Below are 111,207 nucleotides of genomic sequence, written 5' to 3'. Positions count from 1 at the left end.
TCGTGTAACGCGCCGAGCCGGACGCGCTCGACCCGCCCACCTGCGGCTCGTACGCGCTCATCGATTCGCCCGGAGGCGTTGGGCGTCGTGACCACTACGGGCTCCGCGGCCTCACTCCGGCGGACATAGGCCTCCGCGAGGATCGCAAGCACGGTGTCCTCGTGGACGACCTCCCCGGCGGCGTCGACGATCACGATCCGGTCGGCGTCGCCGTCGTGGCCGATCCCGAACGCGAATCCGTCGTCGTCACGACCGGCCCGACCCGGCTCATCGATGCCCGCGTTGGCGTCGGAGACGAACGACCGAAGGTCCTGAAGGGTCTCCGGGGTCGGTTTGCTTCCCCGGCCGGGAAAGTACCCGTCAACGTTGCCGTTGAGCGTGACGACCGCTGCGCCGAGTTCGCGGAGCACCGTCGGCGTCGCGGGCGCGGACATCCCGTTTCCACAGTCGACGGCGATCCGAAGCCCGTCGAGGTTCGCACCGAAGCCCGTCGCGTATTCACGGACCGCCGCCCGGTAGTCGGCGAGCGGATCGATCCGGTGCGCCTCCGTCCACTCGTCCCACGACGCTGGAGAGACACCTTCCTCGACACGCGATTCGATCGCCGCCTCGAGCTCGTCCGAGAACTCCCTCCCGTCGCGGAAGCACTTGATACCGTTGTCCGTCGGCGGGTTGTGTGAGGCGGTGAGCATTACGCCATAGCGGCCACGGGAGGCGTACGCGAGCGCCGGCGTGGGAAGTCGCCCCGCGCGTCGGACCTCGACGCCGCCCGCCGTGAGTCCCGCCTCCATCGCCGCCGCGAGCGCACCGCCCGAGACCCGCCCGTCGCGTGCGAGGACGACTTCGGGCGCAGGTGTCGTTCGCGACCCCGCGTCCTCTCCGTCCACGATCCGCTCGGGGGCGCGGATCTCCGTCGCCACCGCCCGGCCGACCGCAAGCGCGAGTTCGGGCGTCACCCGCTCGGTCACGTCGCCGCGGATGCCGGCCGTGCCAAATAGGTTCATATCGGCGGATCGATCGCCGGGAGTTAGTAGCCGTCGGTCCGGCACGTTGATTTCGGGTGATGACCCCGCCGGCACATCCGTGGGGTGCTACGGGTGCGAGCCGGTCGAGGCGTTCGTCGCCGGCGTCGACGCGTCACCGCTACGCACGCCGAGGTCCTCCAGCGCACACAACACGACGATCGCCTCGACGACGTCGCGCGCTTCGGTATGCGGGTCCTGGGCGGCGGCGAGGGTTTCCTCCGCGCGCGCCTCGAGCGTGGATTCCAGCTCCGTCTGGTCAGTCGCTTCCTTGGTCGCGCTCAACAATGCCTCGTGATCCTCACGGAGGTCGAGCGAAACGTGGGCCGCGTTACACCGCGAGAGCGGATGGGTGTCCATCTCGATGGCCAGATCGCGGACCAGCTCCCAGTCGTCCCGACAGAACCGGAGCGTCACCGTCCCGACGACGTCACGCCAAGCGATGGGCTCGCCGTTTTTCATGAGCGTGATCGCTCGCGGCGGCACCGCGATCCGGGTGTGGGTCTCCTCACGGGCACAGAGACAACACGGGGTTCGTTTCAAGCCGGCGTACATGCGGATCCGTAGGGGCTCGGGTTACCTGTGGGTTTCGTCCGTAGGAACGGCGCTTATAACACTCGTTTCCCGAAGGCGCTCGCGGCGAGCTCGGTCGCCAGCTCGGCGGTCTCGTTGTACTGATCGAGGGTCGGATTCACCTCGACGAGCTCCATCGAGCGGAGCGTGCCCGTCCCGTGGACGACCTCCATCGCGGTGTGTGCCTCCCGGTACGTGACGCCCCCGCGGACGGGCGTCCCGACGCCCGGGGCCTCGTTGGGGTCGAGCCAGTCGAGGTCAAGGCTGACGTGGACGCCGTCGACGCCCTCGCTCGCGGTCGCCATCGCCTCCTCGGTGACCGCCGTGATCCCGCGCTCGTCGATGTCGGACATCGTGTAGGCGGCAAACCCACGTTCGCGGATCAGCTCCACCTCCGCGTCGTCGACGGAGCGAAGCCCGACGAGCGCGACGTTCTCCGGAGCGAGCCCGGGCGCGTTCGCCCACTCGACGCCATCGAACGCGCCGATGCCGAGCGCCGCCGCCAGCGGCATCCCGTGGACGTTGCCCGACGGGGTCGTCTCCGGCGTATTGAGGTCGGCGTGCGCATCGAACCAGACGGCGCCGATCGACGCCTCACGGGCCGCCCCGACCAGCGATCCGATGGCGATGGAGTGATCTCCCCCGAGCGTGAGCGGAACCGTGCCGACCGCAAGGGTCCGCTCGACGCGATCCGCGAGCCGCCCGCAGACGTCGGCGGTCTCGCGAAGGAACTTCGCTTTTCCCACGGTCGGCTGATCGGTGTCTGGATCGCGTTCCTCGGCGCGTGGAACCGCGAGGTCGCCGCCGTCGATACAGTCAATACCCGCGCCTTCGAGTTCGGCAGCGAGCCCGCCGTAGCGGATCGCCGACGGTCCCATGTCGACGCCACGTCGGTTCGCGCCATAATCGGCCGGTACGCCGATGATCTCCACGGTCGTCATAGTCGAAACCGCGACCGGTGGGGGTTTAGAGGGCGTGGGTTTCGATGGCGGGTCGATGCCCGGACGGGTTGGGGTGGGGTGCGATGTTCGGACGGGTTGGGGCGATGTTCGGACGGGCTGGGGCGGGGTGCGATGTCGGGGACCGGTTCTTTCGTGGTGCTCACCGGATCGGGCTTCGCGAGTCGCGTCCCCGATCCGTCATCGTTTCACTTCCGGCCGCATACGATCGACCATGACCGGCGGCGAGGGCGGCAGCGATGATGGGGTGAGGTCAGAGCCGAGCGGGGCCCGGGACGTGACCACGAAGGACGTGGAGCCGAGCGACATCGGGCCGATGGGGGCGATGATCGCGGTCGCGTTCACGGGCGCGGTGATCGCCTTCCTCGGGTTCGGACTGTCCGTGTTCGTCGGCGACGCGGCGCTCGTGTTCGCCGTGTTAGGGCTCGTCGTGGTGCTTGCCAGCCCGGTCGCATACATCCGATTTCGTGACCTTGTAGCTGGTTAAACGCTCGGAGGGATTTATAACCGCCTTCCATCGCCTTTAAGCCGGGCCGGCATGTAAGCGTGCATATGTCATCGATAGAGCTCACATCGAGCCAGAAAACCATCCTCACGGCGCTTATCAACCTCTATGGGAGGGAGGAAGACGCCGTTAAAGGCGAGGCGATCGCCGAGGAGGTCGACCGCAACCCCGGCACGATCCGCAACCAGATGCAGTCGCTCAAAGCCCTGCAGCTCGTCGAGGGGGTCCCGGGTCCAAAGGGCGGATATAAACCGACCTCGAACGCATACGAGGCCCTCGACGTGCAGCGCATGGAGGACCCCGCGAACGTGCCGCTCTCACACGACGGCGAGCCCGTCGATGGCGCCAACGTCGACGGCATCGACCTCTCCAGCGTCCATCACCCCGAACTCTGCCGTGCCGAGATCCACGTGCAGGGCTCGGTGAAGAAGTTCAGCGAGGGCGACACCGTCACGGTCGGCCCGACCCCGCTCTCGAAGCTCCTGATCGAGGGAACTATCGACGGAAAGGACGAAACCGCGAACGTGCTCATCCTCCGCATCGTCGACATGCGCGCGCCGGTCGAGGAGCCCGCTCACTAACGTTCCCTCCCTCAGTCGCCCTCGCCCCGTCATTCACCAGCCCATTTTTCGGATCCGCGGCAGTCACCCGCACACCGACCCCGTCGTCTGAGAATCCGCCGAAACGCTATAATACCCCATCTCTGAGTCCACATGATCGACGTATGATCCGCGCGTTTGTGGACGGGGTCGGCTCCGTCATCAATGGAAGAACGGGATCGGATTCATGCCGAATGCTCCGGGGCGATAACGGCTCGCGTCCCCCCATTGGGGTCCGACCGGTCATGCAGACGGATGCGGATCGGTCGCCGATGCGTCTCGAGGACGCGCCATGAGTAGGGCCCGCCTCCGGACGGCCGTCTCCGGCAAGTGGCGGACGCTCATCCTGGCGACGGTCATGTTCAACCTCGGGTTCGTCATCTGGTTCTCGTTCGCGCCGTACACGGGCGAGATCGCCGACGAGTTCGGTCTCTCGATCGCCCAACTCGGCGTCGTCTCCAGCGCGGCGATCGTGGCGGTTCCGCTCGGACGGATCGTCATCGGGCCCATGACGGATCGGTATGGCGCGCCCATCACCGGCGGCGTCACCCTCGTCGTCGTCGGGGTCTTCGCGATCGTCAGCGCGTTCGCGCAGTCCTACGAGGTCTTCGTCGCCTCACGGGTGTTGGCCTCGCTCGCGGGCATCACCTTCGTCATCGGCATCCAGCACGTCGCCGAGTGGTTCGAAGCGGAGAACCTCGGGCTCGCGGAGGGGATCTACGCGGGGATCGGCAACGCCGGCGCGGGCCTCGGCGCCTACTTCACGCTCCCGCGGATCTTCGGTGCGGATTGGTCCGGACCGATCTTCTCGACCAACTGGCGTGCGGCGTTCTTTTATACTGGCCTGCTGGCGATCCTCGTCGGCATCGGCTACTTCGTGTTCGGCCAACCGGCGAAAAGCCCGGAAAAGCGGCAGGCGACGAAACGGAACGTGAGCGTTCGACAATGGCTCTACGTCGGTACCCGGTACGGCGCGGTCGTGCTGTCGGTCGCGTACATCATGACCTTCGGGCTGGAGCTCGCGATGAACGGCTGGCTCGGGACCTACTATCGCGAGGCGTTCGGGCAGGGCGACATCGTGATCGCCGCGACGTTCGCGGCGACGTTCTCCATCGCCGCCGGGCTCCTCCGGCCGATCGGCGGCTACATCAGCGACGTTGTCGCGCGCAACGAGATCGCGCTGCTCCCGGCCTTCGAGGGGCGTTATCGTGAACAGTGGACCTTCGTGACGCTCGTGTTCGTCACGCTCTCGATGTTCGGCATGACCGCGGCGGGGCTCACCGGGAACATCTACCTCGCGGTCGCCGCCGGATTCCTCGTCGGGCTCGGCTGTGCGTTCTCGGAGGGGGCCATCTTCGCGCAGGTTCCGGCCATGTTCCCGAACAACACCGGAACCGTGACGGGCTTCGTCGGCGGGATCGGCACCGTCGGCGGCGTCATCTACCCGCTTATTTTTGCCGCGCCGTACCTCCCGAATCTCCACCTGGGATACGCTGCCGTGGGCGTCACGATGATCCCGATCCTCGTCCTGTCGGCGTGGGTGTTCCAACCGCGGGTGGCCGAACGGGCGGCGACTGACGGCTGGTTCGTTGAATCCGCAGGAACTCACCCGAAGACCTCCTCTGTCGCCGATGACGACTGAACGCGTCCGGCGCTCACACCGTTCCGTCCGGTCGCTTTTCGCCTACCCTTCGTATCCCTGTGCCGACAACGCCTCCTCGAGCGCGGCGAGGAGGAACTCGACGTTCTTCGGGCGCGCCGAATAGCCCATACAGCCGATCCGCCAGATGTCGCCCGCGAGGTCACCGAGGCCCGAGGCGATCTCGAGGTCGTACTCCGCGAGCAGGTACTCGATCACCGCGCCGTCGTCCACGCCGTCGGGGACACGGACGGCGTTCAGGCTCGGCAGCCAGTAGTCGTCCGGGGCGTTCATCTCCAATCCGAGCGCTCGCAGGCCGGCTTTGAGATCGCCGGCGACCTCGCGGTGTCGCGCCCAGCGGTCTTCGATCCCCTCCTCGGCGACGAGCCGGAGCGCCTCCCGGATCGCGTAGACGTTCGTGATCGGCGCCGTGTGGTGATAGGCCCGCTCCTCCCCCCAGTAGCCCTCCAGAAGCGAGAGGTCGAGATACCACGACCGTGGCTCCTCCTCCCGTGAGAGCACCTTCTCCATCGTCCGATCGTTGAGCGTCAACGGGCTCGCACCCGGCGGGCAGGAGAGACACTTCTGGGGCCCGGAGTAGGCGACGTCGATGTCCCACTCGTCGACGCGCATCTCGACGCCACCGAGGGAGGTGACACAGTCGGCGATGACGTACGCGCCGTGTTCGTGGGCGATGTCGGTGAGCGTCGGGACCTCGGGCTGGAGGACGCCCGTGGAGGTCTCGGCGTGCACGAATCCGAACACGTCCGGATCGTGTCTTTCGAACGCCCGTTCGACGTCGGCGGGGTCGAGCGGCTCGCCCCACGGCGCGTCGACCTCGACGACCTCGCCGCCGGCCCGCCGAGCCATCGAGGCCATTCGGCCGCCGAAGTAGCCGTTCGTCGGGACGAGCATGGTGTCGCCCGGTTCGACGACGTTCCCGATCGCCGCCTCCATCGAGGCGGAGCCGGTTCCCGAGACCGGGATCGTCCACCGGTTATCCGTCCGGAACGTGTACCGAAGCAGCTCCTGCACCTCGTTCATCACCTCGATGAAGGTGGGGTCGAGGTGCCCGACGAGGGGGGTGCTCATCGCCCGCAACACACGCGGGTGAACGTCGCTGGGTCCGGGGCCCATCAGCGTTCTGTCGGGCGGATTCAACTCGCTCACTGCGGGCGCCGCTGGCCCTTGCGACGACAGCTCAGGTGTTTCGCTCATGCTCAGCACTACCGATTCGGTCATGAAAAACACGGCGAAAGGGGCGACCCAGTAGGGGTCACCTCGCTGGGCTCAGTGGATAAACGTCGGCTCCGTCCGTCGCTGTTCGTACTCCGTGACGAGATGGTCGACGAACTCGTCGAGGTCGACGTCCGACTGCTGGTTTTCGAACCGGTCCCGTACGGAGACGGTACCAGCTTCCGCCTCGTCATCGCCGACGATGACCATGTACGGCAGCCGATCGTCGTGTCCCTGGCGGATCTTTCGCCCGATCGTCCAGTCGCGGTCCTCGACCTCCGCGCGGATCCCGGCCTCGGTGAGCGCGTTACGGACGCGGTGTGCGTAGCCGAGCGTCGCATCCGAGATCGGAAGGACACGGACCTGTTCGGGCGCGAGCCATGGCGGGAAGTTGCCGTCGAAGTGCTCGATGAGCACCATAAAGAAGCGTTCGTAGCTCCCGTAGAGCGCGCGGTGGATCATCACCGGACGGTGTTCCTCGTTGTCCTCGCCCGTGTATGTCAGCTCGAACCGCTCCGGCATGTTGAAATCGAGCTGGACGGTCGGGCCGTCCCAGACCCGCCCGAGCGCGTCCTCGAAGCCGAAATCGATCTTCGGGCCATAAAAGGCGCCATCGCCCGGCTCGATGTCGTAGTCGTAGCCGCCGGACTCCAACACCTCCCGGAGCTGTTCCTCCGCGGTTTCCCAGATCTCGTCACCGCCGACGGACTTCTCCGGGCGCGTCGCGAGCGCGACGTCGACTTCCAATCCGAGCGTCTCGACGACCTCGAAGATCATCTCGATCACCGACTCGATCTCCGCGCGGATCTGATCCGGCCGGACGAACAGGTGCCCGTCGTCGATGGTGAACGACCAGACGCGGGAGAGTCCCGAGAGCTCTCCACGCTGCTCCTTCCGGTAGACCTTCCCGTTCTCGAAGTAGCGTTTCGGCAGATCGCGGTAGGACCACGACTGCTGATCGAAGATCGTCGCGTGGCCCGGACAGTTCATGGGCTTCAGGCCGTACTCCTCGTCGTTGACGTCGAGGATGAACATGTCGTCGTGGTAGTTGTCGTAATGGCCCGACTGTTTCCACAGCTCCGTCCGGAAGAGATGTGGCGTCTCGACCTCCTCGTAGCCGTGCTCGCGGTTCAGCTCGTTCGCGAAGTCGGACAGCTCGCGGAGGACTGTCTTGCCCGGCGGGTGATATAACGGCAGCCCCGGCCCCGTCACCGTCGGGATCGAAAAGAGGTTCATCTCCTGGCCGATCTTTCGATGATCGCGCTCTTTCGCCTGCTCGCGGAGGTCGAGATACTCCTCGAGGTCGGCTTCGGAGGCGAACGCCGTCCCGTACACCCGCGTGAGGGTTTCGTTCTCTTCGTCGCCGCGCCAGTAGGCTGCAGACACCTCGAGCAGCTTCGCCGCGCCGACCTCGCCGGTCGATTCGACATGTGGCCCCCGACAGAGGTCCTGCCAGCCGTCCTGTTTATAAAAGGTGACCTCCTCGCCGGCCGCCTCCTCGTCGAGGATCTCGCGTTTGAATTCGTTGTCCGCGTATATTTCGAGGGCGTCCTCACGGGACCGAACGACGCGTTCGATGTCGTAGTCCGCCTCGATGATCGCGTCCATCTCCGATTCGATCTCGCGGAGGTCGTCCTCGTCAAGGTCGACGTCGGTCACGTCGTAGTAGAACCCCTCGTCGGTGTACGGCCCGATCGTCAGCGTCGCCTCCGGGAACAGCCGCTGGAGCGCCTGTGCGAAGACGTGTGCGGCGGAGTGACGAAGCACCTGAAGATACTCGTCGCTCTGGTCAGTGACGATCTCGATCCGTGCACCGTCGTGGACGGTGGCGTGCCGCTCGACGAGTTCCCCATCGATCTTCCCCGCAACCGTGTCGCGTCCGAGGCCGGGGCCGATCTCGTACGCGACGTCCTCGACGGTCGAACCCGATGGAACGGAGAGTTCTGACCCGTCCGGGAGGACGACCGTCACTTCGGCCTGCGCGTCGGTCTCGCTCATATCACCGGAAAGCCGGACGAGCGGCATAAGTGTTGTTTGATGACGGGACTCCGTGTCGGTGAGAACGCCGGACAGGTTTATCGGTCGCTATCGCAAACCCCACTTATCGTGCGGTTTACCCCACCTCCGTCACGAAAGGGATCCGACTCGGCGACCGACTGGGGCCTCGGTTCGTTCGTGCGTCGAGCAATGGGTCGACATTGGAGCGCTCGGCCGACCCGCGCCGTGACCGGCCGGTTGGAAATCCGTGTGAGGTGGTTCGGTCCATGACGGGCGTCGGTTCAAGCGTGGCGTTCGCGGTCGGCGCGGGCGTCGCCACGTTCTTCGCGCCGTGTGCATATGCGCTCCTCCCCGGCTATGTCGGCTACTACGTGGCCGCAACTGGCGACGAGCGCCCCTCGAACGCCGGGGTCGTCGCCCGGGGACTCGCCGCCACCGTTGGGGTCATGGCCGTCTTTGCGGTCGGCATCGCGATCACGGTCGCCGTCGGCCAGTCGCTGGGGGCGATCCTCCCAACCGTCGAGGCGGTCGTCGGCGTCGCGCTCATCGTACTCGGAATCATCGTCCTCTCCCGTGGATCCCTGCCGCTTCACGTCGCGCTCCCACGGCGGCGGTCGAGCGTCCTCGGCTTCGTCGTCTTCGGAGCCGTCTACGCGATCGCTGCGACCGCATGCGTCTTTCCGCTCTTTCTCGCCATCGTCCTGCAGTCGCTCTCGTTTGCCCCCGGCGAAGCGTTTCTCGTTGTCGGGAGCTACGCCGGCGCGTTCGCCACCCTCATGCTCGCGGCGACGGTCACCACCGCGATGGGCCACCGGCTCGCCGCCGGACGGGTCGCCGGCGGTGTCGAACGGTTCGTCCGGCTCTCCGGGATCCTGATCGCCCTCGCCGGCGCCGGACAGCTCTACGTCGCGTTCGGCTGAACGCCGAGTCCACGAGCCCGTCGACGGCGGCTTCGCACGGCACGCTCACTCTGAGTCCGCCCGGGAGACGACCTCCGCGGGAACGCCAGCCACCGTCGTGTTCGGCGGGACGTCCTCGGCGACGAGCGAGTTCGCGGCGACCCGGGCACCCTCCCCGATCTGGACCCCGGGTAAGACGATGGCGCCCGCGCCGATCATCGCCCGTTCGCCGACCACGACGTCGCCGAGACGATACTCGTCCTGGAGGAACTCATGACAGAGCAGCGTTGCGTCGTACCCGATAATGGCGTCGTCGCCGACGGTGATCCGCTCCGGCCAGAAGACGTCCGGCGTCGATTCGAGCCCCCAAGCGACCCCCGCTCCGACGGTGACGCCGATCCGACCCAACAGCCAGTTTTTCAGCCGGAGACTGGGGCTGATCCGCGCGAGCACGATCACGATGTAGTTGCGGACGATCGTGAGCGGCGATTTCGCCGTCGGCCACGACCAGAGCGAGTTTCGACGACCGGGTGTCGTATGGCGCGCTAATCGCTCCCGCCGAGGTTCGGAGTTGACTCGTTCATCCGTCACACCGTATCGCTTCGCCCTATCCGGATATAAACGTCGGCGTCACACTTTTTCAAGGGTGACGGCTCCACCCCAGGGTATGCCCTGAGTTGTTGCCCGCGATCGGGCGAGGCGGTCGTGCGGTGACCCGACGCGGATCGATTGACGCGGATCGGTTCCATCATCGCCTGTTCGCAATCAACATGGGAACAACCCCGGATCGTCTTCGGCGTTATCGGTCATTCGTGCCGAAGCCGGCTCACCGACAGTTCCCGTCTCCCGCTTCAGCGGCGGATCTCGTCCATGTGGTCGATCCGGCTTTGGACGAGATCCGGCTTCCCGATGTCGTGTCGGATCCTGACGCCGTCTCCCGCGGCCGCGAGCGCCGCCTCCGCCCGTTCCTCGGCAGCCGCGATCAACTCGCCCATCCCAACGACGGCGAACGCCCGTGACGTCGTCGTATAGAGCCCGTCCTCACGCTCGTCGACGCTCGCATAGAAGAGGAGCGCGTCGCCGACGGTTTCCTCATCGACGGTAATGCGGGCCCCCGAATCAGGGTCCGTCGGATAGCCGTCCGGAACCGCGTACTTACACACCGTGGCCTCGCCGGAAAACGCCAGCGACGGGAGTGGATCTCCGTCGCGAGCGGCGGTCAACACCTCAATAAATGGGGTCTCAAGCGCCGGGAGCGTGTTCATCGCTTCGGGGTCGCCGAAGCGCGCGTTGAACTCGATCACCTTCGGCCCCTCGGCGGTGAGCATGAACTGTCCGTACAGGATCCCCTTGTACCCCGGCAGGGCGTCAACGACGGCGTCGATCACCTTCGCTGCGGCGTCGTAGTCGTCGGGGGTCATGAAGGGCAGGTGATCGGTCGTGTCCGTGTACGATCCCATTCCGCCGGTGTTGGGACCGTCATCTCCCACATACGCCCGCTTGTGGTCCTGCACGGCGGGTGTCAGCCGATACTCGCCGTTTGCGACGAACGCCTGAATGGTGAACTCCTCGCCGACGAGGCGCTCCTCCAGAACGACGCGGTCGTAATCCGATTCGCGGAGGTACGTCTTCGCTTCCTCGGGCGTCACCTGATCGCCGATCACCTTCACGCCCTTTCCGCCGGTCAATCCGGCGGGCTTCACCGCGAGGTCGTCGTCATACGAATCGATATACGCACAGGCGGCCTCCATGTCGTCGAACGTCTCGAAGTCGGGGCAGCCGGGGATGTCGGCGTCCCGCATGAATCGTCGCTGGTACGCCTTGTCGGTCTCCACGCGCGCCTCTGATTCGCGGGGACCGAAGGTATAGACGTCGGCATCGTCGAGGGCGTCCGCCACGCCCGCCGCGAGTGCGGCTTCCGGTCCGATCACCGCCAGCATCGCGCCGACGTCGTCAGCGAAGTCGACGATCGATCGGGCGTCCGTCTCGTCGATGACCTCGAAGCCGTCCGTGAGGCTTCGGATACCGGGGTTTCGGTTGCTCGCACAGGCGTACAGATCGCAGTCGTCCGCGAGCGACCGGGCGATGGCGTGTTCTCGACCGCCGCCGCCCACGAGTAGTACGGTCTCCGTCATACGCGACCCGAGCGCGCATAGCCGCCTAAAGCTTACCGTCTCCGTCGTTCCTGATCGAGTGTCCTTATATTGTGCGGGCCGATCAGTTTGGACATGTACGACATCGTCGTCGTCGGCGCGGGGCCGGCGGGTTCACGGCTCGCCCGACGAACGGCGGAGCGAGGCCACGAGGTACTCTTATTAGAGGGCGGTGAGGTGGGTAGGCCGCTCGCCTGCTCCGGACACGTCTCCACCGACGTCTGGGAGTTCGTCCCCGACGATGCCCGCGACGAGCTGCTGCAAAACCGGGTGTTCGGCGCGCGATTCCACACCGGCGGCCCCGACTCGACAGCCTATCCGTTTTATAAGCGCGAGGAGGTCTCGAACGTGATCGACCGCGTGGCGTTGGACCGAACGCTCGCGCGCTGTGCCCGCGAGGCGGGTGCTGACCTCCGCGAGGAACACACCGTTCTCGATGTGACGGAGCACGACGACCGCGTCGAACTGGAGGTGCGTGTCCCCGACGGCGGCACGGAGAGCTTTACCGGCCGGCTGGTTGCCGGCTGTGACGGACCGACATCCCGTGTGAGACGCTCAGTCGGGCTGGGCGAGCCGTCCGAGACCCTTCACGGGGTGTTAGCGTTCGATGAGTCGCCCGATCACGGCGACTTCGTCGATGTCCACCTGACTGCGCCGACCTTCTTCGCGTGGCGGATCCCACGGGGGGACGCCGGCGTTGAATACGGGTTGGCCGCCCCGCCCGGCGAGGACGTGAACGTCCTCTTCGATCAGCTCACGGAAACCTACGACGTCACGACCGACCGGTTCTGTTCGGGCGCCATTCCGGTGGGGCCGCCGACCTGCACGACGAGCGACCGCACGTTCCTCGTCGGCGACGCCGCCGCGCAGACGAAGCCGTTTACGGGCGGCGGGATCCGCTACGGGATGACCGCAGCCGACATCGCTGCGGAGCGGATCGATCCGCTGGAGCCACGTTCGCTGGAGGCGTATGAGCAGGGGTGGCGCGAGGAGTTAGCGACCGAGATCCGTCTCGGCGCGGCGATCCGCCGCTGCTACTCGCTTCCGGAACCGGTCCAACGACTCGGTCTATGGGCGCTTTCGGGCGAGATCGGCGTCCACATGGACGAACCGAGCTCGTTCTTCTCCCGTGAGCACCTGTCACGGCTGTTCTCGCGCGGCGATCCGCCGTCCGACGGGGCTCCGTGAGCAACCGCCTCCGGTGACGAGCATAAATGTTTACTATGATTCGAAATAAGTCCTCACTATGAGCCGGGATTACGAGTCGTTACACGATCCGAACGCGGAGTATACGATGCGGGAACTCTCCGCAGAGACGATGGGCGTCACCGGGGCTCGCGGGGGCCGACGCGACGTAGCGATCACGGACGTGCAGACGACCATGGTGGATGGAAACTTCCCGTGGACGTTGGTTCGTGTGTACACCGATGTCGGGATCGTGGGGACCGGCGAGGCGTACTGGGGTGCTGGCGTTCCCGAACTCATCGAACGGATGAAGCCGTTCGTGGTCGGCGAGAACCCGCTCGATATCGACCGGCTCTATGAACACCTCATCCAGAAGATGTCCGGTGAGGGCTCCGTCGAGGGCGTCACCGTCACCGCCATCTCGGGGATCGAGGTCGCGCTGCACGATCTCGCGGGGAAGATCCTCGACGTCCCGGCGTATCAGCTGCTCGGTGGGAAATATCGAGACCGCATGCGGGTGTACTGTGACTGTCATACGGAGGAGGAAGCCGATCCTGAGGCGTGTGCCGATGAGGCAGAGCGGGTGGTCCACGAGTTGGGCTATGACGCGTTGAAATTCGATCTCGACGTGCCGAGCGGGCTGGAGAAGGATCGCGCGAACCGACACCTTCGCCCCGGCGAGATCCGACATAAAGCCGAGATCGTCGAGCAGGTGACCGAGCGTGTGAAAGACGAGGCCGACGTCGCGTTCGACTGCCACTGGACGTTCTCCGGTGGCTCCGCGAAGCGCCTGGCGGCCGCGTTGGAGGAGTACGACGTCTGGTGGCTTGAGGACCCCGTGCCGCCTGAGAACCTGCAGGTGCAAGAGGAGGTCACGAAGTCGACGACGACGCCGATCGCCGTCGGGGAGAACCGCTATCGTGTCACCGAAGAGCGGCGACTCATCGAGAACGGCGCGGTCGACATCATCGCGCCCGACCTGCCGAAGGTCGGCGGGATGCGTGAGACCCGAAAGATCGCCGACGTGGCCAACCAGTACTACGTGCCCGTTGCGATGCACAACGTCTCCTCGCCGATCGCGACGATGGCGGCCGCACACGTCGGTGCCGCGATCCCCAACTCGCTCGCCGTCGAGTACCACTCGTATGAACTCGGCTGGTGGGAAGACCTCGTCGAGGAGGACGTCATCGAGGAGGGATACATCGAAATTCCTGAAAAGCCGGGTCTCGGTCTGACCCTCGATATGGACGTCGTCGAGGCGCATATGGTCGACGGTGAGGAGTTGTTTGACGAGCCATAAGGCTCGTCAAGCCAGCGAATCTTGGATTCGCGGTATTTCTTCGAGGGGAGGTCGACGTTCCGGAACAAAAACGTCAATAGCGACGTGAACAAGCGCGACGGTATGTCCCCCAACACGCCCGCCAATCACGGAGTTCCGGTATTGGCCCTCCTCGGAGGCTGTCTCGCGATCGGGATCTTCGTCGGTGGCGTATCGGACGACGTTGGGACCCTCGTCACGTGGTTTTGGGTTGGTATCGCCCTCGCCGGAATCTACCTCCTCACAACCATCGCCAACAGCCTCGATCGGATCCAATAACCCACGCCGAATGTGATCGCTCCGAATGTGATCGCTGCGAATGACCGCGCTGCAGCGTCCCCTTGCTGACTGTTCCACGCCCCTCCGGCGCGCCCGCTCGCGCCGTAATAAGGGCGCGAGCGGCCCGCGAGGGTCCACCCCGACGGACGGAGCAACGTGGAGACCGTCGGGTGGCGGCTGGGGAGGGTGAGGTCTTTCGCGACCGTGTCACCGGTATGTGACTGGTTCAGTGTTCACCGCCGAACCAGCCCCAGTCCGGGCTTGCCATCACGCACCCAGACGGCCACACCCACCACGAAAATCACGATCTCCAGCCACAGCGTCGTCACCGCCACCCCGCCGATTTCCCCGAGGACTTTCACGCCCGAGTACGGCGGCATATGGGTGACGGGCCACAACAGAAACCCGAGTTCGTCGTAGTCGCCCGCCAGCACGTGCCACGGGACGTCCGCCGCGAGATGCGACAGATAGCCGACCGCGAACGCGACGCCGAGCTCCGGCCGGCCGCGGAGCCGGGCGACCGCGACCGCGACCGCCACCGCGACGGCCGCACCAAACAGGGAGTGTGCGATCGTTCGCCCGACCGGCGTCACCCCGAGTAGCCAGAGCGGCTGGTCGATCAGGTCGGGGATCGCCGCGGCCACGATCGCGACGGCCGCCGGGGCGCCGTCGGGCGGACGGCCGTGACGGACGCGGGCGTACGCCGCATAACAGAGATAGCCGACGACGGGGTGAACGACCGGATTCATCCGTGCGGCGGCTACACGACGGCCGTACAAAAGCGGCCGGGCGGACCAACCTAAACGTTCTCGCTTCCGGACCAGGCCTCACGCAGGGATCCCTCGCCGAGAGCGACCCTCCGGCGGAACCGCCCGCGAGGTGCGCATTTATACTGATGGCCGACCTGACTGTGAACGCATGACACACCACGAATCCCACGGCACGTCGGACGGCGAGCCGGCACGCCGGGAGTACACGATCGACCATCACCTCTCGGACGCCGAGGAGAACATCCACCGGGTGTGGGACAACTCCCTCGATCCGGTGCTCACCGTCGAGGACGGTGACGTCGTCCGGTTCGAGTGTCGCGACGCGGTCGACCGACAGCTGGACGTGGAGTCGACCGCTGAGGACTTCGGCAACGTAAGCTTCGACCCCGTCCACCCGCTGACCGGCCCGGTCGCCGTCGAGGGTGCGGAGCCGGGTGACGTGTTGCAGGTCGACCTCCTCGATTTCCAGCACAAAGGCTGGGGCTACACCGGCTTTATGCCCGGCGAGATGGGCCTTGGGCTCCTCCCCGAGGACTTCCCCGACGCCGACGTCCACATCTGGGATCTCCAGGGCGACGTGGGCCACTTCGTGAACGGTATCGAGGTGCCACTCGATCCCTTCCCGGGCGTGATCGGCGTCGCACCCGGCGAGGACGGCGAACATGGGACACTTCCGCCGCTTTCGACCGGTGGCAACATGGACGTGAAACACATGACCGCGGGATCGACCGTCTACCTGCCCGTCGAGGTTGAGGGCGGGCTCTTCTCGACCGCGGACTGCCACGCCGCACAGGGCGACGGCGAGGTCTGTGTGACCGGGATCGAGGCCCCGATGTTCGTGACGGCACGGTTTTCGGTACGAAAGGACATGTCGATCGAACAGCCGCAGTTCGAGACGACCGGGCCGTTCACGCCGACCGGCCACGACGAACCGATGTACGCAACGACTGGGATCAGCGACGACCTGATGGACGCGACGAAGAAGGCGACGAGACACATGATCGACCATCTCGCCGAAAACCGGGGACTGACCCGCGGGGAGGCGTACATCCTCTGTTCGGCCGCGATGGACCTGAAAGTCAGCGAGGTCGTCGACGCGCCGAACTGGATCGTCACGGCCTATATCGCCGACAGCATCTTCCCCGAGTAGGCGGGCACCGACGCCGCCTCGGTTTTTTTTATGCCGTGCAGCTTCCGGCTTTTACGGCGTGCAGATGTCGTGGAGGTCGGCGAGACAGTCGATCTCCCACGTGGGCCAGACGTTCAGCTCCCACTCATCGCGGTGGGGCCGGCGGATGAACGCGGAGTCGATGCCGGCGTTGTGTGCCGCCTGCACGTCCGATTCATTGTCCCCGACGAACAGCGCGTTCTCCGCATCCAAGTCCGCGAGCGCCTGCTCGATGTAATGCGGGTTCGGTTTGCGAAGTTGGAGGCTGTGAATCGTCGGTTCCCGGCCATATGCGGCCCCAAAGAGATCGAAGCCGTCGAAGTGATCGACGATGAAATCGATCGTCTCCTGCTGGTTCGAGGAAACGATCCCCATCTCGACCTCGAGGTTCTCCAGCTCGTCGAGGTCGTCGTAGGGGGTCTTTCGTCCCTCGCGGGCTTCGACCTGTTGGGCCTTCGAGACGGTGCTGTCGCGGGTTCGCCAGAAGGTGCCGGGATCGAAGTCGTACCGTTGACAGACGGTCCCGACGCTGCCGGGGGTCGCGCCGATGGTCATTCGCTTTACGTCGTCCGGGTCCGGGTCGGTCACGCCGAACTTCTTAAACGTCTCCCGGGTCGCCTCCCGGAGGACGCCGAATCGCGTGCGACCGACGAGGACACCGTCGTTGTCGAATACGACGGTATCGTAGGTCATATGCTTCACACACGCCGCGTATTTAAAAGGGTTTCACCGTGAACCGTGCCACCCTTCGACAGCCCGCTGCCGGACTCCCTTGCCGGAGGGCTCGGTTTTCTTGCCTTCCAAGAGATGGTCGAAATCAATGCAGGCGCTGTTCGACCGCTATGTCGCCGAACTCCGCGACACCGTCGGCTATCTCCGTGAGGACGGTCGCGGTCGGATCCTCGTCGCCATCGCGTTCGGCTGGTTTCTCTCGATGGGGGTGCGACTCAGCTATCCCGTCATCCTTCCACACGTCCGGGCGGATCTCGGGCTTGATCTCTCGACGGCTGGATTGCTGTTGACCGTCCTGTGGATGGCCTACGCGGTCGGCCAGTTCCCCGGTGGGTTCCTCGCGGATCGTTGGGGTCCCGGACTCGTGTTGGTCATCAGCACGGGTGGATCCGCGGTGATGATCCTGCTCGTCTCTATCTCGCCGACCGCGGCGTTGTTGTTCGCCACCACGGCGCTTCTCGGCGCAAGCACCGCGCTGTATGGTCCCGCCCGGTTCCCGTTGCTTTCGGGCGTGTTCCCCGAACGATCCGGTACGGCGATCGGGATCACACAGGCCACCGGGAACCTCGGGAACACGATCCTCCCGTTCGTGGTCGGCGTGATCGCCGGTGTCGTCGCTTGGCAGGCCGGAGCGTTGCTCTTTATTCCGCTCTTCGTCCTCGTCGCGGTGGCGATCTGGCGGGTGGTTCCATGGCGGGTGACCGGCTCGGCCGCGGGAAACAGCGAATCCCCGATCCAGTCGATCTCGCTGGAGTCCGCACGACACGTCCTCTCGCTGCTTGCGGTCCGCTCCGTCCTCGTTATCGCGGCCATTCAGATGCTCGGCTCGTTTACCTATCAGGGGTTTACGGGCTTTTATCCGACCTATCTCATCGAGATCAAGGGATTATCGTCGCGGGACGCCTCGTTCCTGTTTGCCGTCTTCTTCGCGGGCGGGATCGTCATCCAGCCGCTCATCGGCATGGCCGGCGACCGGTTCGGCGAGCGACGCACCCTCTTCGTCCTGCTGATATTTATCTCGGCCGCGCTTGCACTCCTGCCCACTATCGAGGGGTTTTGGCCACTCCTCGCCATGACAGTCGCATTAAGTAGCCTGCTGGGCCGAGCGGTGCTGGCGCTCACCTACCTGACCGAGTCCCTGGCCGAGGAGATCCGCGGAACCGGGCTCGGCATCCTGCGGACCGGCTACATCCTGTTCGGATCGACGAGCCCGCTGTTCATCGGCGTGCTCGGCGATGCCGGCTACTTCGATGAGGCGTTCTGGCTGCTCGCGGGCGCCAGCGGGGTGATGATCCTCCTGTGTATCGTCTTACCGCCGCTGACCTCGGTCGAACGTTGATGACCGGCCTCGATCGGACCTTCGATGTCACCGATCGTGTTCGACGCCACTGGTTCAACGCCATCCTACCCGCACCGGTTTATCATCCCTTCCGTCGATATCGAGGCATGCGCGTCAGCGTCATCGGCGGAAGCACGGCATCGGCGGAGATCGAAGCGATCGCCGAACGGCTTGGACGGTTGCTCGCCGACCGGGGACACACCGTGGTCTGTGGCGGCCTCGGGGGCGTCATGACCGCGGTCTGTCGTGGTGCGGCGTCGTCGAATGGGCGGACGATCGGGATCCTCCCCACCGACCGGCTCGCCGACGCGAACGAGTACGTTACCGTCCCGATCGCGACCGGTCTCGGTCACGCCCGCAACGCGCTCGTCGTGATGAACGGCGAGGCGGTTATCGCGGTCGACGGCGGCCCGGGAACCCTCTCCGAGATCGGCCTCGCGCTCGCGTTCGCCCGGCCGGTCGCCGGACTCGACACACACGATGTCACTGGCGTCGTCGCCGTCGAAGACCCGGAGGCCGCGGTCGCATACGTCGAAGGGACGGTCGAGTAAATCGAAGGATAGATGCGCGAACGGGACGACCAGCGAGGTCGCTCAGGTGACCTTGCCGAGGAGTGGGATCGCCCGCTTCGGAACGATCACCTCGTCGATCTGGGTGAGCACGATGGCGACGCCGATCGCCGCAAGCCCCGCGGCGAACGCGAACGGCACGACGAACCCCCATGCAACGAGAAACCCGGAGAGAAGCGGCCCGAACGCAACGCCGAAGCCGAATGCCATCGTCAACACCGAAAGCGTGGTGCCGGAGTTGCCCTTCGTCGCGAGGTCGCCGGCGAGCGCCAGCGCGGGGGCGAACACCATCGCACCCGCCACGCCCTGCAGGAACCGCGCGAGGAACATCAACCACGGATCGGAGATGAGCCCCGAAAACAGCGTCAGATCCGGGATCAGTCCCTGAATCAGCGTCGTCGGCACCAACATGATCGTTCCGGCGACGATGAACGCCTTCCTGCCGTAGAAGTCCGTCGCGCGACCGATCGGTGCCTGTAAGAGGATCTGTGCGAGCACGAACGCCGCAAACTGGAGGCCGAACATCTCGGGACCCTGATCGAGGCGTGTGTTGACGATGTCTCCGAGCGTGGCGAAGACGGCGATCCCCACCGCCAGAAAGAACGAGACCGCACCGAGTGCGAACACCGGATCGAGCAGGTTCTCGCCGCGTTTATCGAAGACGACGAAGGCAGAATACACGGACCCTTCGTCCTCGCTCGGCTCGATTTCCGGGTCACGGATCAGCGTCAACACGAGAAGGAACGCGAGCGTCGCCGTCGAAGCCGCAAAATAAAACGCGGCGTCGAAGCCGGTGATCGTCACCGTCGACGCGCCGAACGGGATCGAGTACGGGCCGGCCGCCACCACGCCGCCGGCGGCGACGGGACCGACCCCGAACCCGACCAGCCGAAACGTATTGTAGGTCCCCATGTTGCCGCCGCGGTTGTCCTCCGTCGCGAGGTCGTTGACGAGCGCGACCGTCGTCGGGATAATGAACGCGCCGGCGATACCCTGTAACACCCGCAATCCGACGAGATGCCAGTAGGTGGTCGCGAGCGAGTACGCGAAGCTGGCGGCCGCGATCAGGACCAATCCGAAAAGGACGAACACCTTTCGTCGCCCCGTCGAATCCGAGAGGCGTCCGGTAAACGGTTGCAGCGGGCTGTTTACGAACCCGAAGATGGAAAGAATGAAGCCGGTGATGAAGACCTCCGTCAGCCCGAACGTCGCGCCCGTGATGAAATCCGTCGCGATGAAAAGCGGGAGGACGACGATGAGAAAGGAGTTCCCGACCGACTCGGACATCCGGGCCAACGCGAGCGCGAGAACCTGTGGGTTGACGCCGAGAAGCTCCCTCATGCGGACGCGACGGAGGACGCGATGGGATCGGTCGGTGCCGCTGAAATCGGAGGTATTCCCGGCCGGAACGATACGGAGGAGCACATAGTCGATCCGTCGTCGCGCCCGAGTAATAGGGTTGCGTTATCGGCCCGGCCGGCCCCTTCTCGTGTTGGTGTTCGGCGATCGTCGTCGTGGAGTTTTCGGGAACCGACCGCGTCTTTGCGGGCTCAGCCGAACGCGCCGAGGCTCGACTGCAGATCGCGTTCCGTGGGCTCCGCGAGGAGTTCGTGGCCAACGAGATCGCGCGCATCGACCGCGTAGGTCGAGCCATCCCGTTCGATAACCAGTACGCGTCCCGACCAGCCGAGTACGGTTCCGGCCGCCATCGTCTCGGGGACCGGTCGATCCGAGAGTTCGGGTCCGTCCTCGAAGCTGAACGTCTCGATCGGATCGAACCGATCGAGCAACTCGGCCCACGCGTTCATATCCACGGTTCGGTGCAAGCCGGCGATCTTCGTCGGGACTCGGACGCGGTCGACGAGGTCCGGACGCGTGGCGAGTCCCGCTTCTACCTCACGGGCGATCCGCCCGTCCGGAAACGTCCGGATGTGAGCCGCCCGGTCCGCACCCTGCTCGCGAAGCCGGGTTTCGAGCCGCCACTCCCGTGTCACGCCGACTTTGAACACGTCAGGCGCGAACGCGGCGAGATACATCGCGTGCGGCTCGTGACAGTCCATCTCGTCTTTTAAACAGGTCCCCGTACACCGGGCACAGACCCATACGTGCGTATGCGCCTCGCAGTACGGGGCGTCGCGCTCCCCGCAGGGAACGTGGCGACCGTCGTGGATCGTTCCCGCACAGTGGCGCTCGCCGAGCCCGAACGAGAGTTCCGTCCCGGCCCCCGCGTCGATGAACTCGATCGCCTCCCCGTCGGCGACGTAGAGTCCTGCACCGGTCGCTTCCGTGTCGCGATCGCGTGAGCCGTCTCCGGGGTCCGTCTCGTAGCCGACGATCTGCACGCCTCAATTAGGTCGACGTTCGAATTAGCAGTTCCGCTCCCGGAGCGGTGCACCGCCGTGGGTTCCGGCCTCACTGCAACCGCCGCGTCGTCTCCACAAGCGGGTGTTTCGCGTAATCGACGATCTCGATGTCGGAGATCGTTCGCAGCCCTTCCTTTTCGGCGGTTTTCGCCATCCCCAGATCGAGTCGCCGCTCCGGGACGATCACGTACGCGTCCATCTCCTCGATACCGAGCGCGGAGGCGGCCATCACCCGATGATGACCGTCAGCGAGATACAGCTGTCCGTCGTTGTCGATGACTACGAGCGGTTCGGCGAGTCCACGTTCAAGCTCGTACTGTCGTCCCTCGAGTTCGTCCGCGTAGACGCGGTCCTGTGTCGGCGTGAGGGTCGCCAGCGACACCATGCGTCGGTCCTCATCCAAGTCCACGCCGTGTATCTGCTCCAACGTGCGAACCAGCTTTCCGACCTTACCGGGTGTCGCACGCTCGATCGCGGATCGAACGACGTCGGTGTTCGAGATGATCCCGACGAGGTTGTCCGCATCGTCGACGACCGGGAGCTTCTGGATCCCGGACCGAAGGATGACCCGCGCGGCGTCGGTAACTTTCATATCCGGGTGGGCCACGACCAGATCCGTCGCCATGACGGTGAAAATCGGCGCGTCATCGTCGGCGAGCAGGAGGTCGCGTGCGGAGACGAACCCCTCGACTTTTCGGCCCTTCGTGACCGGAAACCCGTTGTGACCGACGCTTTCGACCATCCGCTTTGACACCTCAGCGACCGTGTCCTCCGCCGAGACCGTCTCAACATCACGGGTCATGTACTCCCCGACCGTCGGCTTCGCGGCCATATATCCGCACGAATGGATCGGGAGGAACAAAAAGGGGTCGGGGCGGCCGCTCGGCGGATTACGACGTTCAGAACCGCTCCCGGTGGACTACGACGTCCAGAACCGCTCCCGGTGGATTACGACGTCCAGAACCACTCCCGGTGGACTACGACGTCCAGAACGTCCTCGTGAACAACACGAGGACCGGGATCATCTCGATCCGGCCGACCCACATCAAGACGATCATGACGCTTCGGGTGCTCATCGGGAAGGCGGCATAGGTCCCGTACGGTCCGGCCTCCCCGAAGGCGGGTCCGATGTTCAGGAACGTCGAGGCGGCCGCGCCCATCGCCTCGAACGCCGAGAGGTCCATCCCCACCCGTGCGGCGTCGACGGCGACGAAGACGGCGAGGCCTACGAATATCACGATCCCCAAAAGGAGATAGGCGTAGACGTCGCGGATCGTGTCCTCCGCCACCGGCGATCCGGAGACCCGTACGGGACGGACGGCCTCGGGGTGGACGCTCGTAAAGAGCTCCCGGCGCAGCGACTTGAGCGCGACGAGCCACCGCAACGACTTGATCGAACAGGTTGTCGACCCGACCATCCCGCCCGTAAACATCGCGAGAAAGAGGAGATAGGTGGCGGCAGGCGACCACAGGTTGAAGTCCGTGCTCGCATAGCCCGTCGTCGTGACGATGGAGGTGACGTTGAAGACGGCGTGGCGGATCGTCGGTTCGATCGCCCCTCCCTGCTCGCCGGTGACAAAGAGGACGAGCGCGACGAGCGCCGCGAAGATTCCAAGCCCCCCTACATAAAACCGGAACTCCTCGTTACGAAGCAGCCGCCTCGGCTCGCCGTTGATAAAGACGTAGAGCAGGATGAAACTGGTGGATCCGAGGATCATGAACGGGACGATCGCCCACTGTAGCACGGGATGGAACGCCCCCGCCGAGAGCGGCTCGGGCGAGAAGCCCGCCGTCGCCACCGACGTGAACGCGTGTGCAAGCGCGTTGTACGGCCCCATTCGGGGGTCGAACGCGAGTCCGAGCACGAAAAAAACGACCGCCGCGAGCAGCGTCAGGCCGACGTAGAGCCCCCAGATAAGACGTGCCGTCTCGGCGATGTGCGGCGTGAGCTTGTTGACGTTACGCGTTCGCGTCTCCGACTCCATCAGCTGTGCCCCGCCGACCCCGAGCTCCGAGAGGACCGCGGTCGCGAGAATCAGGATCCCGAGCCCGCCGAGCCACTGGATGAGCTGTCGCCACATCATGATCGACCGGTCGTGAACGGAGAAGTCAACGAGCACCGTCGCGCCGGTCGTCGTCAGCCCGCTCATCGATTCAAAGAGCGCGTTCACCGGGTGGGCAATCGTCCCGGCGCCTGCGACCACGAAGGGTACCGCTCCGACGACGGCGACGAGCAGCCAGATGAGTGCGACCGCGAGAAACGCCTCCCGTGGGCCGAGGTTCTCCTCCGGGTCGCCGAGCCGCCGAAGGCCGGCTCCGAGCGCCAGCGTGACACCGATGGCGACGAGGAACGGCGTCAGCGGCTCCTCGAAGTAGACGGCCAAAAGCAGTGGAAACGAAAGCGGGACCGCGAAATAGATCAATACGACACCCATCAGCTCAGCGCTGGCGCGCCAATCGACCCGGATACGCGTGTTTCCGTACATCTACGTCGCCGAGGAGAGGGCGGTCAATTCGTTCACGAACGACGACTCGACGAACGCGACGACGTGGTCGCCGGATCGTAAGACGGTATCACCGCGTGGCGTGACGTGTGTTCGGTTTCGGGTGATCGCGCCGATGACCACCCTGGCTTCCAACTCCGCCGTGATCTCCTGAATCGGTCGATCCACGAGCGGCGAGTCGGCCGCGAGCTCGATCTCTACCACCTCCGCCCTGTCGTTTTCGAGCACGGAGATGTTCTCGGCGATACTTTCGTGGCTGAATCGCGTGATCTCCTCGGCGGTGACCAACCGCGGGTTGATCGCGACGTTGATACCGATCTCCTCGAAGAGGGTGACGTAGTCGGCGCTGTCGACGACCGCGATCACCCGATCGACCCCGAGGCGTTTCGCGAGGACGGAGACGAGCAGGTTCCGCTCGTCGGTCGCGAGCGCGGCGACGACGACGTCCGCGTCGTCGACGTGTTCACGGACGAGAAACTCCGTGTCGGTCGCATCGTGTGCCATCACCAACGTGTGTGGCAGATTCTCGGCGAGAAAGCGCGCGCGATCCCCGTCCTGCTCGATGAGCCGGGGATGAAGCGAGCGTTCCTCCAACAGCCGGGCGGTGTGATAGCCCGTCTCGCTCCCGCCGACGATCACGATCTCGTCGGCGTGATCCGGCGTCGTCTCGGGAGCGACGTCCGTGGCGAACGACTGCACGCTCTCGGGGCTCCCGATGACGACTACGCGATCGCCGGCACGGATGAGCGAATCCCCGCGGGCGAGGATCAGCTCCTCGTCGCGGAAGATCCCGGCGAACGTGAGCGCCTCGAACCGGTCCGCCTCCATGACGGTCCGACCGGCGACTGGGCTTTCCTCCGTAACGTCGAATTCGGCCATCTGTACGAGTCCGCCGGCGAACGGGTCGACGTCGATGGCGGCCGGGAGGCCGATGACACGAACGATGTTCTCGGCGGTAAGCAGATCCGTGCAGACGACGAAGTCGGCCCCGTACGCGGATTCGTCGTGTTCCCAGACACGGAGATAGTCCGTTCGTTTCGTGCGGGCGATGGTAAACGGGTCGCCGAGCGTTTTCGCGGTGCCGCAGGCGACGAGGTTCGTCCGATCGTCGTCGGTACAGGCGATGAACATATCGGCCTCGGGGACCATCGCCGCCCGCAGGGTCGGCAGGGTCGTGCCGTCCCCTGCGATCGAGAGCACGTCGAGATCGTAGGTCAACTCGTCGGTGAGGTCCTGATCGAGGTCGACGACCACGACATCGTGATCGGACGCCAGGTTGGCGGCGATCGCTGTTCCCACCTCGCCGGCACCGACGATGACCACGTCCATGTCCCACACTCCTCGGGCAGCCTAAAGTGGGTTACTATCGGTGGGGTGTCGCGAGAAACCGGCGCACCATCGCGGTCGACCGTTCCCATGCGTTGGGAGCGACCGTGAGCGTTTAACTCGCCGTCCCCTACCGATCCGTATGGACGAACGAACGCGGAGAGGGTTCGTCGGCGCAGCGGGTGCGCTGAGCGTCGTCGCGCTCGCGGGCTGTTTAGGTGATGACGACGACGGCGACGGGGATGTCGTCGACTTGACCGGCGAGGAAACGGTCGACGTCGTCGTCGGCGCGGGCAATGGGCTGGAGTTCGACCCCGTGGACATCGTCATCGACGTCGGCACGACCGTGATCTGGGAGTGGACCGGCGACGGGGGCGCACACGACGTCGTCGACGTCGACGGCGCCTTCGAGTCCGACCTCGTCGATGAGGCCGGGTACACCTTCGAACACACCTTCGAGGAGACCGGTTTCTACGAGTACGTCTGTACCCCACACCAGACAAGCGGCATGGTCGGCACCGTCGAGGTCGTCGACTGAGTCGGCACGGGTTTTCCATCCAGATCAAGCGTCCGGCGTGATCGCGGAGAGCCCGAGCGCCGGCAGCAGTCGATAGCCGGTAACCGCCCCGATGGCCCCCGAGAGCGCCATCACCGCGATCAGCTGCGTGAATCCGACGATGCCCGCACCCGAGAGCAACCCGGCAACGAACAGCGTCACGACGAAGACCCCGAGCGCCGTCGCGGCCGTCAGTTGGGCGCTCTCGGCGGCCCCCGTGACCGTCTCGATGCCGGTGCCGAACCCGGGAATGCGGACCACCTGTCCGTTCACCTGGAGGGCCGTGGCGACGATTCGATCGTCGGTGACGAGCGGCTCGTCGCCCTCCTGATCCCGGAAGGGGTTGTTGTCACCCCGTGTCACGTAGCCCTCGTCAGTCACCTCGACGACCCGATGGGTGGTGAGCCCGCCGCCCTGTAGCTCCACGGCGTCGAAGACGACCACGTCGCCAGACCTGATCTCACCGGCGGCGAACGCGGGAACCGCGATGAACCCGTCACCGGCTTCGAGCGTCGGCGACATGCTCTCGCTGGTGACATATCCGAGCAATACCGGCTGGCCCGTCAGCTGCCCGATGACGAGTGCGATCACGACGATCAGCGCGATGACGGCGAACACGTCCGCGACGACCCGTCGTGACATAGTCCGGGTAGGCCGCCGGCGCGTTTCAATATAGTGGTGCGGCGGGCCACGCCGTCCGAAGCGGCATCGCCGGATGATCGCCGATTCCCCGTCCCGTCATCACAACTGAACGTCGTCGAAGGCCGACCCCGCCAGCCCAGGCCCTGACGGAACGGCGATCCGGCCCCGTTCGACCGGACACGGGTCGGGTGCGAGGTCCTCCGCGAGCAGGTGTCCGGTGGCGAGGCCGGCTGCACGCAGTGGCCGTCCCCGGCTCTTTCGGAGCGTTTCTATCGCGGCGGCGACGTGAACCCCCGCGGTTCGGGCGATGACCCCGTCGATCGTCGTCGTCACCACCGCATCGACGCCGGTCGCCATCGCGCGCCGTGCGGCAGCGACCGCGCGGTCCGGCCCACCGAGCGCCATCGGTTTGAGGATAAGGAGGTCGGCGGCCGCCGCATCGAGGACCGCTTCCACGCCGTGTGCAGCGACGGCCTCGTCCGCAGCGACCGGCACGGGACTCCCGTCACGGACGGCGGCGAGGCCCGCCAGATCGGTCCCTGAAACCGGCTGTTCGACGTACTCGAGGTTCACGTCATTGAAATGATCGAGCGCCTCACGAGCCGCCTCACGTGACCACGCCCCGTTCGCGTCGACACGCAGGTCGACCGCGGAACCGACGGCGCGGCGGACCGCCCGAACCCGATCGAGGTCCTTCTCAACCTCCCGTGCACCGACTTTGATTTTGAGACAGCCATATCCGTCCTTGACCGCGCGTTCGGCGGCCTCGACGGTCCTCCCGACCGATCCGTCGCCGACCGTCGCGTTGACCGGGATGGACGAGGGCAGGGAACCGGCGTCGCGTCCCCTTTCCGTCTCTTCGGCCGACGATGAGACGGCGAGCAGCCGATCGGCGAGCCGGATCCCTGCCGCCCGGGCCGCTGCGTCGTCGCGGGCCAGCGCGACGCCATGTCTCGCGGCCGGCGTCTCACCTGCGGGCGGGAGGCGGATGGGATCGACGCCGAACCGGTCGATTGCCTCAACGCACGCCTCCAGCGACTCGGTCCAACCGGGCAGCGGCGTCGCCTCGCCGATCCCACGCGCCGGGGCCGACCCCTCGGGATCGATGGCGACGAGGAATCCCTCGCGCTCGGTGATGGTTCCATGCGCGGTCGCAAGCGGCGTCGAGAGCGGAAGCGAGAACCGTCGTCGCATCAGATCGCGAGCCCCACCGCGAAGGCGACGGCGTATGCCGCGAGCAGCTTTCCGGCCGATTCCAGCGCCGGATTGAGGGCCTCCCCGGCCGTCTCCGTGAGTACCGTACGGGCCAGCAGACCCGCAAGGGGGAGCGTCACGAGCGGCAACAGCACGGCGGCCCCGTATCCGGACGCGAGAAACCAGAACGGCGTGAGGTAGGCAAGGACAAGGAGGGCGAGAAACTGCACCCGCGAGAAGCCGTAGCCGAACCGGACCGCCAGCGTCCGCTTGCCGGTCTCTGCGTCCTCCTCGCGATCACGCACGTTGTTGATCACGAGGATGTTCGTCGAGAGCGCGGCGATCGGGAGCGAGGCGATGATGGCCGCGGTCGGTACCGTTTCCGGGGGGACCCAGAGTGGAAACAGGCCCGTAGCCAGCGACGCCGCCTGAACGTAGTAGGTCCCCGCCACGGCGATCACGCCGAAAAAGAGGAACACGAACACGTCACCGAGCCCGTGGTAGCCCAACGGATACGGCCCGCCGGTGTAGGCGACCCCCGCGGCGACGGAGGCGAGCCCGATGACGAGTATCGGCACCCCGCCGACGGCGACGAGGTAGGTACCCACGAGGATCGCTGCCGCGAACGTGAGCCACATCGCGCGTTTCACCTCCGCGGGCGCGATGAGCCCGCTCGCGACGACGCGGGTGAAGCCCTCACGGTCCTCGGTGTCAGCGCCCTGGACCGCGTCGTAGTAGTCATTCGCGAAGTTCGTTCCGATCTGGATGAGGGCGGCACCTACCAAGGCGGCGAGCGCCGGGAGCGGCGCGAACACGCCCGCATCGATCGCGAGGCCGACACCGACGGCCACGGGCGCGAACGCCGCCGGGAGCGTCTGTGGCCGAGCGGCCATCAGCCACGCGCGGCGACGCGAGATCTCCGTTTCCATTGGCGCTTTTTGGGGACCTCCGTCCCTTAAACTTCCCATCGCCGGGTCGATGCGGGGGTCGGAACGTCCTTACAGACCGAGCAGCGACCGTGCCGTCTTCGCGTACAGTCCCGGTGCCTTGCTTCGAGATCCCTTGAGGGCCGCTGTGAGCGCCTCCGGGGCGTCCTCGAGGACACCGACCCCGTGCCCGACGAGGATGCGCTCGGGTCGAATCCCGGAGAGCGCGGCCCGCGGCGGCGACAGCCGCAACATCGGGTGAACGCCGAGGCGCTCCCTGTCGCCCCGGAAATACGTCGCCGCGCCGAGCGACTCGGGCACGATGAGCGTCTCGCCGTCGAAGAGACCGACCTCCTGCCACGGCGGCACCGAGGAGTTCCGGATCCGGATCGTCTCGAAGCCGGTGTCGGCGAGCCGGCGACCGAATCGTTCGACCGGCGCATCGAGTTCCGAGGCCACTCCGGTCATCCACTCGGGGATGTGGACGGCGACATCGTGCCGGCGAGCCACCGTCGCGCAGTCGCGTTTATGTCTATCGAGCGCACAGACGACGCCGGCGACCTCGCCGAACTCCGCGAGCAGGTCGTCCACGCCGGGGGCATCGACGGGGTCGACCACCCAGACGTCGTCATGCTCCTGCTCGTCGTTCGGCACCGCAAACGCGTGGCTCGCCCGCTCCATCGTCTCCTCCGGGTAGGCCATCCAACCGACACCACGATCGTACCGGTCGATCTCGTGGACGATCGGGTCGCCGACCTCCTTCATTCCCATACGGATACTCGGTGCTGGATCCTTTTGAATCCCTCACCGGCGGTCGGCTCACCGGCCGAGTTTATCGGTATTGATCGACGTTCCCGGCGGCGTGACGATGAGGAACCCACGGAAGTGCATTAGCTCGCCGCCCATGTCCTTCACCTCCCTCGCGAAGCCGGCGGCGAGTTCGTTGAGGTCCCCGTCGATGGAGAGCACGAGCGTGTTTCCGTAATCGACGTTCCGCACCCACTCTTCCGGGTCGGTCGTTCCATCCAACACGCCGAGGACGACGTCGCCGCCCGCCGAAAAGGCTTCCTCCATCTGCTCTTCGGCGTCACGGAGGTCGAGGTCCCAGTCGCTCATATGCGAACCCACATCACACGCCAGCAAAAGCGTTCGGTCCGTCCCGTTCCACCGTCAGCGTCGAAGCGACCCGAGGCTGACGTCCAGTCTGCGGATCACTTGACGATGACTACCGGCACGGACGATTTATCAACGACCGTCTTGGCGACGCTACCCACGCGTGGATCACGGTCGGCGGCTTTGCCACGGTGACCGACGTAGATGCGTTCGACATCCGCTTCGACGGCGTATTTCGCGATCGTCTCCGCGGGCGAGCCGCCGCGGAGCTCCGTCGCGACCGACGGCAGGGATCCGTACTGTTCGGCGTGTTCTTCGGCGACTCGTGCCGCCTCGGAAAGCACCCGTTCGCCCCGTTCGGCCGCCTTGGCACCGCCGGGGAGGACGAGTTCGCCGTCGACGATCTCCGCGTGTGGCTGCAGGACGTGAATGATCTCCAGCCCGAGTTCGCGTTTGGCCGCGTCCACGGCCGCGTGTTCGATCGCGAGGTCGCTCACCGCCGATCCGTCGGTCGCGACGAGATAGGTCATGTCCGTATCTACCCTCGGTGTCGTTAAATAGCCGCCGGACCGATCGCCGACTATGGAACACTCACGACGGACGGTGCTCGCCGCGGGTGTCGCGGGCGTCGTCGGCGTCGCGGGTTGCCTCGGTGATGACGCCCCGGACACCCCGGAGTACGACTGTGAGGGCACGGAGCCGGCGGAGCCCGATACGGACTACCGACCGATGATCGGCGACCCCGAGTCCGACGTCCTCGTTGAGGTGTTCGAGGACTTCACTTGTGACGGGTGCGCGACGTTCAAAGCGGACGTCTTTCCGACGATAGCGGAGACCTACATCGAGACCGAGGAGATCCGGTATGAACACTGGGATTTCCCGATCCCCGTCAACGAGGAGTGGGCGGTTCCCGTGGCGAGCGCGGCGCGCGGTGTCGGTGCCCGGGAGGGGGATGCAGCCTTCTTTAGTTTTGCCGAGACGATTTATGAGTTCATCGGGAACTATAGCGAGGACGCGATCGGGTTTGCCGCCGAGGAGGCGGGTGCCGATCCCTGTGCGGCGATCGCCGACGCCGAAAACCGAACCTACGCGACCCCGATCGGCGATGATCGCGCGGAGGGGGAAGCACGCGGGCTCTCCGCGACGCCGACCGTTTACGTAAACGGCGACGAGGTCGATCCGACCGCCGAGGCCATTTCGACTGCCGTAGACGAGGTTCTGTCATAGCGTGAGCGACGGCGGAGCGGAGCACGTACAGCAACCTGCGTATCGCGCACAACGGAACCGCCGCCGACTCGGGGTCGTCGTGCTGGCGGTACTGATCTCTCAGGTGCTCATCTATCCGGGCGTCCCGTCGCTCACGGTCGCGCTCGGTGCGCCCGCCGGCATCGACGCGGGAATGTGGTTTCTGGTGGCGGAGTTCGCCGCCTTCGTCGCCTTCGCGATCGTCTGGGGGACCGTGAGCGACGCGCTCGGTCGCCGGATCCCGTTGATCGTTCTCGGCGCGTTCGGCGGAGCGGTCGCCTACGTTGCGCTCGCATTGGTCCCCCTGACCGATGCCGGCTTCGAGGCCGCGCTCGTCGTCCGTGCAGTCGGCGGGACGTTCACCGTCGGCGCGTTCTCGCTCGCGATCACGACGCTCATGGATCTGCGCGGCGGCCACGGTCGAAACATGGGCATTGCCGGCCTCGCGATCGGTCTCGGAGCGGCCGTCGGATCCGTCGGAGGTGGCATCCTTGCCGACCTTGCCGTGTTCTACCCGGTCTATGCCGGGGCGATCGTCCTCTTCAGCGCCGGGCTCGTCGCGGCGACGGTCCCCGATCCCCTCGTCGGCGACGAATACGGTGCCGCCGCGGGGTCACACCCTCCGGAACCGTCCCCGGGGGAGCCTCAGAGCCCCGGTATCCGTGACGTGCTCGCCCGAACACGGGCCGCCCCCGCGTTGCTCGTTCCCTGTGCGTTCGGCTTCATCGACCGCCTCACGGCCGGGTTCTTCTCGCTCGTCGGCGTGTTCTACTTTCAGGACCCGGCGACGTTCGGGCTCTCCGCGACGGGGGCGGGCGCGACCCTCGCGCTCTTTTTCATTCCATTCGCGCTCCTGCAAGCGCCGTTCGGGACGTTTTCGGATCGGATCGGTCGGTTCTACCCCATCATCGGTGGGTCGTTGGCGTACGGAGTCGCGATCATCGGGGTCGGGCTGGCACCGGTCTATCCGGTTGCTGCCGGCTTGATGATTCTCGTCGGCGTCTGTGGCGCGCTGTTGGCCCCCGCGACGATGGCACTTGTCACCGATATCATCGACCCGGAGGCGCGCGGGGCCGCCATGGCGCTTTTCAACGTGTTCGGCTCGCTCGGCTTTCTGACCGGGTTTCTCGTCGGCGGCGCCGCGACCGGCGCGTTCGGCTACCGTCCCGCCTTTCTGGTCGTCGGCGGGCTCGAACTCCTGATCGCCATCGCGTTGTTGCCCGCCGTGTACACCATCGTCTCCCAAACGGGGCCCACACGGTAGGGACGCTGTAGCCCGTTTCGAGGGACGCCCACGGCGCTATCGGATCGCGTCGATATCGATCCGGGACAGGAATCCACGCACCCCGAGAGAGGTGACGAGCGCGAGCACGGCGTACACCGCGACCGTCAGATACGTCGTGAGGTCGGCGCTGTCGATCGCGAGCCGTGCGACGGCGTTCGTCGGCCCGCCGGCCATCGCCGTCGCCCCGCCGAACAGCGCGAGGACGGCGATCGAATACAGGAGCTGTGCCGCCCGTCTATCGGGTGCGACGAGCGCGATGGCGACGGCGACACCCACGACGACGACGGTGAGTGCAGTCATCAACGCGAGGATCGGGCCGATATTGGAGACGGGGGTTCCGTTCACCTCGAGCAACAGCAGCCAACAGAGCGCCTGTATCGGCGCGATCGCCACCGCCGCGAGCGCCTTGCCGTCGACGATGTCCGTCAACGTGACGGGCGCTACCCGGAGGAGCTCGAGCGTTCCCCGGTCGATCTCCTCGGTGATCGAATCGACCGTGATGGAGCCGGAGATGAACACCGGTAAGAAGACTAAAAGCGGGATCAACACGGTGTACGTGAACGTGAAATACGGGCTTGAGCCCGTCCGTTCGGGAAGCGGCAACGGCGGTTCCGCCAAGGACCCGCTTCTGGCGTCCCGTTCGTTCGACTCATAGACCTGTAACACCTCCTGCAGTTGGACGACGATCACCGTCGTCTCGACGTTCGAATCCGGGACGGTGACGACCGTGGACACCCCGCCGTCATCGGTTGCGGTGGCGATCACCACCGCGTCGGCCGCGTGGTTTTGGAAGGCCTCGCGAGCTGCGGCCGTATCCTCGTACCGTGTTACCCGCGCCCCGGGCACCGAATCGGCCGCCCGTTCGAGGTCCGCGACGGCGTCGCCGGCGCCCGCGATCTCGATCTCGGCGCCATCGAGGCCGCTCGGATCGTACATCGAGACGAGTCCGACGACGAGAAACGAGGAGAACGCCGCGATGAACAGCTGGATTCCTATCGCGAGCAGGATCGTCTTCTCCGCACGGAGTCCGGCGAGCTCCCGGCCCGCGATCGTGAATCGACTATCCATAGAGGCTCACCACCCCGAAGTTGTACGCCGCATGCAGCAGGGTCGCGATCACGAGCGTCATCGTGTAATAGGCCCGGTTACGGCTGGCGCCGACGGCCGCGACGACGGTCGCGAACCCGTGGAGTGCGAGCGGCGCAAAGAAGAGCCCGATCGCGAGGGGGAGCGGTAAAGCATCAAGCCCTGCTACCTCTCCGAACGCCGCACGGCCGATGAACAGATCCGTGAGTCCGACGGCCTGAACGACCGCGGTCGCCTTCTCCGCCAGGAAGAATCCGAGCCCCGACGCGAGTCCGACCGCCACCGCGACCCGATCGGTCCGCGCGAAGATGTCGCGTTCAAAACCCGCATAGAGATGGATGCTCTTTGCGACCTCCTCGATGAACGCGAGGGTCACGAGCAACACGGGGATCGAGACGGTCACCGGCAGCGCAAAGAGCACCGCGACGGCCAGCAACTCGGCGACGAAGACGAAGGGAACGGTACAGGCCGTGATGAACGCGACCGTCGCGAGGCCGCGAACTCGACGCCGTATGCCCCATCGGTGTGTCGACTCGACGTCGGCCTCCGCGGAAGCGTCTACCCGTCCGACCGATGCCAGTCGCACCGCGAGCGCGTCAAGGAGCTTTCGAGGAACGGGCTTCTGGGTAAACATGTCCTCCTCGCGATAGACGCCGACGCCTAACAGGAAGAGGAGCCCAGCCGCGATCGTGACGGGTCCCGTCGAAAAGAGGAACTCGACGATCGAGACCGCCTCGCCCTGTAGGTCGAGAACGACGATCGTCAGCGGCGAGATAAGCGCGACGGGGGTGACGTTCGTGAACACTGCCGGAATGAACGCGTAGGTGGTGAGCAGGACGCTCACCGCGACCGTGACGAAGGTGAGTTCCTTGAACGAGCGGGCGAACATCGCGCCAACGAACGTCGCCGCGAGGAACGTGAGCGCGATGGGTACCATCGCGAGCACCGAGAGCAGGCCCCCGCCGACCCCGACCGCGATGATCGCCGTCACTGCCACGGCGGCACCGACGTACGGAAGCGTCTTTCCGGCGACCACGTCGACCGCATGAATGGGCGCGACGAGGAGCAACTCGCCGCGACGGTTGATCCGTTCGTTGAGTATCGAGGAACCGTACGCCTGAATGAGGAAGTTCATCGGAACCAGAAAGACGAACGCCAACAGGAGCGAGAGGAACGGGAACGGCGGCGTGATCGATCCCGGGGAGCCGACGGCGTCAGCGCCGAACGCCTCGCCCCCACCGTCGCCGATGGACGGTACGGCAAAGCCGTCTTCCCCGTCAGCCGGATCGGTATGCGCAGTCGCGTCTTCGCCGTCGGTCGCGTCGTTGCTGTCGGCCGTGCTATCATCATCGGTCGCGTCGTTGCTATCGACCGTACTCTCGTCATCGGTCGGGCCGCTGTCGACCGTGTTGTCAGCGTCCGCCCCATCGGGTTCGTCGATCGGGTCCTCACCGAGCGTCGGCCCGTCCGTGCCGGCGACCGTCCGGCTTTCATATCGCAGCTCGACGGTCACCGGAAAGGCGGCAGTTTGGTTTTCCTCCGCGGCCATCCGCCGTTCGTTGTGGGCTTCGATCGCTGCCCGGACCGCCTCGGCGGCCGCCTCGCCCTTCGTGGTCTCCGCAGTGGTGACGGCCACCCCCTCGCCGGTCTCATAGACGGCTACGTCCACCGTCTCACCAACCTCCGCGCGCTCCAGTCCGACCGAGATGAGCGCAGGATCGGCCTCGATGGCGTCGGCGTACGGCGAGTTCGGCTCGACGCCGACGTGGTAGATATCGCGGTCGACCTCGAACCCGGCCACGCCGACGGCGACGCCACCGCCGACGACCGCCCCGATGATCAACACGAGCGCGAGCGCTCCGAGCAGGGTTCGCCGGTCGAGCCCGTGGCTCACACCACCGGCTTCCCAGCGTGCGATCCGGAGGATCGTCCGCAGACGATCCCTCACCGTCGTTCCTCCTCGGCCGTGGCTCCACGCTGCGGTTCCGCGGAAGCATCCTGTCCGTCTCCTCGCACAAAGTCATCATCGACGGTTCGTGGCCGGTCGGGCGTTCGTCCAACCACGTCGAGGAAGATATCCTCAAGGCTGGGTTCACGGCTCCGAATGTCGACGACCTCACCACCCACGGCGTCGGCCGCCTCCCGCACGTCCTCGACGGTGGCCATGCTCGGCACCGCCACACGATACCGGTCCCCGACCGGCTCCGAGCGAAGAGGGGCCCTTCGGCCGTCCGCGCCGGCGACATCCTCATTCGGTGTGCCTTCGGTGATACCCTCGTTCGGATCCCATTCGGTTCCGTCCGTAGGCACCGTAACCGACACGTCCGTGTAGACGTGATAGGTGGTTTCGCCGTGACGATCCCGGATCTCCTCGACGCTACCGCGTGCGACGATCCGTCCCTCGTTCATAATGATGACTCGGTCACAGACCGATTCGACCTGGTGGAGGTTGTGCGCGGAGAAGACGACGGTCTTTCCCTCGGCACGAAGCTCGCGGGTGAACTCGAGGACCGTGTTCGTCGTCACCGGGTCGAGTCCCGAGGCGGGCTCGTCGTAGATCACCACGTCCGGGTCGTTGACGAGCGACCGGGCGATCGCGACCTTTCGTTTCATTCCCTTCGACATATCCCCGAGTCGCCGCTCGCGGTGATCGAGCGACAGGCGGTCAAGCGTCGTCTCGACGCGTTCGGTGGCGACGTCGCGGGGGACAGCATAGAGGTCGGCGAAAAATCGGAGGTACGAACGCGGCGTCATCTCCTCATAAAGTGGGGACTCCTCCGGCAGGAAGCCGAGCTGCTGGCGCATTTCTGGGTCTGTCGAGTCGAATCCGGCGACCCTCGCCTCACCGTTCGTCGGCTCGATGAGTCCCGCAAGCATCTTGAGGGTCGTCGTCTTTCCCGCCCCGTTGGGACCGACGATGCCGAACACCTCCCCTTCCGCCACCGAGAAGGTGCTGTCCGCGACCGCGGCGAACCCGCCATAGGTCTTTTTCAACCCCCTCACCTCGATCATATCCGTCCCTGCGCCGGCATCAGGGTTAAACTCACGGCTGTGGCTATCAGTCCGGAGAATGGTTCCGAGACAGCCCTGTCATCCCATGTCGGAGTGGGGGTGGTAGAACTGTGGAGAAGGGCAAACTACTCGCCGCGCTCGACGAGCTATTCTTCAGCTATTTCCGGTCGCTTCCCCCGCTCCCAGACGGCCTTCGCGGAGGTTCCGTCCGGCGCGGTGTGTGAGACGTCTTTCATCGTGCCGCGGTCATCGGTTGCCATATTGTCCCCTGCTACCACGGACCGACATATTAACTCTTCGGCAGGGATACGCCGATGTCATAATATTGTATAATGATCCGCCGAGAGAGTCGGCAGGTGAACGAACGGCGCGCACGTCCACGCGATACGGATGCGCCATTCACGTGGTGGACAGCCATTCGCGTGGTGGACAGCCATTCACGTGGTGGACAGCCATTCGCGTGGTGGACAATCAGCTTTTCACCGTGGCGAGTCTAGTGACGATGTGAACACCGCCGCGCGCGACGTGGTTCGGAGGAGGCGAGCGGCGATCATTGAGGTCGCCTGCGATGTCGACGTGTCCCCGAGCGTTGCCGCCGAGACGCTACGGGATACTCGGACGTGGCCTCTCTGGAGCCCGGTCATCGAGGGCGTCGAGAGCGACGATCGATACGTGCGTCAGGGGACCCGCGGCCGCGTGCGGATCGGCTGTGGCTGGGTTCCATTCCGCGTCACGGGTTTCAACGGCAGGCGTTGGGACTGGATCGTCGCCGGATTGCCGGCGACCGGGCATTCGATCGAGGCGTACGTCGGAGAGCCGAACCGCTGTCGGGTCATCATCGAGGTCCCGCTGCCGGCGATCGCCTACGTGCCGACCTGTGAGCGTGCGCTCCGGCGCTTCGCCGACGGCCTCGAACGCGACGCGTTTTAAACTTGGTGAGGACACGTCGACCCCACGCACGTCCCGGCTACGGCGGCCGCTCTATCGTGAACCGATCCTCGGTGCTTGCATACCGGTTTCCGGCGAGCCGGCCGACGGTCTCCAGCCGGTCGATATCGATCTTCCCGTCGGCGAGGACGTCGTCGTCGACGTGGGCGTACACGACCTCACCCACCACCACGGTCGATCCACCGATCTCGATCGCCTCCGTGAGGTGGCACTCCATACTGACCGACGCCTCGGCGACGCGGGGAGCATCGACGTGAACCGCCTCGACCGGGGTCACGCCGGCGTGATCGAACTCGCTTTCCTCCGGCTCCAGCGTCGCACTTGAGGCGTTCATTTCCTCGACGAGATCTCGTGTGACGACGTTGACGACGAACGCCTCCGTCGCCACGGCGTTCGCGAGGGTGTCCTTCGGTGCCGCGGCGGTGGCCACGGGGGCGAACAGCAGCGTTGGCGGGTCGACCGCGGCGACCGTATAAAAACTATACGGCGCGAGGTTCTCGCCGGCCGGGCCGCGTGAGGAGACCCACGCGATCGGTCGGGGTGTAACCGCCGTCGAGAGGAGTCGATACGGTGATCCGAAGGCGTCGGGATCGCCGGATCTCACCGTTCCTCCTCGCGGGCGAACGGGTCGATCCGCTCGGCACCGGGCACCTCCTCGTCGACGGTGAAGCCGGGCCCCTGCGTCGCTAACTCGAAGACGAGCCCGTCGGGATCGGTGAAGTAGATGCTTTTAAAGTACGTACGATCCTTCACGGTCGAGACGTTGACGTCGTGAGCGAGGAGGTGCTCGCGCCACTCCGCGAGCGTGGTCTCGTCCTCAACCCCAAACGCGAAGTGATGGCTCGCGCCGGGACCGGGCGCGCCCCGCGACCCGGGGTACTCGAAGTAGGTGACGGTCGTTCCCGGCTCGCCGGCCGGCGTCGGCGAAAAGTAGTAGTGTAACGTTCCCGGGTCGTCGTAGTTCTGCGTCCGTTTGACCGTGTGCCAGCCGAGGACGTCCTCATAGAAGGCGACGGTGGCATCCATATCGGTACAGATATTGGTCACGTGATGTAAGCCGGTGGTCGGTGGGGCATCGGTCATCGATACGGGTCGGTTCGTGGAGGAATCGGTTAGTTCTGTGGGCGGGTCCATCGCGATGGGAACGTTATCTTAAAAGAGACCGATCCCGACCGCGTACGGCCAGCTCGTGCCGCCGATCGCGAGAAGCGCGAGGGCAGCACCCGCGCCGTAGATGTTCTTGAGGAAGCTCGTGAGCTCCGACTGGCGCCCTTCGGGATCCTCGACCGACCAGAAGTCGTGCATCGTCACCGCGGAGACGAGAAGGAAGACCGCCAAGCCGCCGGCGGCGAGCACCGGAAAGAGCCCGAGCGCGACTCCCAACCCCCCGGAGACGAGGAGGACGCCCGAGGCGATGACGGAAAAGCGGGGTGCCGGCAACCCTTTAAATTCCGCGTAGCCGGCCATCGTGTCGACGTCGAGGAAGTGATTGAGTCCCATGAACGCGAGTACGCCGCCAAACAGCAGACGGCCGATGAGGAACAACTCCCCGGAGAGCGGGGTATCGAACTGTAGTGGTATCGTTGCGAATTCAGCTATCATTGTGCAACCACATATACGAGCGTAACCTATATATCGGTTCCCGGACAAAAGGGTTAGCAGGTAACATCAATGTCCTCGCAGGAACTTACAGAGAGCGGTGCTGAAGTCGGAACGGCGGATGACGACGGGTCACACTCCCAAATCAGCGACACACCGTGTCCGATCGTCGAATCGATCGACCAGATAGGCTCGCGATGGCGACTTGTCGTGCTTCACGAACTACAGAACGGGGAACGGCGGTTCAACGAGCTCAAACGCGAAACCGACGCGAACGCCAGGACGCTCTCGCGCGTGCTCGACGACCTACAGGAGACCGGGTTCGTCGATCGGCGGTTGGAGGAGGACGCCCCGGTCGCGACCTACTACAGCCTCACCGCGAAAGGGGAGTCGCTCGCGCCGATCTTCGAGGAGATCGGCGAGTGGGCCACCGAGTGGCTCGCCGAGTGCAACTCGACGTGATCGATTCGAGCGGTGGTTTATAAACCGTCATCGCGCCGGCCCGGTCAGAATTCGTCCAAACGATACTGATTCGGACCGACACGCTTTTCTGGGTCTTCGAGGTCGGCCCCCAGCAGCCGTGGGAGTGCAGTGTACGCGAATGTCAGCGCCAACACGAGAATGATTGGTGCGAGGAAGAGTCCGTAGAACCCGAAAACGACCGGCCCGAAGACGTACGCCAACATTAATAAGCCGACGTGGGTGGTCTTGCCGCTGAAATACGGGCGAAGCAGGATGTCGGGGATCGTATCGACGACGACGACCACGACGGCGACGAACAGACCGACATATAGGAGCGCCGTGATGTCGTTCGCTAACACGGCGGGGGTCGCCGCTGCGGCCGCGAGCGGGATATAGACGATCTTCATCCCGATCACGGGGATCAGGCTGGCGATGCCGGTGAGCGCCCCCGCAAGCGCCGGATACGGGACGGTCGCCCCGGCGGGAGCGAGGAGGTTGTATCCCGTGTACGTCGCGACGGCGATGAGCGAGATGGCGATGACGTTGAGGAGGTTCCCGTATAGGACCGCTTCAAGCTCCGCATCGGCCGCCTCGAGGTACTCACGCACGATCGCTTCGTCGTCGAAACTCAACAGCCACTCGTGGAACTTCGACCCATCGAGCAGCAGGTAGTAGGTGACGATCACGGCGATGAGGACGTTCAACAGGAAGCCGGTGACCGTCGAGGTGAGCAGCCCGGCGTGCTCCGAGAGGAGGTCGATGAGCGGATCGAAGCCGCCCTCCTGGTACGTCGTGATCAACCCGTCGACAGTCGGATCCGAGAGGTCGGCGAGCCCGTCAACCCACGCGACCTCCCCGCCGACGGACTCGGTCACGGGATACTGTTCGATGAACCGTCGCGCCTCGATCACCAGCAGCACGAGCGTGTAGCTTAAAAGCAGGATCAGCGGCAGCCCGATGACCGAGATGGCCGCCGCTGCGCGGATCCGTGCGGGAAGCCGCAGCCGCGCCAGCCCATAATAAAACCGACGCGTGCAGTAGTACAGAAAGACCGCCACGGTGAGCGCGGCGACGAATCGATAGGCGATGAAACCGACGATGAGGGCGACGACGATGCCGAAGAGGGTGATCACGAACCGTTTCTCGTCCATGCGCCACCGTATCCGGCGGCAGATATAAAGCATCGGGGAGCCGAAGCGGTCGACCGCTCCGCTCTGCCGTCCACCGATCCACTCAGTCGTCCGAACTCCGGTCGTCGGCGGCGACCCGTTCACCTTCGGCGACCCGTTCACCTTCAGCGACACGCTCCCGGTGGGCGAGCTGTTCGCGGTGGAGCGTGAGGATCATATCCGCGAGGACGCCGAAGATCAACAGTTGAATGCCGAGGATCGTCGCCCCGGCGGCGCCGACCGCGATGATCTCGTGGCCGACCCCCCGGACGATCCATCGATACAGCACGTAGGCGGTCATGAGCACGCCGGCCAGCGTCGAGACGGTGCCGATGCTTCCGAAATAAAAAAGCGGGTTGTTGGTCTTCGCCTTTCGGTAGAGTTCGAGAAAGATCACCCCGCCGTCACGGATCGGGTGTAAGTTCGTCGCGGAGCCGTCGGGACGGGCACGATAGGTGATCGGCACGACCGCGACGCGGACCCGGTTTTTGACGCACTCGACGGCCATCTCCGTCTCGATGCCGAAGCCGTCGGCGGTGAGGTTCATCCGGAGGAACGACTCGCGGGTGAACGCACGGTAACCCGAGAGGATGTCTTCGTATCTCTCGCCGTGGACCAGTCTGAAGGTGAGGTTGATGATCCGATTGCCGAACCGGTTCAGGCGCGTCATCGCCCCGGAACGCATGTCCGCGAACCGGTTTCCGATCACGTGATCGGCGGTGCCCGCACGAAGGGGTTCCAACATCGCCTCCGCGTCGGTCGCCTCGTAGGTCGCATCGGCGTCGGCCATCAGCACGTACGGGGTGTCGATGTGATCCCGGACCGCCTCACGAACCGCTTGTCCCTTCCCCTGTCCGGACTGTCTGAGAACCCGCGCACCGGCAGCACGGGCGATCTCACGGGTATCGTCGGTCGACCCACCGTCCACGACGAGGACGTTCGACAGTCCGACCTCACGGAAGCCGGTGATGACCTCCTCGACGGTTGCCGCCTCATCGAGCGTCGGGAGGAGGACACAGACGTCATCGAGATCGACCATGTCCGGAGGAACTCGCGCGTCTTGCTAAACTCTGTCCCTCCTGTCCGGCACGCGGTGCCCCCACCAGTACAATCATGTGCCTGAACGCCGAATGTGATCCCATGACACAGTTGGCGGAGACGCACCGGGAGGAACTGTGCAGCGCGGCACGCACGACTGCCGGCGATGAGATCCGAAGCATCACCTACTTCACCGAGGACGCGGTCGAACAGCTCTATCTCCGAAGCGACTTGGATCGGACGGCCGACCTCGTAGGGTTCGCCGAGAACGAGCGGCAGGGGTTCCAATCACAGTCGCTGTATACGGGCACCCAGCTCGGAAAGTATCGGTTCACCGTGCGTGTCTTCGAAAACGGCTACCTGACGCGGGTCATCGCGAACAACCACGGGGTCTGGGTGACGGCGGACGCGATGGACATCGACCGTTTTGAGGAGTTAGGTGCCGCGCTCGCGGGCGTCCTGCGGACGTTCGATCCGGCGTAACCGCCACGGCTAGACCCCGACCACGAGGAGCGTGTTTCTCACCGCCGCGAGCAGCGAAAGGATCCCGACGCCCCCGAACATCGCGATGGCGACGAGGCGACGGCTCCCACCCGCGATCGCGATCGGGACGCCGATGACGACCATTCCGACGGCTTTCGTGAGGATCATCCCGGCCACGGGTCCGAATCTGGTCATAAACATGGAACCGACCGGCGACCCCTCGATGAACCCCGCGGTCGTGATGGCGACGTACGTCGAGAGCATATCCGCGAGGATACCGACGATGAAGACGACGATCGCCGCGGCGAGTCGGGAGGTCACGGGTGATTCGTGATTTGCGGCGGGGAATAAAAAATGCGCGAGCCGGGATCGTCGCGAGCGGAGGGACTGAAGGTACGGCTCGCAAACGAACGAGAGTGAGTGCGCGAGCCGGGATTTGAACCCGGGCCATGAGCTTGGAAGGCTCAGGTCCTGCCACTAGACCACTCGCGCGCACTCGATCGTTGCCGGTTCGATTTTAAGACTCTTCCTATCCCAATTGGGATCCGAGGATAAAACCGAGGTCACCGGATGTCGATATCGACTGGCTACCGGATCAACGGACGCGATCAGTCGTCCGACTCACGGAGACCCGAGACGATCGGGGCGGCGTGGCCGCTTCCGAGGGTCCGCTGGGTGATGAGAATACCGACGAGCACAGCGGCACCGGCACCCTGAACGACCCAGCTGGGATAGACCATGACGACGACGCCGAGCACGAACATCCCCACGCGGATCGGTGCTCGCCACCATCGGCTCATGTTGAACGGGTAGTTCAATCCGTAGATGATGCTGGCCGCCCCGGTCATCACGAGCGCCGCGGTGATCATCGTCTCACCGTCGATCACCGTCGAGACCAGCTCCGGGTGGTAGACGAAACTGATGGGGAGCACGAAGAACGGCGCGGAGATAACGAGCGCCTTTCCACAGGATCGCCAGAAGTTCGAGCCGGCGATCCCGGAGGCGATGACGACGGAGACGGCGACCGGCGGCGTGATCCCCGCAAGCACGGACGCATAAAACACCATGTAGTGGGCGGCCAAATGCGGGAGTTCGAACACCTGGATGAACGTCGGCGCGACGAGCGTCGAGACTATCACGTAGGCGGCGACCGTCGGCATGCCGATCCCCATGACGATACAGACGCCCATCCCGAAGAGGACGGCGACGATCAACACGCCGCCGGAGATCTGCATCAACATGATCGCGATCCGCGAGGGCATGCCGGTCGTCATGAGCAGGTCGATCATGCCGTTGACCGCCGCGAGGATGATCGCGATCGGCGCGAGGATGATCGCCCCGCGTCGGCAGCCGTCGATGACGTGTCGAATCTCATCGAGCAGGGTGTATGCCGGAGCCGATAGCGACGTCTCCTCGGGATCGCTTCGGGTCAGCACTCCATAGCTCGACTGTAACACCGGCGTGGTGATGCCGAGGACGATCATCGTCACGACGGTCCAGAAGGCCGCCGTCGGCACCGTCCACTGGAGATAACCGAGGGTGAATATGAGGATGAAAAACGGGACACCGAACCTGGTTCCCTCGACGATCTTCTCCGAGCGGGTGAGCGGTTCATCGAAGTAGTCCTCGAACCGCATCCGCTGGGCCCCGATCTCGGTGACGGAGGTGTAATGGACCGCCAAGAGGATACACCCAATGAGGATAAACGCCGGGATCAACCCCGCGATAACGGCGTCGACGTACGCGATACCGAGCGTCGAGGCCATCACGAACACGGCTGCACCCATCACCGGCGGCAGGACCTGCCCGAGCATCGAGGCCGACCCCTCGATGCCGGCGGCCGTCCGACCACGCAGGCCGGCGTTCATCATCGTGGGAATGGTAAATGAGCCGGTCATGCCGGCGTTCGCCGCCTTGGACCCGTTGACCGAGCCGATGATCGCGCTGGCGATGACCGCGGTCTGGGCGACACCCGAGGAGATGAACTTGCCGCTGTAGATCGCGACCCGCAGGATAAGCTCGAACGCGCCAAACGCGAACAGCAACCCCGCGTACAATAAGAATGGAGCGATCCAGACCGCCGTCAGCTGTGTCAGCGAGCCATAAAAGCCGGCGAGGTCCGTGATCAGCATCTGAAGCATGAAGGTCGTCGAGATCCCGCCGTGACCGAACAGGCCGGGGACGTAGTTCCCATACAGCGCGTAGATCATCGTCCCGCCGATCAAAAGCAGGAACACGTTGCCATAGGACCGCCATGTGAGGTACAAGATCACGGCGATCACGAGCCACGCCAGCCAGTATTCGTGATCGAAGGCCCGCCCCTGTCGGCGATAAAACGCGTCGTAATCCTGCAGGATGTACACCGTCGCGACGATCAACACGACGGCGATCGCCCCGAGCAACACCAAATCGAGATAGTCCCGATCCAGGATCGACTCCTTCGCTTCCGTCAAGAGATATATAAGGAGGATCCCACACAGGAACGCGACGGCGAAGAAGGGTCGCTGGATCGTCGCGACGTCGGAGATCTCCCACATCATGTACAGCCAGAAGATCACCGCCGCCGCGGTGATCGCGTAATCGAGCGGCGGGAGGCTTTCGCTGTCCTCTCCGGGACCGGACGCGGTAACGGACTCGCTTTCGGTTTCCATCGTCTATTGCGTTGGTGGTGATGGTCCGCGGTTCACCCGGAGAGCCGGGGAGAGCGGAACCTTACTCGAAGTACTCGCCCATCTGATCGACGTCACCGATCACCCAATCATCGTCCCAGACGCCGGCGTCTTGGTAATACTCCGCCGCACCCGGGTGGAACGGGTAGTCATCGAGCGCGCCGGTCACCAAGTCCTCGGCGTTCTCTGGAGTGAACCGCTGTTCGGACTGCCGGATGACGTCGTTCTCCTCGGCGGCTATCCGCGTGAGTTCGTAGGCCGCCCCCTCCGGACATTCGGGGTGGAACGCGTAGGTGATGTTGAGGTCCCAGGTGACGATCTCGTCGGTTCCGATGTCCTGGTCCCAGGCGAACTCCTCCTGTGCGTTATCGAACTCGTTGAGGCTCGCACCCGGGAAGGTCTCGATCGCTTCGATCAGATCGTCGGTGTGTTCGACGTACCGGACGTCGACACGGGCGTCGTACTCCACGACCCAGCCGGTGTTTCCGACACCCGGGGTACCGTAGGCGATCGCGGCGTCGATGGAACCCTCCTCCATCGCTCCCGGCGCGTCGGCGACGTCCATATCGACGATGTTCATCTCCTCGTAAATGTCGGCGATCGGGTCCTGCTGCCAGACGTCGAGGGTCGTATCCCGGGTGGAAAAGCCGGGCTCGGCCGGATAGACGTTCGCGCCAGCGAGATCGTCGAAGGTCTCGATGTCCGTGTCCTCGCGGGCCATCACGTAGATCCCGTAGGGGAACGCCAGGAATCCCTGCCAGGGGAGGATGTCGACGGGATCATCCGCGAAGTCACTCTGACCGGTTCGAGCGTTGTTAAGCGAGTTGGTGTCGATGATGCCGCCATCGAACTCGTTGTCCGCGACCCGATACGTCGTTCCGATATATCCCGGGCTTTCGATCGTGGAGTACGCGAGCGTATCGCTTACCTCCGATACCGCGGCTTCGACCGCGAGCCCGACGTCCATGGTTCCGCCGGTCGAGGTCCCCCATCGGATCTCGTAGTCGACGTCCTCGTCGACATCGTCGTCGTCATCGCCGATGTCCATGTCGTCGTCGTCATCGTCGAGCGGATCGTCATCCTCCGGATCGACATCCTCGTCGCCGAGACAGCCAGCTACTCCCAGTACACCTGCTGCTGCCGCCGCCTGCAGGAAGCGACGACGTTTGGAACGATCGATCGTCATGCTATAGGCGATCCTTTGTGCAACCTTCTATATATAACCTTCGAGCATGTTATTCGTCCTCGGGGGTGTTTTTGTCATTTGGCAGTTAATTACATGATGTGTAGACATGTGTCAATCCCGTTGACGGGTGGATCCTCGCGATCGGCGGCGCCGTATTCCACAACCCGTGCGTCGTATCCGTGATGGCCCCTCCTCGCGAATTAAAAAGAACGAGCGGCCGGTGACGAGCGGCGTACGGACGGAGGACGGCGAGATGGTCCACGAAGACCGGCGTATCCATGTCCAGGCGCTCAGGATGGGCTTGCCTCGCTTACGCGTTGAGGAACAGGTAGGCCCAGTACGTGACTCCCGCCAACAACGCGACGGCCAAGACGACCTCGATCGCCCGAACGATGGGCGGCGTGTAGCTTCGAACGCGGGACTGTAGTTCGTTGAATCGATCCCCCAGCCGTGTGAGCCCCTCAATGACGCGCTCGGCCGTCGATCCCTCGGCTGATTCCTCCGATGACATGTCACCCCCTTCGACCGACGGTAGAATAAACGTATGGCCCACTCCGCTGTCGATCGACCGCTACTGGAACCCGCGACCGTCCAAACTGTGCTCCGCGAGAACCGTCCGATCGAGTTCGATCCCCAGTCCCGGCGCTTCAGGGACCGCGATCCGGCCGTCCTCGATCAGCGGCGTCTCCCGAACCAACAAGTCCTCCCACCAGTCGACCTCCAGCGCGTGGAACTCAAGGAGATCGAAGTTCGGGAGCGTCGCACAGAGGTGGACACACGCGACGGTCCCGACGGGGCTGCAGACGTTGTGTGGGGAGATCGGGACGTACTGTTCCAGCGCTCGATCGGCGACCCGACGGGTCTCGATCAGCCCGCCGACGGTCGTCGGATCCGGAGTGATCACGTCGACGCCGTGTTCGGAAACCAGTTTGGTGAGTTCGTGCACTCGAAACCGGTTCTCACCGGTGGCGATCGGAGTCCGTGTCGCCTTCGTCACCTCGATCTGTGCGTCCATGTTCTCCGGCGGAATGACGTCCTCGAGCCAGAGGAGATCGAACGGTTCGAGTGCGTGGGCGAGCCGTTTCGCGCTCTCGACCGTGTAATCCCAGTGGCAATCGAAGGCGACCTCGACGTGACTGTCGACCGTGTCCATGACCCGCTCGACGATCGCCCGCTTTCGGGCGACATCCTCGCGGGTCAGCCGTCCGTTGAACGGATCCGGATCGTTATCGGCTGGGGTGTCGAGGTCGAACTTCAGCGCCGAAAACCCCATCTCCGCGACTCGCTCGGCCTCACGGGCGTACGCCTCCGGCGTATACGCCCCGACATCGGCGTACGCCGTCGCGCCGTCCTCCACCGCGTAGGCCTCGCCGGCGTGACAGTCACAGTAGAGCCGGACCTCATCACGGTACTTACTGCCGAGCAGCTGGTAGACCGGCAGCCCCAAAATCTTGCCCGCAGCGTCCCAGAGCGCGATCTCGATCCCCGAGGCCGCCGTCACGACCTTCCCGGTCGTTCCGCCGTGCCCCGACATCTCCTGAACGATCAACCGGCCGAGCCGCTCGACATCGAGCGGGTTCTCCCCGAGGAGGAATCGCTTCGTGTATTCGACCAGTTCCGGAACCCCGCCACCCCGATACGCCTCGCCGATCCCGATCACTCCGGCGTCGGTCTCGACTTCGATCAGGTTCCACTCGAAGTTCCCTTCGAGGACGCAGGTTCGGATGTCGGTTATCTCGACGTCCCGGTCCGGAGGTCTATTGGTCCCGCCTGTGGCGTAGTCCCTCATCCGTTCCCCTCATCGTCGCCGGGGGCTCCCCGGTGGGTTCGTCGGTATCGTCGATCCGGTCCGCATGTGGCGGGAAAGTCGGGAGGGCTTCGTTCCACCTTCGGTCTTCTGGTATGCATCGGTCCAGTAGACGGAGGCATACATGGAGAACGTTACGCCGGACGGTTCTACCGTTCGGAATGTGGGTCGGCGCCGCCGTCGCTCCTTGCGGGCTCGACGCCCAAGTCATCCCCGTGTAGGTGTTCGGGGCCCGATGTTTCGCGGTCGTCTTCATGCGCCGGATCGGTAATCGTTGGGGGTTCGGAGGAGTCGATCTCCGAGACGCTGCCCGCCGACGCGGTCTCGAAACGACCGACGCGTTCCCGGAGCGCGCTCGCCCGCCGTTCGAGATCGTGTGCGCTCTCGGAGACGGTGCCGAGGGTGGCGACCTGCTCTTCGGCCGTCGAGGCGACCGTCGTCGCCTCCGCAGTCGTTTGTTCGCTGATGCCCGCGAGCTCGTCGACCGCGCCGGTCACCTCGCTCACGGCGGTCGCCTGCGCGTCCATCGCGCCGGTGATCTCCTGAACGCCGTCGTCGGCCGCCGCGACCCGCTCTGAAACGTCGTTGAGGGCAGTTTCGGCCTCCTCGATGACTGCAACGCCGTCCTCGACGCTCGCGCGAATGGCCGCCATTTCCTCGACGCTCGCGTCCGTGCGCTCGCCGAGGTCCGCGAGACGTGACTCCACCTCCGCCGCGGAGGACTGGGTCTCCTCGGCGAGCCGTTTGACCTCCTCGGCGACGACCGCGAACCCGGATCCCGCCCCGCCGGCACGGGCGGCCTCGATGGAGGCGTTGAGCGCGAGCAGGTTCGTTCGATCCGCGATCTCCGCGATCGCCTCGACGATCGCATCCACCTCGGACATCTACGCTTCCAACGCGGCGATCGTCTCCGCGGCCGACTGGGACCGACGATCGATCGTGTGGAGTTCGTCGACGGCTGTGGCGGCCGCGTCGCGTCCCTCGACGGTCCGCTCGTCGGCTAGCTTCGAGGTCCGAGCCACCTCCTCGGCCGAGGCGGCGACCTCCTCGATCGTCGCCGACATGTCCTCCATCTCGTCGGCGACCAGCCCCAGATCCGTGCTCTGCCGCTCCGCCCCGGCGGATATCTCATCGACGGCGTCGCTCGTCTCACGCCCGGCCTCGACGACCTCGTCAGCGCCGGCGGCGAGCGCCTCGCTCGCGTCGGCGACCTCCTCGGCGAAGGCGTCGACCTCCGCGACCGTTCCCTCCAGGTCGGCCATCGTCTCGTTGAAGGCGGTCGCCACCGCGCGCAACGCCTCAGGGTCGTCCGGCCGCGAGTCGATCCGTGCCGTGAGGTCGCCATCGGCACACGCCCGCATCGTTTCGCCGAACTCCGCCGCGCGTTGAGCCAGCCGTTCGGCGAACGCCTCGCTTTCGGCTTTCGCCTGCTCCGCCCGTTCACGCTGTGTGCTAGCGGTTTCGATCTGTTCCCGGAGTGACTCACGCATCGAGTCGAACGAGCCGTAGAGCCGCCCCAACTCGTCCCGTCGGCTCGTGGAGAGGTCGACGTCCAGCTCGCCGGCTTCGAGGTCCCCTGCGCGGGCTCCAAGCCGGTTCAGCTCCGCGACCGTGCCGCGGCCGAGGGTAACTCCGAGGAGGCCGAGCCCGACCACCGCCACCCCGAGGATAAGCAGGATACTCTGTGCGACGCTGTCGGCGATCGCGAAGGCGACGTCGGGTGAGACGTGGACGACGGCTGTCCAGTCGGTTCCATCGACCGGGGCGTACGCCGTGACCTGCTCATCCCCACCGGTGACGCTCGACTGTATCGTGCCGAGGAAGGCTGGCTCGGTGGCCCCCTCCATGACCTCCCAGGAGTCTGCATCGTAGCTCCCCCGGAGGCTCCCGTCGGCCCCGAGGATCGACCCGTCCTCGTCCACGAGCGCGACGGCGGCGTCGTTGGCGTTCAGATCGCCTATCGCCCGGTCGATGTTCGTCTCGACGACGACGACGTGATCCTCGTCGACGCCGGCGACGAACGCGAGGCGATTTTCGCTCCGTACCGACCCGCCGGTGAGGTGTCCCGGCTGATACTGCTCTGTGACGGCGACGCTTCCATCCGCGACGGTACGGTGATCGAACCGCGGCGGGTCGAACACCTCCGGGGGGTCGTCGGTGCTGCTCGCGAGGACGGTGTCGCTCTCGCGTTCGACGAGGTAGATACCGAGGATGTCCGGAGGCGCTTCCTGCTGGACCCAGCGCAGCTCCCTCATGGCGTCGGCGGGGTCGTCGATGTCGACCATGTCGCTCGCTGCCTCCTGTGCGATATCGGCCCGTTCGGCCTCCCAAGCGGTCGTCTCGGCGCTGATCAGCTGTGCGAGTGCGACGTACTCGGCCTCGGCGTCGCTCTCGAGCTCCGCGGTCGTATCCGCGTACGTGACCGCCCCAACCCCGCCGATCAGGACGAGTATCAGCACCAACACGGCGAGGAACTTTACGAGATAACTACGTGCGATGACGTCCGGTACCAATCGGCCGAGACGACGACGGAGGGCACGATCTGCCATTGACCCCATCGGCTACGGTTGGCCTATTCAACCTGTGGCCCTACGTATCAGTTCCGATATTTTCGGCCGGTGGGCGGACGACGGCATAACAGTTCCCGCTCGAAACCCGGGCCTCGACTGGGTCAAGCGCGCTCTCCTCGAGGTCCGCCTCGAACTCCCTCGGCGAGTATATGTGATAGAAGCGGGGGACCGTCTCGCCACCCGGGAGCGTCCAATCGATCGTGGTATCGAAGCTCGTTTCGCGATCGAACCGATCGTGTTCGGTGCTCCATGCACTGACGAGGGCGACACCGTCCGGCCGAAGGACACGGGCCAACTCGTCGAGGCTCCCGATTCGCAACGCTCGCGTGTCGAGGTGGTGGATGGTCGCGACGTACACCGCCAGGTCGACGGCGTTCGTCCGGATCGGCAGCCTCGACGCGTCACCGTGCAGCATGCGCACCTGATCGGCATATCCACGCTCGCGTGCCCGGGCGCTCGCCTCCCGGAGGAGCCCTCGGCTGACGTCCAACCCAAGGACCGTCCCCGAATGAGGGATGAGCGCCTCCATGTGGCGCCCGTTGCCACAGCCGAGGTCGAGCGCCAAATCCACCGAGCGACCGGCGAGGAACGTCTCCACCTCCGGCCACGCATACTCACGCGTCTGCGAGAAATGTTCGGCGATCCGGTCGTACGTCGACTGCGGGTCCATGTTCCCGTCTCGTCGGGGCCGTTGATAATCCCGTTCCTCGGTCTCGCCGGTCACAGTCCCATCAGGACGAACGCGATCCCCGTTATCGCGAGGAGGATCACCGCGTGTTTGACGCCGTCACGAACGGATCCCTCCCCCAGCTGACCGGCGACGAGTCCCGAACAGATCGCCTGGATCACGGAGGCATGGAAGAATATCAGCTCGTACTCGAAGACGTCGATGTCCTCGAAGCCGTCGCCGCCGATGCCGGCGATCCCGTCCGGGCTCACGTCGCCCGTTGCGCCGATGTTCGCCCCCTCGATGGCCGGGATGAACGACACGGTAAGCGCCGCGATGATCCCCAAAAAGACGAGAAACGAGAGGTAGATGACGATGAGGTAGGTCAACATGACCTGCTTTCGCTCGCGCCGGAGCCGCTCCGTCGCCCGGGTCTCATCGGCCGCGATCCGAAGCACTGGGCCGATATCCCCGCTGGCCTGCATCGAGTTGGTGATCAGCGCCACCGCCCGCGTGAGCGTCGAGGACCGCACGCGTCGGGCGGTTCGGTGGAACGCGGTCGTGACGTCGGCGCCCCAGTTCACGTCGCGCTCGGTCCGGCGAAGCTCCGGGGTAAGCGCGCCGAGATCGGAGCCAGCGACACGACGAAGGCTCCCGACGATCGACGTCCCCGCCTCGTTGATGCGCGCGAAGCGGTCGAGGAAGTCCGGGATTTCGACCTCAAGCTTCCTCGTGCGGCGCTTGTCGATCTCGTACACGACCGCATAGCCGAGCAGCACGAAGGCCACGCCCCCTATGATCGCCCCGTCGACTTGCGCGATCATTCGTGTCGGCGAACCGATCGTCACCGGAAACGCCGTGAGCCCGATCCAGATCACCGCGATGGGCACGGTGATCACCGCCGTCGAGGCGGGGTTTCTGAGCACGTGGTCGACGGGAGCGGCCACCCAATCAAGCGCCGACCGGAGCCGGTCGTGGGCCGCAAGCCGTTCTTTGTTCGTCTCCCACTGTCCATCGACGGCGCCCTCACGTACTGAGCCACCGTCGGTGACGCCGACCGTGCGTTCGTCCGTCGCTTGCTCCTCGAGGGTGACCGTCTTCGAGCTGCCGGGGCCGCCGGTAACGCTGTCGACGTACACGACGAAGCCGAACGTCGCGAGCGGGATCGCGAGATACACCATGACGCGCAACAGCGCGAGGGTGTCCTCCAGAACGAGCCCGATCACGACGAGAATGGTGATGAAAAAAAGCGGTCCCGCGACGAACACGGTGACGTACGCCTCCGCGAACGTGGAGAGCAACTCGAGATACTGCTCCTGTTTCGACTCGGCTTCCGCCTGATACCGCTCGTACTGGGCACGGAGAAACCGCGAAAGCGACTGTCCCGACCCGAGGACGGCAGCGAGGTTCTCCGAGAACTCAGAGAGGTCCTCGCTCGGCGTCCGCTTGGCGGTCCGTTGGAGCGCGGTGAGCGCATCCGTCCCGAACGCATTCATGTCACGAACCGCAACCGCCAGCTCCGAGGCCGCCTCGCCGTAGACCTCCTCGTGTTTGGCGAGGGTGTTCATCACCGCGGGAAACGCCATTCCCGACCGCGAGAGTGCGTAGATGAACGCGACGGTCCGCGGGAGGGTGGCGTCGATCTGTGACGCTCGGGCGGCGGCCCGCTGGGAGAGCAGCTCCCAGCGTGCGTAATAGGTACCGACTGCGACGGCGGCCCCAAGCGTTACTGACGACAGCAGATATACCACAAGCAACTCGGCGAAGCTCGCATCAGGGAGGTCGTTCAAGACCGTGAGAAACGCGAGCGACGGGGGAAGCGTCAGCGTGACCTCCTCGCCGACGGCCTCGATCAGAAGCACCAGCGGTCCACCGAGATACACGCCGACGACGGAGCCCACGAACAGGAAGATACCCGCATACAGCAAGGTCTTCGAGGCATAGACGCGATGTGTGCCGCTAACATGGGCGGCTCGAAGCAGCTGGCGCTGGCGTTCCCGCCGCGTTTCATCCCCCGCGACGTACTCGCCGAATAACCGGAGCGAAATGCGAGTGATAAACAGGTCGACGCGTCTGCTCACGAGCCCCGCTGCTAAGAGAATACAGCACAGCACGGCGACGGCGAGCGGAAGGTGCCGGATCATTCCGTCTCGTCGACGGCCGCGGTATTGGCGACACCAGCGGCGGCAGTCTCGACATCGACGTCGACGGATGGTGCCGAGGCCGTATCGACGTCCGCCTCGTTGGCCCGTGTTTCGATCCGATCCATTGCCCGTTCGGGATCCGCGTAGTACTCGTTCACCAGCGCGGTGAACTGCCGATAGTCGTTCACGCCGAGTCGGCCTAAGAGATCGAGGAAGCGTTCCCGACGGCGGATCTCACGCAACAGCTCCGCGCGCGTCCATCCCCGCTCGGTCTTGATCTCCTCCATGAGCCGTGAGTCGTTGCGTCGGAATCGATCCGCGTCCGCCTCCCATTTGAACGCCGAGGAGTAATCGAGCTCGCCAGTCCGCTGATCGATGCTCCCGATCTCGCCTATCACCTTCGCCCGCCTGGCCCGATCCCCGCCGATCCGAGCGAGCGTCTGAATCGAGAGCATATCCAGCGACTGAACCATCGCTCGGGGGACGTTGATCGGGTCGTTCTCCAGCCGGTTGATCACGGTCTCGATCGAGTCCGCGTGCATCGTCGAGAACGTCGTGTGGCCGGTGTTCATGGCCTGAAAGAGGGTGACGGCCTCCTCACCGCGAACCTCACCGACGATGATGTACTCCGGGCGATGTCGCAGCGCGGATCGCAGGAGGTCGTACATGTCGATGTCGGCGCTCTCGTGAAGCCGCTCGCGGGTGATCGAGGAGAGCCAGTTGTCGTGATACAACGACAGCTCGCGGGTGTCCTCGATGGTGAGCACCTTCGCGCGCGGCGGGATAAACATCGAAACCGCGTTCATCGAGGTCGTCTTTCCGGAGGCGGTCCCGCCGGCGAAGATGAGGCTCTTGTTGTGTTCGATACAGAGCCAGAAGTACGCCATCTGTTCGACCGAAAACGTCCCGTAGTCGATGAGGTCGATCGGCGTAAACGGGTCGTCGGCGTACTGTCGGATGGTGAACGCGGAACCGCGCGGGGTCACCTCCCTTCCGAGCGCGAGTTCGGCCCGTGAGCCGTCCGATAACGTCGTCTCGACGATCGGATCGCCGACCGAGACGTGCCGGCCAGACTGCTGAGCGAGCCGAATGACGTAGCTGTCGAGCTCGCGCTCGCTGAAGGAGACGCTCGTCTCGACGTCGGAGTAGGTGTCGTGATAGACGAAGATCGGGAGGTCATACCCGTCACAGGAGATGTCCTCGATCCGCGGGTCGTGAAGCAGTGGGTCGATCTTTCCGAAGCCCCGGAAGTCGCGATACAAGTAATAGACCAGCGTGTGGAACGTGTCCATCCCGACCTCCACACCATACTCCTCGAGAAGCGTCTCTACCTCCGTTCGAAGCGTTTCCTCGTCGGTTTGTCCGGCCCCTTCGCGGTACAACAGTGGGTCCCGAATGTCGTCGCTCACCCGATCCAGAAGCGACCGCTCGAAGGTATCGAGCGCCGGTTCGACCGCGTAATACCGGTGTTCACTTCGTTCATCGTCGTAGGTGATCACGACGTACGCGTACGGGGCGTTTACCCAGTATCGTTCGACCTCCCGTTCCCCAGCCGGAACGGTGAACGACGCCAGTGGTCCGTCCTCGCCGGGCCGGAACGGGCGGACGTCGATGTTGGATCCGACCAGCATATCCCACGTATTGACGAGACGGTCTCGGAACCCATCGACGGACCCGTCCATCCCGTTTCTTGAAGCGTCGCCCGCCATCGTATTCACAGTATAACACCACCATGACTTAAATGCGCTTCCGCAGCTATCACCGTTGGAAATCGGAACGGACGGGCGACGGCCCGTCGAACGTGTCTCATCCGGTCCGCTCGACTCACGACGGCTCGGTTTCCGGCTCCGTGACGCGGTCGGCCGTCAACAGCATGCCACCGAGGACGAGTATCAACAGGGTGCCGATCGGGATCGGTACGCCCGGGATCCCCCGTGTCACGATGAGATAGTTCGCGACGACGAGGACGAGTCCGGACCCGCAAAGGAGCGCCCCCATCGCCCGAACGGGATCTATCGGACCGGCCTCGACCCGCGTTTCACGGAAATAATAGACGATCGATAAGACGACCGCCGCGGCGATGAGCACCGCGCCGAGTACCCACATCAGGTAGGCGAGAAAGACGAACTCGCCCGTCTGCTGGACGACCGCCCGTCTGATCGAGAGGAACTCGAAGCTTCGCCCGTCGATCTCGAGGTCGCTGAAGTAGACGAACTCCGCGAAGACGAAGCGAATGTAAAGGACACCGCCGATGCCCTCGGCCGTCGAATACGTGACGTTCCACGGGATAAGCGCCGCCAGCCACGCCGAAACGACGGCGAGTTCACCGGCGTACTCCGATCGGACCCAGACCATACCGGGTTCCGATGGCCGCAACCGATAAAAAGCCCCGAGGACCCCGTGCCGGGTGAGACGCGGTGTCCGTGCGGGTTCATGATCGGGCTGGCATGCAGGTGGTCCAGCACCGGGCTGGCTTTTATACCGGCTCAACGTCAGGTTGATAGGTCCACACCGGCAATACCCGTCTACGAGATGCGCCGCGACTATTTCGAGTTGAGCGTCGAGGGCGTCGGGGACGCCGACCCGCCGGTCCCGCTCGTCCGGATCGACTTCCACGGTCCGGAGGGACTTCTCCGTGATCGACTCTCGACCGCCGATGGGGAGCTTCTTTCGGCCGGTGAGCTCGACGTCGCCTTCCGGCTACGCGAGCCGCTTTCGGACGCCGAGGACCGGCCAATCGCCGCCGACCGAGACACGGTCGGGGGCGTCGTCGGGGTAACCAACCGGTACACGGGGGATTTCATCCTCGAACTCAACGAGAACGCCACCGACGTCTTCGCGTTCATTCAGGCGGCGCGACGACACGGAAACGCCGGCGACGGCGAGGCACGCTATCACATCGAGGTCGACATCGATGGCGAGCGACTCCTGAACTACGAGAAGGAAACGTTCCTCGTGTACGACCACGAGGGAAACCTGTTGCGTGAACACAGCCTCATTCCCTCCGGCGTCGAGCTCTGAACGGGAATCTCACGGGACCTCCGTCCGGGTCGACCGCGAACGGATTGGATGGAGCTTTTAAGAGTCGTTCACGAACACCGTCCATGAGCGATTGGACCGACGCGATCGTGGGGGACCGTATGACGGTGGACCAGGAGTTCACCGACCGCGTGATGTCCTCACGCTTCTCGACGCAGGAGTGGGGCCTGATCATGACCGCCGCGGAGTTCGAGATCGAGCACGCCGACGATCCGGAGCGGGCCCGTATCGTGGCCGACACCTCGAATCTCCCGGCGATCATGCCCGAGCTCGAAAACGTCCGATCCGGCATGGCCGCGATGGGCGGCGCAGGATCGGCGGGTGGTTCGAATAACGGATCTGGCGGCGGGATTCTCGGAGCGATCAAAGGGGCGCTCGGGATCGGCGGCGACGCCGGTGGTTCGGACGACGAGGAACTCGAAGCCGCCGAGGCGCTCGTTCAGGAGTACGCCGATCGGCTACAGGCGCATCTGGAGGATACCGGTCGGTGGGAGCAGGTCAGGATCGCCTACCAGGAGTAACCGACCGGTGGAGTATTTTCCGGTCACGTCAGTTGGCCGCTCCCTCCGCCCTCATTCGGCGGCGTCGCCGCTGCGAAACAACGCCAGCTCGCCCGCCTCATAGATGTTGATGAGCTCGTTGATCAGTTCGTCGTACTCCTCATCGTCGATCCGGAGCGCATCGAGACGTGCGACCGTCTCCTCGTCGAGATGTATCTGTGGCATGGTCGATGGTTGACCAGCGAATGATAAAAACGATCGGGGTGGCGGAACTCCAAAGCCGGGTCCCGCGACCATCGGTGACCTTCTCCGTGCGATCGGTGGCGCTGCTGCAGGCGTTGACGGCTCCTGCGATCGGCGGCGAGACTCCCGTGGTCGGTAGCGACACTCCCGCGGTCGCTGGAGGGGGATTCCGTGGTTCTCGTTCGGCTTATCGTTGTTCGAACTGATGGCGAACGACCGTGGCATCGTCGTCCCACTCGAAGTTCCCACCGTGGACGCGGACCATCCGTTCTTTATACGCCTCCAGCGAGGGTGATCCCTCGCGGCGGGCGTCGGCGTCGGTCATCTCGCCCAGCGTTCGTTCCGCGACGTCGGTGATCTCGAAGGTGATGCCGTCGACCTCGAAGGTGTCGCCCGGATCGGCATAGCGGTTCCCGCGATGCAACTGGGTGATCTCCCCGCGGACGGCGGCCTCCTTGACGTGCTCGTTTGGCAACAACGTATCGGGATCGAGCGTGGACATATGCGTCCTTTGGGGTCGGAACCACTTATATATCAGACCGGCCCGCGTTTGTTCCGACCGTTCGGATCGTCGGCGGTCGGTCAGCGGCCCCGAAGACACGCCCAGCGGACGTCGACGAGTCGGTCGTCGGTCCCGCTGATCGTCGGCGCTGGGAGATGATCGTTCGCGTTGACGCCGTGGGCGGCCAAATGGATGAGCGCCCGTTCGAGCGAACGGTCGGAACGCTTCACGGTCGCATCGCGGACGTACGGGGCTTCCCGGGGCGTCGACTCGGTGTTTTTCACCTCGATCCGATCCGTGAGCGCCTCGCCGATCGCCCGCGGCGGCTGGTGGAAGTGCCACCCATCGACGGTGAGGTGGAGCCACGGATCGCCGTTTATCGCGTGGTACTCCCCGGTCACGCGTGTCGGGTCGTATGCGACCACGCGAGTCAAGACGGTCGTCTTCGTCCGATAAAGGGCCTCCTTCCGGGCCGAACAGCGGTTGCTCCGGGTCACATCGTCTCGCTCGTAGGCGACGGTCGCCTCGTCGGCGAGCTGTTTTGCGACCTTGTTCACGACGTACAACGATTCGAGCAGATCGTCGGTCGGCTCAAGCGGCTCCACGTCACACGCTCCTCGCAGTCGATACCGTTCGGGTCGAGACCACGTCAGTAGCCCGTCGGCGAGCCGGAGGGATATCGGTTTCGTCGCGATATGGGCGTGCGTTTGCGTCGCTCTGTAACGATGCGGGGATACGTTTAGTATCCTTGAGCACGGATGCTGTGATATAATGTCGCACACGCATGATCGGGATCGCCTCGCGGCGAACGGGTCCGGTCCGCCCACGGACGAGGTGCCGGTGGACGAACGGACGATCCGGATCCTCGCGGGGATATACGAGGGAACCGTGGCGGAGGAGAGCGACCTCTCGACCCGTGGAACGAGCCCGGCCGAGGTCGAAGCCGAGCTCCGGGAGATACATCTACCCAAGCTCGATGCGGCCGGTTACATCGAGTGGGACCCGGAGAGCGGTGAAATCGAGAAGGGGCCACGGTTCGAGGAACTGGCGCTCGAACTCGAGTGGTCCGACTGGGATGACGCTCCGGACGGCTGATACCGGGTCATAAAAAAGCAACCTAATCGTCCGCAGCCGCGGCGTCCTCGGATGCGGTGTCGTCCTCGATGCTCGGCGGATAGACCCCGCGGTCGAGCCTGAGATCCGACTGCGGTCGGGCCATACAGGTGAGCGCGAAGCGTTCGGCCTCCTCCTCGGTCAGGCCCCGTGCGGCCGGTTGCGTCACCTCACCCTCGACGATCTCCGCGGAGCAGGCGAGACACATGCCGACGCGACAGGAGTACTCCTGGGCGATCCCCTCCTCGATGCACGGGCCGAGGATCGTCTCGGTGTCCGACACCTCGATGGTCTCTCCCGTCCTGACGAACTCGACGGTATATTCGGTCATTGTCCGGGATTCCCGTCGCCGGCGCAAAAGCGTTGCCCCATCAGTGCGGTCGGATTGGTCGCCTCCGGTTGGTACCCAAAGTGGAAACGACGACTTCCGGTCCGGCGCGCGCCATCGCAACGACTAATCCCCCGCCGGCCGCTTTCGGGAGTAATGACCGACAAGGCGACCGCAAAGGCCCACCCGATCCAGGGGCTCGTAAAGTACCACGGGATGCGTGATCCGGAGCTTCGATTCCCGTACCACGACAGCATCAGCGTCTGTACCGCGCCGACCGCGACGACGACCACGGTCGAGTGGCAGCCCGACGCCCGCGAGGACGTCTACGTCATCGGCGATGAACGGGTGGACGGACGGGCCGCCGAACGGATCGCGGCGGTCGTCGACCACGTTCGCGACCTCGCCGGGTTCGATCACGCCGTGCGGCTGGAAAGCGAGAACTCGTTCCCCTCGAACATCGGGTTTGGATCCTCCTCTTCGGGGTTCGCCGCGGCCGCACTCGCGCTGGCGGAGGCGGCCGGACTCGACGCCTCCCTCCCCGACGTCTCGACCATCGCTCGACGCGGCTCTTCCTCGGCGGCCCGGGCGGTCACCGGCGCGTACTCACTCCTCGAAGCCGGCCTCAACGACGCGGATTGCCGCTCACGACGTCTGGAGGTCGGGGTCGGGGAGGACGGGTTCGATCCGGAGGAGGACCTCCGGATCGTCGCCGCACACGTCCCTGCATATAAGGAGACGGAGGAGGCCCACGCGGAGGCCGCCGCGAGCCACATGATGGACGCGCGGATGGCCCACGTACAGGACCAACTCGTCGAGATGACGGACGCGCTGCGGGCGGGTTCGTTCGACCGAATCTTCAAACTCGCCGAACACGACTCCCTGTCGTTGACCGCGACGACGATGACCGGACCGGCGGGCTGGGTCTACTGGCAACCCGAAACGATCGCCGTTTTCAACGCCGTTCGCGAACTCCGTGAGGGCGGCGTCCCGGTCTACTTTTCGACCGACACGGGCGCGTCGGTGTATATAAACACCAAGCCAGCGCACGTCGACGCCGTTCGGTCACGGATCGACGAGATCGGTATCGATACCGATGTCTGGCGGGTCGGCGGGCCGGCTCAGCTGCTTGGGGAGAGCGACGCGCTCTTTTAATCTCGCCGGAAGCGCCGATCGGTCTCCGGACCGGGTCGACCGGCGTCCGATCCATTCCCAGCTCAACACTCGACGATATCACCCGTCTCGGGGTCGGGATCCGGCTCGGTCGACCGGGAGACGACGCCGGGGGCGACGTAGTAGGCAGCCGTTTCGGCACGGTCGCCATGGACGCCCGGCCGTTCGATTTCGGACACGCGAACCAGGTTGTCCCTGTGTTCGATGATCGCGCCGTCAACCCGTCCGGCCGCATCCTCGATCCCCTCCCGAGTCCGTCGATAGTCGGGGTGTTCTTGATAAAGGGTTCCGCCCCGGCCCTCATCGACGCTATCTTCTACCAACTGCCGGAGTGTCCCGTTTTCGGTTAACCGCTCGTGATCGATCGGAACCGGTTTGACGTCCGTCTCATCGACACGCTCGAACTCGAGCGACCGTACCGGGGAGGGGTCCGACGTCCTCCAGCGGGAGTCCACGACGATCACGTAGCCGTCATCGACGGCTCTGGTCTCTTCAACCGTGGTCGTGGGTCCCTCGACGCGACCGTATCGGTCGACGTCGATCCGCACGTGTTCGATGTAGCTCGGCTCATAGGACCGCACGAATCGCTCCGCCGTTTCGCGGTCCAGGTTACTCGGCGGGTCATGATCATCGAGCGTGTCGACTGGACACGGCTCCAGGTGTTGCCCTCGATCAAGCTCGCCACTGCTCCGACCGCCCCTGTCGACGCACCCGACGAGGCCGGCGGCTCCCATCGAAAGGACAACCGACCTGAGGAACCGTCGCCGATGCATAACGACCCATCCTTCCCGCCCGAATTGTAGGTGTTGAACGCTCAAACATCGATTTAAGTGAATGGTTCGATCCCGGAGGGGTTCCCCTGTGGAACGAAGACGCAAGCAAGCCGCAGATGACCGTCGAGGCGCGGTACGGTACACCGTCGCGGATCGGAGAGCGGGTTCGGCGGACCCGAATGGTTCAAACGACGGTTTGACCCTCCACGGCAGTTATAACCCTGAGGGGCGTCCACGCGAACGGATACTTCGATCATGGCTCGGCTACTGCCAACGGGAAGCGACACGACCGTCGAACGGACCGATGACCCCGCGGTCCTGTACGTCGATGATCGACGAACCCGGGAGATGATCTCGGTGCTGGCGGTGGACACCGGCTACGATATCTTTCAGCTCCTGAACCGGCGGACGGCGACCGCCTCGGAGATCGCCGCCGAGATGGACCTCTCGATTCAGAACACCAGCTACCATCTCAAAAAGCTCGAAGCGGCGGAGTTGATCTCCGTGGTCGACACCTGCTACTCCGAGAAGGGCCGTGAGATGGCGGTGTATGCCGTCACGCGCGATCCGAAGGTCGTCGTTCTCGGGACCGAAGCCGATCAACAAACCCTGCGAAAGGCGTTCGCGCGGATGGCCGGCGTCATCGGCGTGCCTGCGATCCTGATCGCCGCGTGGGAATCCGTCGCAAACGTCGCGACGCGCGTCCAGGAACACTGATCCGTCTCAATAGCCCACGACTGAAGTCGTGGGTTACTGACAGCGTCGAAAGGTCGAATAGTCAGTAGACGTACGGGTTCACACACATGGGCGGAAACGGGGGGACGCACTCACCCGTCCGGCGTCGGACCGACGTCGACGGCTGCGGCTGTCTTCGGTGTCAGAACGTCACTCTCGACGTGATTCGTCGGTCAAGCCCCGCCGCCGTCGCCTGGAGCACCGACTTCCTCCGTCGCCATCCTTCAACCGTCCTCGTACTCCTCGGATTCGGCGTCGTACAGCTCGCACTGTCGCGGGTCGGGATCGCCGACAGGGTGCTCCCGGACGCCGCACTCGCGGCTGCGGGCGTCGGGCTGCTCGGCGTCGTGATCGGCCGGGGGTACGTAGGAGTTCACGCCACGGCCGCGATTCGGGCGTCGACATCGAACGAGGGTGACGGTGATCAGAACACGTCGACGCTTTCGAGTGCGCGCACGAGTCTCGCCGTCACGCTCCGCCGGCTTCCGTCGTTTCTGGTCGCTGCGACCGTGGTCGGCACCGCGCTCTTCGCAGTGGTCATCGCCGTCACGAGGGGACTGTCCCAAGCGGTCAACACCGCGCTCCCCGCCGTCGGCGCAGCGTGGGCGGTTCCGTACGTCGACTCCGCGCTGCTCGTCGCCACCGTCGCGGTCCTCATCGCAACGCTGGTGAAGTGCTGTTTTCTGCCGGAAGCGTGTTTCGTCGGCGGCTACGGGCCGATCGCGGCGGTCGTCGCGACGTGGCGGATCACGACCGTTCATACCCGGAAAGCCATTGGACTCACTGCCGGACTCCTCGTGTTGTTTCTCGCCGGACAGTTGCTCGACGCCGGGGCCGGGGCCACGGCCCGTCCCGCCGTCCTCGAGCTCACGCTGTGGGAGACGACGGTCACGCTCCGGTCAGTCGGGCTCTCGACGGCGAGCCCCGTTCGACTCGCGCTCGACGCCGTCGTCTCGGCGGGCTACGCCGCGGTGTTCACACACGGATATCTGAGCGGCGCGCTTGAGGACTCACCGTGATCGTCCACTGTTTTCGAATCCCTTGACGACCTCCGATGGACTCCCATGCCGCGCTCACCCGCAGGGCATCGTCGCCGCCAGTTCGATCGCCAGCGTCTTTTCGTCCTCTGCTTCGACGTTCGTCTCTTCCACCGCGAGGTCGACACTCACCTCGTGCCGGACGCCGTCGCAACTCCAAGCGTACGTCGTCCCGAGGTGCGTTTCGGCGAGGTCGCCGTCGTGTGGTCCGACCTCCCGCTCCAGCACGTCGTCCTCGTCGTACAGTGCCGGACGCTCCGTGATCCGGACCCACACGTCCTCAGCCGGCTCCGAGTCGGTACGGTAGTAGAACTCCGCCGTGTACGCGTCCTCGAACTCGTTGGCGTTCGCATCCCGATACTCGAACCGGTCCGGGACGTCAGGCTCGGGCACGGCAAACGGAACGACTGCGTCCGCCTCCGCGACCGTCTCCACGGCGACCGACTCGACCGGTTCATACGTCTCCGTGTCAGGTGGCGGGTCGAACTCGAAGCGGTCGTCGGCGATCGGTTCATCAACCGTCAGGTTCCGGTACTCGGTGACGATCCGCCGGGTCCAGTCGCCGTCGACATCCTCGGGTGCTGCGCCATCAGCCGTGTCGTCCGCTGCGACCGCTAGCTCCACGACCTCTCGGACCACGACGCCAGTCTCCTCGTCGACCCACCATGTCGTCCGACCGGGCGCATCGGCGAGTTCCTCGGCGTCCTCGCCGACGGTTGCCTCGAGTTGCCGGTTGCCGACGTGCAGCGACACCGCCCCCGTCGCGTCTGAACCCGGAACGAGTTCGACGACGTGGGTCTCGCGACCATCCACCTCATCGGGCCCGACGTAGGTCGTCTCGTACTCCTCGACTCGCTCCGCGCTCCAGCCCGAGGGCACCGTCCAGTCGCTCTCGTCATCGACCAGCATCCGCTCGTCGGCGGCGAAGTAGTGCTTCCGAACGTCGCCGTCCACGACCGTCACGTCGCCCGGTGCGGCGTCAACGCCGGAGGCCGCCCGTATCTCGGTGCGAAGCCGGTCCGGAGGATCCTTCTCGACTTCGGCCACGGTCGCGGCGCGCTCGGACTCCTCGCCGGGTGTCTCCCGTGTCTCCACGGCCGTCTCGCGAGACGCGTTCAGGGTGTCATACGGTGCGCCGTCGGACTCCAGCGTGGGCTCCACGAGCGAGTCGGGATCGGGATCCTCGGACCCAACTCCGGGAACACCGTCAAGCACGACGGCGCCAGTAACGGCGCCGAGAGCGAGGACTACCGCTACGAGGAGCGAACGCAGAGTGTTCTGGAGGACCATTTTCGAAATAGTGATGCGTGTACACTTGAATCGCACGCCGCCATCTGTTCAGTTGCGCTCGACCGTGATCAGTCCAGTTGCGTTCGACCGTGTTCAGTCGCCACGACAGCTATCACCAAACGCTCACTCCAGACAGCACGCAATACTCACGGAGGGCAGTCACGCTGCATCGCCGGAAGACGGATCCGAGCGGTTCCGAACGTTTGTTGGTTCGGTTCTTCGTTCACCGAGGCCAGCGATGGAGATGGCCTGGTGGGACGAGTGCGTCAGTGGGGACCCGACAACGACCTGCCGTTACTGATCCACGGAGGACGTCTCGAAGCGGGCAATGAGGGCGGGACGTCTCGTGGCGGGCAATGGGGGCGGGACGTGTCGACAGCGTCGTTGTCGGTGGCCGATCCTACCGGACGTATAAGAATAATCCTGCCGAAGACTACAACCCATATTTTATCGTATCGCTCAACGGTCGGATCGACGACCGTCCCCTCGATCCGTCGTCTCAACACTTATCACCGACAGGCGTCTTCTCACTGCACATGTGTCAATACTGTAATTGGGCCTTCCACGACGGCTGGGGGGAACTTCTCAAATACGATGAGGTGTATCAGTCCGCGTTCGGGCAAGAGACCGAATCGACACATGGATTCCATGAGGACTGGGATGACCTACGCGCCGAACTCGGCCTCTGATCGGCGACGGTTTATAGGGGAAACGCCCCCTCCACCGCGGACTCGGATACGTCCTCTCCCGTCGCCGTCAGCGCGTCGAGCTCATCACGGATACGGCGCTCGTCCATCCCCTGTCCGATAAATACGAGACGGGTTCTCCGGTCGTCATCGGGACCCCACTCGCCGATCGGTCCGGCACGAACCGACGGGCCGGCTTGGCTCATCCCGATCACGTCGTCGGTGCCGGCGACGTAGGCCACGCCCTTCGCTCGGATGATCTCGCCGTCCCACTCGCCGAGCCAGTCCGCAAACGCCTCCGGGTCGAGCGGATCGGCCGATCGGTAGACGAACGAATCGATCCCGTGGGCCGCAGCCGCCCCCTCCGAATGGTCGTGATCGTGGGCGTGGTCATGTTCCGCCCCAGCGCCATCGCCATGCTCGCTCGCGGCGAGTTCGCGCTTCCAGCCGGCCGACCGCTTCGCCGCCTCGAAATCGAAGGAGCCGGTGTCGAGAACGTCGTCCGGATCGACTTCGGAGAAACTCGTTCGGATCCGCCGTGCCCGTGGTCCGAGACGTTCCGCGACCGACTCGATTCGCTCCAGCACGTCGTCCGGAACCATGTCCGTTTTATTCAACACCAACACGTCACAGAACTCGATCCCTTCGACGAGCACGTCGGAAAGCGGTCGCTCCGGATCGGGGTTCGCCCCACCCGGCAGGCTCTCGCCCGCGTCGAACTCCTTCCAGAACCCGAAACAGTCGAGGACGGTCACCATCGTGTCGAGACGGAACCGTTCGGTGGGATCGATCTCCGAATCTTCCGTTCCCTCAGTAAAGGCGCGGGCGATCGGGATCGGTTCCGAGATCCCCGAGGATTCCACGAGCAGATAATCGAACTCGCGCTCCTCCGCGAGCGCGCTCGCCTCGGTCAACAGATCGTCCTGTAACCGGCAGCAGATACACCCGTTCGAGAGGTCGATGACGCCTTCCTCGTCGTTCTCGCGCGCGATGAGTTCGGCGTCGATATTTACCTCACCCATATCGTTGAGGATGACGGCGATCCGTCGATCGCCGGGGTTGGCCAGTAGATGATTTACCATGGTCGTCTTCCCTGCGCCCAAATAGCCGCTCAGTACGGTGACGGGAATTCGATCGTTCTCGCTCATATCCAAGGCTGTGCCTCCGGACACGTAATAAGCGATCGATCGACTATGTGGTTTCCTCAGCAATACAAGGGGAACGCACGTGATAGGAGCGATCATTTATACCCGATGACGAGGCCACTCCGCCGTGATGACCTGATCCGCCGACGGCACGACGGCTCGCGGGTGTGTGGCGCTCCGTCGTGTATCGATGCGTCAAGCGGCGTCACCTGTTCGCCACTCACCCGTATCGTGGGGTATGAAGAAACCCGCTGGTCTCAGTCGCGATCGATGACCGCGAGGTCCTCCCGGCTCCCCTTCGGGACGACCGAGCGAAGCTCGCCGTGGAGGTACAGTCCGACGCCGAGCGATGCCTGCTCGCCGGCGAGTTTGTGCGTGACGATCAGGTAGCCCCAGTCGCCATCCCAGCCCGGCATCGATTGATCCTCCCCAGCGGCGAATCGAGCCGCCTGCTCGGGATCGAGTTCGATGACGTTCCGCGTTGCGGTACGCCCAAAACGCTGTGCTGCACGCATGGTCGGTTTCCAGTGCTCCTGGCGAGTTCGAAGGAAGGTCATTCCGATGGCCTCAACCGAGGTCGGATCGGCTGCCTCGCCGTTGAAGATCCAGACCTTCCCCGCTCCCTTCTCCCAGAACGTGTACCCCTCGAACGTCACAGGTGGGATCCCGAATCGTTCGTCCCACCAGTCGAGTACCTCCCGCCGGCTCGCGCGTCCTGCCACCGTGCGCTCCGCCGGGGTTGCCGGCAGCCGATCGAAGCGCTGGCCGCGGTTCGTCCGCTCGCTCATGTGCCCACCTCCCCATCGTCGACCCGCAACTTCGCACAGAAAAACCCACCCGTGTCGTTGTGGTGCGGATAGATCCGCCGCGCGAGTTCGACGCTCGGGTCGTACGTCTCCCCATCCCACTCGGTGACGCCGGGTACCGCCTTCACCGGGAGGTCGCATGGAACGATCTCACAGTCCACTTGGTCCAGGACGTGATCGAGAACGGCCTCGTTCTCCTCCGGTGCAAACGTACACGTCGAGTAGACGACCGTCCCACCAGGTTTCGTCATCCGGACCGCCCGCGTGAGGATGCCCTTTTGGATCCCGGCGACCGCCTCGACGTGTTCGAGGGTCCACTCGTCGAGCACGTCGGGGTTCTTCCGACAGGTGCCCTCACACGAACACGGCGCGTCGACGAGTGCCCGATCGAACTCGTCGAACGCCAACGGCTTCGTCGAGTAGTTTCGCGCGTCCTGGTTCGTGACGACGACGTTCGTGATCCCGAGCCGTTCGGTGTTGTGTCTAAGTGCCGAAAGGCGGCCGAGGTTGGCGTCGTTGGCGACGATCGTCCCCTCATCGTCCATCGCGGCCGCGATCTGTGTCGTCTTGCTTCCCGGTGCCGCACAGGCGTCCCAAACGCGGTCGCCCGGCTGCGGATCGAGCGCGAGCCCGGGCAGGATGGACACCTCCTCCTGACCATGCGTCCAGCCGTGAAAGTGCGGCCAGTTTCGCCCCGGGTGTCCGTCGGGGAGCCGAAAGAGGCCGTCATGCCATCCCACGGGCTCGTATCTGACTCCCTCCTCATCGAACGCCGCGGCCACGCGTTCCGCGGTGGTCACCGCCGTATTGACACGGACGACCGACGGAAGCGATCTGTCACAGGCCGTAAAAAAGGCCTCGGGGTCGTCGACGAGCGGCGCATACCGCTCAAGCGGATTCATACCACCCGTACCCGTGGCCGCGTTTAGTGGGTTTCGAACGGTCGTCGGTGGTTCAAGCGCTCACCGTCGATCCAGGTGTGATCAGAGGTAAGTACCATGCCCGGGTATGTCAACTTATGTCACAAATCACCGTCGTTGAGGAGGTACCGTTGAACGAACCGGTGCTCGTCGAGGGGTTCCCAGGGATCGGTCTGGTCGGAAAGATCGCGGCCGATCACCTGGTAGACGTCCATGGAATGGTCCATCACGCGAACGTCCACTGTGAGGGGCTGCCACCTGTCGTGACATATGCGGCTGACAACCGTGCCCTCCGAACGCCCGTTCGGCTCTATGCGGATCCGGAAACCGAACTGATGGCCTTACAGAGCGACGTGCCGGTGACCCCCGCAGCCGCGGTGGAGTTCGCCGAGTGTTTTGCGGGATGGTATGAGGAGACCGAGGTACTGCCGCTTTTTCTCTCGGGGCTCCCCCGAGAGAAGGACGTCTCCCCTCCCGATCTCTACGGACTGACGGCGGGACCCGCCGATCCCCGCGCTGCCGACGTCGACCTCGAGGCACCGCCGGAATCGGGACTGATCTCCGGCCCGACGGGCGCGATGTTGGCGGACGCGTTGCGACGGGACCTTTCCGCCGTGGGCCTCATCGTCGAGTCGGACCCACAGTTTCCGGATCCGGAGGCGGCACGGACGTTGATCGTTGACGGGATCGATCCGATCGCCGACATTGAGACGCCGATTGAGGGGCTCACCGACCAAGCGGAGGAGATCAAGGAGGCGAAGGAGGCATTTGCGAGGCGGATGCAACAGGCGAACGAGGAGAGTTCACAGGCCGAACCGTTAAAGATGTATCAGTGACGGCTCACCGGTCAGCCTCCAGTTCGTCGAGGATCGGCCGATATTTGAGTTGGATCTCGTCCCATTCTTGATCCGGGTCCGAGTCGGCGACGAGACCGACGCCGGCAAAGAGCGTCGCCCGCGTTGGTTCCGCCACGGCCGATCGGATCGCCACGGCGAACGCCCCGTTTCCGGCCGCATCGATCCAGCCTACCGGTGCCGCATACCATCCCCGATCGAACGGCTCCGTCTCGTGGATGGTTTCGAGCGCCTGCGCCGGTGGTAGTCCACCGACGGCCGGTGTCGGATGAAGCGCCTCGACGAGTTCGAGCACGTGTCTGTCGGCGTCCAGCTCGGCGGTGATCGGTGTGTGCAGATGCTGGACCGTCGCGAGCCGCCGGACCCGCCGACTTCCCGCGGCGATGGAGGCGGCATACGGCTCCAACTGCGCACGGATCGTCTCCGCGACCAGATCGTGTTCGTGAACGTTTTTTGAGTCGGCCAACAGCTCCTCGGCCAACCATTCGTCCTCCGCCGGGGTCTCCCCTCGACCCGTCGTACCCGCCAGCGCGTCGGTCTCTACGGTCCGTCCACGGAGGGAGACGAGCCGTTCAGGCGTCGCACCGAAAAACATCGCCTCGCCATCATCGGGCTCGAACCAGTAGCGGTGACAGTCCGGATACTTCGCTGTGAGCCGTTCGAGCGTTGCCGCACGCGGGAACGTGGCCGCGAGTTCCGCCTCCAAGGCCTGTGCCAATACGACCTTGCGGAGGTCGCCGTTCCGGATCCGTTCGATCGCCGCTTCGACGCTTCGTTTCCACGCGCGACGATCCGTCGTTCGTCGCCGTTCACGTATCCCTGGCCGAGGTGGCCGGTCGTCGACCACGGTCGAACCCTCGATCGCGGTTCGCTCACGATCGAGACGCTCCTCGACCGTTGCGGCGGTTGCGTCGGTGGACGCGTCGTTCACCGTCAGCCACGTGCCGTTGTCGGCGAACGTGACCTGGACGCGCGGAAGGACGAACCGTGCCTCCGGGAACGGTTCCCACGGACTGCCCGAGCATCCGCCCTCATGGAAGGCAAACCCACCGAATAACCGCGGCCTCGCGGCCTCCGTGCCCGCATGGACATCGCCGCTCTCGAAGAGTTCGTCGGCACCCATGCGGATCTCGGCGAATCGATCCGTTCCCGTCGCCGTGATCGTCGCGGCCGCGTCGCCACCGAGCACCAGCGCATCGTCGGGGGCGCTCCATCCCGTGCGGGGCGTCGGAAGGGCCTCGAACGCCGCGCCAAACGTCGGCGGGTCGATCCTGATGCTCCGGCTGATCAGCCCCGGCGACGATGTCGGGCGCGGCAGGTCCATCGAAAATCGATCGGGTCCGCGTGGCCTTTACGCTACCTATCGCGGTCGTCCCCGGCACCAAGCTGAGTCGTTCTCATTTACATAACCATGTGGCATTCGACGGATCACCTCTCAGCCGTATCGTTCCTCGTTCCACGGGTTCGCGGTGTCGCTGTATCCACGTCGTTCCCAGTAGCCGAGTGTCGGTTCGGTGAGGAACTCGACGCCGGTCACCCATTTCGCCCCCTTATACGCGTACTTGTGTGGAGTGACGACGCGGATCGGCCCGCCGTGATCGGGAGGAAGGTCGTCGCCGTCGTACCCGTAGGTGAACAGTACCCCCTCACGATCGCACGCCTCAAGCGGGAGGTTCGTCGTGTAGCCGTCGGCGGCGTGAAAGAGGACGTGTGCGGCATCGTCGCTGACGCCGGCACGGTCGATGATCTCCGAAAACGGGACGCCCGTGAAGCGACAGTCGAACTTGCTCCACCCGGTTACACAGTGGAAGTCCTGCCGTTGTGTCACCGACGGAAGGTCGCGGAACGCAGCCAGCGAGTAGGTGAGTTCCTCGGTGACCGCCCCCCACACCTCGAACCGATACGTCTCGGGATCGATCGACGGCGTCCCCGACTTCGAGAGGACCGGAAAGCGGTCGGTTTGCCGTTGACCCGGAGGCAGCCGCTCCTCCCCGTAGGCTGCATAGAGGTCGGTGAGGTCTGTGACGGCGTCGGTTTCATGCTCCGTCATGTGCCCACCTAGCCGTTCGTCACACCTATCTGTACCGCTCCGGACGCGCGTGGAGTCGTGGAACGCTGACGTGTGATATGGCCCTGGCACGCAAGGATCCGTCGGACCTCGCTTGAACGGTCGTCTCGAAACCGGCCTCGCCGGCCCGACCGTTCCGGAACCGATTCGCCGCGGACGGAACGTCGGCGTTTCTGGATCAGATCCCTAGGTGGGCGAGCCGGTCACGGACGCTCCGTTTGAACGGCGTCGTGAACGCCGCCGGAAGCCCGCTCACGAGCAGGAAGCCGGCGAAGATGATCACGAAACCGACGATCGATCCGATAGAGAGGGTCTCGCCGAGGAGCACGAAGCCGCCGATCGCGGACACGACTGGCACGAAGTAGAACATCAGATTGGCCTCCGTCGCGCCCGCCTCGTCGATGAGCGCGAAGTAGGTGAGGTACGCGACCGCGCCGGAACCCACGCCGACATATAAAAGCGCCGCGAGCGCGACCGGCGGAAGCGAGAGCCCGATAACCGACTCACCGGCGGCGTAGCTCAGTCCATGGGAGAGAACGGCCGCAAGTGGGACGCCCCACACGGTCCGGGCGGTGCTCGACAACGTTGCGTCCGCACGGCGGATCACCACGGCGCCGAGCGCGCTCACGACGGCCGCACCGAACACCAACGGCACGCCGAGGCCGCCGCCGAGCAGCGCGACGGAGCCGGGATCGGCGACGAGCACGACACCGAGCAGTCCGAGTCCCATACCGACAGCTCCACGAACCGGGAGACGTCCCTCCGAAAGCAAAAGCGCCGCAAAGACCGGCGTGAGGATCGGATTGAGGCTGAAGACGACCGCGGCGACCCCGCTCGTCACGTACTGCTGGCCGACGAACAACAGGGCGTTCGTCAGCCCGATGACGATCACGCCGGTCGCGAGGATGCCGACGACGTCGCCGAGGGTTCGGGGCTGAAGCTCCTCCCGGGAGAGCGTCGCTGCCGCGAACGTGAGGAGAACGATCGCACCGAGGTCGAACCGCAGGGCCACGAAGAACAGCGGCGGGAGGTACTCAAGCCCGATCCGCGCGGCGACGAACGTTCCGCCGAAAAGCAGGGCGGAGACGACGAACAGCGCCCCGGTTCGTCGGGTGAACACGTTAGCGCCACACCCCCACATAGCTCGCGGACGAACGATCGTTCATCTTCGGTACGATGGTCACATCGTGAAGAAGAATTCGGAGACGTATAATGGATCTCAGGAATTATTGCACGCCGAAGATCCTTTAGCAAGTCACGATGGATCTGCACGAGGTGAAAGGTCGGCGCGGGATGAAATCTCACCGATACACGCGACACCCGCTGATAACGAAGTATTGGCCGTTTTCCGCGAACGGTATTTCCCACGGAGCGACCCGAAGCCGGTTTATCTCATCGGGCATTGGACCGGATATGGTGGCCCCGCTTGAGGAGATCGAGTTTCTCGTTCGCTCGAAGAACCGCGTTGCGGTCTTACGGCTGGTCGCGGAGGGAATGCAAACGCGAAGGGATCTCGCAACCGCCACCGGGGCGTCGCAGGCGACCCTCGGGCGGATCCTGGAGGATTTCACCGAGCGTTCGTGGGTCCGCCGAGAGGGGGCCGGCTACGTCGCGACCGCCACCGGCGTGCTGGTCGCCGACGGGATCGGTGACCTCGTGACCGTCTTCGAGACCGAGGCCAAACTGCGTGACGTGATCGCGTACCTCCCGACGGCGCAGTTGTCCTTCGATCTGCGCCGACTCGCGGACGCGAACGTCGTCGTTCCGACCCGAACTCGCCCGAGCGCCCCGCTCCAGCACGTACTTGAGGCGATGGCCGACGCCGACAGCCTTCGGGCCTTTTCACACACGCTCAACGAACAGAGCCTGTCGGTGGCCCACGATCGTGTACAGTCGGGCGACGGAACGTTCGAGGCGGTTCTCTCGGCGAGCGCGATCGAGGCGCTTGCGGTGGATGACCGTCTGTGGGACCGGCTTCGGTCGCTCGCTGAAAGCGAGGACGCGTCGATCCGGGTCCGTCGGGAGGATATCCCGCTCGCCGTCACGATCACGGATGACGCCGTGACGGTGCTCGTACGTGACGACGATGGGATCCTCCGTGCATCCATACACACCGCCGATCGGGCGGTTCACGAGTGGGCGGAAGGGACGTTCACGAGCTACTGGGAGTCCGCCGAATCGTTCGATCCGACGACGTTTGAACGGTGAGTCCGACCCCACGGATCAGAACAGCGACTCCAGTTCGTCGTCGCTGTCCATGAGGTCCGCGAACCGGTCCTCGCTCTCTTCGGTGATCTCGCCGATGTTTCGTTGTGCCTCGACGGCGACCTGTTGAAGCTCCTTCACCCGGGGGACGTTCGTGACGCCACCGAGCAGGACCAGCGCTGCGACGGTTCCCTCGCCGCGTCGTGGGAAGTCCCCGCCGCGAACCTCCATCGAACCCGTCTGTTCCTCCAACCACTTCCGGCCGCGCTCTATTCCCTTCCGGTTGAGGTACTCCGGCGGCCCGGCGGCGACGAGCAGCGCCCGTTCGGTTCCGCTCACATCACAGGGGAGCGTCAGTCGGCCGAGCGTCGCCTTCCGGACGAGGCTTGTGATCCGGTTGGTCGTCTGTGTCGCGTCAAGCGAAATCTCCTCGCCACGAAACCGTGAGAGGAGCCCCTGCCGTTCCGGTTCCTCCACGTCGACCTCGGCGTATCCAAGCGACGAGATGCCGCCGCCGGCGAGCGTGTTGATGATCTCCGAGGAATCGACGACGCTCTCGGCGACATCGCCACCCGCACGGATTTCGCCGGCGCTGAAGAGCACGCCGAACCGCTTCACCAACTCGGCATTGAGCGCGTCGTATCCCCCTTTGAGCGATTCGCCGGTCTGTCGCCACGCGTCGTTGTCGAAGACGAGCAGGTTGTCAACCTCGTCGACGAACGTCTTCAACGACCGTGCGGCGTTGAGCGTGTAGATTCCGCCCTCGTCGTTCCCGGGAAGGATCCCAAGTCCGTAGACTGGCTCCGTGTGGATCCGTTTGAGATGGCGGGCGATCACGGGTGCGCCGCCGGAGCCCGTCCCGCCGCCGAGCCCGGCCACGACGAGGAAGGCGTCCACTTCGTGAACGGGGACGCCGTCGAGTGCGCCTTGGATCTCGTCGATATCTTCCTCGGCGATCTCCGCACCCAGTTCATTGTCGGCGCCGACGCCGTGACCCTTCACGCGTCCCTGACCGATCAGGATCCGCCGGTCACGCGGGAGGTGGTCGATCCCCTCGAGGTCGGCTTTCGCCGTGTTCACCGCGATCGCCCCGCGTACGACGTTCGCCCCCGTCGCCGCGTCGTATGCGATGAACTCGTCGACGATCTTTCCACCGGCCTGGCCGATCCCGATCAGGACGAGTTTCATATAAACACACCACATGCGCTTACGCAGGCTGGGGGTATAAAGGTTGGAAATCGAACGCTTCTCGACCGTGATCGTCAAGTGCGTCGGACGAGCTTTCTCATCGAAAGTAGCTATGTTATCTGTCGTACGGCCGCTCCCCAAGCGGGATCGTAACCGTGCCAGCGTTGTACAGTGCAGGAACGATCACCCTCGGCTGCGACGAGTCGTGTGGGATGGCCGACGCCAAGTTTATATAGCCGATGGCATTACTGCCGAGCAGAGAATGCCGAAAGTCCAGATTACGGTGCCGGAACACCTCGAAATGCAGATCGCGCAGATGGTCGAAGAGGGCGAGTTCCTCAACCGCGAGGAGGCGGTCGAGGAGCTCCTGTCCACCGGCATCAAAGCGTATAAAACGAGCGGCCCGATCGACGACAGTGAGACACCGGGCTTTGAGGACGAGGGGATGATGGGCCACGAGGACGAGTACGTCTTCTGAGCTATCGGGAGCGCACATGGCTACGATCGGCCGTGGGACCGCTTATCGATAACCTACGACGGAACTCGTGGGTTTCCTCTTGCACTTCCGTGATCGAGCGTGCGACATAGGTCGATTCAGCTGATTCGGTCGGCTTCCCTGATTCGGCAGGGGTGATCGTCCGCCGGTTCGCGTTCTGTGCTCCTCGAAGGGGCCAGTTCGCAACAACCGTTAAATGGTCGTCCGACCGTAGCGTTCGTATGCACAAGGACGAACTGCTGGAACTTCACGAACAGATGGTGTCCATCATGGAGTACTTCCGGTCCCAAGAGAGCGTCGACTCGACGCTTTTTGAACCGTACGACGAACTGGACGTGGACCCCTCACACGTTCATAAATCGAAAAGCGAGCACAAACACGCGGTGTTCGTGCTCGGCAACGCACTGGCGAGCGCGATGAGCGAGGACGAGTTCTCCCCCGCTGGGCGGGTCGGCAAACGGATGGAGGAGCTCGCTGAGGACGCCGAGAGCAAGATCTAAGCGACTGGAATTTCTCGGTCGGTCAGTCAGGAGTGCCCGCAGTGTGGTTCGACAGACCGAACGACACGGCATCAGGACACGTTCATCTGTCCGTGTGGATTCGAGGGCCACGCCGACCTTACGGCGTCGGAAACGTTCCTGAGCCGGCAGACAGAACAGCCAGTCAGGCCGATGGCACGGCCCGTGCGGTTCGAGTGGGACAGCCACGAATGGCTGGAGTCACCACGCTCTCACCGTTCCAAAGAACAGCGAACAGACCCGAGTACCGTCCACCATGACGGGAATGTTGCCTCCGGGGAATCTTAGACCAGTTGAGACCCCCACGGAGGAAACCCCGGCGTTCACGCCGGGGAGGGTGTCATCCACCCGCGGATTGATATGTGACCGAGCGCTTTCCACAGGCTATGGTACTGGAGGCGCTGGCGTCCAACACCGCCCACCTGATCCTCGCGGCGGTGACGGTGCTCCTGGCCGCCGTCATCGTCCATCGGGTCGATGCACCGGCCGGATCGTGGAAGCAACAACTACAGTCACGGCTGCTTTACGGCGTGCCGTGGGGCACCTTGATCGTCGTGGCGTTCGTCATCGGCGTCTACCTGTTCGTTCAAGGCGGGCTCGAAAACCCCAACCGGCCGGTCGTGATTCCCTTCCGCGGTTGGTCGTATTTTTATCCCGAGGGGATGCTCTGGTCCGGCTACGCCCACTCCAGTCGGAGCCATATTACCGGCAACCTCCTCTCAACGCTCGTCGCCGGAGCGCTCGCCGAGTACGCGTACGGCCACTTCCCACGTGAGCGCGAAACCTCGGCGGACGGATCGGATCGATCCGCCGATGCCGCCGATCCATCGGTACGAACCGACGGCGGTGACCGAGCCCGAACCCCGCTCACGGCAACCCCGTACGTCCGTGCGTTCGGTATCGTCCCCGGTGCGATCCTGCTTTTCGGCGGTGTCTCCTCGCTGTTCGCGCTCGGACCGGTGATCGGCTTTTCGGGGGTCGTGTTCGCGCTGTGGGGCTTCGCGTTGGTCCATTATCCGATCGGCACCATCGCGGCATTGTCCGGATCGACGCTCGTGAGCGTCATCTATTCGACGATCTTGGACCCTATCGAATTGGCCGCAGCGACTTCCTCATACGGCCCGCCGAGCTGGGCGAACATCGCCATTCAGGGACACGCGCTCGGGTTTCTCTCCGGCGTACTCGTCGCGACCTGGTTGCTTCGCCGGCGGCGATCGGAAACCGGGCACGCACATGTCGCCGCGCTTACCGTGTTCGTTGCGGTCCTCCTCTTCGGTGCCTCGCGCCGCTTCTGGGCGGTCTATTGGTATCTCGGGAACGAGCGTTACGAGCTTTACCGCGCGCTTGGGCTGGCGCTCATGGTGTTGCTCGCGCTCATCGTCGCGGTCGCGGTCGCCGGCAGGGAACGACCCCTTCGGGAGTCGATCCCGTGGCTCTCGACTGCGTCGGCCGGAAGCGACGCGGACCCGAACCCGGACACCGTCAGGTCGGCGATCGGATCCGCCACACCCGCGGCGATCGGCTTGCTGCTCGTCATCTTGGCGTTGGCCGCCGTCGCTGGGCCGGGCATCCTGCCGAACCTCGTCACCGTCGACGACGGCGACCTCCCCGGCGATCCGATCGAGATCGAGGGGTATCAGGTCACGTACGCGGAGGGCGTCGAGGATCAGATGGTGAACGTGATCGATATCGAGGCGTTCGGCCGGTCGACGTCGGTGACGACCTCGGGAGTGATCGTCCAGAACGCCGAGCGACAGATTTGGACCACCGCGGTCTCACGGGGGTCCCTCGAACACTGGGGCTATCGGGCGGTTGAGCTCGGTGGGACCGGCTGGCGTGAGACCGTCTGGGCGGAACGAAGCGGGTGGGTCGCCGCCGACGGGGGCGCGACATACCGTGTCGACCTCATCTACGATGGGGACCGTTCGACGGCGTTCGTGAGCGAGCCCGAGCGGGCCGAGCCGCGGATAGACGGACGGACGGTTACGGTGGCAGCGATCGAGGAGGGATTCGAGCTACGGGTCGAACACGAGGGCACGAACGAAACCGCCGCTATCCCCGAACGGAACGAGAGCGTCACGCTACAAGAGGTCACGTTCACACGTGAGGACGGGACGGTGTTCGCCGAGCGGGGCGATACGGAGGTCAGGGTCGCGGAACAGGAACGGTATGAGGGTCGTGAACGGAGCTGATCGTCGGGCGTCATTCACGTCCGTTCAAGCGGGGAGCGTCGATCCCACCGGATCCGATAGACTTCGGTGTCTATCTCCCGGACCGGGTCCTCGTGATGGTCGAACTGGGCTTCGACGGCGAAGTCGGCCGCGAACGCGTGTGTTACCTCACCGTCGTTGTCGGCGGTGAACGACTCGATGAACTCGCGGCTCCCGCCGTTGTGAACGGAATATGAGACAGCAGCCAGCTCGCTCGCCGCTTCGAGGAAGTCGCGATCGGCGTGGCGGCTTCCCTGCTGTGCGCCGAATGGCGGGTTCATCACGACGGTGACGGGATCCGGAATGGCAAGCGATCCGTGCGCCACGTCGCCCTGTATCCAGTGGACGGGGGCGCTTGCTGCGACACGACGCTCGTTCCGGAGGGCCGTCGAGAGGGCGGTACGATCGATCTCCAAGCCGATCACTCGGGCGGGTCCTCGTAACGCCGCGGCGAGCGCGAACATCCCGGTTCCGGCACCGAGGTCGACGACCGTCCGGCCGTCGATGTCGTCGTGGAGGTCAGCCAGATGGATCACGTGGGCCGCGAGTTCCGGCGGTGTCGGATACTGCTCGAGCGCGGCGTGGGGATCCTCGAAACCGGCGACGACACCGAGCTTCGTTGCCAGGGACCGTCTGGATGCCATTCGCTTACCCGGCTCGCGACGGGTCACCGGTCCGAACGAGGTCGACGCCCTCACGTGACGCTCGTTCCGCGAGCGCCGCGAGCGCGGGTTCGGTGCGCTCGGGATCGGCTATCTCGTCGATCCGGAGTTCGACTCTCCCGGCACCGAGGAACGCCGCGGCGCGGACGAAGCCCCGGAGCCGATCGGCTTCCTCCTGGGTCGCGAGGGTACAGTCCGCGGCGAAACACGCCTCGACCGTGATGGTCGCGGGCTGGTAGCCCCGCTCCGTGAGTGCGGATTTAAGATCGGAGAGATGGCCCGGTGCGGTGCTTTCGAGGTCGTCGCCGTCGATCACGATCGGCTGAATATCGGCCGGTCGACACCGTCGGATCGTTGCCTCAACCCCCGTCCGTTCGGTCGTGCTCATGACTCATCATTGTCTCAAGTTATACAAAAGTCTTTTTGAATGCCTAGTAGTAATATCACGTGCCGTAAAGACGACGAAGCCGTTCCAGAGTTCTTATATATCATTTCCGCGGTTCCGTTCACTTCTCGTATCTTGTCGGTTTCTATGGGACTTATTGGGGCCAGATCGAGGGGTGATATTCAACAAAAACGCACGACTCGACCGGCACCACGTGGGAAAGTGCCGATGGACATGGAACCAGCCATTCTCCTCAGATGAGTTTTATGCGTGGACAAGGTTTAAATAGGACGATTGCCAGAAGGCTTATAATGGAACGTCCGAGCAGGCAGCGCCAGCAGGAGCGGGACGTCGAACAGGTATCGGACGAGGATTCGGTCACATGTCCGGAGTGTGATTCGACCGATATCGTCACCGACGCGGACCAAGAGCTGGTCTGTGAGGACTGCGGGCTGGTTCTCGATGAACGGACGATCGACAGGGGCCCGGAGTGGCGGGCGTTCAACCACTCCGAGCGACAGTCGAAATCCCGTGTCGGCGCACCGATCACGGAGACCATGCATGACAAGGGGTTGACGACGACCATCGACTGGAAGGACAAGGACGCCTATGGTCGCTCGCTTTCCTCCGAGAAACGCTCGCAGATGCACCGCCTCCGAAAGTGGCAGGAACGGATCCGAACCAAGGACGCGGGCGAGCGAAACCTCCAGTTCGCGCTCTCGGAGATCGACCGCATGGCGAGCGCGCTGGGTGTCCCACGGTCGGTTCGTGAGGTCGCCTCCGTCATCTACCGACGCGCGCTCTCGGAGGACCTCATCCGTGGCCGTTCGATCGAGGGGGTCGCGACCGCCGCCCTCTATGCCGCCTGCAGGCAGGAAGGGATCCCCCGTAGCCTCGATGAGGTCGCGGAGGTTTCGCGGGTGCCACAGAAGGAGATCGGACGGACGTATCGGTACATCTCCCAGGAGCTCGGGCTCGAACTCAAACCGGTCGATCCAAAACAGTTCGTTCCCCGCTTCGCCTCCTCGCTTGAGCTCAGCGAGGAGGTACAGTCGAAGGCGACGGAGATCATCGACGTCTCGGCCGAACAAGGGCTCCTCTCCGGAAAATCACCCACGGGATTCGCCGCGGCCGCCATCTACGCCGCCTCCCTGCTCTGTAACGAAAAGAAGACCCAACGCGAGGTCGCCGACGTCGCACAGGTGACCGAGGTTACCATTCGGAACCGTTATCAGGAGCAGATCGAGGCGATGGGGTTCCGCTAACTGAACCCAAATCGATGGGAACGCTCGATTCGTTGCCCGCCCGTCCGCTCCGTGAGTCGGAGGTCGCGGCGCTGAACCGTTCCGACGGCCTGCAGTATGCGGTGGCGACCGAACGGGCCGGTCCGACCGGGGGGATCATCATCGCGACCGATGAGTGGGTGAAGGGACTCGCGTTCGCGGATTCGGAATGGAACGTCGTCGCCTCCGAGCGGCTGGACGGGACCCCCCGTCCGGACGCCCTCAGACGCTGTGAGCGTGCGGTCGTCGAGACACTCCGCGCGGAATAGGTGATCCGGCCGATTGACCGGAAACGGCCGCTGAGTTCCTCGCGGGCAACGCTTTTGTCCCCAACCGGTGAAGCTTCAGTCGATATGTACAACGAGATCCTCGTCCCGACAGACGGCAGCCCGGCCTCCGATGCGGCCATCGAGCACGCGGTCGATCTGGCGAGCCGATACGACGCCCGAATCCATGCGCTGTATGTGGTCGATGGCGCGGCCTACTCGACGCTCGAGGCCGGCTCCGAGATCGTCATCGAAGCCCTCCAATCGGAAGGCGAAGGTGCGACCGATCGCGTCAGGGCGATGGCCGAGGAGGCCGGCGTTGACTGTGAGTCCACGGTTACGACCGGTACCGCCTATCGATCGATCACGGAGTACGTCGCCGAGAACGAGATCGATCTCGTCATCATGGGAACGCATGGACGCACCGGACTCGACCGATATCTGCTCGGCAGCGTCACGGAGCGTGTAGTCAGGACGTCACCGGTTCCGGTGTTGACCGTGCGACAGCCGCCGGAGGAGTAGTCCGGTGGAGCGGTTGGAACGGCCGATGGATGCTTCCTCGTGGCGTCCACCGGAGATAACGGGGATGGTGAGATCGGAAAGAATGGGTCGGGGGCCAGCGACCACAAGGCAATTGTAGCCGCCCACAAATAGCCCGGCAATGCGCGACTGGCTCTCCCACCGGGTCGTCTCCTCGCCGAGTGACCCAGCCCTCGTCCGCGCGGAGGACGGCGAGACGTGGACGTACGACGGCCTCGACAGACTCGTCTCGGAGACGACCGGACGGCTCGCCGCACACGGGATCGAACCGGGGGATCATCTCGGCGTGCTGATGCCAGCCTGTGTCGGCACCGTCGGCCTCGTCCATGCGTCGATGCGACTCGGTGCGACGTTCGTCCCGTTCGGCGAACGGCTCACCCCAAACGAGCTGCGCGACCGGATCGAGGCCGCAGACATCACCGTGCTCGTCTGTTCCGAAGAGACGGAATCGGCAGCCGTCGCCGCTGCCGGGGACGTTCCCGTGCTTTCCGTGGATGAGCCCGCCGAGGATGGAGTGGGATCGGTACACGGTGTCGATCCGATTCAGATCGACCCCCCGACGTGGAGCGGATCGGATCGACTCTGTCTGCTTTTCACCTCCGGAACGAGCGGCGAGCCGAAGGCAGTCGAACTTACCCTCAGCAACGTCTACGCCTCCGCGGTCGCCTCCGGGTTCAGGCTCGGGGTGGATCCGACGGATCGGTGGCTCGTCGCCCTCTCGCTCAATCACATGGGCGGGCTCGCACCCGTCTATCGGTCGGTACTGTACGGTACGACCGTCATCATGCGTGAGGGGTTCGATCCCGGCGGCGTGGCCGACGACATCGCCCGATACGAGGCGACCGGCGTCTCGATGGTTCCGACGATGCTCCAACAAACCCTCGACAGCCGAGGGACGCTTTCGGATTCGCTTCGCGTCGTGTTGCTCGGGGGCGCTCCCGCACCCGACGAGTTGATCGAGCGCTGTCGCGACTACTCCGTGCCGGTCTATCCGACCTACGGCATGACGGAGTCGGCGTCACAGATCGCGACGGCAACCCCCGATCAGGCGCGCGACCACCTCGGAACGGTTGGTCGTCCGTTATTCGGGACCGACGTCACCGTGGTCAATGAAGACGGATCACCGGTCGAACCCGGCGAGTCGGGTGAGTTCGTCGTCTCCGGCCCGACCATTACGCCCGGCTATTATAACGACCCGGAAGCGAACGACGCGGCCTTCGGACCGTTCGGCCTCCACACCGGCGACTGCGGGCGGATAGATGAACACGGACAGCTCTACGTGCTCAACCGGGTCGACGACCGGATCATCACGGGAGGCGAGAACGTCGAGCCTGGTGAGGTTGCGGAGATCATTCGCCGCCACGAGGAGGTGCTCGACGTCGCCGTGGTTGGCCTTTCCGACGATGTCTGGGGCGAGCAGGTGGCGGCCCTGATCGAGATCGGCGATCGCTGGCCGGGCACTACTGGGCACACCGGAACTGATCTCGTTGGTGAGGATGGGGCGGATACCGTCGACGGTCCCATCGATCCCGATGAGCGCGCTCGAAGCGGTGACGCCGACGCGACACCGCGAACGGATCGAAGTGAACCCGACGACGATGAGACGGGCCGCGCCGGAGAGGATCTGAACGACGCTGACGGCGCGGACGACGCTGACGGCGCGGACGACGCTGGAGGCGCGGACACGATGGGACGAGAGGACGATACTGACGGCGAGGACGAGGCGATCGGAGAGGGCGTGTTCGGGGATCCGGACGCCGTCGCCGGGAAAGCGATCGATGAACGTGCGCTGTTCGAACTCGCTCGCGAACACCTCGCGGGATTCAAGATCCCCCGCACGATCGCATACATCGACGAGCTTCCACGAACCGTCTCCGGCACGGTCGATAGGGAGGCGGTTCGTGAGATCCTCACTTCTCGCGGATCCCCCCCGGATGATCCGGAAGATCGCTTCAGCGATGCTGGATTCGAGCCAGTCGATCCGAAACCGGTCGACGATGACAGCGAGATGTCCGATGCGGACGCCGTCGCGGCGGAAGAAGCAGCCGGAGATGCGGCGGTGGAGGACGCAACGGGAGCGGACGACGCGGAGCCCGATCCATCCGGGGGCGAATCGACCTGAGCTGCTGACGTCGGCATAAACAACAACTCAGTTCGTTGTTGTTTCACGAACGTTATGCAGCCGTGGTCCACATGGGAGGCATGGATCTGCTTGATGACAGCGTCGTTCCGAAACATGCCCGGGAAGTGAAATCCGAGGCAAGGGAGTTCGCGGAGGAACACATCGCGCCGAACGCGGCGGACTACTACGAGTCCGGCGAATACCCCTGGCCAGTCCTGGAGGCGGGTATGGACGCTGGCCTCGTCGCCGGCGATATCGCTGAAGCGTACGGCGGAAAGGGATACGACCTCGCACAGATCCTCGCGATAGCCGAGGAGTTCTACCGTGCGGACGCCGGGATCGCGCTCACCCTCCAGCTCGCGAGTTTCGGCTGTGAGATGGTCGAGGCGTACGGCACCGAAGAGCAGAAGGAGACCTATCTCCGACCCGTCGCCGAGAACGACCAGATATCCGGGCTTGCCGTCTCGGAACCGGAGACCGGCTCCGATCTCGCGGGCATGTCGACGACGGCGACGGCCGTCGAGGGCGGCTACGAGCTCTCCGGTGAGAAGTACTGGGTCGGCAACGCCGTCGAGGCCGACTGGCTCACCGTCTATGCGAAGACGGGCGACGGGAGCGACCGCTACTCGAACTACACGCTCTTTATCGTCGAGACCGACACCGATGGCTACGAGGCCGAACACATCCCGGAGAAGATGGGGATGCGTGCCTCGAAACAGGGTCATATCGTCTTCGAGGACTGTTTCGTGCCGGCGGAGAACGTCGTCGGCGCGGAGGGCGGCGGCTTCTATGCGCTCGCGGACTTCTTCAACCACGGCCGGATCGTCGTCGGCGGCCACGGGCTCGGGCTCGCTGCCGCGGCTATCGAGGAGGCCGAGGCGTTCGTTCACGACCGCAACGCCTTCGGCCGGACGGTCAACGAGTTCCAAGCGGTGCAACACTCGATCGCGGACATGCGGCTCGGATTCGAATCCGCCCGCGCGCTCAACTGGCGTGCGTGCGAGAAGGTGGCCAATGGGGAGAACCCCGGCTACTGGGCGGCGCTCGCGAAGACCAAATCGACGGAGGTCGCCGTCGACTGCGCCCAGCGGGGGATGCAACTTCACGGCGGTCGGTCGATCCTGACCGACCGACGGATCGCTCGCGTCTATCGCGACTGCCGGATCCCGGTGATCTATGAGGGAGCAAACGAGATCCAGCGGAACCTCATCTATCGGCAGTCGCGGTAGGGTGTGGCCAGTCGCAGTAGGGTGATTTCACTCCCAGTTGAAGAGCGCGTCCTCGAAGATGCCGACGACGTCCGCTTTCGTCACCGGTCTCGGGTTGCACCGAAGGAGACGCTGTTGGGTGTCGACCGTCTGTTGGGCGAGCCAGTCGATCGCCTCCTCGTCGATATCGACGAGTTCCGCGAGTCCGCTCGGTAGGACGTTGAGATCCCGCTGGAGTCGGACATACTCCTCACGCGCCAGATCAGCCGCCTCACGGGTGCTGTGTCCCGACGTGTCGGCTCCGAGCATCTCGGCGACACGGACGAAACGCTCGGGTTCGCTGGCGACGTTGTATCCGAGCGTGCTGGCGGGGGTTAACACCGCGATCGTCTCGCCGTGGTAGGTATGATACCGATTTCCGACGGGATACGCCATCGCGTGACAGAGGCTCGCACCGGCGGTGAGCCCCGCGATCGCCCCGAAGAGCGCCCCTTGAAGCATGTTTCCACGTGCTTCGAGGTCGTCGCCGTTATGTACCGCCCGACGAACGTTACCGGACAACAGCTCTATCGCCTTCTCGCTGAACATCTCGGTGAGCGCGGTGCGACCCGCATACACAGGGCGAGAGGCGGGGTTGCTCGCCCGAAGCAGGCTCGTATGCGGATGGGTCGTGTAGCCCTCGATCGCGTGCCCAAGCGCGTCCATGGCGGTCTTCGCCGTTATTTCGGGCGGCAGCGTCGTCGTCAGGGTCGGATCGAGGATCGCCGCATCGGCCCGGATGTGGTTGCTGGAGATCCCCTCCTTGATGTTCTTCTCCTCGACGGAGTAGATCCCAACGGGGGAGATCTCCGAGCCCGTGCCCGCCGTCGTCGGGAGCAACACCAACGGCGCGCCCCGCTCGGTGAGCGGTTTCCCCTCACCGGTCGGCTCCGCGACATAATCGAGCACCTCCCCGCCGTTGGCGACGATGGTTCGGGTACCCTTTGCGACGTCCATACAACTGCCGCCGCCGAGCCCGATATAGAACTCATAGCCGTCATCTCCGGCTCGGTCGCGAACGAATTCGATACAGGCGTCGACGTTCGCGATCGAGGGTTCGCGTTCGGTCCCGTCCCAAACGTCGACCGCGAGACCGGCCGCTTCGAGTTCGTCGGAGACCCGTGACACGTGGCCGATCTCGACGAGCGTCTCGTCGGTAACGATCAGTCCCTCCGCGCCCCGATCGACACCGCTGTCGCGGAGTTGATAGCCCAGTTCCTCGATCGAATCCCGCCCAAAGCGGATCTCGGGCATCTGGATGTGCCAGACCGTCTCCGGGGAGAGCTCACGCTCGGGGGCTGAAACCGATCGGTCGTAGCTCACGAGACCCACCCCTCGCGTATCGTCTCGAACTGTTCGGGGTCGTGTCCGACGACGACCTCGGCCTCATACCGTCGTTGAAGCTCTTTGATCCGCTGGAGGCTGTCGAACCATTCGGTCTTTCCCCAGATCAACGGCGCGCCGAGCGGGATCTCGTGTTCGAGGTTGTCGGTCATATAGACCTGGTCGCCGGTGAAGATCACCGTGCCGTGATCGTCGAGGTGGATCATCGTTCCGGTGAGCCCTGGCGTATGACCCGGGAAACGGATGAATTCAACGTCGGTGAAGTGTTGTTCACGGTCGGCGTGCAGGATCTGCCAATTGAGGTCGTGATCGAAATCGTCGAGGATGTACGCCCCGCTTCCTTTCGGCGTGTTCGCGCTGTAATACGCGAACTTGATCTCCCGTTCGTGGACGAACACGGGCACGTCGGTTCCATCGAAGAACTCCAGCCCGCCTGCGTGGTCGAGATGCAGGTGCGTCTGAAAGACGTAATCGATGTCGTCGATACCGAATCCCGCCGCTTCGAGGTCGTCATCGAGACGGTGCTCGTGGGCGTCGTAGGGATAGAACGCCTGTGAGAGTCCCTCCGGCCAGTGCCCGTCGAGGGCGTCGTGGTGGGAACCGGTGTCCCAGAGGATCGTCCCCTCCGGATGGTCAATGACGAGGCTCCAGACGGGGATCTCCGAATAGTCGGTATCGGGATTCTGCTCGTCGTACGTCGCGAGGACGTGCCCCTCCATCATGTAGTTGTAGTCGCATTTCAGTGCACCCCGATCGAGGACGTGGATGTCGGCGTTGACCATGGAACGTAACCCGTCCCGATTTCAACATGAACGATAATTATTGTTGTGGTACTGAAGTGATCTGGTCCGATTTTGCCGGCCTCAATTACGGATATCTCACTCCGCGTCGAACAGTCCGGTCGAGAGGTAACGCTCCCCGCTGTCCCAGAAGACGGTGATCACGAGCGGCTCCTCGCCGGCGTACTCACCTGCGTCACGAAGCTCGGCGGCGACGTCCTTGGCGGCGAGGTTCGAGGCGGCCGAGGACTGCCCGGTGAGGATGCCCTCCTCGCGGGCGAGACGGCGACACTCCTCCTCGGCGTCCGTGATATCGGCGACATGCACCTCGTCGATGAGGTCGACGTCGAGGTTGTCCGAGACGAACCCTGGACCCATCCCTTGAAAACTGTCGCCCGTCGGCTCCTCCCCGGAGAGGACGGCGCTATCGGCGGGTTCGACCGCATCGATCCGAACATCCGGAAACGCCTCACGAAGCCGCCTCCCGATCCCGGTGAGCGTCCCGCCGGTGCCGACGCCCGCGACGAGGGCGTCGACGGGGCGACCGTCGACCTGCTCAAGGATCTCCGGGCCGGTCGTCTCGTAGTGTGCGTCGGGGTTGGCCGGGTTCTCGAACTGCCGCAGTTGGACCATCCCCTCCTCCCGCTCCAGTTCGTCCGCGCGCGCCTTCGCGGCCGAGATGTCGCCGTCGACGAGTTCGATCGTCGCCCCGAAGGCGGCCATCACCTGTCGGCGCTCCGGTGACTTCGAGGTCGGCATCACGAGCGTGACGTCGTAGCCTTTGACCGCGCCCGCCATCGCCAGTCCGATCCCGGTGTTGCCCGAGGTCGGTTCGACGAGTCCGTCGCCCGGCGTGAGTTCGCCGCGCTCCTCGGCGGCGTCGATCATGAACACCGCCGGGCGATCCTTCGCGGAGCCGCCCGGATTCCGTGACTCGATCTTCGCGGCGACGGTCGTCCCCGGCGGCGAATCGACCCGCACGAGCGGCGAACCGAGCGTCTCCAACACGTCATCGTCCATGTGATAGGGACACGTGTGCATCGAAAAAAGGGGCCCGGACTACGGCAAAACGGGACAGGCATGAACACGCCTTGGGCATCCTGCCGGCAGCGAACGGATAGCCACGCTCTTGTGATCGCCGGACGGAGGGTATTGGTATGAACGACATCGAGATCGACGAGGTCGCAACGCCGACGCTCTCGGAACCCGTACTCATCGAGGGGCTTCCGGGTGTCGGCCACGTGGGAAAACTCGCCGCAGAACACCTCCTCGAGGAGTTCGACGGGGAGCTCGTCCGACGGGTCCACTCGACGGCGTTCCCGCCGCAGGTGAACGTCGACGGGGATGGCGTCGGCGAGTTGACCTGCGCGGAGTTTCACGCCGTCGAGACGGACGGCACGGATCTCCTCGTGTTGACCGGCGATCATCAGGCGGGCACGAACGAGGGGCACTATCGGCTCACCTCGGCGTTTCTCGATGTCGCCGAGGAGTTCGGGGCGACCCGGGCGTTCGCACTTGGGGGCGTCCCTACCGGTGAGCTCATCGAGGAGTATACCGTCCTCGGCGCGGTCACGGACGCGACGCTTATCGAGGAACTGGAGGAGGCGGACGTCGAGTTCCGTCCGGACGAACCGGCCGGGGGGATCGTCGGCGTCTCCGGACTGATCCTCGGGCTTGGCGGTCGCCGCGGCTTCGAGGCGGCGTGTCTGATGGGCGAGACCAGCGGCTACCTCGTCGACCCCAAAAGCGCCCGGGCGGTGCTTGAGACGCTCGAATCGCTGCTCGATTTCGAGGTCGATTACGCCAGCTTGGAGGACCGCGCCGAGGAGATGGAGGAGGTGATCGGGAAGATCCGCGAGATGCAGGAGGGCCCGAGCGTCCCCGACGACGAGCTTCGGTATATCGGGTGAGACGGTCTTTGAACTGCGTCGGACGCGTAGCGTGCATATTGCTTTGGAACCGCCGAAACCACCCGCTCCGGTACAGCTAAATCGGGTCGACGATCAACGATCGTGTATGACCGAGGTTCGGATCGCCGGTGTCGGACTCACCCGCTTCGGCCGTCACCCGGATCGAACGGGACGGGATCTCTTCGCCGAGGCGGCGCTTCGGGCGTTCGAGGACGCCGAAGTACCGCGTGCGGACGTCGAGGGGCTCAACTACGGCAACTTCATCGGCGCGCTCGCCGAGGGCCAGGGCCACCAGGCGCCGCTGATGGCGGAGGCCGCCGGGCTCCGCTGTCCGGCGACCCGCTACGAGGAGGCGTGTGCCTCGGCCGGTGTCGCCGTCCGTGAGGCCGTTCGGACCGTTCGTAGTGGGGAGGCGGACGTCGTACTCGCCGGTGGAATGGAACGGATGACGCACGTCGACACCCCGACGACGACCCGTGGGCTGGCGACCGCCGCGGACGACCTCTTCGAGGTCCGCTCGGGCGTGACGTTTCCCGGTGCGTACGCACTGATGGCGCGCGCATACTTCGACGCCTTCGGGGGCGACCGAACCGACCTCGCACACATCGCCTCGAAGAACCACGCGAACGCGGTCGACAACGAGTACGCGCAGTACCGACGCGAGATAACCGTCGAGGAGGCGCTGGACTCCCCGCCCGTCGCGACCCCGCTCCATCTCTTCGACGCCTGTCCCATCACCGACGGGGCGAGCGCCGTCGTCATCGTTTCGGAGGCGTACGCCGAGGAACACGGCCTCGATGCTCCTGTGGCGGTGACCGGGACCGGGCAGGGAACCGATAGGATGGCGCTCGGCGATCGCGAATCGCTCACGGAGACGCCCGCCGCCCGCGACGCGGCGACCGCCGCCTACGAGGAGGCCGGTATCGGCCCGGAGGACGTGGACTGTGCGGAGGTCCACGACTGTTTCACCATCGCGGAGGTGTTGGCGATCGAGTCGCTCGGCTTCGCGGCGCCCGGCGAGGGAATCCGTGCGGCCCGCGAGGGGTTCACGACCGCCGACGGCGACCTCCCGGTGAACCTCTCGGGCGGCCTCAAAGCGAAGGGCCATCCGGTCGGCGCGACCGGCGCGGCACAGATCGCGGAGCTGGTTCGGCTGCTCCGGGGGGACCACCCGAACAGCGAGCACGTCGACGACGCGACGACGGCCATCGCACACAACGCGGGGGGCACCGTCGCGAGCGCGGTCGTCCACGTGCTGGAGGTGGCCGAATGAGCGGCTCGAATGCGGAGGGCGCGGACGAGGCCACCCGCACGGGGTTCGACGCATGGATCGACGCGCTCGACGCCGGCGAGGGGTACTATCTCGAATCGCCGTGCGGCCACGGATCGTTGCCACCTCGGCGTGTCTGTCCGGAGTGCGGCTCAACCGACCTTACCGAGCGACCGCTTCCCGAGACGGGAACGGTGGAGACGTTCACCGTCGTGTCCGTCCCGACGCCGACCTTCGCCGAGGACGCGCCGTATGTGACCGCGATCGCGTCGTTCGGCCCGATCCGGCTTACCGGCGTGCTCCGAGGTGTCGAGCCCGATGACGACGTGATCGACCTCGGGCTCGATGTAACCGTGGGTGTTGAGCGTCGCGAGACGGACGACGAGCGGATGGTCGTCTTCCGACCGGCGTGATCGAGACGCGGACGGATGCGAGTCGGGATCCCTCATATGTGACTGGCCACGATCTCGTCGTCGACGGTGGTCTCAGAGCGGGGGAGCCGCGTTTCCCCTCGGATCACGAGGATAACTCGCGGAAGGATCGTGGCTTCAACCGTAACCGGCCCCTTCCTTCGTCGCTCGGCCTCGTGGCCTCGCTCCTTGAAGCCGCGGCTCCGTCTCTCAACGGCGGATTGTTCGATGTTGGCGCCCAAGAACAGCCCAGAGCGCTGGAGCCGACCGAGTCGGGTCGATTCGAACGACGGAGAACGCTTTATCCCGCCATGTCGTGTCATTGACCATGCCGCCCGAGGATCCGCGGTCGTATATCGACCTTTCGTGGCCGATCGAGACTGGGATGACGACGTTTCCCGGCGACCCCGAAGTGACCGTTTCACGCGTTTCAACGGTCGAGTCGGACGGATTCGCCGTCCATTCACTCTGCTGTGGGACGCACACCGGAACGCACATCGATGCCCCAAGTCATGTGGTGCCGGCTGGCCAGGATGTCACCGATCGGCCGGTAAGCGATTACGTGTTCGAAACCCAGCTCGTCGACGTGACGCCCTGCAGCCCGCGGGAAGCGATCGGTCCGGAGCAGCTGCCGGACCGGATCGACGATACGGTTGACCTCATCGTCTGCCGAACCGGCTGGGATACGCGGTGGGACACGCCTGAGTACGTCGATCACCCCTACCTGACGGCCGATGCCGCGCGGTTGCTCCGTGCGGCCGGCTGTGGACTCGGCGTCGACACGTTGAATCCGGACCCGACGCCGCAAGGCGATGATCCATCGGCGACGGACGGAACGGAAGCCGACCGGTTTCCGGTCCACCACACCCTCCTCGGTGCCGAACTGCCGATCATCGAGAACCTGACCGGTCTCGATGCGCTCCCGGAGCGGTGGACGTTCTATGCCTTTCCGCTGCCCATCGTGGGCGGAGACGGGGCACCCATCCGCGCGGTCGCAGCGGTCCCTTCCGAGACGACGAGTTAACCCACTCGGTGCGACGATGCGCCGTCCGTTCGACGGCCGCCACACGGATCGGATCGGCGGCATGGTGTCGGAACACATCGTCGCCGAGACGGTGATCGCCCCGTCAACGAGACGGTACTCACCCGGTCAACGAGACAAGGGTCGCCCCGATGATGACGAGCACGGCGGCCATCCCGAGCTTCCACGTCACGCGTTCGAGCGACTCCGGAAGGAAGATCGCCGCGGCGACGATGACGAGAAGCGGCGAGAGTTGGAGTATCGGGATCACGATCACGACCGGTGCCGCCTCCAGCGCGGCGAAGTAGGTCGTCAACCCGAGCGTGCTCGCAACGCCCGCAACCACGTACCACCGGCGGACCCGTCCCGGTGCCGGGATCCGAATGACGTCGCCACGGAGCCGGCGGTAGAGGAGGTAGCCGACGAGGGCGGTGATGGACATGACCGTTAAGCCGACGAGAACCGGCGTGCCGGCGTCGAGGCCGAAGCGGACGAAGATCGGTTCGACGCCGATGAAGAGCGCGGCGCCGAGCGGGAAGCTCAACGCGGCCCCGACCTCCCGAAACGACGGTGCGGCGCCGTCGTCGGTCGCCATCAGCCACGAGATGATCGCGATACCGCCGACGATGAGGATGATCCCGACGATGCGGGCCGGCGGAAGCGTCTCATCGAGGAACCAGACCGCGAGCACGGCAGATACGAGCGTCGAGGCCGCGACGACCGGGGTCGTTCGGCTCGCGCCGACGGTGCGGATCCCCCTGAACAGACAGATCCGTCCGAGGAGGAGACCCGTCACGCCGGCGGCGATAAAGGCTCCCGTCGACGGCACAGAGAGCCCGTAATCGGGGTAATGAAACACGACCGCGGCGGGCGCGACGATGGCGACGTTCGTGACCATCACGACCGTGATGGCGTCCGCGACGCCGGTCCCCGCGGTCGCGATCCGAACCGCGAGGTTATGAACGGCCCAGAATCCGGCCGCAAGCAGCGAGAGCAGGATCCCCGCGAGATAGACGAACTCCACAATGGCTCCTACCGGAGGCGCGGATATAAGCCGAATGAACCCCCGCCAAGCCCGCCGGTTCTCGGATCAGCGCCCGAGAGAGCGCGGAGGGATGACGGCATGCCGCTCAGATCTCGAACTCGGGCGTCTCGAACGCCCCCTCGTCCGCCTCAACGTCGTAGCGTTCGATCGCGGTGGCGACGATGTCGACCGTCCCCGCCGGTCCCCACCGGCCGGTGTTGACGATGAGGTCGTAGATGGATCGGTCCTCGAGATCGATCCCATAGTATGACTCGTATCGCTGTGCCTCTATCACCTCCCGAACCTGCATCTCGGAGGTCATCTCCGTTCGCGTGCTGGTCCGCGCCGCCCGCGCGTCCTCGGGCGCATCGAGGCGGATCCGCAGGTCGGCACGGTTGCCCGCGATCCACCCGGCAAGCCGGGATTCGAGGATGAACGGCTTGTTCGCGGTCCCCCACTCTTCGGCGATCCGCCGGAGTCGTCGATCCAGCGCCCGATCGATCTCGTCGGTCTCACCCGCCCGAGCGATGAGCTGGGAGAGACTCATATCGCGCTCCTGTGCGATCCCCCGAAAGATCTCGCCGCCGGAGACGTAGCCGCAATCGAGCATCGTCGCCAGCGCCTCGGTGAGCGTCGTCGCGCCACACCCCGGCGGTCCCGAGACGGTGATAAAGAGGTTACAGTCGATCTCCCGGTCCGGAATATGGGTGGTCGTCTCCAGCGGTCGCATGGCTCGCGGATCCGTACGCGGCCTGATAAAGCGGGCGGTTTGGCGGCCCGCGTCCGTCGGCACAACCGCTTTTCACGTGGAGACCGTGGGTCCGGTCGTGAGCGGATCGACCGCCGGTACGTCCGCCGAACGCGCGGCCCGTGCCCTGTTGAAGGAAATCGCGGCGGAGCGCGAGCTCCCGTTCGATCCAGCGGCCGTGCCGATCGCGGACGCGGACGTGCTGCAGGGGCTCTCGCCCGCGGTTCGGCGATGGTGGGTCGAGCGGTTCGCGCCGCACATCGCCGAAAACGGCGGCTTCTTCACGCCGCCACAGCGCGAGGCGATCCCACACGTGAAAGCTGGGCGAAACTGCCTCGTCGCCTCCCCTACGGGCAGCGGAAAGACCCTCGCGGCGTTCACCGCGGTGCTCGATGACCTCTTCCTCCGCGAACGCGACGGGGGGTTGGCCGAGGGGGTCCACTGTCTGTACGTCTCGCCGCTCAAGTCGCTCGCGAACGACATCGAGCGCAACCTCGCCGCGCCGCTTTCAGGGATCGCCGAGGAGTTGGCCGCGGACGGCCAGGAGACGACGGTACGACAGGCGATCCGCCACGGCGACACGAGTTCCGCGGAGCGTCAGGCGATGGTCGAAATCCCCCCACACGTCCTCAACACGACGCCGGAAACGCTCGCGATCCTGTTGAACGCCCCGAAGTTCAGCGAACACCTCCGAACGGTCCGCTACGTCGTCGTCGACGAGATACACGCGCTCGCGGCCGGAAAGCGGGGAACCCACCTCGCGGTCTCACTGGAGCGGTTGGAGGACCTCACCGAGGAGTCGCCGACGCGGATCGGCTGTTCGGCGACCGTCGAGCCGCTCCCGGAGATCGCCTCGTTCCTGGTCGGCCGCGAGCGCGTCTCGGGCGAGGTCGGCGACCCCGACGGGTTCGCCGCCCGCCCGTGTGAGCTGGTCGATACCCGATTCGTCCGCGAGTTCGACCTCGAACTACGGACGCCCGCCGCCGACCTCATCCACACGCCACGGTCGGTGATCACCGATCGCTTTTATGATGCGCTCGACGGGCTCATCGACGACCACGAGAACACGCTCGTCTTCACGAACTCCCGATCGGGCGCCGAACGGGTCCTGCGTGATCTCCGCGAGCGATACGACTACGACGAATCGAACTCGGGGTGTCATCACGGGAGCCTCTCACAGGCACAGCGGCTGCGCGTCGAGGAGGGACTCAAGGACGGCAGCCTCGATGTCGTCACGACCTCGAAGAGCCTCGAACTCGGGATCGACATGCCACACCTCGACCTCGTCGTGCAGGTGGGCTCGCCGAAGTCGGTCGCCGCCCTGCTCCAGCGGGTCGGGCGGGCCGGTCACAGCCCCGGTGAGACCGTCGAGGGACGGATATTTGCGCTCGACCGCGACGAACTCACGGAGTGCGCCACGATGCTCGCGTGCGCCGAAGAGGGCTTCATCGATCGCGTCTTTCCGCCGATGGGCGCCTACGATGTCGCCGCCCAGCACGTCTACGGAATGGCGATACGCGACGTCCGTCCGGATCGGGAGGTTCGTGAGACGCTCAGGCGTGCCTATCCCTATCGGGCGTTTGGAAGCGAGGCGTACGACACGCTCATGCGGTATCTCACCGCGGCGTACGAGGGGCTCGAATCGAAGCACGTCTATCCCAAGGTGTGGCGTGATGAAAACGACCCACCGGACGGCGCCCATCATCACGAGGGATTTCCCGTCGGCGAGACGCTCGTCGGCAAGCGGGGACGACTCGCCCGCGTTATTTATATGACGAACATCGGAACGATCCCCGACTCGTTCACCTGTGACGTGTTCACTCGGAACGACGAGTGGGTCGGGACGCTCGATGAGACCTATCTCGACACCATCGAGCCGGGCGACGTCTTCGCGCTCGGCGGCGAACGGCTCGCGTTCCGGTATCGACGTGGGTCGAAAGTGTACGTCGACCGCACGGACGAGCGCCCGAACGTTCCCTCGTGGTACGCCGAACGCCTCCCGCTCTCGTTCGACCTCGGGCGTGAAGTGCTCGCGTTTCGCGATGAGCTTCTGAGGCGTGCCGACGCAGGTGGGCCCCCGGCCGTCCGCGCCTGGCTCCGTGACCTCCCGCTCGATGGCAACGCGGTCCGGGCGCTCTCACGCATCTACGACGAGCAGATCCGCTATGCCGGCACGGAGTCCGTCTCGACGCCCGACCGGATCGTCGTCGAGGAGGAGCTGGATCGGGCCGCATATAAACGACGGTTCTACGTCCACACCTACTACGGACGGCGGTTCAACGACGGGCTCTCGCGGCTCGTCGCTGCAGCCTGTGCGGAGCGCACGAACGCCAACGTCGCGGTCGCCGTCGCCGACGACGGGTTCAGCATCGCGTTGCCGCTCAACCGTAAGGTGGACGTCGCCGCGATCCTTCGCGAACTCGATCCGGAGACCGTCCGGGCGGACCTTCGGGAAGCGCTCGCCGACACGGATCTCTTAAAACGGTACTTCCGGATCAACGCCGGCCGCTCGCTCATGATCTTGAAACGCTACAAGGGATACGAAAAGAGCGCGGCCGAACAGCAGGTCTCCGCGGAGATGCTCCTCTCGTTCGCGGAGGGACTCGATGACTTCGCGGTCATGGAGGAGACCTATCGCGAGCTGTTGGAGGACCGGCTCGACATCGCGGGCATTCGCTCGGTGATCGAGTCGGTCGCGGCGGGTGAGACGACCGTCGTCGAGTACACCGTCGACTCGCCCTCGCCGCTCTCGTTCGGGCTGGCGACGCTCGTCGACTCCGACGTCGTCCTTGCCGACGATCAGTCAGCCGTCCTCCGGGAGTTCCACGCCCGCGTGAGCGAGGAGATCGGCGAGGAGCCGCCGGCGGGGACCGCCGTGGAGGACGAGTGATCGCGGGGTGTGACACACCGGCGCGCCCGGGTCACTTGGGCGGTCGACCGAGGTCGTCGGCGAATCGACGCGGGGCGCGTGTCCAGTCGTAGCCCTCGAATCGGAGCGACGGCTTCGAGCCCGGCGGCACCTGTTCGTACTCGTAGAGAAACGAACGGAGCCCGGAGGGGCCGCCGAAATCCCCGATGAACCAGAGACAGACCCGTGGCAGATGGACACTGTTCGCGTCGGCGTCGTACGTGACGGAGCGGTCGAGCGCTGCCGCCGTGGCGTCGGTGAGCACGTCATCGACGGTGTCGGGCTCGTACGCAAGGATCGCCGGACAGCTCTCCGCCCCACAGTTGAGCGCGAAGTGGATACGTGGGTCCGGGGTGAGCCGATACTCGCGGGACCAGCCACACCGGGCGAGTCTCGGGAGATAGCCGAGCCCGTACTTCGATCGTTGTCCGCGCAGGATCCCGTGTTCGATGTCGTCAAGGCACATGTCGACGCCGGCGACCGTGATCGCCGTCGTCGTGAAAAAGCGCCGTCGGCGCCCGAACAACTCGGGTTGGTCGGCCAACAACAGCTGTGTCGCGGCGTTATACACGTTCAACCAGAACGCGAGCGCGACCCGCCGGTTCTCACGGAGCGGGGTGAGCTTCCGTTCGGAGAGGTCGGCAAGCCGCCGGCGGATCGGGTCGACCGATTCCTCCCGTCGGACGCCTTCGAGCAACCGACGCGAAAGCGTCGCCGGGGAGGGATCCGACTCCGACCGCTCGGGAGCTCGCGCCATTGGATCCGGTATGGATACGGGCGACAAAACGGTTGTGCGCCGACCGGCGGTCGTCACTACTCATCAAAGCTCCAGAACCCTCAGCCCATCCCGACCCACCACCACGCGAACGTCGTTGCCGCCGCGAGCACGACCATCGCCGCGACCGCGGGCAACGGCGTCCGCCGTCGGGTGAGCGTGATCCAGCCCCATATCAGGAAGGGGACCGCCGGAAGGTGTGCGAGCGCGACGAAGTCGGGGATGTGCCCGGCACTTCGGAGGAGGATCACGGAGAGAGCCGAAGCAACCGCACACACGACATACGCCGACCTGAGCCGCGGCCGCGACCATCGCACCGCGAGCGTTCGCTTCCCGACCGCCGCATCCGCCCGTCGATCGGGCCAGTGGACCGCGAGCAGGTTACAGCCGATGACGAGCGTGAACGGCACGACCGCCAGCGCGGCGGGGACCGTCGGCCTCGCCACGACCGCGACGCCATAGACGGGCACACAGAGGCCGCCGAGGACCATGTTGACCGGCTCGCCGACTCCTCGCCTGATAAGCGCGATCGGCGGCAACGAATAGGCGAGCCCGAAGATGAGCATGGCGACAAGCAGGGCGGCCGCGAGCGGGCAAATGACGCCCGTCAACGTGCCGCCGGCGACCGTCGCGAGGGCGACGATGGACGCGCCGGCGGTCGCCCGGCCGAGGATCGATGCCGGAAGGCCGGTGTCGACCAGCGCGCCGCTGCCGCCCGAAAAGGGGGTCCGCTCCGTGAGCGCGTCGGTGTCCACGTCGGCGTACTCGTTCCCGTAGTGGACCGCGGTTGCGACGAGGAGAAGCGCGGCGGCACCGACGAGTGCTTGGCGGAGGGGTTCGGGGGAACGGAGGTCGGCCCACGTGGACGCGGACGCGCCGCCGGCGACGACGGGCGACCCCGCGGTCGACATGCCGATGCCGAGGAGATACAAAAGCAGGATGAGCGCGAGTTGGCTCGGACGGCTCGCCGCCCAGAGGGTCCAGATGCGGGGCGTACGGGCGGCGAGCCGGGAACCGATCATCGACAGATACATTGTGTTCGTCCCGTGAGGGTTAGCTCTTCGTTTCCTGTCCGCCGGGCGAACCGCTCCGGGCCGGTCGATGCCACCACGAGGCTCTTGTCCGAGCATTCCATAGCCCAGATATGAGCCGACGTGCGGCCGAAGCGGGGTTTCGGCGGTTTCTCGATCCGACGATGGAGGCGGTCCGACGGGAGTTCAGCGTCGGGCGCGCGCTCCGGGGAACGGGGCTCGGCCCGGGAGGGCACGTCGTCGACCGGCTTCGGAGGAACGCCGACACGCTGGAACGCCGGCTCGTCGAGCCGGAGTTCGACCGCTATCGGGAACGGTCGCTCGATCAGTTCGGGGTCCTGCTCGATGCGGTCGAACGGGGGGACTCGATCGAGTCGGTCGAGTCGCAACTGCTCGCGCACGACAGCTACGTCGAGGCGCTCGACCCGTCGGTCACGGCGACACGGCGGGCGGCCGTGACCGAGGCAATCCTCGAACGGTTGGACCGGCTCGGTCGGGGCATCGAACCGATCGTCGAGCGACCCGAGGACGACTTCTGGGCGGCGACCGTCGCGGCCATGGACCGGCCGGAGGCGCTCTCGTTGGTCGAGGACGCGTTCCCGTTCACCGGCCCGCTGCGAAGCCATCGGTCGTGTTTTTGTTTCGAGGTGCGTGCCGACCCGAACGAGCTGCTCGACAGCCCGTTTCTGCCCACGTTGCCGGCTGTGCAGATCGAGTACACGTCGGAGGCGATCCGGGCGATGACCCGGGCGGAACGGCAGGTTATCGCGGCGGTCAAACGGGAGGTCGAGGAGCGATTCGAGGCGTCGGACGGAGGGTGAAGGCTTTGTCCGTGAGGGCGCTACGGTGGACATGACCGAGACGATCCCGGCGTTTTCGCTGCCGAACGTCGGCCCCGGGCCGGACCCGTTTTCGATCGCGACGCTGGACGAGGAGGTCGAGTTCGTGGTCCTGTTCTTCCAGCGGGATCACTACTGTACGAACTGCCGCGAGCAGGTACAGGCGGTCGCGGAGCGGTACGGGGAGTTCACGGCGCGTCACGCCGAGGTCGTCTCCATCGTCCCGGAGCCTCGCGAGCGGCTGGAATCCTGGCAGGAACAGTACGACCTTCCATATCCGCTGTTGGCCGATCCGGATGCGTCGATCGGCGACGCCTACGATCAGCCGGTTCGCTTCGGCATCCTCGGCAAACTCAGCGACTTTTTCGGCCGGATGCCGAAGGTCTGTATCGTCGATATACGCGGCGAGGAGCCGGAAATCGCGTACGTCTACGACAGCACCTCCACGTTCGATCGGCCCGAGATCGAGGAGGTCCTCTCGGAGCTCGACGAGCTGCGTGGGTAGAAAAACGACTGAGGATCGCTCGATCTGTGGGTCGAACTCGGCGCGTCTGTCGGCGGCGGCATGCCTGCCGAACTCGGCGCGTAGGCCGATCAGCGGATCGCCCGGCGGCGACGGAGGGTTCCAACGGCGTGGACGGCGGCGACGTACCCGACCCCCAGCAGCGCGGCCGTCACGACCCGGAGCAGGAGGCCGTCGGGTCCGAACGCGACCGTCAGCACGTACGCGGCGCTCCCGACGAGCAGCGCGTACGCCACCATGCGTGGCGCACCGATGTCGGCGGGCCGCTGCGGTCCGGGACCGGACATGTCGCCCCCGAGGGGAGGGCCCCTTTTATACGCCACGATAGCCGTCGACGCTCACGCCGGCGTCAACAGCGTGTGGATACCATCAGGGACGACGAGCACGCGCGATCCGGGCTCCAGCGCGTCGACCACGTCGTCGTGGGCGGTCATGAGACACTCCTCGACGACCTCGGGTCGGTCGCTGTTGGTCACGTGAATGGGGTTGCGACGGAGCGCGCGCGCAAGGACGAACGCCCGCTGGGCGCCCGCCTCATACCCCTGCCGCATCTCCGCATATAACGCCTCGGGGCTCGTCGCCGAGCGCAGCCACTCGTGGAACCGGCGCTCGCCGGTCCCCTCGCCGGCCCCCTCGGGAATACGGGCGGGGACGACGACCCGGCCACCGGCACGGACCGGATTGTGCGGGCCGAGACAGCAGTAGGTCGCCGCCCGGCTCGCCTGATAGAGGTTGGCGTCCTTCGGCGCGTGGACACAGGTGATCGCGGCATCGAAGGTTCCCTCGACGGGTGCGGCGACCGCCTCAAGGCCCACGGCGGCGAGCTCCTTGACCACCGCACGGGGCCGACCGGCGCTCACCCCGACGACCCCCTCGGCCGTGCCGGCCACGTTGATACAGAAGTCGGGGCCGGCGAGGTCGCCCGCGCGATCAAGCGTCTCGCGAAACGGATTGTTTTCGATCCGACCCAACCGGACGTCCGGCGAGGAGAGCAGGTCGGGCCCGTGGGTGTAGCGGATGATCGACTCCGAGCCCGCGCCGATGACGACCGTTTTCGCGCCGCCCGAAAAACCCGCATACTGGTGCGGCTCGACCATACCGGTCGCGAGAACGAGGTCGGCCGAGGCGACCGCGGGATGGACCTCGATCGGGATCGATTCGTGGTCGGCGGCCACCGGCTCACCGGTATCGCCATCACCACCCGCGAACGACTCGACTGCAAGTTCACCGACCGTCACCGTCGCCGCCGGATCGTGGTTGACGGCGAGGTCGGCGTGGTCGCCGAGTCCCTCGCGGATCTCGGCGTCCGTCATCGGGCGGTGAAGGCCCAACCCGAGCACGACCGTGAGGTTCTCGCGGGGGACCGAAACCCGCTCCAACAGCGCGTCGAGGAGGACGTCATCGGGGGTGTCACGGGTGACGTCGGTGACGACGATGGCGACGGTTTCGGCGTCCGCCGCCAACGATTCGAGCGAGGGGCCGTGTGGGGCATCGAGGGCGGCGGTCGCGGCTGTTCGAACGTCCACCGGATCGATCGGCGGCGGTTCGGCCACGGTCGTCTCGTACGCGGAGAGGTCGGCCTCGATCCGCCCATCGCCGAAGGGAAGTTGCATGGGTGGCCGTCGCCGGCGGGATCACATAGCCTTGGCGGCGGGTTCACACTGACGGGGAACCGCGGGTTCGGTGCCACGACCCGAGACGGAACTGGCTGACGTCAGGGGGTTAGGGCGTGTTGGGGATCGGATCCGGAAGCCCCTCGAGAACGAGAAGGGTGTAATAAAGCAGCATGGCCAGTCCGAGCACCGAGATAACGACTAAAAAGAACAGGATGGCCCGCTCGTCGCTTCGGACGATCGCCCGTCTGGCCGCCAGAAACGACTCGAACCACCCCTTCAGCCACATGGTCGCGTGACGATACGCCCCGAGGGATAAAAACGATCGGGCGTCGACGACCGCCCACCTCGACCACCCTCGCCTCGCGTGTAGCCGGACCCCGGCGTGACGGCCACCAAACGTTATGCACATCCGTGTGTATCGAAACCGCTCCGAAACGGTTTTTGCCCACGACTCCGCACCGACGGGTAATGACGGCATACACCGCGACCGTGACGGTCCGGCTGAAGCGGGGCGTGCTCGACCCCGAGGCGGAGACGACCCGACGGGCGCTCGAACGGCTCGGGTTCGAGCTGGCCGGGCTCCGGTCGGCCGACCGGTTCGACATCGACCTCGAGGCGGAAGACGCCGACGAGGCCGCCGACCGCGCCGAGGAGATGGCCGAACGACTCCTCGCCAACCCGACGATCCACGATTACGAGGTCGCGGTCGCCGAGAAATGACGGTCGCCGTCGTGCAGTTCGGCGGATCGAACTGCGATCGGGACGCCGTCCGCGCGCTCTCACATCTCGGCGTCGACGCCGAGCGGGTCTGGCACGAGGACGGCCTTCCCCCGGACCTTGACGGGATCGTGCTCCCGGGCGGGTTCTCCTACGGCGATTACCTGCGCGCTGGCGCGATGGCCGCCCGTGCCCCGATCATGGCCGCGGTCAGGGACGCCGCCGAGGAGGGGGTCCCCGTCCTCGGCGTCTGTAACGGCGCACAGATCGGCTCGGAGTCGGGGCTGACCCCCGGGGCGTTCACGACGAACGCCTCCGCCCGGTTCCAGTGTGAGCCCGTGTCCCTCCGCGTCGAGCGCGCCGACACGCCCTGGACGCGTGCGTACGACGAGGGCGAGGTGATCGAGGTCCCGATCGCACACGGCGAGGGCCGGTTCGAGATCGACGACGACGCTTACGAGGACCTCGTCGCCGACGATCGTGTGCTCTTTCGCTACTGTGACGCCGACGGGACCGTCACCGACGAGGCCAACCCGAACGGCTCCACCGGCAACGTCGCCGGCGTCCTCGGCGAGCGTGAGACGGTCGCCGTGCTGATGCCCCACCCCGAGCGCGCAACCCTTCCGGACGTCGCGGGGAGCACCGACGGCGAGGGCGTGCTTCGGGCGTTCGTCTAAGATCGGGGGTCCGTCCGTGACCGAGGAGACTTCCGGAGTGACGTTCGGATCGCTATTCGACCGTGCCGCCGCGTACGACGTCGACGAGGCGGCGATCCGCCAAGCGCTCACCTCGTATCGGGAGTCCGACGCCTCACAAGGGGTGGACGAAGGGAACGGGACGCCTGCGGCGGACCCGCCATCGACCCCACCGACGCCGAGCCCCGCCCGTGTCGTCGCCGACGCGGACGTGCTCGCGGCCGACCTGTTCCTCGATGGGCCAGCTCGTGAGGCACTCGATCAGCTCCGCAGCCACTCGTGGACGACGGTGGTCGCGAGCGACGTGTTGATCGCGGACGCCACGGCGATGGTCGAAACCCTCGGGGACGCCGCGCTCGCAGGCGACTGGCGGGAACGAATGGAGCGCTGGCGTGAGCCGGTCACCCACCCGCCCGGCGATCATCCGGCGCTGGCATCGGCGTATCGCGGCGGCGCGATGCAGGTCATCAGCGACGACCCCGCACTCACCCGGCCGGGAACGGCCGCCGGGTTACAGGGGGCGATGCCCGTGAGCGTCCGCGATCCACGGGCGTTCGCGACCGTCTTCTCGCCCGAACGGTTGTATCCGGAGGTCGGCGAGGGTGAGTACCCGGGGCCCGACCGCGACCCCCGGGAGTAAGGGAACGTTATTCGGGCACCTCCCGGTCGGCGTACCACTCGGCGAACTTCTCCAAGGCCCGTCCGCGGTGTGAGACGGCGTTCTTCCGCTCGGTGTCCATCTCCGCGAACGTCTCCCCGCCGTGTTCGAAGATCGGGTCGTAGCCGAACCCACCCGTTCCTCGTGGGGCGACGATCCGGCCGGGAACGTACCCCTCGAAGAGCTTGACCGGGAGCGGGTCCGCAGCTCGGGCGGCTGCCGGTGAGCCGTCACTGGCGGTAGCTTCACCGGCGTCGCTGCTTCCGGGTCCAGCCGCGGCCGCCGCGACGCGGTCGTTCCGGTCGATCGGGTCCGGGCTGGCGGCGAACGCCCCGCCATCACAGTAGGCGAGCGTACAGCGGAAGGCGGCTCGCGTGTCCGGGAGCGTGTCGGCGAGCGCGGCGACACGCTCGATCCCCAACGTCTCCTCGACGAACGCGGAGTACGGACCGGGAAAGCCATTCAACGCATCGATAAAGAGGCCGGCATCGTCGACGAGCACGGGCTCGCCGGCATGACGGAACGCCTCGCGGGCACCCTGCGCGGCTATCGGTCCGAGTTCGTCCGCCTGGATCTCCGGATAGTCGAAATCGAGCTGGCGGACGGTTCCATCGGTGAGATAGCTCTCGGCCTCCCGAACCTTCCCCTCGTTCGTCGTGACGTATCTGAGCATGGTCGCTCTCGGGGGTGGCGTCAGGAATAGCCGTCGGTACGATTTTATCGCTCGGGGGGCGTGTGTGGGGTATGTCGTCCCTCCCGACGTTCGAAAAGAAGCGGCTCATCGGCCTCCTCGGCGTCCTCTCGTTCGGACTGACGTCGCTGTTCGCCGTCCTCGGATTCAACGCGCTCGTCCCCGTCACGTTCGTGATCGGTTTTTTCATCCTCATTCCCCTCGTGCTCGTCCTCGGCGAGGATTTCCCGCTCGTCGAATCCACGGCCGAGGGAACCGAAGCCGCCGAGAAGGATCCGGTCGCGACGCTCCGACGACGGTATGCGACCGGCGAGATCGACGAACGGGAGTTTGAACGACGGCTCGACCGGCTTCTTGAGACCGAAGAGCTGTCGGGTGATCGGTCCACGACCGAGCGGAACCGCCACACCGACGAGACCGACCGCATGCGCCACACCGACGAGACCGGCCGGGAGTACGAGTTCGAGTAACTGGTCCGTCGATCCCAACGGACACCCTCTTAAGCGTCGACCGACAGGGACGGACGGAGATGCTGATCGCCGGAACCGTCATCGCCGACGCCGACACGGTCATCCCGAACGGAGCCGTGGTCACAGCGGACGACCGGATCGTCGCCGTGGGCGACGCGGAGACGCTTCGTGAGACCCATCCCGAGCACGAGCGACGCGAGTTCGACCTCGTCGCGCCCGGGCTCGTCGGCGGACACGTCCACTCCGTGCAGTCGCTGGGGCGCGGGATCGCCGACGACGACGCACTGTTGGAGTGGCTCTTCGAGGCCGTCCTCCCGATGGAGGCCGCGATGGACGCCCGAGCGATGCGGGCGGCCGCGGAACTCGGCTACCTCGAATGTCTTGAGTCGGGCACGACGACCGTCGTCGACCACCTCTCGGTGAACCACGCCGCGGAGGCGTTCGAGGCGGCGATCGGGATGGGGATCCGGGGACGGCTCGGGAAGGTGTTGATGGACACCGACTCACCCGACGGCCTGCAGGAGCCGACCGAGGTCGGCTTGGAGGAGAGCGAACGGCTCATCGAGCGCTATCACGGCGCGGCGAACGGTCGGGTCCGCTATGCGATCACGCCGCGGTTCGCGGTAACCTGCACGGAGGCGTGTCTCCGAGGATGTCGCGAACTCGCCAATCGACACGAGGGCGTGACGATCCACACCCACGCGAGCGAGAATTGCGACGAGATAGCAACGGTCGAGGAACGGACGGGCGAGCGGAACATCGAGTGGCTCGCTGAAGTGGGGATCGTCGGCCCGGACGTCACGCTCGCCCACTGTGTCCACACGAACGATCGCGAGCGGGAAGTCCTCGCGGAGACGGACACCGTCGTCACACACTGTCCCTCCTCGAACATGAAACTCGCCTCGGGGATCGCCCCGATACAGGACTACCTCGATCGGGGAATCACGGTCGCACTCGGCAACGACGGGCCCCCGTGTAACAACACGCTCGATCCGTTCACCGAGATGCGGCAGGCGAGTCTCCTCGGAAAGGTCGACGCACTCGACCCGACCCGGCTCCCCGCGCCGGTCGTCCTCCGGATGGCGACCGAACACGGCGCGCGGGCGGCCGGCTTCGAGCGGATCGGCGCGCTTCGGGAGGGCTACCGGGCGGACGTGATCGGCCTCACGACCGATCGGACCCGCGCGACCCCGCTTCACGACCCGATCTCACACCTCGTGTACGCCGCCCACGGCGACGACGTCATCTTCACGATGGTCGACGGGAAGGTTCGCTACGCCGATGGTGAACTGGTCGACGGCGACGCGGCGGCGATCCGGGAGCGGGCAACGAGGGAGGCCGCGCGTGTCGCGGAGGCGGCCGGCGTGGAGACCTCGTTGGAGTGACGGGGAACAACGCGTTGCCACGTCCAATCATCGAGCATGTAACTCGCGATCGTCGCCGGCGTGAGCGCGAACCCAGAGTTCGCCGATCCGCGAGAGGGTCGTCCGGTAGGACTTCCCGTGTTCCTCCTGTTCGATGTACCCTTTTCCGCCGGGTCCGAGCCGGTCGACGTTGTAGATGACCTTCGAGCGGAACGAGTCGGTGTACTCCTCGTTGAGGTCGGCCGCGAGCGTTTCCGCGAGCTCCGAGACGGAAGCGAATTCGCCGTGCTCGCCCAGAGTAAAAAGGATCAGTTCCTCGAACGGTTTGACGCTCTGAAACGAGGCGACCGGGAGCTCGACGATGTGGTTCTCCCCGATCCGCTTCGCGCCGATCGTCGTTCCCCGTTCGTCGAACTCCGCAAGGAGGTCGGTCGTCGTCCGCAGCCGTTCGTCGATCCGGTCGTCCGTCACCGAGCCCGAGTCGTGTAACTCGCCGAGGAGGTCACGGTTGGCGCGGAGCTCCTCGGCCAGTTCGGTTTCGAGGTACTTCTCGGGAGCCGTGTAGTAGGTGTGGATCCGGTCACGGTCCGCCTGTCGCTCGACCATGATCGAGTGGGCGGCGGTCGCGAACGCGAACGAGACCGGTCGTGGCATCGAGCAGACGTTGACCCAGACCTCGCGCTCCTCGTCCGCTTCCGGGGTTGCGGCGCCATCGGAGCGACGATCACCCACGTCGCCATCGAGTTCGGCGTTTATCAGATCGAAGGCGCGCTCGAAGGCGGCGTCGTAGTCGTAGACGTCCTCGAGCCGTTCACGTTCCGTCTGGGCGCCGAGGAGGTTCCGGAAGTCCTGTTCGAGCTTGCGAGCGATCTTTCGGGAGTACTCGACGTTCGCCTCGCTGCCGACGGTGCCCTCTAGGAGGATCACCCGGTCGACGTCGAACTGGTCCCGGATGAGCGGGGCGATAAGCCGGTCGTAGTCGAACCCGACCGGAACGACGTGGGTCTGCATGTATCCACCTGAACGGCCGCTGGCTTAAAAGCCGACAGCCTCGTGGACGGCGAGCGTCCGGGTGGATGATAGCGCTGGGAGGCCGAAGCGCCAAAAGCATCCGATCGTTGTCAAAATCGCTTATGTCGATATAGCCGATAGGTGTTGACACATGCCACCAGATTCCGCGGAGTTCGCTCATACCGGGATAAGCCGTAGACAGTGGCTCTCGGCGATGGGCGTCGCGGGTGTCACAGCCGCCGCCGGCTGTGCCGACGAGGGCGACCCGACGGACGACGATGACGCGGTCCCTGCCGGCGATCAAGGTGCACAGCTCGACCTCAGTCGGGATCCACCCCCGGTGGAAGGAACGTATCACGCGGTCCAAGGGTCCTCCTTCGATACGATCAACCCGCTCTACAACACAGAATCGGGTGCAGGCACGGCGATCGGATATGCCCTCGATCAAGGATACACCTTCGACGGGGAGAACGAGGTGTTCCCGTTGCTGCTCGAAACGATAGAGGATGTCGCCGGCGACGGAAGCGAGTGGCGCATCCAGTTCCGTGAGAACTTGGAGTTCAGTGATCCGTACGGGGCGTACACGGCGGACGATTACGTGTATCTAATCCAAGAGGTTCATCAAAGCGACTGGGCGAACACCGCTAACGCGACCGATTGGCAGGGGGTCGAGGTCGAAGCGACCGGGGAACTGGAGGTTCACGCACGGCTCGCCGATCCGAACATCATCTGGCCGGAAACGTTCGATCCGCTGGAGTACCCGATACCGAAGGACCTCCTCGAACCGTACGTCGCGGAGGAGGACGCAGCGGGACTTCGGGAACACGAGGAGTTACTCGACCTGTCGTTCGCGGGCAACCTCGGGCCGTACACGTTAGAGGAGTGGATCAGGGATGGAGGAACGAGGTACGTACGAAACGACGAGTACTACCTCCGTGAGGTCGGCGAGCGGAACGACGACCGCTCGCTGTTTGGGAACGCGCCGTACTTCGAGGACGCGACGATCCAGATCCTCGATGAGGAGGCGCAACGGGTGCAAGCCCTCGCACAGGGCGAGACCGACAACGTCACGCTCCCACCGGACCGCGCCCAGGAGTTCATCGAGGATGAAGAGATCATGGTGATCCTCGAGCCCACCCCGTTCAATACTATTCTGTCGGTCAACATGCGTGACAACGGGTGGACCCACGGACCGGGCAACCTGTTCACGGTGACCGCGTTTCGTCAGGCGATCGCCGCCGCCATCAACAAAGAGGAGTTCATCGAAGGGATCCTGCGGGGATTCGCCGAACCCCACTTCACGTGGCAGCCGGAGTTCTCCGAGTGGTTCCCGGAGGACCTTGAACTCACCCGATGGGGCGACCCGAACGATGGCGTGTACGGTCCGGAGGCCGCACGCCAACTCGCCGAGGAGGCGCTCGATCAGATCGACGAGGACTACAGCTACGACGGCGACGTGCTCGTTGGCCCGGAGGGGAACCAGGTAGAGCTCACCGTCCTGTACAACGCCGCCAGTGAGACCCAAGAGCTCGCCGCCGACTTCATCGCCCGTGAGTTCGAGAACAATCTCGGGATCGAGCTGGATGCCGAACCGATCGACGGGACGACGTTCTCGGAGAACTACTGGCAGGCCGAGCCCGAGCCGGGGAGCAGTACCGAGATCGACGGCGAGGAGGTCGTCTGGGAGGAACCGGCCCCACAAAACCCCGGTCCGCGGAGCGTCACCAGCGACAATGAGTGGGATCTCGCGACCATCTTCGGTCTCAACACCTATCCGCGCAACCCCATCACGAATCAGGTGTTCTTCGACGGCCCGAACAGCCAATACAATCCGGTAGGGTACTACCCCGAGTTCGACGCCGCCGGCGCGCTGCAGGGAATGCGGAACGCGGAGACCCGCGATGAACTCACGGAGGCAGCGGAGGAGTTGTTCGCTGGACTCAACGAGGAACAGCCGTACATCATGCTCGCGTTCGGCGACGACATCGAAGGCTATCAGCCGGACATCAGGGGACCGTTCGAGAACTTCAGTAGTGGATTCGACTTCGCCGGCTGGCACCGGGACGACCGGTGATCCAGCCGATGGGTTGGACGACATCCCCACCCGGATCCCTCGACAGCGTTAGTATGCGGGACCGACTGCGTTGAAATAACACACAGATGGGGCTGCTCCGATACATCCTCGCACGGACGGCATGGGCGGTAGCCGTGACGTTCATCATCGTCACGATCACGTTCCTGCTGATCGCCCTCGCGCCCGACCCGAACATCTCGCAGGCGGCGACGCAGGCCGCGCTTCAAGGGGGAGATCCGACGGAGGCCGCCCAACGTGAAGCCGAGATGCGAGGGCTCGATCAACCCCTCCATATCCGATACATCGATTTCCTCCAGGGGGTGTATACCCTCGAATGGGGCTGGTCCGACAATCGCGCACAGCCGGTCACGGAGGCGTTACTGGAGGGGATCTACTACACGGCGCAGTACTCGATCCCCTGGACGATCTTAACGATCATCATCGGCCCGATCGTCGGGCTCTATTCGGCGGCGAACATGTACTCCTGGAAGGACCACCTCGCGACCGGGTTCGCCTTCGCCGGCTGGGCGATCCCCAACTTCTTTTTCGCGCTGATCTTGGTGTTGATCTTCTCGGTCTGGTTGAACCTGTTCCCGCTCTCATACGACCCGTCAGCCCCGGTGTTCAGCCTCCAGAACGTCCACCAGCTCGTGCTCCCGGTGTTCGTGTTGGTGACGGGATCCATCGGGGCGATAATGCGTGTGTCCCGGAACGAATCCGCGGAGTTCCAGAACGCGGCGTTTATGAAGACCGCGAAAGCGAAGGGCGTGAGCCCGCTTCGGGCCTACGCCCTGCACGTGATGCGGCCGACATTGGTGCCGCTTTCGACGACGCTCGTCGGGCAGATCCTGGTGATATTTTTGGGATCCTCGCTTCTCGTGGAGATCGTCTTCGGGATCCCCGGGCTCGGCAGGATCACGTTCGATGCGTTGATCAACCAGGACACGAACCTCATCCTCGGGGCGACGCTGCTTTTCACGTTCATCGCCGTGATGGGCAACCTCGTCGAGGATATCGTGTTCACGATCTTGGACCCGCGGATCAGCTACGACGACCGATAATATGACGGGGAACGACGAATCCATCGGCGCGGACGACGTCCGAGCGACCTCGGGTTCCGCACGACGGTTCGACGAGATCGACTGGGACGACTACGAGGAACCGGGCCTCTTCTCAGTAACGCCGAGTCTCAAGATCACCCTTCTCGCCGGGTTGCCGATCGTACTTTTGGGCCTCTACGATGAGTTCGTCGTCGGGGACAGGGAAGCGACGTTCGTCAGGCTCGGTTCGGACCTCGGGCTGAGCGGGCCCTTCGAAACCCTCGGGGTGGACTTCGATCCGGGGTCGTTGGATTTCCTGTTCATGTTTACCATCGTGTTGTTCATCGCGTACGTGGGCTATCCGCTGTATCGGAACGGGCGGATGACCCGTTATTACTGGCGGGAGTTCAAACGAAACCGCCCCGCCGTGATCAGCCTCGTCTGGCTCGGACTGATCTTCGTCGGTGGGGTCCTCGGCCCGTTTCTCATCGCGATGCCGGAACAGGACCTCGCCGCCGCCTATCAACCCCCCGTGTTCGCCTCCATCGATCTCGTCCACACGACCGGGTGCGTCGGCGAGATACGCGACGGTCGGTGTTACGGGACGTGGGAGCACCCGCTGGGGACCTCCCGTGGCGGACAGGACGTCTTCGCCTCCGTCGTCCACGGGATGACGGTGACGATGCAGATCGCCTTTATTACGACCACCATCGTCGCCATCATCGGGATCACGTTCGGGACGGTGAGCGCGTATCTCGGCGGGTGGGCCGACGAGATCATGATGCGGTTTACGGACATCGTGCTCTCGTTCCCCACCTTCGTGTTCTTCTTATTGATCCTCTACATCTACGGCGCCGGGCTCGGAATGTTCATCCTCGTCTTTGCCGCGTTCGGCTGGGGGGCAACCGCACGCTACGTCCGCAGCAAGGCCCTCTCGATCTCGGAGGAGGAGTTCATCAAAGCGATCCGGATCAGCGGGGCATCGACGCCGACGATCGTTCGACGGCACGTCATCCCCAACACCGCGAGCAGCATCATCACGCAACTCACGCTGATCGTTCCCGGCTTTCTGCTCGCGGAAGCACAGCTGGCGTTCCTCGGGATCGGCGATACCGCCGTCCCGACGTGGGGGCAACTGATCTCCGCAGGACGGACCTCGATCGACTTCGCCCCATGGATCGTGTTGGCCCCGGGATTCACGCTCTTTTTGACGATCCTGGCGTTCAACTTCCTCGGGGACGCGATCCTCGATGCGATCAATCCGGAGGCGGAAGCCGAAACCGACCGATAACACACGATGACCGCAAACAGCACAACGGACGAACGGCTCGCCGACGCGGCCACGGGGGAACAGACCGATGAGCCGCTGCTGCGAGTCGAGTCGCTCACCACCGAATTCGACACCGAAAACGGGACCCTGACCGCCGTCGATGACGTGAGCTTCACCGTCGATCCCGGCGAAACCGTGTGTATCGTCGGGGAGTCCGGATCGGGAAAGACCGTCGCCACCGAGTCGATCACGCGGATCATCAACCAGCCCCCGGGACGGATCACGGGCGAGGTATGGTTCAAAGGTGAGAACATCGCGGCGTGTTCCGAGCGGACGCTTCGGGAGGTCCGCGGCGGGGAGATCGCACACGTCTTTCAAAACCCACAGGAGGCGATGAACCACTGTTTCACCGTCGGCTGGCAGATCGTCGAGGCGATCCGGATCCACGAGGACGTCCCGGAGGCGGCGGCCCGCGAGCGGGCCATCGAGCTCCTCGATAGGGTCGGGATCGACAACGCCAGCGCGCGCTTCGATGACTACCCACACGAGTTCTCCGGCGGGCAGAAACAGCGGGTGATGATCGCGATGGCGCTCGCGACGAGCCCCGACCTCCTGATCGCCGATGAACCGACGACCGCGCTCGACGTGACCGTCCAATCACAGATCCTCGACCTCCTCGCCGAGCTGCAAGGGGAGTTCGGGATGGCGATCCTCTTCGTCACACACGACCTCGGCGTCGTCGCGCAACTGGCGGACGAAGTCATCGTGATGTACGCGGGGAAGGTCATGGAGCGCGGCTCCGTCTACGATATCTTCGAGCGTCCGTCACATCCCTACACTCAGGCGCTTTTGGGCTGTCTCCCGGAATACGGGGGCGCGGGTGGCGGCATACCGGGTATCCTCCCGGATCCCACCGCACCACCTCCGGGCTGTCGGTTCGCCGATCGCTGCGAGTTCGTCGTCCCCGACTGCCGGGAGGGCGATCATCCGTCGGAGCTGCCGGCGACGGCGGCCGACCACACCGTCGCCTGCATTCATTACGGACCCGAGGGCGATGCAGGGCCGATCCGGGACGCCACGCCCGGATCCGATCGGGGGCACCGATGAGCGAGCCGATACTGTCGGTCCGAAACCTCAAGAAGCACTATCCGGTAAAGCGGGGGCTGTTCAACCGTGAAGTCGGCCGCGTCAGGGCGGTCGACGGGATCAGCTTCGATATCAAACGCGGCGAGACGCTCGGGATCGTCGGTGAATCCGGCTGTGGAAAGTCCACCGCCGCCGCGTCGATCGTCCGCTTGGAGGATCCCACATCGGGGGCGGTGATCTTTCGGGGCGGGGGCCGGACGGAGGAGTCGCCGGCGGGGACGACGCGCCCGACGAACGTCGTGGAGTTCGGCGGGAGGGAGTTGAAGCGGTTCCGCCGGGAGGCACAGATGATCTTTCAGGACCCCGCATCCAGTTTCAACCCGCGGAAACAGGTCGGCGAGTCGGTCGCGGAGCTCTTGGAAGTACACGGGATGACGGATCGGAAACAGCGTCGAGCCATCGTCGAGGACCTGCTCGAGCGCGTCGGCCTCGCGGCGAGCGATTACGAACGCTATCCACACGAGTTCTCCGGCGGGCAGAAACAACGGATAGCCATCGCCCGGGCGCTGGTGTTGAACCCGGAACTCGTGATCGCCGATGAACCCGTTTCGGCGCTCGACGTCTCGATCCAAGCGGAGATCCTCTCGTTGCTTTCGGATCTC

At 65.1% G+C, this 111,207-nt stretch carries 116 protein-coding genes, 1 tRNA gene and 2 pseudogenes (2 of these 119 only partly in view); 51 read left to right on the top strand and 68 right to left on the bottom strand.

The window, feature by feature from the left end:
- The 3 genes from CHB65_RS03825 to rocF form a co-directional block, all read right to left on the bottom strand.
- Positions 1-1,004 carry the 5' portion of a phosphohexomutase domain-containing protein gene (locus CHB65_RS03825; protein WP_089383734.1) on the bottom strand. It extends 463 nt beyond the left edge of the window, so only the first 1,004 of its 1,467 coding nucleotides appear in the window; it begins with the start codon at positions 1,002-1,004; its stop codon lies off the left edge, out of view.
- Positions 1,005-1,091: 87 nt separating this feature from the next.
- Entirely contained in the window at positions 1,092-1,577 is a 486-nt protein-coding gene (locus CHB65_RS03820; RefSeq protein WP_089383733.1) for a hypothetical protein, read from the bottom strand.
- 53 nt (positions 1,578-1,630) lie between these two features.
- Positions 1,631-2,536, bottom strand: coding sequence for an arginase (rocF, locus tag CHB65_RS03815; protein ID WP_089383732.1), 906 nt, complete (start codon positions 2,534-2,536; stop codon positions 1,631-1,633).
- A 232-nt stretch (positions 2,537-2,768) separates the two neighbouring features.
- Between rocF and CHB65_RS03810 the strand changes: the two genes are divergently transcribed.
- From CHB65_RS03810 to CHB65_RS03800, 3 genes are all read left to right on the top strand, one after another.
- Positions 2,769-3,041 (top strand): hypothetical protein, encoded by a 273-nt coding sequence (locus CHB65_RS03810; RefSeq protein ID WP_089383731.1) that lies wholly within the window; start codon positions 2,769-2,771, stop codon positions 3,039-3,041.
- 65 nt (positions 3,042-3,106) lie between these two features.
- Positions 3,107-3,640: an Rrf2 family transcriptional regulator gene (locus CHB65_RS03805; RefSeq protein WP_089383730.1), complete on the top strand. Its 534-nt coding sequence runs from the start codon at positions 3,107-3,109 to the stop codon at positions 3,638-3,640.
- A gap of 310 nt (positions 3,641-3,950) precedes the next feature.
- Entirely contained in the window at positions 3,951-5,300 is a 1,350-nt protein-coding gene (locus CHB65_RS03800) for an MFS transporter (protein ID WP_089383729.1), read from the top strand.
- Between the two features lie 42 nt (positions 5,301-5,342).
- Here the strand turns inward: CHB65_RS03800 and CHB65_RS03795 are convergent, their stop codons facing one another.
- Positions 5,343-6,515 (bottom strand): pyridoxal-phosphate-dependent aminotransferase family protein, encoded by a 1,173-nt coding sequence (locus CHB65_RS03795; protein WP_089383728.1) that lies wholly within the window; start codon positions 6,513-6,515, stop codon positions 5,343-5,345.
- 72 nt (positions 6,516-6,587) lie between these two features.
- Positions 6,588-8,558, bottom strand: coding sequence for a threonine--tRNA ligase (gene thrS / locus CHB65_RS03790; RefSeq protein WP_179213569.1), 1,971 nt, complete (start codon positions 8,556-8,558; stop codon positions 6,588-6,590).
- A 239-nt stretch (positions 8,559-8,797) separates the two neighbouring features.
- Between thrS and CHB65_RS03785 the strand changes: the two genes are divergently transcribed.
- Positions 8,798-9,451 (top strand): cytochrome c biogenesis CcdA family protein, encoded by a 654-nt coding sequence (locus CHB65_RS03785; protein ID WP_089383726.1) that lies wholly within the window; start codon positions 8,798-8,800, stop codon positions 9,449-9,451.
- Between the two features lie 45 nt (positions 9,452-9,496).
- Here the strand turns inward: CHB65_RS03785 and CHB65_RS03780 are convergent, their stop codons facing one another.
- Together CHB65_RS03780 and purD are read right to left on the bottom strand one after the other, a co-directional pair.
- Positions 9,497-10,021 (bottom strand): acyltransferase, encoded by a 525-nt coding sequence (locus tag CHB65_RS03780; protein ID WP_089383725.1) that lies wholly within the window; start codon positions 10,019-10,021, stop codon positions 9,497-9,499.
- A 260-nt stretch (positions 10,022-10,281) separates the two neighbouring features.
- A complete protein-coding gene (purD, locus tag CHB65_RS03775) occupies positions 10,282-11,565 on the bottom strand; it encodes a phosphoribosylamine--glycine ligase (protein WP_089383724.1) in 1,284 nt (427 codons plus the stop codon).
- 93 nt (positions 11,566-11,658) lie between these two features.
- On the opposite strand from purD, the gene CHB65_RS03770 reads away from it, so the two are divergent.
- The 3 genes from CHB65_RS03770 to CHB65_RS17275 all read left to right on the top strand — a co-directional run bounded on the left by CHB65_RS03770 (position 11,659) and on the right by CHB65_RS17275 (position 14,365).
- Positions 11,659-12,771: a geranylgeranyl reductase family protein gene (locus CHB65_RS03770; protein WP_089383723.1), complete on the top strand. Its 1,113-nt coding sequence runs from the start codon at positions 11,659-11,661 to the stop codon at positions 12,769-12,771.
- Between the two features lie 58 nt (positions 12,772-12,829).
- Positions 12,830-14,068 (top strand): mandelate racemase/muconate lactonizing enzyme family protein, encoded by a 1,239-nt coding sequence (locus CHB65_RS03765; protein WP_089383722.1) that lies wholly within the window; start codon positions 12,830-12,832, stop codon positions 14,066-14,068.
- A gap of 141 nt (positions 14,069-14,209) precedes the next feature.
- Entirely contained in the window at positions 14,210-14,365 is a 156-nt protein-coding gene (locus tag CHB65_RS17275; protein WP_179213568.1) for a hypothetical protein, read from the top strand.
- A 233-nt stretch (positions 14,366-14,598) separates the two neighbouring features.
- Here the strand turns inward: CHB65_RS17275 and CHB65_RS03755 are convergent, their stop codons facing one another.
- A complete protein-coding gene (locus CHB65_RS03755; RefSeq protein WP_089383720.1) occupies positions 14,599-15,114 on the bottom strand; it encodes a metal-dependent hydrolase in 516 nt (171 codons plus the stop codon).
- A 169-nt stretch (positions 15,115-15,283) separates the two neighbouring features.
- Between CHB65_RS03755 and CHB65_RS03750 the strand changes: the two genes are divergently transcribed.
- Positions 15,284-16,285 carry an acetamidase/formamidase family protein gene (locus CHB65_RS03750; protein WP_089383719.1) on the top strand — a complete coding sequence of 334 codons (1,002 nt, stop codon included), beginning with the start codon at positions 15,284-15,286 and terminating at the stop codon, positions 16,283-16,285.
- Positions 16,286-16,336: 51 nt separating this feature from the next.
- Here CHB65_RS03750 and CHB65_RS03745 read toward each other — a convergent pair whose 3' ends face one another.
- The gene (locus CHB65_RS03745) at positions 16,337-16,996 is read right to left on the bottom strand and encodes an HAD family hydrolase (protein ID WP_089383718.1); all 660 of its coding nucleotides are present in this window, start codon (positions 16,994-16,996) and stop codon (positions 16,337-16,339) included.
- A 127-nt stretch (positions 16,997-17,123) separates the two neighbouring features.
- Between CHB65_RS03745 and CHB65_RS03740 the strand changes: the two genes are divergently transcribed.
- Positions 17,124-18,374 carry an MFS transporter gene (locus CHB65_RS03740; protein WP_089383717.1) on the top strand — a complete coding sequence of 417 codons (1,251 nt, stop codon included), beginning with the start codon at positions 17,124-17,126 and terminating at the stop codon, positions 18,372-18,374.
- A 107-nt stretch (positions 18,375-18,481) separates the two neighbouring features.
- Positions 18,482-18,925, top strand: a complete 444-nt coding sequence (locus CHB65_RS03735; RefSeq protein WP_089383813.1) for a TIGR00725 family protein — start codon at positions 18,482-18,484, stop codon at positions 18,923-18,925.
- 42 nt (positions 18,926-18,967) lie between these two features.
- Here the strand turns inward: CHB65_RS03735 and CHB65_RS03730 are convergent, their stop codons facing one another.
- The 5 genes from CHB65_RS03730 to trkA form a co-directional block, all read right to left on the bottom strand.
- Positions 18,968-20,284 carry an MFS transporter gene (locus CHB65_RS03730; protein ID WP_089383812.1) on the bottom strand — a complete coding sequence of 439 codons (1,317 nt, stop codon included), beginning with the start codon at positions 20,282-20,284 and terminating at the stop codon, positions 18,968-18,970.
- A gap of 209 nt (positions 20,285-20,493) precedes the next feature.
- Positions 20,494-21,285 (bottom strand): DUF2797 domain-containing protein, encoded by a 792-nt coding sequence (locus CHB65_RS03725; protein ID WP_089383716.1) that lies wholly within the window; start codon positions 21,283-21,285, stop codon positions 20,494-20,496.
- Between the two features lie 70 nt (positions 21,286-21,355).
- Positions 21,356-22,138: a CBS pair associated ParBc domain-containing protein gene (locus CHB65_RS03720; RefSeq protein ID WP_089383715.1), complete on the bottom strand. Its 783-nt coding sequence runs from the start codon at positions 22,136-22,138 to the stop codon at positions 21,356-21,358.
- A gap of 145 nt (positions 22,139-22,283) precedes the next feature.
- Positions 22,284-23,792: a TrkH family potassium uptake protein gene (locus tag CHB65_RS03715; protein ID WP_089383714.1), complete on the bottom strand. Its 1,509-nt coding sequence runs from the start codon at positions 23,790-23,792 to the stop codon at positions 22,284-22,286.
- The gene (gene trkA, locus CHB65_RS03710; protein ID WP_089383713.1) at positions 23,793-25,139 is read right to left on the bottom strand and encodes a Trk system potassium transporter TrkA; all 1,347 of its coding nucleotides are present in this window, start codon (positions 25,137-25,139) and stop codon (positions 23,793-23,795) included.
- A gap of 139 nt (positions 25,140-25,278) precedes the next feature.
- Between trkA and CHB65_RS03705 the strand changes: the two genes are divergently transcribed.
- Positions 25,279-25,674: a halocyanin domain-containing protein gene (locus tag CHB65_RS03705; protein WP_089383712.1), complete on the top strand. Its 396-nt coding sequence runs from the start codon at positions 25,279-25,281 to the stop codon at positions 25,672-25,674.
- A gap of 24 nt (positions 25,675-25,698) precedes the next feature.
- Here the strand turns inward: CHB65_RS03705 and CHB65_RS17985 are convergent, their stop codons facing one another.
- From CHB65_RS17985 to CHB65_RS03675, 6 genes and pseudogenes are all read right to left on the bottom strand, one after another.
- Complete coding sequence (locus CHB65_RS17985; RefSeq protein WP_089383711.1) at positions 25,699-26,334, bottom strand: signal peptidase I; 636 nt, start codon at positions 26,332-26,334, stop codon at positions 25,699-25,701.
- Between the two features lie 99 nt (positions 26,335-26,433).
- On the bottom strand, positions 26,434-27,528 hold the full coding sequence (locus tag CHB65_RS03695) for a mandelate racemase/muconate lactonizing enzyme family protein (protein ID WP_089383710.1): 1,095 nt from the start codon (positions 27,526-27,528) through the stop codon (positions 26,434-26,436).
- A complete protein-coding gene (locus CHB65_RS03690) occupies positions 27,528-28,457 on the bottom strand; it encodes a 1,4-dihydroxy-2-naphthoate polyprenyltransferase (RefSeq protein ID WP_089383709.1) in 930 nt (309 codons plus the stop codon). Before CHB65_RS03690 ends, CHB65_RS03695 begins: the two co-directional genes overlap by 1 nt.
- A gap of 69 nt (positions 28,458-28,526) precedes the next feature.
- Positions 28,527-29,225, bottom strand: coding sequence for a hypothetical protein (locus tag CHB65_RS03685; protein WP_394335404.1), 699 nt, complete (start codon positions 29,223-29,225; stop codon positions 28,527-28,529).
- Between the two features lie 57 nt (positions 29,226-29,282).
- Positions 29,283-29,570, bottom strand: a pseudogene (locus tag CHB65_RS03680) (DUF5779 family protein); the annotation flags it as partial.
- A gap of 95 nt (positions 29,571-29,665) precedes the next feature.
- Positions 29,666-30,097 (bottom strand): universal stress protein, encoded by a 432-nt coding sequence (locus CHB65_RS03675; protein ID WP_089383706.1) that lies wholly within the window; start codon positions 30,095-30,097, stop codon positions 29,666-29,668.
- A gap of 52 nt (positions 30,098-30,149) precedes the next feature.
- Between CHB65_RS03675 and CHB65_RS03670 the strand changes: the two genes are divergently transcribed.
- Positions 30,150-30,794: a thioredoxin domain-containing protein gene (locus tag CHB65_RS03670; protein ID WP_089383705.1), complete on the top strand. Its 645-nt coding sequence runs from the start codon at positions 30,150-30,152 to the stop codon at positions 30,792-30,794.
- Position 30,795: 1 nt separating this feature from the next.
- Positions 30,796-32,076: an MFS transporter gene (locus CHB65_RS03665; RefSeq protein WP_089383704.1), complete on the top strand. Its 1,281-nt coding sequence runs from the start codon at positions 30,796-30,798 to the stop codon at positions 32,074-32,076.
- Positions 32,077-32,112: 36 nt separating this feature from the next.
- On the opposite strand, the gene CHB65_RS03660 is transcribed toward CHB65_RS03665, so the two are convergent.
- From CHB65_RS03660 to CHB65_RS03650, 3 genes are read right to left on the bottom strand one after another with little or no spacing between them, the layout of a single operon-like run.
- On the bottom strand, positions 32,113-33,165 hold the full coding sequence (locus CHB65_RS03660) for an ABC transporter permease (RefSeq protein WP_089383703.1): 1,053 nt from the start codon (positions 33,163-33,165) through the stop codon (positions 32,113-32,115).
- Entirely contained in the window at positions 33,158-35,131 is a 1,974-nt protein-coding gene (locus CHB65_RS03655; RefSeq protein ID WP_089383702.1) for a PrsW family intramembrane metalloprotease, read from the bottom strand. The genes CHB65_RS03660 and CHB65_RS03655 overlap by 8 nt, the downstream gene beginning before the upstream one ends.
- Complete coding sequence (locus CHB65_RS03650) at positions 35,128-36,195, bottom strand: ABC transporter ATP-binding protein (RefSeq protein WP_089383701.1); 1,068 nt, start codon at positions 36,193-36,195, stop codon at positions 35,128-35,130. Before CHB65_RS03650 ends, CHB65_RS03655 begins: the two co-directional genes overlap by 4 nt.
- A gap of 504 nt (positions 36,196-36,699) precedes the next feature.
- On the opposite strand from CHB65_RS03650, the gene CHB65_RS03645 reads away from it, so the two are divergent.
- A complete protein-coding gene (locus CHB65_RS03645) occupies positions 36,700-37,125 on the top strand; it encodes a polyketide cyclase (RefSeq protein ID WP_089383700.1) in 426 nt (141 codons plus the stop codon).
- Positions 37,126-37,162: 37 nt separating this feature from the next.
- Here CHB65_RS03645 and CHB65_RS03640 read toward each other — a convergent pair whose 3' ends face one another.
- The 3 genes from CHB65_RS03640 to CHB65_RS03630 form a co-directional block, all read right to left on the bottom strand.
- Positions 37,163-37,747, bottom strand: coding sequence for a flavin reductase family protein (locus CHB65_RS03640; RefSeq protein ID WP_089383699.1), 585 nt, complete (start codon positions 37,745-37,747; stop codon positions 37,163-37,165).
- On the bottom strand, positions 37,744-38,226 hold the full coding sequence (locus tag CHB65_RS03635) for a VOC family protein (RefSeq protein WP_089383698.1): 483 nt from the start codon (positions 38,224-38,226) through the stop codon (positions 37,744-37,746). The genes CHB65_RS03640 and CHB65_RS03635 overlap by 4 nt, the downstream gene beginning before the upstream one ends.
- 69 nt (positions 38,227-38,295) lie before the next feature.
- Positions 38,296-38,745 carry a DoxX family protein gene (locus CHB65_RS03630; RefSeq protein ID WP_089383697.1) on the bottom strand — a complete coding sequence of 150 codons (450 nt, stop codon included), beginning with the start codon at positions 38,743-38,745 and terminating at the stop codon, positions 38,296-38,298.
- Positions 38,746-38,814: 69 nt separating this feature from the next.
- On the opposite strand from CHB65_RS03630, the gene CHB65_RS03625 reads away from it, so the two are divergent.
- Positions 38,815-39,204: a winged helix-turn-helix transcriptional regulator gene (locus tag CHB65_RS03625; RefSeq protein ID WP_089383696.1), complete on the top strand. Its 390-nt coding sequence runs from the start codon at positions 38,815-38,817 to the stop codon at positions 39,202-39,204.
- A gap of 44 nt (positions 39,205-39,248) precedes the next feature.
- On the opposite strand, the gene CHB65_RS03620 is transcribed toward CHB65_RS03625, so the two are convergent.
- Positions 39,249-40,355: an AI-2E family transporter gene (locus tag CHB65_RS03620; RefSeq protein ID WP_089383695.1), complete on the bottom strand. Its 1,107-nt coding sequence runs from the start codon at positions 40,353-40,355 to the stop codon at positions 39,249-39,251.
- Positions 40,356-40,437: 82 nt separating this feature from the next.
- Complete coding sequence (gene aglJ, locus CHB65_RS03615) at positions 40,438-41,412, bottom strand: S-layer glycoprotein N-glycosyltransferase AglJ (protein ID WP_089383694.1); 975 nt, start codon at positions 41,410-41,412, stop codon at positions 40,438-40,440.
- Between the two features lie 101 nt (positions 41,413-41,513).
- Here aglJ and CHB65_RS03610 point away from each other — a divergent pair, with 101 nt between their 5' ends.
- Complete coding sequence (locus tag CHB65_RS03610; RefSeq protein ID WP_089383693.1) at positions 41,514-41,894, top strand: DUF7522 family protein; 381 nt, start codon at positions 41,514-41,516, stop codon at positions 41,892-41,894.
- Between the two features lie 9 nt (positions 41,895-41,903).
- Here the strand turns inward: CHB65_RS03610 and CHB65_RS03605 are convergent, their stop codons facing one another.
- From CHB65_RS03605 to CHB65_RS03550, 12 genes are all read right to left on the bottom strand, one after another.
- On the bottom strand, positions 41,904-42,215 hold the full coding sequence (locus tag CHB65_RS03605; protein ID WP_089383692.1) for a hypothetical protein: 312 nt from the start codon (positions 42,213-42,215) through the stop codon (positions 41,904-41,906).
- Positions 42,216-42,315: 100 nt separating this feature from the next.
- Positions 42,316-42,386: transfer RNA gene (locus tag CHB65_RS03600), tRNA-Gly, on the bottom strand.
- 116 nt (positions 42,387-42,502) lie between these two features.
- Complete coding sequence (locus CHB65_RS03595) at positions 42,503-44,545, bottom strand: TRAP transporter permease (RefSeq protein ID WP_089383691.1); 2,043 nt, start codon at positions 44,543-44,545, stop codon at positions 42,503-42,505.
- 61 nt (positions 44,546-44,606) lie between these two features.
- A complete protein-coding gene (locus CHB65_RS03590) occupies positions 44,607-45,749 on the bottom strand; it encodes a TAXI family TRAP transporter solute-binding subunit (RefSeq protein ID WP_089383690.1) in 1,143 nt (380 codons plus the stop codon).
- 310 nt (positions 45,750-46,059) lie between these two features.
- The gene (locus tag CHB65_RS03585) at positions 46,060-46,260 is read right to left on the bottom strand and encodes a hypothetical protein (RefSeq protein WP_089383689.1); all 201 of its coding nucleotides are present in this window, start codon (positions 46,258-46,260) and stop codon (positions 46,060-46,062) included.
- Positions 46,261-46,320: 60 nt separating this feature from the next.
- Entirely contained in the window at positions 46,321-47,538 is a 1,218-nt protein-coding gene (locus CHB65_RS03580; RefSeq protein WP_089383688.1) for a mandelate racemase/muconate lactonizing enzyme family protein, read from the bottom strand.
- 167 nt (positions 47,539-47,705) lie between these two features.
- Positions 47,706-48,440 carry a methyl-accepting chemotaxis protein gene (locus CHB65_RS03575; RefSeq protein WP_089383687.1) on the bottom strand — a complete coding sequence of 245 codons (735 nt, stop codon included), beginning with the start codon at positions 48,438-48,440 and terminating at the stop codon, positions 47,706-47,708.
- On the bottom strand, positions 48,441-50,105 hold the full coding sequence (locus tag CHB65_RS03570) for a methyl-accepting chemotaxis protein (protein ID WP_179213567.1): 1,665 nt from the start codon (positions 50,103-50,105) through the stop codon (positions 48,441-48,443).
- Between the two features lie 40 nt (positions 50,106-50,145).
- Positions 50,146-50,796, bottom strand: coding sequence for a class I SAM-dependent methyltransferase (locus CHB65_RS03565; protein ID WP_089383811.1), 651 nt, complete (start codon positions 50,794-50,796; stop codon positions 50,146-50,148).
- A 50-nt stretch (positions 50,797-50,846) separates the two neighbouring features.
- Entirely contained in the window at positions 50,847-52,937 is a 2,091-nt protein-coding gene (locus CHB65_RS03560) for a type II secretion system F family protein (RefSeq protein ID WP_089383685.1), read from the bottom strand.
- Positions 52,934-54,646, bottom strand: a complete 1,713-nt coding sequence (locus tag CHB65_RS03555) for a type II/IV secretion system ATPase subunit (protein WP_089383684.1) — start codon at positions 54,644-54,646, stop codon at positions 52,934-52,936. Before CHB65_RS03555 ends, CHB65_RS03560 begins: the two co-directional genes overlap by 4 nt.
- Positions 54,647-54,761: 115 nt before the next feature.
- A complete protein-coding gene (locus CHB65_RS03550; RefSeq protein WP_089383683.1) occupies positions 54,762-55,292 on the bottom strand; it encodes a DUF7549 family protein in 531 nt (176 codons plus the stop codon).
- A gap of 177 nt (positions 55,293-55,469) precedes the next feature.
- On the opposite strand from CHB65_RS03550, the gene CHB65_RS03545 reads away from it, so the two are divergent.
- Both CHB65_RS03545 and CHB65_RS03540 read left to right on the top strand, forming a co-directional pair.
- On the top strand, positions 55,470-55,958 hold the full coding sequence (locus CHB65_RS03545; protein WP_089383682.1) for a DUF5793 family protein: 489 nt from the start codon (positions 55,470-55,472) through the stop codon (positions 55,956-55,958).
- A gap of 83 nt (positions 55,959-56,041) precedes the next feature.
- Positions 56,042-56,497: a DUF5799 family protein gene (locus CHB65_RS03540; RefSeq protein ID WP_089383681.1), complete on the top strand. Its 456-nt coding sequence runs from the start codon at positions 56,042-56,044 to the stop codon at positions 56,495-56,497.
- A gap of 51 nt (positions 56,498-56,548) precedes the next feature.
- Here the strand turns inward: CHB65_RS03540 and CHB65_RS17270 are convergent, their stop codons facing one another.
- The 3 genes from CHB65_RS17270 to CHB65_RS03530 form a co-directional block, all read right to left on the bottom strand.
- Positions 56,549-56,701: a DUF7557 family protein gene (locus CHB65_RS17270; protein ID WP_179213566.1), complete on the bottom strand. Its 153-nt coding sequence runs from the start codon at positions 56,699-56,701 to the stop codon at positions 56,549-56,551.
- A gap of 205 nt (positions 56,702-56,906) precedes the next feature.
- Positions 56,907-57,221, bottom strand: coding sequence for an ASCH domain-containing protein (locus CHB65_RS03535; protein ID WP_089383680.1), 315 nt, complete (start codon positions 57,219-57,221; stop codon positions 56,907-56,909).
- An 80-nt stretch (positions 57,222-57,301) separates the two neighbouring features.
- Complete coding sequence (locus tag CHB65_RS03530) at positions 57,302-57,826, bottom strand: hypothetical protein (protein ID WP_089383679.1); 525 nt, start codon at positions 57,824-57,826, stop codon at positions 57,302-57,304.
- 166 nt (positions 57,827-57,992) lie between these two features.
- Between CHB65_RS03530 and CHB65_RS03525 the strand changes: the two genes are divergently transcribed.
- Entirely contained in the window at positions 57,993-58,316 is a 324-nt protein-coding gene (locus CHB65_RS03525; protein ID WP_321166736.1) for a hypothetical protein, read from the top strand.
- A 22-nt stretch (positions 58,317-58,338) separates the two neighbouring features.
- Here the strand turns inward: CHB65_RS03525 and CHB65_RS03520 are convergent, their stop codons facing one another.
- Positions 58,339-58,665, bottom strand: coding sequence for a 2Fe-2S iron-sulfur cluster-binding protein (locus tag CHB65_RS03520; protein ID WP_089383678.1), 327 nt, complete (start codon positions 58,663-58,665; stop codon positions 58,339-58,341).
- 153 nt (positions 58,666-58,818) lie between these two features.
- Between CHB65_RS03520 and mvaD the strand changes: the two genes are divergently transcribed.
- Positions 58,819-59,817: a phosphomevalonate decarboxylase MvaD gene (gene mvaD / locus CHB65_RS03515; RefSeq protein ID WP_089383677.1), complete on the top strand. Its 999-nt coding sequence runs from the start codon at positions 58,819-58,821 to the stop codon at positions 59,815-59,817.
- 62 nt (positions 59,818-59,879) lie between these two features.
- On the opposite strand, the gene CHB65_RS03510 is transcribed toward mvaD, so the two are convergent.
- Complete coding sequence (locus tag CHB65_RS03510) at positions 59,880-60,608, bottom strand: hypothetical protein (protein ID WP_143420339.1); 729 nt, start codon at positions 60,606-60,608, stop codon at positions 59,880-59,882.
- A 255-nt stretch (positions 60,609-60,863) separates the two neighbouring features.
- Here CHB65_RS03510 and CHB65_RS03505 point away from each other — a divergent pair, with 255 nt between their 5' ends.
- Positions 60,864-61,325, top strand: coding sequence for an ArsR/SmtB family transcription factor (locus CHB65_RS03505; protein ID WP_089383675.1), 462 nt, complete (start codon positions 60,864-60,866; stop codon positions 61,323-61,325).
- 86 nt (positions 61,326-61,411) lie between these two features.
- Positions 61,412-62,362, top strand: a complete 951-nt coding sequence (locus CHB65_RS03500; protein WP_089383674.1) for a hypothetical protein — start codon at positions 61,412-61,414, stop codon at positions 62,360-62,362.
- A 54-nt stretch (positions 62,363-62,416) separates the two neighbouring features.
- On the opposite strand, the gene CHB65_RS03495 is transcribed toward CHB65_RS03500, so the two are convergent.
- Positions 62,417-63,670, bottom strand: coding sequence for a LolA family protein (locus tag CHB65_RS03495; RefSeq protein ID WP_089383673.1), 1,254 nt, complete (start codon positions 63,668-63,670; stop codon positions 62,417-62,419).
- Between the two features lie 536 nt (positions 63,671-64,206).
- On the opposite strand from CHB65_RS03495, the gene CHB65_RS17265 reads away from it, so the two are divergent.
- Entirely contained in the window at positions 64,207-64,359 is a 153-nt protein-coding gene (locus tag CHB65_RS17265) for a hypothetical protein (RefSeq protein WP_179213565.1), read from the top strand.
- An 11-nt stretch (positions 64,360-64,370) separates the two neighbouring features.
- Here CHB65_RS17265 and CHB65_RS03490 read toward each other — a convergent pair whose 3' ends face one another.
- The 3 genes from CHB65_RS03490 to CHB65_RS03480 form a co-directional block, all read right to left on the bottom strand.
- Complete coding sequence (locus CHB65_RS03490) at positions 64,371-65,504, bottom strand: CobW family GTP-binding protein (RefSeq protein WP_089383672.1); 1,134 nt, start codon at positions 65,502-65,504, stop codon at positions 64,371-64,373.
- A gap of 254 nt (positions 65,505-65,758) precedes the next feature.
- Positions 65,759-66,289: a DUF7122 family protein gene (locus tag CHB65_RS03485; protein ID WP_089383671.1), complete on the bottom strand. Its 531-nt coding sequence runs from the start codon at positions 66,287-66,289 to the stop codon at positions 65,759-65,761.
- On the bottom strand, positions 66,286-67,209 hold the full coding sequence (locus CHB65_RS03480) for an RsmB/NOP family class I SAM-dependent RNA methyltransferase (RefSeq protein ID WP_089383670.1): 924 nt from the start codon (positions 67,207-67,209) through the stop codon (positions 66,286-66,288). Before CHB65_RS03480 ends, CHB65_RS03485 begins: the two co-directional genes overlap by 4 nt.
- A 116-nt stretch (positions 67,210-67,325) precedes the next feature.
- Between CHB65_RS03480 and CHB65_RS03475 the strand changes: the two genes are divergently transcribed.
- Positions 67,326-68,063, top strand: a complete 738-nt coding sequence (locus CHB65_RS03475) for a proteasome assembly chaperone family protein (protein ID WP_089383669.1) — start codon at positions 67,326-67,328, stop codon at positions 68,061-68,063.
- A 4-nt stretch (positions 68,064-68,067) separates the two neighbouring features.
- On the opposite strand, the gene CHB65_RS03470 is transcribed toward CHB65_RS03475, so the two are convergent.
- The 3 genes from CHB65_RS03470 to CHB65_RS03460 all read right to left on the bottom strand — a co-directional run bounded on the left by CHB65_RS03470 (position 68,068) and on the right by CHB65_RS03460 (position 71,269).
- Complete coding sequence (locus tag CHB65_RS03470; protein ID WP_089383668.1) at positions 68,068-69,405, bottom strand: isochorismate synthase; 1,338 nt, start codon at positions 69,403-69,405, stop codon at positions 68,068-68,070.
- Between the two features lie 111 nt (positions 69,406-69,516).
- Positions 69,517-70,131: a sulfite oxidase-like oxidoreductase gene (locus CHB65_RS03465; RefSeq protein ID WP_089383667.1), complete on the bottom strand. Its 615-nt coding sequence runs from the start codon at positions 70,129-70,131 to the stop codon at positions 69,517-69,519.
- 196 nt (positions 70,132-70,327) lie between these two features.
- Positions 70,328-71,269 (bottom strand): DMT family transporter, encoded by a 942-nt coding sequence (locus tag CHB65_RS03460; protein WP_089383809.1) that lies wholly within the window; start codon positions 71,267-71,269, stop codon positions 70,328-70,330.
- Between the two features lie 293 nt (positions 71,270-71,562).
- Between CHB65_RS03460 and CHB65_RS03455 the strand changes: the two genes are divergently transcribed.
- On the top strand, positions 71,563-72,357 hold the full coding sequence (locus tag CHB65_RS03455) for a helix-turn-helix transcriptional regulator (protein WP_089383666.1): 795 nt from the start codon (positions 71,563-71,565) through the stop codon (positions 72,355-72,357).
- Positions 72,358-72,372: 15 nt separating this feature from the next.
- Here CHB65_RS03455 and CHB65_RS03450 read toward each other — a convergent pair whose 3' ends face one another.
- Positions 72,373-73,542 (bottom strand): tubulin/FtsZ family protein, encoded by a 1,170-nt coding sequence (locus CHB65_RS03450; protein WP_089383665.1) that lies wholly within the window; start codon positions 73,540-73,542, stop codon positions 72,373-72,375.
- A gap of 262 nt (positions 73,543-73,804) precedes the next feature.
- Between CHB65_RS03450 and CHB65_RS03445 the strand changes: the two genes are divergently transcribed.
- The 4 genes and pseudogenes from CHB65_RS03445 to CHB65_RS03430 all read left to right on the top strand — a co-directional run bounded on the left by CHB65_RS03445 (position 73,805) and on the right by CHB65_RS03430 (position 76,748).
- The gene (locus tag CHB65_RS03445) at positions 73,805-74,020 is read left to right on the top strand and encodes a ribbon-helix-helix domain-containing protein (RefSeq protein ID WP_089383664.1); all 216 of its coding nucleotides are present in this window, start codon (positions 73,805-73,807) and stop codon (positions 74,018-74,020) included.
- A 239-nt stretch (positions 74,021-74,259) separates the two neighbouring features.
- A complete protein-coding gene (locus tag CHB65_RS03440) occupies positions 74,260-74,538 on the top strand; it encodes a UPF0058 family protein (RefSeq protein ID WP_089383663.1) in 279 nt (92 codons plus the stop codon).
- Between the two features lie 24 nt (positions 74,539-74,562).
- Positions 74,563-74,844: pseudogene (locus tag CHB65_RS03435) on the top strand (zinc ribbon domain-containing protein); the annotation flags it as partial.
- Between the two features lie 98 nt (positions 74,845-74,942).
- The gene (locus tag CHB65_RS03430) at positions 74,943-76,748 is read left to right on the top strand and encodes a rhomboid family intramembrane serine protease (RefSeq protein WP_089383662.1); all 1,806 of its coding nucleotides are present in this window, start codon (positions 74,943-74,945) and stop codon (positions 76,746-76,748) included.
- A gap of 14 nt (positions 76,749-76,762) precedes the next feature.
- On the opposite strand, the gene CHB65_RS03425 is transcribed toward CHB65_RS03430, so the two are convergent.
- Both CHB65_RS03425 and CHB65_RS03420 read right to left on the bottom strand, forming a co-directional pair.
- Positions 76,763-77,410: an METTL5 family protein gene (locus CHB65_RS03425; RefSeq protein ID WP_089383661.1), complete on the bottom strand. Its 648-nt coding sequence runs from the start codon at positions 77,408-77,410 to the stop codon at positions 76,763-76,765.
- Between the two features lie 4 nt (positions 77,411-77,414).
- Positions 77,415-77,816 (bottom strand): hypothetical protein, encoded by a 402-nt coding sequence (locus tag CHB65_RS03420; RefSeq protein ID WP_089383660.1) that lies wholly within the window; start codon positions 77,814-77,816, stop codon positions 77,415-77,417.
- 308 nt (positions 77,817-78,124) lie between these two features.
- On the opposite strand from CHB65_RS03420, the gene CHB65_RS03415 reads away from it, so the two are divergent.
- The 5 genes from CHB65_RS03415 to CHB65_RS03395 all read left to right on the top strand — a co-directional run bounded on the left by CHB65_RS03415 (position 78,125) and on the right by CHB65_RS03395 (position 83,253).
- A complete protein-coding gene (locus tag CHB65_RS03415; protein WP_089383659.1) occupies positions 78,125-79,078 on the top strand; it encodes a transcription initiation factor IIB in 954 nt (317 codons plus the stop codon).
- Between the two features lie 14 nt (positions 79,079-79,092).
- Entirely contained in the window at positions 79,093-79,365 is a 273-nt protein-coding gene (locus tag CHB65_RS03410) for a hypothetical protein (RefSeq protein ID WP_089383658.1), read from the top strand.
- An 84-nt stretch (positions 79,366-79,449) separates the two neighbouring features.
- Entirely contained in the window at positions 79,450-79,884 is a 435-nt protein-coding gene (locus CHB65_RS03405; RefSeq protein WP_089383657.1) for a universal stress protein, read from the top strand.
- A gap of 139 nt (positions 79,885-80,023) precedes the next feature.
- On the top strand, positions 80,024-82,024 hold the full coding sequence (locus tag CHB65_RS03400) for a class I adenylate-forming enzyme family protein (RefSeq protein ID WP_089383656.1): 2,001 nt from the start codon (positions 80,024-80,026) through the stop codon (positions 82,022-82,024).
- An 80-nt stretch (positions 82,025-82,104) separates the two neighbouring features.
- Positions 82,105-83,253 carry an acyl-CoA dehydrogenase family protein gene (locus CHB65_RS03395; RefSeq protein ID WP_089383655.1) on the top strand — a complete coding sequence of 383 codons (1,149 nt, stop codon included), beginning with the start codon at positions 82,105-82,107 and terminating at the stop codon, positions 83,251-83,253.
- A 27-nt stretch (positions 83,254-83,280) separates the two neighbouring features.
- Here CHB65_RS03395 and CHB65_RS03390 read toward each other — a convergent pair whose 3' ends face one another.
- The 3 genes from CHB65_RS03390 to CHB65_RS03380 form a co-directional block, all read right to left on the bottom strand.
- On the bottom strand, positions 83,281-84,594 hold the full coding sequence (locus tag CHB65_RS03390) for a hydroxyacid-oxoacid transhydrogenase (protein WP_089383654.1): 1,314 nt from the start codon (positions 84,592-84,594) through the stop codon (positions 83,281-83,283).
- Entirely contained in the window at positions 84,591-85,397 is an 807-nt protein-coding gene (locus tag CHB65_RS03385; protein ID WP_089383653.1) for an N-acyl homoserine lactonase family protein, read from the bottom strand. The genes CHB65_RS03390 and CHB65_RS03385 overlap by 4 nt, the downstream gene beginning before the upstream one ends.
- A gap of 96 nt (positions 85,398-85,493) precedes the next feature.
- Positions 85,494-86,414, bottom strand: a complete 921-nt coding sequence (locus CHB65_RS03380; protein WP_089383652.1) for a PLP-dependent cysteine synthase family protein — start codon at positions 86,412-86,414, stop codon at positions 85,494-85,496.
- Positions 86,415-86,551: 137 nt separating this feature from the next.
- Between CHB65_RS03380 and CHB65_RS03375 the strand changes: the two genes are divergently transcribed.
- From CHB65_RS03375 to CHB65_RS03365, 3 genes are all read left to right on the top strand, one after another.
- Positions 86,552-87,304 carry a proteasome assembly chaperone family protein gene (locus CHB65_RS03375; RefSeq protein WP_089383651.1) on the top strand — a complete coding sequence of 251 codons (753 nt, stop codon included), beginning with the start codon at positions 86,552-86,554 and terminating at the stop codon, positions 87,302-87,304.
- Positions 87,305-87,410: 106 nt separating this feature from the next.
- Positions 87,411-88,577 (top strand): thiolase domain-containing protein, encoded by a 1,167-nt coding sequence (locus CHB65_RS03370; protein WP_089383650.1) that lies wholly within the window; start codon positions 87,411-87,413, stop codon positions 88,575-88,577.
- Complete coding sequence (locus CHB65_RS03365; RefSeq protein WP_089383649.1) at positions 88,574-88,987, top strand: Zn-ribbon domain-containing OB-fold protein; 414 nt, start codon at positions 88,574-88,576, stop codon at positions 88,985-88,987. Before CHB65_RS03370 ends, CHB65_RS03365 begins: the two co-directional genes overlap by 4 nt.
- 32 nt (positions 88,988-89,019) lie before the next feature.
- Here CHB65_RS03365 and CHB65_RS16725 read toward each other — a convergent pair whose 3' ends face one another.
- Positions 89,020-89,307 (bottom strand): hypothetical protein, encoded by a 288-nt coding sequence (locus CHB65_RS16725; protein ID WP_143420338.1) that lies wholly within the window; start codon positions 89,305-89,307, stop codon positions 89,020-89,022.
- A 5-nt stretch (positions 89,308-89,312) separates the two neighbouring features.
- Here CHB65_RS16725 and CHB65_RS03355 point away from each other — a divergent pair, with 5 nt between their 5' ends.
- The gene (locus CHB65_RS03355; protein WP_089383647.1) at positions 89,313-90,008 is read left to right on the top strand and encodes a cyclase family protein; all 696 of its coding nucleotides are present in this window, start codon (positions 89,313-89,315) and stop codon (positions 90,006-90,008) included.
- A gap of 118 nt (positions 90,009-90,126) precedes the next feature.
- On the opposite strand, the gene CHB65_RS03350 is transcribed toward CHB65_RS03355, so the two are convergent.
- Positions 90,127-91,029, bottom strand: coding sequence for a DMT family transporter (locus tag CHB65_RS03350; protein WP_089383646.1), 903 nt, complete (start codon positions 91,027-91,029; stop codon positions 90,127-90,129).
- Between the two features lie 106 nt (positions 91,030-91,135).
- Positions 91,136-91,759 (bottom strand): (d)CMP kinase, encoded by a 624-nt coding sequence (cmk, locus tag CHB65_RS03345; protein ID WP_089383645.1) that lies wholly within the window; start codon positions 91,757-91,759, stop codon positions 91,136-91,138.
- A 97-nt stretch (positions 91,760-91,856) separates the two neighbouring features.
- Between cmk and CHB65_RS03340 the strand changes: the two genes are divergently transcribed.
- A complete protein-coding gene (locus CHB65_RS03340; protein ID WP_245809892.1) occupies positions 91,857-94,667 on the top strand; it encodes an ATP-dependent helicase in 2,811 nt (936 codons plus the stop codon).
- 31 nt (positions 94,668-94,698) lie between these two features.
- Here the strand turns inward: CHB65_RS03340 and CHB65_RS03335 are convergent, their stop codons facing one another.
- On the bottom strand, positions 94,699-95,442 hold the full coding sequence (locus CHB65_RS03335) for a DUF547 domain-containing protein (protein WP_089383643.1): 744 nt from the start codon (positions 95,440-95,442) through the stop codon (positions 94,699-94,701).
- A gap of 80 nt (positions 95,443-95,522) precedes the next feature.
- Positions 95,523-96,494 carry a prenyltransferase gene (locus CHB65_RS03330; RefSeq protein WP_089383642.1) on the bottom strand — a complete coding sequence of 324 codons (972 nt, stop codon included), beginning with the start codon at positions 96,492-96,494 and terminating at the stop codon, positions 95,523-95,525.
- Between the two features lie 110 nt (positions 96,495-96,604).
- Here CHB65_RS03330 and CHB65_RS03325 point away from each other — a divergent pair, with 110 nt between their 5' ends.
- Positions 96,605-97,312, top strand: a complete 708-nt coding sequence (locus CHB65_RS03325; protein ID WP_089383641.1) for a hypothetical protein — start codon at positions 96,605-96,607, stop codon at positions 97,310-97,312.
- Between the two features lie 31 nt (positions 97,313-97,343).
- Positions 97,344-97,835, top strand: a complete 492-nt coding sequence (locus CHB65_RS03320) for a peroxiredoxin family protein (RefSeq protein ID WP_089383640.1) — start codon at positions 97,344-97,346, stop codon at positions 97,833-97,835.
- Positions 97,836-97,924: 89 nt separating this feature from the next.
- Here the strand turns inward: CHB65_RS03320 and CHB65_RS03315 are convergent, their stop codons facing one another.
- The 3 genes from CHB65_RS03315 to CHB65_RS03305 form a co-directional block, all read right to left on the bottom strand.
- Positions 97,925-98,140 (bottom strand): hypothetical protein, encoded by a 216-nt coding sequence (locus CHB65_RS03315; RefSeq protein ID WP_089383639.1) that lies wholly within the window; start codon positions 98,138-98,140, stop codon positions 97,925-97,927.
- Between the two features lie 51 nt (positions 98,141-98,191).
- The gene (locus CHB65_RS03310; protein WP_089383638.1) at positions 98,192-99,466 is read right to left on the bottom strand and encodes a lactate racemase domain-containing protein; all 1,275 of its coding nucleotides are present in this window, start codon (positions 99,464-99,466) and stop codon (positions 98,192-98,194) included.
- Between the two features lie 109 nt (positions 99,467-99,575).
- The gene (locus tag CHB65_RS03305; RefSeq protein WP_089383637.1) at positions 99,576-99,755 is read right to left on the bottom strand and encodes a hypothetical protein; all 180 of its coding nucleotides are present in this window, start codon (positions 99,753-99,755) and stop codon (positions 99,576-99,578) included.
- 182 nt (positions 99,756-99,937) lie between these two features.
- Here CHB65_RS03305 and purS point away from each other — a divergent pair, with 182 nt between their 5' ends.
- From purS to CHB65_RS03290, 3 genes are read left to right on the top strand one after another with little or no spacing between them, the layout of a single operon-like run.
- Positions 99,938-100,189, top strand: a complete 252-nt coding sequence (gene purS / locus CHB65_RS03300) for a phosphoribosylformylglycinamidine synthase subunit PurS (RefSeq protein WP_089383636.1) — start codon at positions 99,938-99,940, stop codon at positions 100,187-100,189.
- Positions 100,186-100,863 carry a phosphoribosylformylglycinamidine synthase I gene (gene purQ / locus CHB65_RS03295; protein WP_089383635.1) on the top strand — a complete coding sequence of 226 codons (678 nt, stop codon included), beginning with the start codon at positions 100,186-100,188 and terminating at the stop codon, positions 100,861-100,863. The genes purS and purQ overlap by 4 nt, the downstream gene beginning before the upstream one ends.
- A gap of 16 nt (positions 100,864-100,879) precedes the next feature.
- Positions 100,880-101,521, top strand: a complete 642-nt coding sequence (locus CHB65_RS03290; RefSeq protein ID WP_394335403.1) for a DUF7384 family protein — start codon at positions 100,880-100,882, stop codon at positions 101,519-101,521.
- Between the two features lie 7 nt (positions 101,522-101,528).
- Here CHB65_RS03290 and CHB65_RS03285 read toward each other — a convergent pair whose 3' ends face one another.
- Complete coding sequence (locus CHB65_RS03285; protein WP_089383634.1) at positions 101,529-102,212, bottom strand: non-canonical purine NTP pyrophosphatase; 684 nt, start codon at positions 102,210-102,212, stop codon at positions 101,529-101,531.
- A gap of 71 nt (positions 102,213-102,283) precedes the next feature.
- Between CHB65_RS03285 and CHB65_RS03280 the strand changes: the two genes are divergently transcribed.
- Together CHB65_RS03280 and CHB65_RS03275 are read left to right on the top strand one after the other, a co-directional pair.
- Positions 102,284-102,700 (top strand): SHOCT domain-containing protein, encoded by a 417-nt coding sequence (locus tag CHB65_RS03280; RefSeq protein ID WP_089383633.1) that lies wholly within the window; start codon positions 102,284-102,286, stop codon positions 102,698-102,700.
- 59 nt (positions 102,701-102,759) lie between these two features.
- Positions 102,760-104,085, top strand: a complete 1,326-nt coding sequence (locus CHB65_RS03275) for a 5'-deoxyadenosine deaminase (RefSeq protein WP_089383632.1) — start codon at positions 102,760-102,762, stop codon at positions 104,083-104,085.
- A gap of 27 nt (positions 104,086-104,112) precedes the next feature.
- Here CHB65_RS03275 and CHB65_RS03270 read toward each other — a convergent pair whose 3' ends face one another.
- The gene (locus CHB65_RS03270) at positions 104,113-105,075 is read right to left on the bottom strand and encodes an HFX_2341 family transcriptional regulator (protein ID WP_089383631.1); all 963 of its coding nucleotides are present in this window, start codon (positions 105,073-105,075) and stop codon (positions 104,113-104,115) included.
- Positions 105,076-105,226: 151 nt separating this feature from the next.
- On the opposite strand from CHB65_RS03270, the gene CHB65_RS03265 reads away from it, so the two are divergent.
- The 5 genes from CHB65_RS03265 to CHB65_RS03245 all read left to right on the top strand — a co-directional run.
- On the top strand, positions 105,227-107,149 hold the full coding sequence (locus CHB65_RS03265; protein WP_089383630.1) for an ABC transporter substrate-binding protein: 1,923 nt from the start codon (positions 105,227-105,229) through the stop codon (positions 107,147-107,149).
- A gap of 86 nt (positions 107,150-107,235) precedes the next feature.
- Entirely contained in the window at positions 107,236-108,210 is a 975-nt protein-coding gene (locus CHB65_RS03260) for an ABC transporter permease (protein WP_089383629.1), read from the top strand.
- Position 108,211: 1 nt separating this feature from the next.
- Positions 108,212-109,480, top strand: a complete 1,269-nt coding sequence (locus CHB65_RS03255; RefSeq protein ID WP_089383628.1) for an ABC transporter permease — start codon at positions 108,212-108,214, stop codon at positions 109,478-109,480.
- Between the two features lie 6 nt (positions 109,481-109,486).
- Positions 109,487-110,566: an ABC transporter ATP-binding protein gene (locus CHB65_RS03250; protein ID WP_089383627.1), complete on the top strand. Its 1,080-nt coding sequence runs from the start codon at positions 109,487-109,489 to the stop codon at positions 110,564-110,566.
- A protein-coding gene (locus tag CHB65_RS03245) for an ABC transporter ATP-binding protein (RefSeq protein ID WP_089383626.1) crosses the window boundary here: on the top strand, positions 110,563-111,207 show its 5' portion. Its footprint extends 747 nt past the window's final position; 645 of the gene's 1,392 nt are visible here — the first part of the coding sequence; it begins with the start codon at positions 110,563-110,565; the stop codon falls past the right edge of the window. The genes CHB65_RS03250 and CHB65_RS03245 overlap by 4 nt, the downstream gene beginning before the upstream one ends.

It is taken from the genome of Halorubrum vacuolatum (assembly GCF_900188065.1).
Classification (GTDB): domain Archaea; phylum Halobacteriota; class Halobacteria; order Halobacteriales; family Haloferacaceae; genus Halorubrum; species Halorubrum vacuolatum.
Note: the sequence above shows the minus strand (reverse complement) of the source record. Positions and strands in the feature narration are given on the sequence as shown.

Bases quoted from the DNA above. Each gene is read 5' to 3' on its own strand.
- CHB65_RS03820 (WP_089383733.1), bottom strand. From the start codon at position 1,577: ATGTACGCCGGCTTGAAACGAACCCCGTGTTGTCTCTGTGCCCGTGAG.
- rocF (WP_089383732.1), bottom strand. From the start codon at position 2,536: ATGACGACCGTGGAGATCATCGGCGTACCGGCCGATTATGGCGCGAAC.
- CHB65_RS03810 (WP_089383731.1), top strand. From the start codon at position 2,769: ATGACCGGCGGCGAGGGCGGCAGCGATGATGGGGTGAGGTCAGAGCCG.
- CHB65_RS03805 (WP_089383730.1), top strand. From the start codon at position 3,107: ATGTCATCGATAGAGCTCACATCGAGCCAGAAAACCATCCTCACGGCG.
- CHB65_RS03800 (WP_089383729.1), top strand. From the start codon at position 3,951: ATGAGTAGGGCCCGCCTCCGGACGGCCGTCTCCGGCAAGTGGCGGACG.
- CHB65_RS03795 (WP_089383728.1), bottom strand. From the start codon at position 6,515: ATGAGCGAAACACCTGAGCTGTCGTCGCAAGGGCCAGCGGCGCCCGCA.
- thrS (WP_179213569.1), bottom strand. From the start codon at position 8,558: ATGCCGCTCGTCCGGCTTTCCGGTGATATGAGCGAGACCGACGCGCAG.
- CHB65_RS03785 (WP_089383726.1), top strand. From the start codon at position 8,798: ATGACGGGCGTCGGTTCAAGCGTGGCGTTCGCGGTCGGCGCGGGCGTC.
- purD (WP_089383724.1), bottom strand. From the start codon at position 11,565: ATGACGGAGACCGTACTACTCGTGGGCGGCGGCGGTCGAGAACACGCC.
- CHB65_RS03770 (WP_089383723.1), top strand. From the start codon at position 11,659: ATGTACGACATCGTCGTCGTCGGCGCGGGGCCGGCGGGTTCACGGCTC.
- CHB65_RS03765 (WP_089383722.1), top strand. From the start codon at position 12,830: ATGAGCCGGGATTACGAGTCGTTACACGATCCGAACGCGGAGTATACG.
- CHB65_RS03755 (WP_089383720.1), bottom strand. From the start codon at position 15,114: ATGAATCCGGTCGTTCACCCCGTCGTCGGCTATCTCTGTTATGCGGCG.
- CHB65_RS03750 (WP_089383719.1), top strand. From the start codon at position 15,284: ATGACACACCACGAATCCCACGGCACGTCGGACGGCGAGCCGGCACGC.
- CHB65_RS03745 (WP_089383718.1), bottom strand. From the start codon at position 16,996: ATGACCTACGATACCGTCGTATTCGACAACGACGGTGTCCTCGTCGGT.
- CHB65_RS03740 (WP_089383717.1), top strand. From the start codon at position 17,124: ATGCAGGCGCTGTTCGACCGCTATGTCGCCGAACTCCGCGACACCGTC.
- CHB65_RS03735 (WP_089383813.1), top strand. From the start codon at position 18,482: ATGCGCGTCAGCGTCATCGGCGGAAGCACGGCATCGGCGGAGATCGAA.
- CHB65_RS03730 (WP_089383812.1), bottom strand. From the start codon at position 20,284: ATGAGGGAGCTTCTCGGCGTCAACCCACAGGTTCTCGCGCTCGCGTTG.
- CHB65_RS03720 (WP_089383715.1), bottom strand. From the start codon at position 22,138: ATGGCCGCGAAGCCGACGGTCGGGGAGTACATGACCCGTGATGTTGAG.
- CHB65_RS03715 (WP_089383714.1), bottom strand. From the start codon at position 23,792: ATGTACGGAAACACGCGTATCCGGGTCGATTGGCGCGCCAGCGCTGAG.
- trkA (WP_089383713.1), bottom strand. From the start codon at position 25,139: ATGGACGTGGTCATCGTCGGTGCCGGCGAGGTGGGAACAGCGATCGCC.
- CHB65_RS03705 (WP_089383712.1), top strand. From the start codon at position 25,279: ATGGACGAACGAACGCGGAGAGGGTTCGTCGGCGCAGCGGGTGCGCTG.
- CHB65_RS17985 (WP_089383711.1), bottom strand. From the start codon at position 26,334: ATGTCACGACGGGTCGTCGCGGACGTGTTCGCCGTCATCGCGCTGATC.
- CHB65_RS03695 (WP_089383710.1), bottom strand. From the start codon at position 27,528: ATGCGACGACGGTTCTCGCTTCCGCTCTCGACGCCGCTTGCGACCGCG.
- CHB65_RS03690 (WP_089383709.1), bottom strand. From the start codon at position 28,457: ATGGAAACGGAGATCTCGCGTCGCCGCGCGTGGCTGATGGCCGCTCGG.
- CHB65_RS03685 (WP_394335404.1), bottom strand. From the start codon at position 29,225: ATGGGAATGAAGGAGGTCGGCGACCCGATCGTCCACGAGATCGACCGG.
- CHB65_RS03675 (WP_089383706.1), bottom strand. From the start codon at position 30,097: ATGACCTATCTCGTCGCGACCGACGGATCGGCGGTGAGCGACCTCGCG.
- CHB65_RS03670 (WP_089383705.1), top strand. From the start codon at position 30,150: ATGGAACACTCACGACGGACGGTGCTCGCCGCGGGTGTCGCGGGCGTC.
- CHB65_RS03660 (WP_089383703.1), bottom strand. From the start codon at position 33,165: ATGGATAGTCGATTCACGATCGCGGGCCGGGAGCTCGCCGGACTCCGT.
- CHB65_RS03650 (WP_089383701.1), bottom strand. From the start codon at position 36,195: ATGATCGAGGTGAGGGGGTTGAAAAAGACCTATGGCGGGTTCGCCGCG.
- CHB65_RS03635 (WP_089383698.1), bottom strand. From the start codon at position 38,226: ATGACCGATGCCCCACCGACCACCGGCTTACATCACGTGACCAATATC.
- CHB65_RS03630 (WP_089383697.1), bottom strand. From the start codon at position 38,745: ATGATAGCTGAATTCGCAACGATACCACTACAGTTCGATACCCCGCTC.
- CHB65_RS03625 (WP_089383696.1), top strand. From the start codon at position 38,815: ATGTCCTCGCAGGAACTTACAGAGAGCGGTGCTGAAGTCGGAACGGCG.
- CHB65_RS03620 (WP_089383695.1), bottom strand. From the start codon at position 40,355: ATGGACGAGAAACGGTTCGTGATCACCCTCTTCGGCATCGTCGTCGCC.
- aglJ (WP_089383694.1), bottom strand. From the start codon at position 41,412: ATGGTCGATCTCGATGACGTCTGTGTCCTCCTCCCGACGCTCGATGAG.
- CHB65_RS03610 (WP_089383693.1), top strand. From the start codon at position 41,514: ATGACACAGTTGGCGGAGACGCACCGGGAGGAACTGTGCAGCGCGGCA.
- CHB65_RS03595 (WP_089383691.1), bottom strand. From the start codon at position 44,545: ATGGAAACCGAAAGCGAGTCCGTTACCGCGTCCGGTCCCGGAGAGGAC.
- CHB65_RS03590 (WP_089383690.1), bottom strand. From the start codon at position 45,749: ATGACGATCGATCGTTCCAAACGTCGTCGCTTCCTGCAGGCGGCGGCA.
- CHB65_RS03585 (WP_089383689.1), bottom strand. From the start codon at position 46,260: ATGTCATCGGAGGAATCAGCCGAGGGATCGACGGCCGAGCGCGTCATT.
- CHB65_RS03580 (WP_089383688.1), bottom strand. From the start codon at position 47,538: ATGAGGGACTACGCCACAGGCGGGACCAATAGACCTCCGGACCGGGAC.
- CHB65_RS03575 (WP_089383687.1), bottom strand. From the start codon at position 48,440: ATGTCCGAGGTGGATGCGATCGTCGAGGCGATCGCGGAGATCGCGGAT.
- CHB65_RS03570 (WP_179213567.1), bottom strand. From the start codon at position 50,105: ATGGCAGATCGTGCCCTCCGTCGTCGTCTCGGCCGATTGGTACCGGAC.
- CHB65_RS03565 (WP_089383811.1), bottom strand. From the start codon at position 50,796: ATGGACCCGCAGTCGACGTACGACCGGATCGCCGAACATTTCTCGCAG.
- CHB65_RS03560 (WP_089383685.1), bottom strand. From the start codon at position 52,937: ATGATCCGGCACCTTCCGCTCGCCGTCGCCGTGCTGTGCTGTATTCTC.
- CHB65_RS03555 (WP_089383684.1), bottom strand. From the start codon at position 54,646: ATGGCGGGCGACGCTTCAAGAAACGGGATGGACGGGTCCGTCGATGGG.
- CHB65_RS03550 (WP_089383683.1), bottom strand. From the start codon at position 55,292: ATGGTCTGGGTCCGATCGGAGTACGCCGGTGAACTCGCCGTCGTTTCG.
- CHB65_RS03545 (WP_089383682.1), top strand. From the start codon at position 55,470: ATGCGCCGCGACTATTTCGAGTTGAGCGTCGAGGGCGTCGGGGACGCC.
- CHB65_RS03540 (WP_089383681.1), top strand. From the start codon at position 56,042: ATGAGCGATTGGACCGACGCGATCGTGGGGGACCGTATGACGGTGGAC.
- CHB65_RS17270 (WP_179213566.1), bottom strand. From the start codon at position 56,701: ATGCCACAGATACATCTCGACGAGGAGACGGTCGCACGTCTCGATGCG.
- CHB65_RS03535 (WP_089383680.1), bottom strand. From the start codon at position 57,221: ATGTCCACGCTCGATCCCGATACGTTGTTGCCAAACGAGCACGTCAAG.
- CHB65_RS03525 (WP_321166736.1), top strand. From the start codon at position 57,993: ATGTCGCACACGCATGATCGGGATCGCCTCGCGGCGAACGGGTCCGGT.
- CHB65_RS03520 (WP_089383678.1), bottom strand. From the start codon at position 58,665: ATGACCGAATATACCGTCGAGTTCGTCAGGACGGGAGAGACCATCGAG.
- mvaD (WP_089383677.1), top strand. From the start codon at position 58,819: ATGACCGACAAGGCGACCGCAAAGGCCCACCCGATCCAGGGGCTCGTA.
- CHB65_RS03510 (WP_143420339.1), bottom strand. From the start codon at position 60,608: ATGCATCGGCGACGGTTCCTCAGGTCGGTTGTCCTTTCGATGGGAGCC.
- CHB65_RS03505 (WP_089383675.1), top strand. From the start codon at position 60,864: ATGGCTCGGCTACTGCCAACGGGAAGCGACACGACCGTCGAACGGACC.
- CHB65_RS03500 (WP_089383674.1), top strand. From the start codon at position 61,412: ATGGGCGGAAACGGGGGGACGCACTCACCCGTCCGGCGTCGGACCGAC.
- CHB65_RS03495 (WP_089383673.1), bottom strand. From the start codon at position 63,670: ATGGTCCTCCAGAACACTCTGCGTTCGCTCCTCGTAGCGGTAGTCCTC.
- CHB65_RS17265 (WP_179213565.1), top strand. From the start codon at position 64,207: ATGTGTCAATACTGTAATTGGGCCTTCCACGACGGCTGGGGGGAACTT.
- CHB65_RS03490 (WP_089383672.1), bottom strand. From the start codon at position 65,504: ATGAGCGAGAACGATCGAATTCCCGTCACCGTACTGAGCGGCTATTTG.
- CHB65_RS03485 (WP_089383671.1), bottom strand. From the start codon at position 66,289: ATGAGCGAGCGGACGAACCGCGGCCAGCGCTTCGATCGGCTGCCGGCA.
- CHB65_RS03480 (WP_089383670.1), bottom strand. From the start codon at position 67,209: ATGAATCCGCTTGAGCGGTATGCGCCGCTCGTCGACGACCCCGAGGCC.
- CHB65_RS03475 (WP_089383669.1), top strand. From the start codon at position 67,326: ATGTCACAAATCACCGTCGTTGAGGAGGTACCGTTGAACGAACCGGTG.
- CHB65_RS03470 (WP_089383668.1), bottom strand. From the start codon at position 69,405: ATGGACCTGCCGCGCCCGACATCGTCGCCGGGGCTGATCAGCCGGAGC.
- CHB65_RS03465 (WP_089383667.1), bottom strand. From the start codon at position 70,131: ATGACGGAGCATGAAACCGACGCCGTCACAGACCTCACCGACCTCTAT.
- CHB65_RS03455 (WP_089383666.1), top strand. From the start codon at position 71,563: ATGGTGGCCCCGCTTGAGGAGATCGAGTTTCTCGTTCGCTCGAAGAAC.
- CHB65_RS03450 (WP_089383665.1), bottom strand. From the start codon at position 73,542: ATGAAACTCGTCCTGATCGGGATCGGCCAGGCCGGTGGAAAGATCGTC.
- CHB65_RS03445 (WP_089383664.1), top strand. From the start codon at position 73,805: ATGCCGAAAGTCCAGATTACGGTGCCGGAACACCTCGAAATGCAGATC.
- CHB65_RS03440 (WP_089383663.1), top strand. From the start codon at position 74,260: ATGCACAAGGACGAACTGCTGGAACTTCACGAACAGATGGTGTCCATC.
- CHB65_RS03430 (WP_089383662.1), top strand. From the start codon at position 74,943: ATGGTACTGGAGGCGCTGGCGTCCAACACCGCCCACCTGATCCTCGCG.
- CHB65_RS03425 (WP_089383661.1), bottom strand. From the start codon at position 77,410: ATGGCATCCAGACGGTCCCTGGCAACGAAGCTCGGTGTCGTCGCCGGT.
- CHB65_RS03420 (WP_089383660.1), bottom strand. From the start codon at position 77,816: ATGAGCACGACCGAACGGACGGGGGTTGAGGCAACGATCCGACGGTGT.
- CHB65_RS03415 (WP_089383659.1), top strand. From the start codon at position 78,125: ATGGAACGTCCGAGCAGGCAGCGCCAGCAGGAGCGGGACGTCGAACAG.
- CHB65_RS03410 (WP_089383658.1), top strand. From the start codon at position 79,093: ATGGGAACGCTCGATTCGTTGCCCGCCCGTCCGCTCCGTGAGTCGGAG.
- CHB65_RS03405 (WP_089383657.1), top strand. From the start codon at position 79,450: ATGTACAACGAGATCCTCGTCCCGACAGACGGCAGCCCGGCCTCCGAT.
- CHB65_RS03400 (WP_089383656.1), top strand. From the start codon at position 80,024: ATGCGCGACTGGCTCTCCCACCGGGTCGTCTCCTCGCCGAGTGACCCA.
- CHB65_RS03395 (WP_089383655.1), top strand. From the start codon at position 82,105: ATGGATCTGCTTGATGACAGCGTCGTTCCGAAACATGCCCGGGAAGTG.
- CHB65_RS03385 (WP_089383653.1), bottom strand. From the start codon at position 85,397: ATGGTCAACGCCGACATCCACGTCCTCGATCGGGGTGCACTGAAATGC.
- CHB65_RS03380 (WP_089383652.1), bottom strand. From the start codon at position 86,414: ATGGACGATGACGTGTTGGAGACGCTCGGTTCGCCGCTCGTGCGGGTC.
- CHB65_RS03375 (WP_089383651.1), top strand. From the start codon at position 86,552: ATGAACGACATCGAGATCGACGAGGTCGCAACGCCGACGCTCTCGGAA.
- CHB65_RS03370 (WP_089383650.1), top strand. From the start codon at position 87,411: ATGACCGAGGTTCGGATCGCCGGTGTCGGACTCACCCGCTTCGGCCGT.
- CHB65_RS03365 (WP_089383649.1), top strand. From the start codon at position 88,574: ATGAGCGGCTCGAATGCGGAGGGCGCGGACGAGGCCACCCGCACGGGG.
- CHB65_RS16725 (WP_143420338.1), bottom strand. From the start codon at position 89,307: ATGACACGACATGGCGGGATAAAGCGTTCTCCGTCGTTCGAATCGACC.
- CHB65_RS03355 (WP_089383647.1), top strand. From the start codon at position 89,313: ATGCCGCCCGAGGATCCGCGGTCGTATATCGACCTTTCGTGGCCGATC.
- cmk (WP_089383645.1), bottom strand. From the start codon at position 91,759: ATGCGACCGCTGGAGACGACCACCCATATTCCGGACCGGGAGATCGAC.
- CHB65_RS03335 (WP_089383643.1), bottom strand. From the start codon at position 95,442: ATGGCGCGAGCTCCCGAGCGGTCGGAGTCGGATCCCTCCCCGGCGACG.
- CHB65_RS03330 (WP_089383642.1), bottom strand. From the start codon at position 96,494: ATGTATCTGTCGATGATCGGTTCCCGGCTCGCCGCCCGTACGCCCCGC.
- CHB65_RS03325 (WP_089383641.1), top strand. From the start codon at position 96,605: ATGAGCCGACGTGCGGCCGAAGCGGGGTTTCGGCGGTTTCTCGATCCG.
- CHB65_RS03320 (WP_089383640.1), top strand. From the start codon at position 97,344: ATGACCGAGACGATCCCGGCGTTTTCGCTGCCGAACGTCGGCCCCGGG.
- CHB65_RS03315 (WP_089383639.1), bottom strand. From the start codon at position 98,140: ATGTCCGGTCCCGGACCGCAGCGGCCCGCCGACATCGGTGCGCCACGC.
- CHB65_RS03310 (WP_089383638.1), bottom strand. From the start codon at position 99,466: ATGCAACTTCCCTTCGGCGATGGGCGGATCGAGGCCGACCTCTCCGCG.
- CHB65_RS03305 (WP_089383637.1), bottom strand. From the start codon at position 99,755: ATGTGGCTGAAGGGGTGGTTCGAGTCGTTTCTGGCGGCCAGACGGGCG.
- purS (WP_089383636.1), top strand. From the start codon at position 99,938: ATGACGGCATACACCGCGACCGTGACGGTCCGGCTGAAGCGGGGCGTG.
- purQ (WP_089383635.1), top strand. From the start codon at position 100,186: ATGACGGTCGCCGTCGTGCAGTTCGGCGGATCGAACTGCGATCGGGAC.
- CHB65_RS03285 (WP_089383634.1), bottom strand. From the start codon at position 102,212: ATGCTCAGATACGTCACGACGAACGAGGGGAAGGTTCGGGAGGCCGAG.
- CHB65_RS03280 (WP_089383633.1), top strand. From the start codon at position 102,284: ATGTCGTCCCTCCCGACGTTCGAAAAGAAGCGGCTCATCGGCCTCCTC.
- CHB65_RS03275 (WP_089383632.1), top strand. From the start codon at position 102,760: ATGCTGATCGCCGGAACCGTCATCGCCGACGCCGACACGGTCATCCCG.
- CHB65_RS03270 (WP_089383631.1), bottom strand. From the start codon at position 105,075: ATGCAGACCCACGTCGTTCCGGTCGGGTTCGACTACGACCGGCTTATC.
- CHB65_RS03265 (WP_089383630.1), top strand. From the start codon at position 105,227: ATGCCACCAGATTCCGCGGAGTTCGCTCATACCGGGATAAGCCGTAGA.
- CHB65_RS03260 (WP_089383629.1), top strand. From the start codon at position 107,236: ATGGGGCTGCTCCGATACATCCTCGCACGGACGGCATGGGCGGTAGCC.
- CHB65_RS03255 (WP_089383628.1), top strand. From the start codon at position 108,212: ATGACGGGGAACGACGAATCCATCGGCGCGGACGACGTCCGAGCGACC.
- CHB65_RS03250 (WP_089383627.1), top strand. From the start codon at position 109,487: ATGACCGCAAACAGCACAACGGACGAACGGCTCGCCGACGCGGCCACG.